108 protein-coding genes and 1 pseudogene (1 of these 109 running past the window's edge) are annotated in these 113029 nt (G+C 61.8%); 61 read left to right on the forward strand and 48 right to left on the reverse strand.

The annotated features are described in order from the left end of the window. Positions 1 to 1055, forward strand: the 3' portion of a protein-coding gene (locus tag PQR67_RS07825) for a porin (RefSeq protein ID WP_408456673.1). It extends 34 nt beyond the left edge of the window; the window shows 1055 of its 1089 coding nt (coding positions 35-1089); the start codon falls outside the window, past its left edge; the stop codon is at positions 1053 to 1055. 225 nt (positions 1056 to 1280) lie between these two features. Beyond that, positions 1281 to 2219: a LysR family transcriptional regulator gene (locus tag PQR67_RS07830; RefSeq protein ID WP_408456675.1), complete on the forward strand. Its 939-nt coding sequence runs from the start codon at positions 1281 to 1283 to the stop codon at positions 2217 to 2219. A gap of 94 nt (positions 2220 to 2313) precedes the next feature. On the opposite strand, the gene PQR67_RS07835 is transcribed toward PQR67_RS07830, so the two are convergent. After that, on the reverse strand, positions 2314 to 3273 hold the full coding sequence (locus PQR67_RS07835; RefSeq protein ID WP_408456677.1) for an NAD(P)H-dependent flavin oxidoreductase: 960 nt from the start codon (positions 3271 to 3273) through the stop codon (positions 2314 to 2316). A gap of 321 nt (positions 3274 to 3594) precedes the next feature. On the opposite strand from PQR67_RS07835, the gene PQR67_RS07840 reads away from it, so the two are divergent. Next, entirely contained in the window at positions 3595 to 4485 is an 891-nt protein-coding gene (locus PQR67_RS07840; RefSeq protein WP_408456680.1) for an alpha/beta fold hydrolase, read from the forward strand. Between the two features lie 127 nt (positions 4486 to 4612). Here PQR67_RS07840 and PQR67_RS07845 read toward each other — a convergent pair whose 3' ends face one another. Beyond that, positions 4613 to 5083, reverse strand: a complete 471-nt coding sequence (locus PQR67_RS07845; RefSeq protein WP_408456683.1) for an Lrp/AsnC family transcriptional regulator — start codon at positions 5081 to 5083, stop codon at positions 4613 to 4615. Positions 5084 to 5197: 114 nt separating this feature from the next. On the opposite strand from PQR67_RS07845, the gene PQR67_RS07850 reads away from it, so the two are divergent. Continuing rightward, positions 5198 to 6097: a DMT family transporter gene (locus PQR67_RS07850; RefSeq protein WP_408456685.1), complete on the forward strand. Its 900-nt coding sequence runs from the start codon at positions 5198 to 5200 to the stop codon at positions 6095 to 6097. 354 nt (positions 6098 to 6451) lie between these two features. Here the strand turns inward: PQR67_RS07850 and PQR67_RS07855 are convergent, their stop codons facing one another. The 6 genes from PQR67_RS07855 to PQR67_RS07880 form a co-directional block, all read right to left on the reverse strand. Continuing rightward, positions 6452 to 7372: an MBL fold metallo-hydrolase gene (locus tag PQR67_RS07855; protein WP_408456688.1), complete on the reverse strand. Its 921-nt coding sequence runs from the start codon at positions 7370 to 7372 to the stop codon at positions 6452 to 6454. Beyond that, positions 7369 to 7872: a MaoC family dehydratase gene (locus tag PQR67_RS07860; RefSeq protein ID WP_408456691.1), complete on the reverse strand. Its 504-nt coding sequence runs from the start codon at positions 7870 to 7872 to the stop codon at positions 7369 to 7371. The genes PQR67_RS07855 and PQR67_RS07860 overlap by 4 nt, the downstream gene beginning before the upstream one ends. Then, complete coding sequence (locus PQR67_RS07865; protein WP_408456693.1) at positions 7869 to 8096, reverse strand: DUF1289 domain-containing protein; 228 nt, start codon at positions 8094 to 8096, stop codon at positions 7869 to 7871. The genes PQR67_RS07860 and PQR67_RS07865 overlap by 4 nt, the downstream gene beginning before the upstream one ends. A 4-nt stretch (positions 8097 to 8100) precedes the next feature. Then, the gene (locus PQR67_RS07870; protein WP_408456696.1) at positions 8101 to 8622 is read right to left on the reverse strand and encodes a YbaK/EbsC family protein; all 522 of its coding nucleotides are present in this window, start codon (positions 8620 to 8622) and stop codon (positions 8101 to 8103) included. A gap of 39 nt (positions 8623 to 8661) precedes the next feature. Beyond that, the gene (locus tag PQR67_RS07875) at positions 8662 to 9588 is read right to left on the reverse strand and encodes a hydroxymethylglutaryl-CoA lyase (protein ID WP_408456698.1); all 927 of its coding nucleotides are present in this window, start codon (positions 9586 to 9588) and stop codon (positions 8662 to 8664) included. A gap of 84 nt (positions 9589 to 9672) precedes the next feature. Next, entirely contained in the window at positions 9673 to 10614 is a 942-nt protein-coding gene (locus PQR67_RS07880) for a 2-hydroxyacid dehydrogenase (protein WP_408456701.1), read from the reverse strand. Between the two features lie 281 nt (positions 10615 to 10895). Here PQR67_RS07880 and PQR67_RS07885 point away from each other — a divergent pair, with 281 nt between their 5' ends. Both PQR67_RS07885 and PQR67_RS07890 read left to right on the forward strand, forming a co-directional pair. Continuing rightward, complete coding sequence (locus PQR67_RS07885) at positions 10896 to 11498, forward strand: RBBP9/YdeN family alpha/beta hydrolase (RefSeq protein ID WP_408456704.1); 603 nt, start codon at positions 10896 to 10898, stop codon at positions 11496 to 11498. A gap of 109 nt (positions 11499 to 11607) precedes the next feature. Beyond that, positions 11608 to 12633, forward strand: coding sequence for a sulfate ABC transporter substrate-binding protein (locus tag PQR67_RS07890; RefSeq protein WP_408456707.1), 1026 nt, complete (start codon positions 11608 to 11610; stop codon positions 12631 to 12633). A gap of 96 nt (positions 12634 to 12729) precedes the next feature. Here the strand turns inward: PQR67_RS07890 and bioB are convergent, their stop codons facing one another. From bioB to PQR67_RS07950, 12 genes are all read right to left on the reverse strand, one after another. After that, a complete protein-coding gene (bioB, locus tag PQR67_RS07895) occupies positions 12730 to 13830 on the reverse strand; it encodes a biotin synthase BioB (protein WP_408456710.1) in 1101 nt (366 codons plus the stop codon). Between the two features lie 34 nt (positions 13831 to 13864). Then, on the reverse strand, positions 13865 to 14596 hold the full coding sequence (gene bioD / locus PQR67_RS07900) for a dethiobiotin synthase (RefSeq protein WP_408456713.1): 732 nt from the start codon (positions 14594 to 14596) through the stop codon (positions 13865 to 13867). Then, entirely contained in the window at positions 14593 to 15777 is a 1185-nt protein-coding gene (gene bioF, locus PQR67_RS07905) for an 8-amino-7-oxononanoate synthase (RefSeq protein ID WP_408456716.1), read from the reverse strand. Before bioF ends, bioD begins: the two co-directional genes overlap by 4 nt. After that, on the reverse strand, positions 15777 to 17126 hold the full coding sequence (bioA, locus tag PQR67_RS07910; RefSeq protein ID WP_494471407.1) for an adenosylmethionine--8-amino-7-oxononanoate transaminase: 1350 nt from the start codon (positions 17124 to 17126) through the stop codon (positions 15777 to 15779). Before bioA ends, bioF begins: the two co-directional genes overlap by 1 nt. A 1484-nt stretch (positions 17127 to 18610) precedes the next feature. Continuing rightward, positions 18611 to 19885, reverse strand: coding sequence for a dienelactone hydrolase family protein (locus PQR67_RS07915; protein ID WP_408456722.1), 1275 nt, complete (start codon positions 19883 to 19885; stop codon positions 18611 to 18613). A gap of 595 nt (positions 19886 to 20480) precedes the next feature. Further along, positions 20481 to 20930: a YchJ family protein gene (locus PQR67_RS07920; protein WP_408456725.1), complete on the reverse strand. Its 450-nt coding sequence runs from the start codon at positions 20928 to 20930 to the stop codon at positions 20481 to 20483. A 7-nt stretch (positions 20931 to 20937) separates the two neighbouring features. Next, complete coding sequence (locus PQR67_RS07925; protein ID WP_408456727.1) at positions 20938 to 22068, reverse strand: acyl-CoA dehydrogenase family protein; 1131 nt, start codon at positions 22066 to 22068, stop codon at positions 20938 to 20940. Between the two features lie 36 nt (positions 22069 to 22104). Further along, the gene (locus PQR67_RS07930; RefSeq protein WP_408456730.1) at positions 22105 to 22782 is read right to left on the reverse strand and encodes an SDR family oxidoreductase; all 678 of its coding nucleotides are present in this window, start codon (positions 22780 to 22782) and stop codon (positions 22105 to 22107) included. 39 nt (positions 22783 to 22821) lie between these two features. After that, complete coding sequence (locus PQR67_RS07935) at positions 22822 to 24030, reverse strand: acetyl-CoA C-acetyltransferase (protein ID WP_408456733.1); 1209 nt, start codon at positions 24028 to 24030, stop codon at positions 22822 to 22824. Then, a complete protein-coding gene (can, locus tag PQR67_RS07940) occupies positions 24008 to 24799 on the reverse strand; it encodes a carbonate dehydratase (RefSeq protein ID WP_408456736.1) in 792 nt (263 codons plus the stop codon). The genes PQR67_RS07935 and can overlap by 23 nt, the downstream gene beginning before the upstream one ends. Before the next feature lie 131 nt (positions 24800 to 24930). Beyond that, positions 24931 to 26760, reverse strand: a complete 1830-nt coding sequence (aceK, locus tag PQR67_RS07945) for a bifunctional isocitrate dehydrogenase kinase/phosphatase (protein WP_408456739.1) — start codon at positions 26758 to 26760, stop codon at positions 24931 to 24933. A gap of 22 nt (positions 26761 to 26782) precedes the next feature. Further along, positions 26783 to 27187: a MerR family transcriptional regulator gene (locus PQR67_RS07950; protein WP_408456742.1), complete on the reverse strand. Its 405-nt coding sequence runs from the start codon at positions 27185 to 27187 to the stop codon at positions 26783 to 26785. Between the two features lie 188 nt (positions 27188 to 27375). Here PQR67_RS07950 and PQR67_RS07955 point away from each other — a divergent pair, with 188 nt between their 5' ends. Next, entirely contained in the window at positions 27376 to 28449 is a 1074-nt protein-coding gene (locus tag PQR67_RS07955; RefSeq protein WP_408457191.1) for an MBL fold metallo-hydrolase, read from the forward strand. Positions 28450 to 28483: 34 nt separating this feature from the next. On the opposite strand, the gene PQR67_RS07960 is transcribed toward PQR67_RS07955, so the two are convergent. The 6 genes from PQR67_RS07960 to argS form a co-directional block, all read right to left on the reverse strand. After that, positions 28484 to 30127 (reverse strand): ABC-F family ATP-binding cassette domain-containing protein, encoded by a 1644-nt coding sequence (locus PQR67_RS07960; protein WP_408456745.1) that lies wholly within the window; start codon positions 30125 to 30127, stop codon positions 28484 to 28486. 294 nt (positions 30128 to 30421) lie between these two features. Beyond that, on the reverse strand, positions 30422 to 32008 hold the full coding sequence (locus tag PQR67_RS07965) for an ABC transporter substrate-binding protein (protein WP_408456747.1): 1587 nt from the start codon (positions 32006 to 32008) through the stop codon (positions 30422 to 30424). Between the two features lie 289 nt (positions 32009 to 32297). After that, positions 32298 to 33071, reverse strand: a complete 774-nt coding sequence (locus PQR67_RS07970) for an SDR family oxidoreductase (RefSeq protein WP_408456750.1) — start codon at positions 33069 to 33071, stop codon at positions 32298 to 32300. A 15-nt stretch (positions 33072 to 33086) separates the two neighbouring features. Next, complete coding sequence (locus PQR67_RS07975; RefSeq protein WP_408456752.1) at positions 33087 to 33725, reverse strand: thiol:disulfide interchange protein DsbA/DsbL; 639 nt, start codon at positions 33723 to 33725, stop codon at positions 33087 to 33089. A 180-nt stretch (positions 33726 to 33905) separates the two neighbouring features. Next, on the reverse strand, positions 33906 to 34724 hold the full coding sequence (locus PQR67_RS07980) for an SPOR domain-containing protein (RefSeq protein ID WP_408456755.1): 819 nt from the start codon (positions 34722 to 34724) through the stop codon (positions 33906 to 33908). Positions 34725 to 34785: 61 nt separating this feature from the next. Next, entirely contained in the window at positions 34786 to 36576 is a 1791-nt protein-coding gene (gene argS / locus PQR67_RS07985; RefSeq protein ID WP_408456757.1) for an arginine--tRNA ligase, read from the reverse strand. 331 nt (positions 36577 to 36907) lie between these two features. Here argS and PQR67_RS07990 point away from each other — a divergent pair, with 331 nt between their 5' ends. After that, positions 36908 to 37234 carry a DUF1840 domain-containing protein gene (locus PQR67_RS07990; RefSeq protein WP_408456760.1) on the forward strand — a complete coding sequence of 109 codons (327 nt, stop codon included), beginning with the start codon at positions 36908 to 36910 and terminating at the stop codon, positions 37232 to 37234. Positions 37235 to 37396: 162 nt separating this feature from the next. On the opposite strand, the gene PQR67_RS07995 is transcribed toward PQR67_RS07990, so the two are convergent. From PQR67_RS07995 to PQR67_RS08025, 7 genes and pseudogenes are all read right to left on the reverse strand, one after another. Beyond that, the gene (locus tag PQR67_RS07995) at positions 37397 to 37591 is read right to left on the reverse strand and encodes an acid-shock protein (RefSeq protein WP_120344438.1); all 195 of its coding nucleotides are present in this window, start codon (positions 37589 to 37591) and stop codon (positions 37397 to 37399) included. Between the two features lie 157 nt (positions 37592 to 37748). Next, positions 37749 to 40514 (reverse strand): methionine synthase, encoded by a 2766-nt coding sequence (gene metH, locus PQR67_RS08000; protein WP_408457193.1) that lies wholly within the window; start codon positions 40512 to 40514, stop codon positions 37749 to 37751. 37 nt (positions 40515 to 40551) lie between these two features. Beyond that, entirely contained in the window at positions 40552 to 41622 is a 1071-nt protein-coding gene (locus PQR67_RS08005) for a homocysteine S-methyltransferase family protein (protein WP_408456762.1), read from the reverse strand. A 266-nt stretch (positions 41623 to 41888) separates the two neighbouring features. Further along, complete coding sequence (locus tag PQR67_RS08010; RefSeq protein ID WP_120344435.1) at positions 41889 to 42146, reverse strand: BTH_I0359 family protein; 258 nt, start codon at positions 42144 to 42146, stop codon at positions 41889 to 41891. Between the two features lie 117 nt (positions 42147 to 42263). After that, positions 42264 to 42538, reverse strand: a pseudogene (locus tag PQR67_RS08015) (3-oxoadipate enol-lactonase); the annotation flags it as partial. A 39-nt stretch (positions 42539 to 42577) separates the two neighbouring features. Then, the gene (locus tag PQR67_RS08020) at positions 42578 to 43891 is read right to left on the reverse strand and encodes a DUF3108 domain-containing protein (RefSeq protein WP_408456764.1); all 1314 of its coding nucleotides are present in this window, start codon (positions 43889 to 43891) and stop codon (positions 42578 to 42580) included. A gap of 25 nt (positions 43892 to 43916) precedes the next feature. Further along, positions 43917 to 44813 (reverse strand): IclR family transcriptional regulator, encoded by an 897-nt coding sequence (locus tag PQR67_RS08025; RefSeq protein WP_408456767.1) that lies wholly within the window; start codon positions 44811 to 44813, stop codon positions 43917 to 43919. Positions 44814 to 44984: 171 nt separating this feature from the next. Here PQR67_RS08025 and PQR67_RS08030 point away from each other — a divergent pair, with 171 nt between their 5' ends. The 6 genes from PQR67_RS08030 to rfaE2 all read left to right on the forward strand — a co-directional run bounded on the left by PQR67_RS08030 (position 44985) and on the right by rfaE2 (position 51664). Further along, positions 44985 to 45968, forward strand: a complete 984-nt coding sequence (locus tag PQR67_RS08030) for a fumarylacetoacetate hydrolase family protein (RefSeq protein WP_408456770.1) — start codon at positions 44985 to 44987, stop codon at positions 45966 to 45968. 281 nt (positions 45969 to 46249) lie between these two features. Beyond that, positions 46250 to 47470: an ABC transporter substrate-binding protein gene (locus PQR67_RS08035; RefSeq protein WP_408456773.1), complete on the forward strand. Its 1221-nt coding sequence runs from the start codon at positions 46250 to 46252 to the stop codon at positions 47468 to 47470. A 115-nt stretch (positions 47471 to 47585) separates the two neighbouring features. Beyond that, a complete protein-coding gene (locus tag PQR67_RS08040; RefSeq protein WP_408456776.1) occupies positions 47586 to 48482 on the forward strand; it encodes an enoyl-CoA hydratase/isomerase family protein in 897 nt (298 codons plus the stop codon). 297 nt (positions 48483 to 48779) lie between these two features. Further along, on the forward strand, positions 48780 to 49598 hold the full coding sequence (locus PQR67_RS08045) for a PhaM family polyhydroxyalkanoate granule multifunctional regulatory protein (RefSeq protein ID WP_408456778.1): 819 nt from the start codon (positions 48780 to 48782) through the stop codon (positions 49596 to 49598). 584 nt (positions 49599 to 50182) lie between these two features. After that, positions 50183 to 51055 carry a ferritin family protein gene (locus PQR67_RS08050; protein ID WP_054035670.1) on the forward strand — a complete coding sequence of 291 codons (873 nt, stop codon included), beginning with the start codon at positions 50183 to 50185 and terminating at the stop codon, positions 51053 to 51055. A 126-nt stretch (positions 51056 to 51181) separates the two neighbouring features. After that, positions 51182 to 51664, forward strand: a complete 483-nt coding sequence (gene rfaE2, locus PQR67_RS08055; RefSeq protein WP_408456781.1) for a D-glycero-beta-D-manno-heptose 1-phosphate adenylyltransferase — start codon at positions 51182 to 51184, stop codon at positions 51662 to 51664. An 87-nt stretch (positions 51665 to 51751) separates the two neighbouring features. On the opposite strand, the gene PQR67_RS08060 is transcribed toward rfaE2, so the two are convergent. Genes PQR67_RS08060 through PQR67_RS08070 form a run of 3 tightly spaced genes read right to left on the reverse strand, consistent with a single transcriptional unit; the run spans position 51752 to position 53762 of the window. Beyond that, positions 51752 to 51991: a hypothetical protein gene (locus PQR67_RS08060; RefSeq protein ID WP_408456783.1), complete on the reverse strand. Its 240-nt coding sequence runs from the start codon at positions 51989 to 51991 to the stop codon at positions 51752 to 51754. A gap of 53 nt (positions 51992 to 52044) precedes the next feature. Next, entirely contained in the window at positions 52045 to 52860 is an 816-nt protein-coding gene (locus PQR67_RS08065; RefSeq protein WP_408456786.1) for a type III pantothenate kinase, read from the reverse strand. Beyond that, entirely contained in the window at positions 52857 to 53762 is a 906-nt protein-coding gene (locus PQR67_RS08070) for a biotin--[acetyl-CoA-carboxylase] ligase (RefSeq protein WP_408456789.1), read from the reverse strand. Before PQR67_RS08070 ends, PQR67_RS08065 begins: the two co-directional genes overlap by 4 nt. 106 nt (positions 53763 to 53868) lie before the next feature. Between PQR67_RS08070 and PQR67_RS08075 the strand changes: the two genes are divergently transcribed. From PQR67_RS08075 to PQR67_RS08120, 10 genes are all read left to right on the forward strand, one after another. Further along, entirely contained in the window at positions 53869 to 55002 is a 1134-nt protein-coding gene (locus tag PQR67_RS08075) for an MlaE family ABC transporter permease (RefSeq protein WP_408456792.1), read from the forward strand. Continuing rightward, complete coding sequence (locus PQR67_RS08080) at positions 54999 to 55877, forward strand: ABC transporter ATP-binding protein (RefSeq protein WP_408456795.1); 879 nt, start codon at positions 54999 to 55001, stop codon at positions 55875 to 55877. Before PQR67_RS08075 ends, PQR67_RS08080 begins: the two co-directional genes overlap by 4 nt. A 16-nt stretch (positions 55878 to 55893) precedes the next feature. Further along, entirely contained in the window at positions 55894 to 56868 is a 975-nt protein-coding gene (locus tag PQR67_RS08085; RefSeq protein ID WP_408456798.1) for an MlaD family protein, read from the forward strand. Between the two features lie 34 nt (positions 56869 to 56902). Further along, positions 56903 to 57529 (forward strand): ABC-type transport auxiliary lipoprotein family protein, encoded by a 627-nt coding sequence (locus PQR67_RS08090; protein ID WP_408456800.1) that lies wholly within the window; start codon positions 56903 to 56905, stop codon positions 57527 to 57529. Positions 57530 to 57560: 31 nt separating this feature from the next. Continuing rightward, positions 57561 to 58718, forward strand: a complete 1158-nt coding sequence (locus PQR67_RS08095; protein WP_408456803.1) for a VanZ family protein — start codon at positions 57561 to 57563, stop codon at positions 58716 to 58718. 131 nt (positions 58719 to 58849) lie between these two features. Then, a complete protein-coding gene (locus PQR67_RS08100; protein WP_408456806.1) occupies positions 58850 to 59173 on the forward strand; it encodes a (2Fe-2S) ferredoxin domain-containing protein in 324 nt (107 codons plus the stop codon). 8 nt (positions 59174 to 59181) lie between these two features. Next, positions 59182 to 59826, forward strand: a complete 645-nt coding sequence (locus PQR67_RS08105) for an alpha/beta hydrolase (protein WP_408456808.1) — start codon at positions 59182 to 59184, stop codon at positions 59824 to 59826. Positions 59827 to 60170: 344 nt separating this feature from the next. Further along, the gene (locus PQR67_RS08110) at positions 60171 to 61400 is read left to right on the forward strand and encodes a D-alanyl-D-alanine carboxypeptidase family protein (protein WP_408456811.1); all 1230 of its coding nucleotides are present in this window, start codon (positions 60171 to 60173) and stop codon (positions 61398 to 61400) included. A 13-nt stretch (positions 61401 to 61413) separates the two neighbouring features. Next, a complete protein-coding gene (locus PQR67_RS08115; RefSeq protein ID WP_408456814.1) occupies positions 61414 to 62370 on the forward strand; it encodes a D-amino acid aminotransferase in 957 nt (318 codons plus the stop codon). Continuing rightward, entirely contained in the window at positions 62342 to 62611 is a 270-nt protein-coding gene (locus tag PQR67_RS08120) for a DUF493 family protein (RefSeq protein ID WP_408456817.1), read from the forward strand. The genes PQR67_RS08115 and PQR67_RS08120 overlap by 29 nt, the downstream gene beginning before the upstream one ends. Before the next feature lie 76 nt (positions 62612 to 62687). Here the strand turns inward: PQR67_RS08120 and PQR67_RS08125 are convergent, their stop codons facing one another. Further along, entirely contained in the window at positions 62688 to 63656 is a 969-nt protein-coding gene (locus tag PQR67_RS08125; RefSeq protein WP_408456820.1) for a transcriptional regulator GcvA, read from the reverse strand. Positions 63657 to 63754: 98 nt separating this feature from the next. On the opposite strand from PQR67_RS08125, the gene PQR67_RS08130 reads away from it, so the two are divergent. From PQR67_RS08130 to lipA, 3 genes are all read left to right on the forward strand, one after another. Beyond that, the gene (locus PQR67_RS08130; RefSeq protein ID WP_408456822.1) at positions 63755 to 64081 is read left to right on the forward strand and encodes a DUF2917 domain-containing protein; all 327 of its coding nucleotides are present in this window, start codon (positions 63755 to 63757) and stop codon (positions 64079 to 64081) included. A 141-nt stretch (positions 64082 to 64222) separates the two neighbouring features. Next, positions 64223 to 64948, forward strand: coding sequence for a lipoyl(octanoyl) transferase LipB (gene lipB, locus PQR67_RS08135; protein ID WP_408456824.1), 726 nt, complete (start codon positions 64223 to 64225; stop codon positions 64946 to 64948). 13 nt (positions 64949 to 64961) lie between these two features. Next, positions 64962 to 65966, forward strand: a complete 1005-nt coding sequence (gene lipA, locus PQR67_RS08140; RefSeq protein WP_279225059.1) for a lipoyl synthase — start codon at positions 64962 to 64964, stop codon at positions 65964 to 65966. 117 nt (positions 65967 to 66083) lie between these two features. On the opposite strand, the gene PQR67_RS08145 is transcribed toward lipA, so the two are convergent. Together PQR67_RS08145 and PQR67_RS08150 are read right to left on the reverse strand one after the other, a co-directional pair. Next, on the reverse strand, positions 66084 to 66218 hold the full coding sequence (locus tag PQR67_RS08145) for a hypothetical protein (RefSeq protein ID WP_408456828.1): 135 nt from the start codon (positions 66216 to 66218) through the stop codon (positions 66084 to 66086). 56 nt (positions 66219 to 66274) lie between these two features. After that, on the reverse strand, positions 66275 to 66754 hold the full coding sequence (locus tag PQR67_RS08150; protein ID WP_408456831.1) for a hypothetical protein: 480 nt from the start codon (positions 66752 to 66754) through the stop codon (positions 66275 to 66277). Between the two features lie 241 nt (positions 66755 to 66995). Between PQR67_RS08150 and tauA the strand changes: the two genes are divergently transcribed. Genes tauA through PQR67_RS08165 form a run of 3 tightly spaced genes read left to right on the forward strand, consistent with a single transcriptional unit; the run spans position 66996 to position 69741 of the window. After that, positions 66996 to 68018: a taurine ABC transporter substrate-binding protein gene (gene tauA / locus PQR67_RS08155; protein ID WP_408456834.1), complete on the forward strand. Its 1023-nt coding sequence runs from the start codon at positions 66996 to 66998 to the stop codon at positions 68016 to 68018. A 50-nt stretch (positions 68019 to 68068) separates the two neighbouring features. Next, the gene (locus PQR67_RS08160; RefSeq protein WP_408456837.1) at positions 68069 to 68875 is read left to right on the forward strand and encodes a taurine ABC transporter ATP-binding protein; all 807 of its coding nucleotides are present in this window, start codon (positions 68069 to 68071) and stop codon (positions 68873 to 68875) included. Between the two features lie 32 nt (positions 68876 to 68907). Further along, a complete protein-coding gene (locus tag PQR67_RS08165; protein ID WP_408457196.1) occupies positions 68908 to 69741 on the forward strand; it encodes an ABC transporter permease subunit in 834 nt (277 codons plus the stop codon). Between the two features lie 27 nt (positions 69742 to 69768). On the opposite strand, the gene PQR67_RS08170 is transcribed toward PQR67_RS08165, so the two are convergent. After that, positions 69769 to 70452, reverse strand: coding sequence for an HAD family hydrolase (locus PQR67_RS08170; protein WP_408456839.1), 684 nt, complete (start codon positions 70450 to 70452; stop codon positions 69769 to 69771). A 222-nt stretch (positions 70453 to 70674) separates the two neighbouring features. On the opposite strand from PQR67_RS08170, the gene PQR67_RS08175 reads away from it, so the two are divergent. After that, on the forward strand, positions 70675 to 72342 hold the full coding sequence (locus tag PQR67_RS08175; RefSeq protein ID WP_408456842.1) for a Na/Pi cotransporter family protein: 1668 nt from the start codon (positions 70675 to 70677) through the stop codon (positions 72340 to 72342). Between the two features lie 69 nt (positions 72343 to 72411). Here the strand turns inward: PQR67_RS08175 and PQR67_RS08180 are convergent, their stop codons facing one another. Continuing rightward, positions 72412 to 73182, reverse strand: coding sequence for a DeoR/GlpR family DNA-binding transcription regulator (locus PQR67_RS08180; RefSeq protein WP_408456845.1), 771 nt, complete (start codon positions 73180 to 73182; stop codon positions 72412 to 72414). A gap of 216 nt (positions 73183 to 73398) precedes the next feature. Here PQR67_RS08180 and PQR67_RS08185 point away from each other — a divergent pair, with 216 nt between their 5' ends. From PQR67_RS08185 to PQR67_RS08225, 9 genes are all read left to right on the forward strand, one after another. After that, positions 73399 to 73542, forward strand: coding sequence for a hypothetical protein (locus PQR67_RS08185; protein WP_408456848.1), 144 nt, complete (start codon positions 73399 to 73401; stop codon positions 73540 to 73542). 190 nt (positions 73543 to 73732) lie between these two features. After that, positions 73733 to 74518 (forward strand): glycerophosphodiester phosphodiesterase, encoded by a 786-nt coding sequence (gene ugpQ / locus PQR67_RS08190; protein WP_408456851.1) that lies wholly within the window; start codon positions 73733 to 73735, stop codon positions 74516 to 74518. 106 nt (positions 74519 to 74624) lie between these two features. Continuing rightward, positions 74625 to 75737 carry an ABC transporter substrate-binding protein gene (locus PQR67_RS08195; RefSeq protein ID WP_408456854.1) on the forward strand — a complete coding sequence of 371 codons (1113 nt, stop codon included), beginning with the start codon at positions 74625 to 74627 and terminating at the stop codon, positions 75735 to 75737. A gap of 159 nt (positions 75738 to 75896) precedes the next feature. Then, complete coding sequence (locus PQR67_RS08200) at positions 75897 to 76835, forward strand: ABC transporter permease (protein ID WP_408456856.1); 939 nt, start codon at positions 75897 to 75899, stop codon at positions 76833 to 76835. Next, positions 76832 to 77623, forward strand: coding sequence for an ABC transporter permease (locus PQR67_RS08205; protein WP_408456859.1), 792 nt, complete (start codon positions 76832 to 76834; stop codon positions 77621 to 77623). Before PQR67_RS08200 ends, PQR67_RS08205 begins: the two co-directional genes overlap by 4 nt. 32 nt (positions 77624 to 77655) lie before the next feature. After that, positions 77656 to 78726, forward strand: coding sequence for an ABC transporter ATP-binding protein (locus tag PQR67_RS08210; RefSeq protein WP_408456862.1), 1071 nt, complete (start codon positions 77656 to 77658; stop codon positions 78724 to 78726). Positions 78727 to 79167: 441 nt separating this feature from the next. Then, positions 79168 to 80448 carry a dicarboxylate/amino acid:cation symporter gene (locus PQR67_RS08215; protein ID WP_408456865.1) on the forward strand — a complete coding sequence of 427 codons (1281 nt, stop codon included), beginning with the start codon at positions 79168 to 79170 and terminating at the stop codon, positions 80446 to 80448. A 58-nt stretch (positions 80449 to 80506) separates the two neighbouring features. After that, positions 80507 to 82507, forward strand: a complete 2001-nt coding sequence (locus tag PQR67_RS08220; protein ID WP_408456868.1) for a sensor histidine kinase — start codon at positions 80507 to 80509, stop codon at positions 82505 to 82507. A gap of 16 nt (positions 82508 to 82523) precedes the next feature. After that, positions 82524 to 83876 carry a sigma-54-dependent transcriptional regulator gene (locus PQR67_RS08225; RefSeq protein ID WP_408456870.1) on the forward strand — a complete coding sequence of 451 codons (1353 nt, stop codon included), beginning with the start codon at positions 82524 to 82526 and terminating at the stop codon, positions 83874 to 83876. A gap of 89 nt (positions 83877 to 83965) precedes the next feature. Here the strand turns inward: PQR67_RS08225 and PQR67_RS08230 are convergent, their stop codons facing one another. Beyond that, complete coding sequence (locus PQR67_RS08230; RefSeq protein WP_408456872.1) at positions 83966 to 84496, reverse strand: TlpA disulfide reductase family protein; 531 nt, start codon at positions 84494 to 84496, stop codon at positions 83966 to 83968. Between the two features lie 322 nt (positions 84497 to 84818). Here PQR67_RS08230 and PQR67_RS08235 point away from each other — a divergent pair, with 322 nt between their 5' ends. Continuing rightward, positions 84819 to 85403, forward strand: coding sequence for a hypothetical protein (locus PQR67_RS08235; RefSeq protein WP_408456875.1), 585 nt, complete (start codon positions 84819 to 84821; stop codon positions 85401 to 85403). Between the two features lie 331 nt (positions 85404 to 85734). Here PQR67_RS08235 and PQR67_RS08240 read toward each other — a convergent pair whose 3' ends face one another. Then, positions 85735 to 87261 carry a YifB family Mg chelatase-like AAA ATPase gene (locus PQR67_RS08240; protein ID WP_408456878.1) on the reverse strand — a complete coding sequence of 509 codons (1527 nt, stop codon included), beginning with the start codon at positions 87259 to 87261 and terminating at the stop codon, positions 85735 to 85737. A 58-nt stretch (positions 87262 to 87319) separates the two neighbouring features. Here PQR67_RS08240 and PQR67_RS08245 point away from each other — a divergent pair, with 58 nt between their 5' ends. Next, positions 87320 to 89038 (forward strand): recombinase family protein, encoded by a 1719-nt coding sequence (locus PQR67_RS08245; protein WP_408456882.1) that lies wholly within the window; start codon positions 87320 to 87322, stop codon positions 89036 to 89038. 123 nt (positions 89039 to 89161) lie between these two features. Here PQR67_RS08245 and PQR67_RS08250 read toward each other — a convergent pair whose 3' ends face one another. Continuing rightward, positions 89162 to 90178, reverse strand: coding sequence for a DUF2806 domain-containing protein (locus PQR67_RS08250; RefSeq protein ID WP_408456885.1), 1017 nt, complete (start codon positions 90176 to 90178; stop codon positions 89162 to 89164). A gap of 309 nt (positions 90179 to 90487) precedes the next feature. Here PQR67_RS08250 and PQR67_RS08255 point away from each other — a divergent pair, with 309 nt between their 5' ends. Together PQR67_RS08255 and PQR67_RS08260 are read left to right on the forward strand one after the other, a co-directional pair. Further along, positions 90488 to 91804, forward strand: a complete 1317-nt coding sequence (locus PQR67_RS08255; RefSeq protein WP_408456888.1) for an SIR2 family protein — start codon at positions 90488 to 90490, stop codon at positions 91802 to 91804. Between the two features lie 15 nt (positions 91805 to 91819). Beyond that, entirely contained in the window at positions 91820 to 92518 is a 699-nt protein-coding gene (locus PQR67_RS08260) for a hypothetical protein (protein ID WP_408456891.1), read from the forward strand. A 219-nt stretch (positions 92519 to 92737) separates the two neighbouring features. Here PQR67_RS08260 and PQR67_RS08265 read toward each other — a convergent pair whose 3' ends face one another. Beyond that, entirely contained in the window at positions 92738 to 93079 is a 342-nt protein-coding gene (locus PQR67_RS08265) for a helix-turn-helix domain-containing protein (RefSeq protein WP_408456894.1), read from the reverse strand. A gap of 712 nt (positions 93080 to 93791) precedes the next feature. Here PQR67_RS08265 and PQR67_RS08270 point away from each other — a divergent pair. Then, on the forward strand, positions 93792 to 94448 hold the full coding sequence (locus PQR67_RS08270) for a hypothetical protein (protein WP_408456897.1): 657 nt from the start codon (positions 93792 to 93794) through the stop codon (positions 94446 to 94448). Positions 94449 to 94649: 201 nt separating this feature from the next. Here the strand turns inward: PQR67_RS08270 and PQR67_RS08275 are convergent, their stop codons facing one another. Then, positions 94650 to 95549: a replication initiation protein gene (locus PQR67_RS08275; protein WP_408456900.1), complete on the reverse strand. Its 900-nt coding sequence runs from the start codon at positions 95547 to 95549 to the stop codon at positions 94650 to 94652. Positions 95550 to 96038: 489 nt separating this feature from the next. Next, complete coding sequence (locus PQR67_RS08280) at positions 96039 to 96386, reverse strand: hypothetical protein (protein WP_408456902.1); 348 nt, start codon at positions 96384 to 96386, stop codon at positions 96039 to 96041. 321 nt (positions 96387 to 96707) lie between these two features. Here PQR67_RS08280 and PQR67_RS08285 point away from each other — a divergent pair, with 321 nt between their 5' ends. The 9 genes from PQR67_RS08285 to PQR67_RS08325 all read left to right on the forward strand — a co-directional run bounded on the left by PQR67_RS08285 (position 96708) and on the right by PQR67_RS08325 (position 104151). Further along, positions 96708 to 96932, forward strand: a complete 225-nt coding sequence (locus PQR67_RS08285) for a hypothetical protein (protein ID WP_408456905.1) — start codon at positions 96708 to 96710, stop codon at positions 96930 to 96932. A 134-nt stretch (positions 96933 to 97066) separates the two neighbouring features. Next, a complete protein-coding gene (locus tag PQR67_RS08290) occupies positions 97067 to 98113 on the forward strand; it encodes a tyrosine-type recombinase/integrase (RefSeq protein ID WP_408456908.1) in 1047 nt (348 codons plus the stop codon). A gap of 16 nt (positions 98114 to 98129) precedes the next feature. Further along, the gene (locus tag PQR67_RS08295) at positions 98130 to 98978 is read left to right on the forward strand and encodes a hypothetical protein (protein ID WP_408456911.1); all 849 of its coding nucleotides are present in this window, start codon (positions 98130 to 98132) and stop codon (positions 98976 to 98978) included. A 357-nt stretch (positions 98979 to 99335) separates the two neighbouring features. Continuing rightward, the gene (locus PQR67_RS08300; RefSeq protein ID WP_408456914.1) at positions 99336 to 100118 is read left to right on the forward strand and encodes a hypothetical protein; all 783 of its coding nucleotides are present in this window, start codon (positions 99336 to 99338) and stop codon (positions 100116 to 100118) included. A 226-nt stretch (positions 100119 to 100344) separates the two neighbouring features. Continuing rightward, positions 100345 to 102108, forward strand: coding sequence for a type IV secretory system conjugative DNA transfer family protein (locus tag PQR67_RS08305; RefSeq protein ID WP_408456917.1), 1764 nt, complete (start codon positions 100345 to 100347; stop codon positions 102106 to 102108). Further along, entirely contained in the window at positions 102105 to 102278 is a 174-nt protein-coding gene (locus PQR67_RS08310) for a hypothetical protein (protein ID WP_408456920.1), read from the forward strand. Before PQR67_RS08305 ends, PQR67_RS08310 begins: the two co-directional genes overlap by 4 nt. 191 nt (positions 102279 to 102469) lie before the next feature. Next, positions 102470 to 102796 carry a hypothetical protein gene (locus tag PQR67_RS08315; protein WP_408456923.1) on the forward strand — a complete coding sequence of 109 codons (327 nt, stop codon included), beginning with the start codon at positions 102470 to 102472 and terminating at the stop codon, positions 102794 to 102796. Between the two features lie 251 nt (positions 102797 to 103047). Then, a complete protein-coding gene (locus tag PQR67_RS08320; protein ID WP_408456926.1) occupies positions 103048 to 103932 on the forward strand; it encodes an SDH family Clp fold serine proteinase in 885 nt (294 codons plus the stop codon). Positions 103933 to 103941: 9 nt separating this feature from the next. Further along, positions 103942 to 104151, forward strand: a complete 210-nt coding sequence (locus PQR67_RS08325; RefSeq protein WP_408456928.1) for a hypothetical protein — start codon at positions 103942 to 103944, stop codon at positions 104149 to 104151. A 425-nt stretch (positions 104152 to 104576) separates the two neighbouring features. On the opposite strand, the gene PQR67_RS08330 is transcribed toward PQR67_RS08325, so the two are convergent. Continuing rightward, entirely contained in the window at positions 104577 to 104834 is a 258-nt protein-coding gene (locus PQR67_RS08330; protein ID WP_074285568.1) for an accessory factor UbiK family protein, read from the reverse strand. A gap of 399 nt (positions 104835 to 105233) precedes the next feature. Here PQR67_RS08330 and PQR67_RS08335 point away from each other — a divergent pair, with 399 nt between their 5' ends. The 7 genes from PQR67_RS08335 to ptsP all read left to right on the forward strand — a co-directional run bounded on the left by PQR67_RS08335 (position 105234) and on the right by ptsP (position 112989). Continuing rightward, positions 105234 to 105572, forward strand: a complete 339-nt coding sequence (locus PQR67_RS08335; protein WP_006048089.1) for a P-II family nitrogen regulator — start codon at positions 105234 to 105236, stop codon at positions 105570 to 105572. A 43-nt stretch (positions 105573 to 105615) separates the two neighbouring features. Beyond that, positions 105616 to 107124: an ammonium transporter gene (locus tag PQR67_RS08340; RefSeq protein WP_408456930.1), complete on the forward strand. Its 1509-nt coding sequence runs from the start codon at positions 105616 to 105618 to the stop codon at positions 107122 to 107124. Between the two features lie 230 nt (positions 107125 to 107354). Then, positions 107355 to 108644, forward strand: a complete 1290-nt coding sequence (gene gshA, locus PQR67_RS08345; protein ID WP_408456933.1) for a glutamate--cysteine ligase — start codon at positions 107355 to 107357, stop codon at positions 108642 to 108644. Positions 108645 to 108745: 101 nt separating this feature from the next. Then, the gene (gene gshB / locus PQR67_RS08350; RefSeq protein WP_408456936.1) at positions 108746 to 109702 is read left to right on the forward strand and encodes a glutathione synthase; all 957 of its coding nucleotides are present in this window, start codon (positions 108746 to 108748) and stop codon (positions 109700 to 109702) included. Between the two features lie 331 nt (positions 109703 to 110033). Further along, complete coding sequence (locus PQR67_RS08355; RefSeq protein WP_408456939.1) at positions 110034 to 110561, forward strand: PTS sugar transporter subunit IIA; 528 nt, start codon at positions 110034 to 110036, stop codon at positions 110559 to 110561. A 105-nt stretch (positions 110562 to 110666) separates the two neighbouring features. Further along, positions 110667 to 110936 (forward strand): HPr family phosphocarrier protein, encoded by a 270-nt coding sequence (locus PQR67_RS08360; RefSeq protein ID WP_408456942.1) that lies wholly within the window; start codon positions 110667 to 110669, stop codon positions 110934 to 110936. 304 nt (positions 110937 to 111240) lie between these two features. Continuing rightward, positions 111241 to 112989 (forward strand): phosphoenolpyruvate--protein phosphotransferase, encoded by a 1749-nt coding sequence (ptsP, locus tag PQR67_RS08365; protein ID WP_408456944.1) that lies wholly within the window; start codon positions 111241 to 111243, stop codon positions 112987 to 112989. Positions 112990 to 113029: the final 40 nt, after the last annotated feature.

Below are 113029 nucleotides of genomic sequence, written 5' to 3' on the forward strand. Positions count from 1 at the left end.
CCCTCAAGGCAACCGCGTGTGCCGCTCTGCTGGCCAGTGCATCGTCTGCTTTTGCGCAATCGAGCGTGCAACTTTACGGTCAGGTCGACGAATGGGTTGGCGCGCAGAAATTCCCGGGCAACAAGACGTCCGTGCAGGTGTCCGGCGGCGGCATGTCGACGTCGTACTGGGGCTTGAAGGGGGCTGAGGATCTGGGCAACGGCTACAAGGCGATCTTTGCGCTGGAGGGCTTCTTCCTCGCGCAAAACGGTCAGTACGGCCGCTTCACGGGCGACACGATGTTTTCGCGTAACGCGTACGTCGGTATCGAATCGCCGTACGGCACGGTGACGGCAGGCCGCCTGACCACGCCGCTGTTCGTGTCGACGATTCTGTTCAACCCGTTCATCGACTCGTACGTGTTCTCGCCGATGGTGGCCCACGTGTACCTCGGCCTCGGCACGTTCCCGACTTACACGACCGATCAGGGAGTGACCGGTGACTCGGGCTGGAGCAACGCCGTGTCGTACGCATCGCCGAACTTCAACGGCTTGTCCGCGACGGCGATGTACGCGCTCGGCAATACGGCGGGTGAGAACGGCTCGAAGAAGTGGAGCGGCCAGGTGCTGTACTTCCACGGCCCGTTCGCGGCGACCGCGGTGTATCAGTACGTGAACTTCAACAACGTGCCGGGCGACCTCGGCAGCTTCAGCACGTCGGGCGTGCCGGGCCTGAAGAGCCAGAGCGTGGCCCAACTCGGCGCGACGTACGACCTGAAGTTCGTGAAGTTCTATGGTCAGTACATGTACACGTATAACCAGCAGACCATTTCGAGCTGGCACGTGAACACGGGGCAGGGCGGTGTGACGGTACCGGCCGGCCCTGGCTCGGTGATGGCGTCGTACGCCTATTCGCGCGACAGTGGCGGCCTCAACCAGACCCGTCAGACCGCTGCGATCGGCTACGACTATCCGCTGTCCAAGCGCACGGATGTCTACGCGGCTTATATGTACGACAAGATCACCAGCCAGTCGAGTGGCAACACGTACGGCGTCGGTCTGCGCGCCAAGTTCTAAGCGTCTGGATCACGGCGGGCGGCGCTTGCGAGCAGGTGCCGCGAAACGCCAAGCCTGCCGAAACCGGCAAGCACACGCAACATCGGCAAAGCCCGCCTTCCCCGGAAGGTGGGCTTTGCCGCTTCTGGCGTCCATTCTTCGTATCCGCACCGGCTCGATTTGCCGCCCGGCCTTTGATAAACCCGGCAGAATGGCGTCGATTAATTCCTGAAGCGAGCGATTGAGATGGATACCCTCGTCAGCATGAAAGTGTTCCGCCATGTGGTCGAAGTGGGCAGCTTTGTCGGCGCGGCCGAACGCATGGAGATGTCGGCGGCGATGGCGAGCAAGCACGTCATGCATCTCGAACAGCAACTCGGCGCGCGTTTGCTGAACCGCACCACACGCCGTGTTGCACCGACCGAGGCGGGTCGCGAATACTACGAACGCCTGAGCCAGGTGCTCACTGAACTCGAGGAAGCCGAGCAGGTGGTCGGCGCGGCGAGCGTCGTGCCGCAGGGGCGTTTGCGGGTGTCGTCGTTGTCGGCGTTCGGCTTGAGCCACGTGATGGCCGCGGTGGCCGACTATGCCGCGCAGTATCCGCAGGTCACCGTCGACATGACTTTGTCCGACCGCGTAGTCGAACTGATCGAGGAGGGCTTCGATGTCGCGATCCGGGCATCGCCCACCGGGCTGAAATCGTCTTCGCTGATCGCCCGGCAGATTGCGACTGCTCATCTGGTGCTGTGCGCGTCGCCGGCCTATCTGCGCCGGCACGGCACGCCGAAGACCGTCGCCGATCTGGCGCGTCACAACTATCTGCAGTATGCGGGCGTGTCCGCGCTCGACATCATGCCCGCGACCGGCGATGCCTCGTCGCGCGTGCGGCTGTCCGGCAATCTGATCGTCAACCAGCTGGAGGCGCAGCGCGTGATCCTGCTGCAAGGCGCGGGCGTTGCGATGCTCGGCACCGAGGTGATCGGTGACGACCTGGCGGCGGGGCGGCTTGTGCCGCTGCTGGTGGACGACGTGCCGCCGCGCGAGTTGCCGATCCATGTGGTGTATGCGAGCCGCCGGCATCTGTCGGCCAAGGTGCGCTCTTTTGTCGACTTCCTGGCCGACCGGTTCGCGAACGAATCGCTTTGGCCCTCGCTCGAGCAGATCAAGGCGCTGGCTGTGCGGTAGGCGCGTTGCCCGGCCATGCCGGGCGGCGCCTCCTGCGTTGTGTTACCGCCGCGATGCCGTTACCGCACCTCATCGCACCGCACCGCACCGAGCCTTATCGCGCGATACCAAGCCGCGCTTTCGCGTCGTTATATTCCTGCGACAAACGCCGAACCAGTTCATCGACACTCGGCACGTCGTCCATCAGGCCGACGCCCTGGCCTGCGCCCCAGATGTCCTTCCACGCCTTCGCCTTGTCGCTGCCGAAGTTCATCGCGGTCTTGTCCGATTCCGGCAGCGCCTCCGGGTCCAACCCGGCGTTCACGATGCTTTCGCGGATGTAGTTGCCGTGCACACCGGTGAACAGGTTCGTGTAGATGATGTCCGACGCCGTGGAGTTGACGATCGCCTGCTTGTAGCTGTCGACCGCGTGCGCTTCTTTAGTCGCGATGAAACGCGTGCCCATGTAGGCGAGGTCCGCGCCCATGGCCTGCGCGGCGAGAATCGAGCCGCCGTTGGCGATCGAGCCGGACAGCACGATCGGGCCGTCGAACATGCGCCGCACTTCGCCGACCAGCGCGAACGGCGAGGTCGTGCCCGCGTGGCCGCCGGCACCCGACGCCACCAGGATCAGCCCGTCGACGCCCGCTTCCAGCGCCTTCTGCGCATGCCGAAGGTTGATCACGTCGTGCAGCACGATGCCGCCGTAACTGTGCACCGCGTCGACGATCTCGCGCGCCGGTGCGCGCAGGCTGGTGATGAAGATCGGCACCTTGTGTTCGACGCACACGCGCACGTCGTGCTCGAGCCGCGTATTCGACTGATGAACGATCTGGTTGACGGCGATCGGTCCGATGATCGCATCGGGATGAGCCGCCTTGTGCTCGGCGAGCTGTGCCTGAATCTGCGTGAGCCATTCGTCGAGCAGTTCGGCCGGGCGAGCATTCAACGCGGGGAACGAACCGACGATGCCGGCCTTACATTGAGCCAACACGAGTTCGGGATAGCTGACGATGAACATCGGCGAAGCGACGACGGGCAGCGCGAGTTTTTGCAGGACGGCGGGCAATGCCATGGTGCGAGTCTCCTGATGAACGGACCGGTGCGATGTAGAGCGCCCGGCGATAATGAGTTTAGCGGCACATGGCCTGGGGTGCGTCGAGACTGGCCGGCGTCATGCTGCCGCCGCGATCTCACCACGGGTTTGCCATGGGTCTGCCACACTCGCTCAAAAATTTAAGAACGATCGTTCGATTATAGGCGAAGCTGCCGTACCCTGCAGTTTTGAACAGTTGGAAGGAGTGTTCAGGTTCTATGCTTGCGTGGGCTATCCCACTGCGCGCCGACACATTGCGCTCCTACAATGCTTTGACTCCCAAACGACAAGAGACCTGCTATGGCCTTCGAGGATTTCGCGCCCTTTCGCGTCGCCGTGGGCGACGTCGATATTTTCGGAGTGAAGGGCGGCGCGGGGCCGCCCCTGCTGTTGTTGCACGGCCATCCTGAGTCGCATCTGATCTGGCAACGGTGCGCCGCGCAACTGGCGCAGCACTTCACCATCATCGCCACCGACTTGCGCGGCTACGGCGCTTCGGGCAAACCGCCCAGCGACGCCGACCACACGCCCTATTCGAAACGCGCGATGGCGGCCGATCAGGTTGCCGTGATGCGCCACTTCGGCTTCGAGCGTTTCCTGGTGTGTGCCCACGATCGTGGCGCCCGGGTTGCGCACCGGATGGCGCTCGATCATGCCGACGCGGTCGAGCGTTTGATGCTGCTCGACATTGCGCCGACGCTCGCGATGTACGAGGCCACCGACCGCACCTTCGCGACGCTTTACTTCCACTGGTTCTTCCTGATCCAGCCGGAACCGCTGCCGGAGACGCTGATCGGCGCGAACCCGGCTGCCTATGTCGATAGCGTGATGGGCAGCCGTCACGCGGGCCTCGCGGCCTTCGCGCCCGAAGCGCTCGACGCGTATCGCCACGCCCTGGCGCAACCCGGCGCCGTGCATGCGATGTGCGAGGATTACCGGGCTTCGGCGAGCATCGATCTCGAACATGATCGGGCCGATATCGAGCGCGGCCACAAAATCGGCTGTCCGCTGCGCGTGCTGTGGGGCGACAAGGGCGTGATCGAGAAATGCTTCGACGCGCTGGCGGAGTGGCGTCACGTCGCGCGCGACGTGAGTGGGCGTTCGTTACCGAGCGGGCATTACATTCCTGAAGAGGCGCCGGACGAACTGGTGACGGAAATGCTGTCTTTCTTCGAAGCGGTCGAACAGTAAGTCGAACAGTAAGTCGATCAGCAAGTCGATCAGCAAGTCAATCAATCGGCGTTTCATACGCAGGCGGGTGGCTTTTCAAGCGGGGGTGAGTGACGCGGCAGCGCGGTCGCGCTGCCGTACGTCTGGCTCAGCCTAGCGGCGGCAAGCGGCGCGCGATCGGCGTCGACTTGATGATTGCGGTGCTGGTCTCCGCACGCTCGGTGACCTTCGACAGAATCTCATCGAGCTGCTCGATCGAATGCAGATAGAGGCGGCAGACGAAGCAATCGTCGCCCGTCACCTTGTCGCATTCGACAAACTCCGGAATCCGCCGGATCACGTCTTCCACCAGATGCAATTGTCCGGGCAACGGTTTCACGCGCACGATGGCCTGCAACGTGAAGCCGAGCGCGCGTGGATCGATCTGCACGGTAAAGCGCTCGATCACGCCTTGCGCTTCGAGTCTTCGGACGCGCTCAGCCGTACTCGGTGCGGAAAGGCCCACTAGCCGCGCCAGTTCACTGACCGGCTGGCGGGCGTCCGCGGCCAGCGCGGCGAGCAGCGCGCGGTCGGTTTCATCGAGTGTCGCGGGTAGGGCGGGAGCAAGGCGTTTGGTCATGGTGGCCTTCGATTATTAGGTTCCTTCGCAGGAGCACTTAAGTTTAGCCATGTATTCGGGTGGTCGGATTAATTACACTGCTTCTCATGCAGAAATCCATTCGAGGATCAAATCATGGCGTCAAATGAGATTCGCCGCGGCGCGGCGGAAATGACCATGGCCATGCTGATGTCCGGCACCATCGGCTGGCTGGTGGTGTCGTCGCAGCAGAGCCCGTTCAACGTGGTGTTCTTTCGCTGCATCTTCGGCGGCGCGACGCTCGCGCTCGTGTGCGCCGTGCTCGGCCTGTTCAGGCGCAAGCTCTTTTCGTGGAAGATGCTCGGCCTCGCGCTGCTGGGCGGCGCGGCGATCGTCATCAACTGGGTGTTGCTGTTCGCGGCCTATTCACGCGCTTCGATCTCGATGGCAACCGCCGTCTACAACACGCAGCCGTTCATGCTGGTCGCGCTTGGCGCACTGGTGTTTCGCGAGCGCATCAGCGCGTCGACGGTGGCCTGGCTCGTGATCGCGTTTGTCGGTCTCGTGTTCGTGGTGAAGGTTGAGCCCGCGGTGCTGGCGGTGCCGGGCCACTATCTGGTCGGGGTCGCCTATGCGGTGGGTGCGGCGGCAATGTATGCGGTGTCGTCGATCATCACGAAGCGCTTGAAGGGCACGCCGCCGCATCTGATCGCGTTGATCCAGGTGTCGCTCGGCGTCGTGATGCTCGCGCCGTTCGTGCGCTTCGATGCGTTGCCGGCTAGCGGCGTGCAATGGCTTGAACTGATCGTGCTGGGTATTGTCAATACCGGGCTCATGTATGTGCTGCTCTACGGCGCGATCCAGAAGCTGCCGACCTCGATGACCGGTGCGTTGTCGTTCATCTATCCGGTGGTGGCGATCATCGTCGACCGGGTCGCATTCGGACAGACGCTCGCGTGGATTCAGGTGCTCGGTGCCGTGCTGATCCTGCTCGCGGCGGCCGGCGTGAATCTCGGCTGGCGGATCGTGCCGCAAAAACGTCTGTCCTCGACCTGATGTCATGACTGCGGTACCGATGCATCGGTAGACGATGGTACGGATTCCGTAGCGAAGGCGCGCTGCATTGTTCGTATCGACGGATCAATGACGTCCGGCTCGCACGACTACGGTGTTTCGTAGCAGGGTCTGTATGCGGCTTTAAAAGCCGGCGTCAAGCTTCTGTAGGGAAATCACCGATGCGGTCAAAAAACCCGCACGCGTATCATTCGTACCGACGCTGATCACGTCCGACAGAATTTCCGCCGCTCGCCATTCATGATGGTCGAGCGGCTTTCTTTTTGTGGCGACGGTTTTGGTGTTCCGCGTGTCTTCTGCCGCCCGGCTGTCTGCTTCGCGCGCGTCGCTGGCACGTCAACCCTGGCGTGCGACGATGCGCTCGCCATCGATTTCCAATGGTCCGTTTTTGGCCGCCAATTCCTCGACGATCGTATGCACCAACGTGGACCATTCGCCACGCGGCTTGAGCATCGACGCGGCGGCGTGCATCACGGTGGCATCGTTGAGCATTTGCAGCAAGGTGACGAAGCTCATCGCGCGAACTTCGAGCAGCTTGAACACGATCAACACCTTCAACGCATTCTTCGCATTGCGCGCCGGATCGGCCCGTAGCCACGCGACGCGCGAGAACGCCCGCTCGAGCGCCTGCCCGACGTTCGTGAAGGGGCCGCCATGGCCGGGAATCACGAGCCGCACGTCGAGCTTTGCAATGGCCTCGAGTACCGCCTGTTCTTCGGCGAAACCGCTTTCACCTTCCAGTTCGGGAAAAATTACGCCAAAGCCGTTTTCCCACAGCGCGTCCGCGCTGATCAGAATGCGTTCGTCCGCGCAATACAGCATCAACGAATGCGGATCGTGGCCCGGCGCGCCGAGCACTTGCCAGTCGAGCGCGCCGAGCCGCAGGTGCGTGCCAGGAGCGATTGTCTCGGTATAGGTGAAGCGCTCGCAGCGCTGGCCGGTGGCGCGAAACGTCAGACGGGTTTCGTCCCAGTTGCGCACCGCGCCGGCTTCGGATGCGGGAATCGCGGTACGGCACGGCCATGTCGACTGCAATAGAGCGTTGCCGCCGCAGTGATCCGAATGGAGATGCGTGTTGACGATCAGATCGAGTGACCGTGCGCCGAGCGCTTGCTTCACCAGCGCGACCGTTTGTGGCGCGTGCGTCGCGTAACCGGTATCGACGAGGGCAGCACAGGTGTCGTCGACCAGCAGCACGTTGTTCGACGAAAGCCAGCCGCGTTCGAAGACTCGGATCGATTCCGGTAACGTGATCATGGGGCGTTTTTATCCACGGTTGTGTCCGCGTTTTTGTCCGTGTCCATGCCCGAATTCGCCGCTGCTTCGGGTTTCGGCATCACAAGGATGGTCGACGTGCCGATCAACATGGTCTCACCACGCTGATTCACCACGTTTCCTTCGAGATGCGTCAGATCGCCGTTCAGACTCGGTTTCCAGTAAGCGTCGCGCACGCGCCAGGTGATCGTCAGCGTATCGCTCGCGCGGACCGCTTTCTTCAGCTTGATATCGAACTCGAGTCCGAGCGGCTGCGCGTAGGTCGAGAAATGCGTGGCCAGCAGCGCCATGAAATGCGCGGTGGGCTGCGTGCCCGACGCGATCAAACCGCCGAAGCGGCTTTGCGCGGCATATGCGTCGTCGTGATGCAGCGGATTGAGGTCGTTGACGAGCGTGGCGAACGATTTCACCGATTCGGCCGATAGTTCGAGCGTCGAGCTGAACGTCTCGCCGAGCGTCACGATGCGAGGCGCGGCGTTCATCGCCGGGCCTTTGCCTGCCTGGCCATGAACTCCGCGTGGCGTTCCTCGATCGCGTTCCAGACCGCGCGCTTCGCGTCGTCGTCGAACAGCGACCAGCCGGCGATTTCGTCGATGGTGCGCAAGCAGCCTTCGCACCAGCCGGTCGAGGCGTCCATCCTGCACACGCTAATGCAGGGTGACGGCACGGCGGCCTCGTCCTCTTCGCTATCGATGCCTGCTGTCATCGCGTTACGCCGTCTCGCGCAGCGCCACGTCGATCACCGGCGCGCCCGTCAACGCAATCAGTTCCTGCGCCGTCAGGTTGAACACTGCATGCGGATGGCCTGCAGCCGCCCACAGACTGTCCAGCGCCAGCAGATCGGCATCGATCAGCGTGACGGGTTCCGTGGCGTGACCGATCGGGCACACGCCGCCGATTGCATAACCGGTTTTCTCACGCACGAACTTCGCATCCGCACGGCCGATCTCGCCGACTTGCGCCGCCACCTTCTTTTCGTCGACGCGATTCGCGCCGCTCGCGACCACCAGCACCGGTGCGTCATCTTCGCGGCGCCGAAACAGGATCGACTTGGCGATCTGCGCAACCGAACAGCCGAGCCCGGCGGCCGCTTCGGCGGACGTCTTGCCGGTTTCCGGCAGCATCACGATCCGGCCCGCGTGGCCGCGCTCGCGCAACAACTGCGCGACGCGCCGTGCGGAATCGGGCAACGCGGTGAGATCGTCGGATTCGAGAGAAGCGTGGTCCGTCATTGTTCTATGTCCTGAATGGATGGCGGTCGATTGCAAGCGTCAAACGCAGTTGGCCTGTTCGCTGCGCGCTTTGGCAAGCAGCGCTTTGCCGGCGCGCGATACGTTAGGCCGGCCAATCGACGTCGAAATGAAATCGCCGATCGCGACGACTTGCGCGAGGTCGATGCCGGTCTCGATGCCGAGGCCGTTCATCAGATACAGCACGTCTTCGGTCGCGACGTTGCCGGTTGCGCCCTTTGCATACGGACAGCCGCCGAGCCCTGCCACCGACGCGTGATAGATCTCGATGCCTTCCTGCAACGCGGCGTAGATGTTCGCGAGCGCCTGCCCGTAGGTGTCGTGGAAGTGGCCCGACAAACGTTCACGCGGGAACACCGTGGTGAGCGCCTCGAACACTTCGCGCGTGCGCTTCGGTGTGCCGACGCCGATCGTATCCGCGATATCGATCTCGTCGCAGCCGAGCGCCGCGAAACGCTCGACCACATCGACCACCGACGCGACCGGCACTTCGCCTTGATACGGACAGCCGAGCGCGCACGACACGCTGCCGCGAATTCGCAGACCGTGTTCCTTCGCCGCCTGCGCGACCGGCGCGAATCGATCGATGCTTTCCGCGATGCTGCAATTGATGTTCTTCTGCGAGAACGCTTCGCTGGCCGCACCGAAGATCACGATCTCGTCGGCGCGCGCCGCGAGTGCGCCTTCGAAGCCGCGCAGGTTCGGCGTCAACACGGAGTAGATCGTGCCTGCCCGGCGCTCGATGCCGGCCATGACATCGGCACCGTCGGCCATCTGCGGCACCCATTTCGGCGACACGAACGACGCGGCTTCGACGTTGCGAAAGCCCGCCGCCGACAAGCGGTTGATCAGCTCGATCTTGATCGCGGTGGGGACGAAATCTTTCTCGTTCTGCAGTCCGTCACGCGGACCGACTTCGACGATTTTGACGTGTTGCGGCAAGGCCATGATGTGTCTCCTATGTTTCGGTGATGCTGTTCAAACCCATGCTCGATCCCAGCGTTCAGTATCCGCGCTTCGTATCCACCGCGCTCAGTATCCACGTTCGATATCGACTACGCCGCTCACCGTTTCGCCACGCATCAGCGCCACCATTTTTCCTGCGACCTGCGCGACGCTCTCTTCGCGCAGCGTGAGCGCGGACACGTGCGGCGTAATCGTGATGCGCGGCTCCCGCCAGAACAGATGATCGGGCGGCAATGGTTCTTCGCGGAACACGTCCAGTGTCGCGGCGGCGAGCTGGCCGCTTGCGAGCGCCTCAAGCAGATCCGGTTCGACCAGATGTCCGCCGCGTGCGACGTTGATCAGATACGCACCCTTCGCGAGCTTCGAGAAGGTGCGCCGGTTCAGCACGTCTTCTGTATCCGGCGTATGCGGCAGCAGATTCACCAGTACTTTCACGCCGTCGAGAAACGCGTCGAATTGCGTCTCGCCGGCGAAGGTCGCGATGCCGTCGATTTGCCGCGCACTGCGGCTATATCCGCGCACCGGCATGCCGAACGCCGCGACCGCTTGCGCGACATGCGAGCCGAGGACGCCGAGGCCGAGTACACCAACCGTGAAGGTCTCGCGTGGGTGCGGATCGAGCACCTCCCAGCGGCGTTCGCCTTGCAGCGTCTGATATTCGTCGAAACGACGCAGGTAGCGCAGCACGGCATGCGTCACATATTCGGCCATCTGCAGGGCCATGCCGCTGTCTTCGAGCCGGATCAACTGGGCGTTGCGCGGCAGCGTGCCGGGTTGCTCGCGTTCAAGCCCGAGGATCGCATCGACGCCCGCGCCGAGATTGAAAATCGCGCGCAGATCGTCGCGGCCGGCCAGCATCTCACGCGGCGGCCGCCACACGACCGCGAAGTCCGCGGGTTCGGTGTCGCCCGGCTGCCATTCGCGCAGTTCGGCTTCCGGCAGGGCGCGGGCGAAGTCGTGAAGCCACGCGGCGGCGTTGGCATGCTGCATGTAGAAGAGGATTTTCATACGATCCGGAGTGCGCGTGCCTGTTCGAGTCAGATGGCGGGAAAGGCCCGGTACGACGGCTGCAACGCCCGCGGCGCTTCAGACGACGCTTGCGGCATGGGGCCTCCTCCTTTTATGGATAGGCTTCATTCTACGTTTTCGACGCGGATCGCGCGCGTTTGTGCACGGGCGTGCGTTTTTTCCTCTGTGTTCGCCCCATAAACAAAGCACAAAAACTTGGTTCGCCCTTGTGGCGCCCGGCGGGACAATCAATCTCCGGATTCCGGCAGCGAGGGGCTCACATGCTTTCATGCATCAAATCGACATGGCCGCCGCGGCTCGTCACCGTTCCCGGCCTGCACGGCAGCGAGGGCGCGCACTGGCAAACATGGCTTGAACGGCAATTCGCGCGCTCGCTGCGCGTCGAGCAAACCGATTGGGAGGCGCCGGACGTCGCCGGCTGGGCGAGGTCGCTGCGCGATCTGCTCGCGCGCGAACGTGGTCCGTTCGTGCTGGCCGCCCACAGCTTCGGATGCCTCGCGACCGCGTACGCCTTGCAGCAGGCCTCGTATGCGAACGATGTGGTCGGCGTGCTGTTCGTCGCGCCCGCGAGCCCGGAGAAATTTGCCTTCGCCGGGCCGTTCGACGCGCGGCGTCTGGGCGTACCGTCGATTCTGATCGGCAGTGAAACCGACCCATGGATGTCGCTCGCCGGCTCGCGCGATCTCGCGCAGCGTTTCGGCAGCGCGTTCGTCAATCTGGGCGACGCGGGTCACATCAACACCGCGGCGGGATTCGGCCCGTGGCCGCGTGCCAAGTATTTCGTCGATACGCTGGTGCACTGCGCGGCGCCGCTGCGCTTTCGCGAGGAGACGCCTGAAATCGCGCAGCATGCGTTCATTTGAGTGCCCAGACGCGCGCAAGTGAACACGTAAGCAATCCGTTAGAATCCCGCTTCACGCTGCACGTTCGTGTGGCCGCAGTTTTTATCATCGATAGGCGGGGACAAGAAAGATGGCAGGCAACACGGGGACATCGCGCTGGCTTGCAGCCGGCATGACGGTAATCACGCTCGCGCTTGGCGGCGTATCGACGGCGCATGCGGAGACGTCGCTACTGAACGTGTCGTACGACGTGACGCGCGAGTTGTACAAGGACATCAACGCGGGTTTTATCGCGGCATATAAACAGAAGAGCGGCGAAACGGTGTCGATTCGCCAGTCGCATGGCGCGTCGAGCGCGCAGGCGCTGTCGGTGCTGCAAGGACTGCAGGCCGACGTGGTGACGATGAATCAGCCGAACGACATCGACCTGCTTGCAGAAAAGGGGCAACTGGTGCCCGCCAACTGGCGCGCGCGCCTGCCGGACGACAGCGCCCCGTACACCACGACGATGGTGTTCCTCGTGCGCAAAGGCAATCCGAAGCACATCAAGGACTGGGATGACCTCGCCAAACCCGGCGTGCAAGTCGTGATCGCCAATCCGAAGACGTCGGGTAACGGCCGCTACGCGTATCTGGCTGCATGGGGTTATCGCAAGCAGCACGGCGGCACCGATGCGCAGGCGCTCGATTTCGAAAAGGCGATCTTCAAGAACGTGCCGGTACTCGATACGGGCGGCCGCGGCGCGACCACGACCTTTACGCAACGCGGTATCGGCGACGTGCTGGTGACGTTCGAAAACGAAGTGTCGTTGATCGACACGGGCGTGGGTGCGGGTAATTTCGAAGCGGTGTATCCGTCGGTTAGCCTGCTGGCTGCGCCGCCGGTGTCGATTGTCGACAAGGTGGTCGACAAGCGCGGCACGCGCAAGGAAGCGCAGGCGTACCTCGACTATCTGTGGTCGCCGGGCGCGCAGGAAATCATTGCGGAACATCATCTGCGTCCGCGTGACAAGAATGTGCTCGCGAAGCACGCTGCCGAGTTCAAACCGATCAAGACCTTCACGGTGGAAGAGATGTTCGGCAGCTGGCAGAAAGCGCAGCAAACGCATTTCTCCGACGGCGGGACGTTCGATCAGATCATCGTCGACAAGAAGTAAGTTCTGGCCACAACGTAGAAAGGCCACCTCGGAAACGAGGTGGCCTTTTTTTATTGCGCGCGATTTATTGCACGCGTTTCGTCCGCAGCGTGGTGCTTAGTTGGGTGCTGCGTGTGCGTTGTGATCATGCGCGCAGCTATGCTCGCAACTGCTCTGATCCAGCGGCATCTGCTGCGCGGATTCCGCGCGAATCCCAAGCCGTTCGAGCAGCTTGCGGTCTGCTTCGGCCTGCGGGTTGCTGGTGGTCAGCAACTGGTCGCCGTAGAAAATCGAGTTCGCGCCGGCCAGGAAACATAGCGCCTGCAACGCCTCGTCCATCTGTTCGCGGCCTGCCGACAGACGCACCATCGCGCGCGGCATCGTGATGCGCGCAATCGCGATCGTACGGACGAATTCGAACGGATCGATGGCTTCGGTGCCGGTCAGCGGCGTGCCTTCCACCTGCACCAGGTTGTTGATCGGTACCGATTCCGGATACGGCTCCATGTTCGCCAGTTGCGCGATCAGGCCGGCGCGCTCACGGCGCGATTCGCCCAAACCGACAATCCCGCCGCAGCATACGTTGATGCCCGCATCGCGTACGCGTTCCAGCGTGTCGAGACGGTCCTGATAGGTGCGTGTCGAAATGATCTGGCCGTAGAACTCCGGCGACGTATCGAGGTTGTGGTTGTAGTAATCGAGGCCCGCTTCGCGCAGACCTTGCGCCTGATGGGTCTCCAGCATGCCGAGCGTCACGCAGGTTTCGAGACCCATCGCCTTCACGCCACGGATCATGTCCTTGATCGGCTCGAGGTGGCGGTCCTTCGGATTGCGCCACGCCGCGCCCATGCAGAAGCGTGTGGCACCGTTTTCCTTGGCGAGTTTGGCGGCGGCCAATACGTCATCGACCGGCATCAGCTTGTCGGCCTGCAGGCCGGTGTCGTGATGCACCGACTGCGGACAGTATGCACAATCTTCTTCGCAACCGCCGGTCTTGATCGACAGCAGCGTCGACAGTTGCACCGTGTTTGCGTCGAAGTGTTCGCGATGGGTTTGCTGCGCACGGAACATCAGATCGCTGAACGGCAGTTCGTACAGCGCGACGATGTCGGCGACGCGCCATTTGGCGACCGGCTTGGCGTCGGTTGCAGCGTGGTTGGCGTTCTGGATGGAGGCGGCCGTGTCGGCAGCCGCCGGAGCGATGTTCAGTTGCGTCATGTCGTCAATCCTCATGGATGGATGTGATGGGTTTTCAGCGCTGCGCGTGGCGCAGCGTCTGCAGGAGTCGGTTGATGTCGAGCTGATCCGCCGCAAGCTCGGGCGAAGCCGGGCTCAAGTGCGGCACGATACCGAGCAGAGGCGCGTCGTGTTCGTGCGCAAGCTGCTTGCGAATCGATGCGATGTTTTCGTCGGGAAACGTCATGGCCGGATCGACGCGATTGGCCACCCAGCCAGCCAGCGTCAAGCCACGCGCGGCGATTGCTTCAGCGGTGAGCAACGCATGGCTGATGCAGCCGAGGCGCATGCCGACCACCAGCACGACCGGCAGCTTGAGCGCGACAGCGAGATCGGCGGTATCTTGCGTGTCAGTCAGCGGCACGCGAAAACCGCCAACGCCTTCGACCACGACGATCTCCGCTTGCCGCACAGCCTGCGCATGGCAAGCGACGATATGGTCGAGATCGAATGTGACGTTTTCCAGCGCGGCGGCGATATGTGGCGCGGCGGGTTCTTTCAGCAGATACGGCGTGCGAATCGCCGGCGGCAGCAGGACGTTCGACGCGGCGTCGAGTTGATCCGCGTCTTCGTTATGCAACACGCCGTTCACTTCGAACGCGCCCGCTGCGATCGGTTTCATCGCGGCAGCTTGCAGGCCTGCGCGAACGAAACCGCGCAGGAGCGCGGCGGACACGAAGGTCTTGCCGATTTCCGTATCGGTGCCGGTGACGAATAGCGACAGCGCGTTTTGACTCGCGCTACTCATGCTGCCTTCGCTTCGAGTTGCTGCAAGCCCGCTTCGAGCCGGTCCAGATCCGCTTGCGAATGTGCGGCCGAAAGCGAAATACGCAGTCGCGATGTTCCTACGGGCACGGTCGGCGGACGGATCGCCGGCACCCAGAGACCCGCGCGATCGAGTGTGGCCGCGATATCGAGCGTCGCGTCGTTCGCGCCGATGATCAGAGGTTGCACGGCGGTGTGCGAATCGACCGGCAGCCACGGCGTGGCCTTAAGCATCGCGCGCGTGCGTTCGATGAGTTGCTGGAGATGAGCACGCCGCGCGTCACCTTCTTCGCCGCCGATGATCCGCAGACTCGCCGACACCGCATGCGCTGCAGCGGGCACGGAAGCGGTCGTGAAGATGTACGGGCGCGCGCGCTGCACGAGCCATTCGATCACGGTCTCATGCGCGACGACGAAGGCGCCCGATACGCCGGCCGCCTTGCCGAGCGTGCCGATCGAAATCAGATTCGGCGAGCGCAACGCGGCCTGCGCGATGGCGCCGCGTCCTTGCGGGCCAAGCACGCCGAAACCGTGCGCATCGTCGACGATCAGCCATGCGCCATAGTGTTCCGCGAGTTCGAGCAAACGCGCGAGAGGGGCGATATCGCCGTCCATGCTGAACACGGTATCGGAAACGATGACTTTGACCTCCGCGTCCGACGCATCGAGCATCGCGCTCAGGGCTTCCGTGTCGCAGTGCGGATAGATCTGCACGTCGGCGCGTGACAGGCGCGCGCCGTCGATCAGCGACGCGTGATTCAGTGCGTCGGAGAAGAGCGTCGTACCACGGCCCGCGAGCGCGGTGAGCGTCGCGAGATTGGCCATGTAGCCGGTGCTGAAGTAGAGCGCGCGCGCATTGTCGACGAAACCACCGGCGAATTCGGCCAGATCGTCTTCCAGTTGCGCATGCGCGCGCGAATGGCCGCCGAGCAGATGCGAACCGCCGCTGCCCGCGCCGTAGCGCTGCGCGCCTTCGGCGATCGCCGCGATAAGTAGTGGATGCGCGGCGAGGCCGAGATAGTCGTTACTGGCGAAGCCGATGATTGCGCGGCCGTCGACTGTCATGTGCGCGGCGCACGGCGTGTCGGCCGTGCGGCGACGACGGCGCAGCCCGCGCGCGTCGATGTCCTTCAGGCCTTCGGTCAATGTGTCGAGCAGATGCATTAGCGGGTCTCCACGAGCGTTGCTTCGAAGGTTTCGCGCGTGCGCGAGGCGAGCAGCGCGATTTCTTCGTCGTCCAGAATGTAGGGGGGCATCAGGTACACCGTCGTCGAAATCGGACGCAGCAGCAGTTCGCGCTGCAATGCGTTTTCGAAGAAGCGGCGCGAGAATGTTTTGGCTTGCTGAGCATCGTCGATCACGGCGTCGAACGCGAAGATCGTGCCGCACTGACGCAGATTGCGCACCTGCGGGTGCGCGGCGAGCGGGGCGAGCGCGGCCTTCATCTGTGCGGATTTCCGTGCGTTGACGGCGAGCACGTTGTCGCTTGCGAAGAGATCGAGCGTGGCGAGCGCCGCGCGGCACGCGAGCGGATTGCCGGTGTACGAGTGCGAGTGCAGGAAACCGCGCGCGGTATCGTCGTGATAGAAGGCTTCGAAAATTTCATCGCGCGATAGCACGATCGAGAGCGGCAGATAGCCACCGCTGATACCTTTCGACAGACACAGGAAGTCCGGCCAGACGCCGGCTTGTTCGCACGCGAAGAAGGTGCCCGTGCGTCCGCAGCCGACGGCGATTTCATCGGCGATCAGATGTACGCCGTACTGATCGCACAGTGCTCGCAATCCGGCGATATACGACGGGTCGTGCATGGCCATACCGGCCGCGCATTGCACCAGCGGCTCGACGATCAGCGCGGAGATTTTCGTGGCGCGCGCTTCGAACAGCGAGCGAACGTGATCGAGTGCGCGGCGCGCGACGTCAGCTGCGTTTTCACCTGCTTGCGCGAGGCGCGCGTCGGGAGACGCAACGACGTGCGCGTTGCGGATCAGCGGAGCGTAGGCGTCCTTGAAGAGCGCGACGTCGGTGACGCCGAGCGCGCCAACGGTTTCGCCGTGATAGCTGTTGGCGACGCAAACGAATTCCTGCTTGTCGGCGAAGCCGCGATTGCGCCAGGAGTGGAAGCTCATCTTCAGCGCGATTTCAACGGCCGATGCGCCATCGGACGCGAAGAACGCGTGGCCGAGGGTGTTGCCGGTAAGCGCGCCGAGGCGCTCAGCGAGTTCGATGGCGGGCTCGTGCGTGCAGCCCGCGAGCATGGCGTGTTCGAGCGTGTCGAGCTGATCTTTCAGGGCTGCGTTGATACGCGGGTTGGCGTGACCGAACAGGTTGACCCACCAGGAGCTGATCGCGTCCAGATAGCGGTTGTTCGCGCGGTCGTAGAGCCACGCGCCCTGGCCTCGTGCGACCGGGATGAGCGGCAGGCGTTCGTGGTGCTTCATCTGGGTGCAGGGGTGCCAGACGGCACGCAGGCTGCGGGTGATCCAGTCTTCAGGAGATGCTGACTTTTCCAAAGGGTGCTCCGGGGTGCTTTTTTGCCGTTGCATGGCGGGCTTTTTTAGGGCCTTTTCATTCGCGCCGCGGGTTTTGCTTTGCGCTGCGCGCGGCCTTGGGGTGGCTTGCGGGGTCGAGATTAGCGGTTTATTTCGTGCTGTGCACTAGGGGCTGAGGGTGGGTTTTTGCCTGCGGCGCTGGGGTTCGTGGCTGTTCGGTGCAGGTCGTTTCTGTTTTCGTGTAAAGGTCGATTTTCGACGGAGTTGACGACGGCAAAGTAGTTGAACCTTGTGGGCGGGAATTGGGGGTGTGGTTTGGTTTTTTGCTTTCGCGGTGCTTTTTTGGGTCTGTGTTTTTGTGGTTGTTGTGTCTTTGTCTGGTTTGTTTGTCTGATCGGGGGTTGTGGTCTGATTGCCTGCGCGGCGCTTGGTTTTATGCCTGCGGCGTTGGCCTTTTCTAGTTCTGATTGCCTGCGTGGCGCCTGGTTGTATGCCTGCGGTGTTGGCCTTTCCTTGCTTTGTTATTGGTTTATTAGCGTTGCCCCTGTGCGGGGCGGCACCTACTTTTCTTTGCCTGCCGCAAAGCAAAGTAGGCAAAAGAAAGCGGCTCAAACCGCTAATTCTTAAGCGGGTCCCCCGCGCAGCCACGGTAGTGGTGCATCTGGAATCCGTGTCCTCGCACACTCCGCACTAGTGACAAGGCGCTCATTCGCTCCCACTCCGCACTGCGTGCGTCGCGGACGGGTCTGCCAGGGAAACCGGAGGTTTTGCTTCGCGCAGCGGGGGCCGTCGGCTTCGCCTCGGCGAGGCGCTCGCGCACTCATTGGCGAACCCCCCGCTTCAAATGAAATGGCGATGCGCCGCATTCGTTGCGCGGGCGCAGTTATGCCGTCCCGGCGGCGATGCAACGACGAGTCACGGAGCTGGGTAAACTGCGGGGGCGAACGCTTGAAGTGTGGAAACGCCGCATTCGCTGCGTGGCCGCAGTTGTGCCTCCGGCGGCGATGCAACGAAGAGTCAGGGAACCAGGCAAACCGCGGGAGCGAAAGCTTAGCGGGTGGTTACACGAAGGATGGACGGTGCGAGCGCGAAAACGCAGCGGGGTGGTTTTATGAAAGACAGTTCGGCGCGCGCAGCGCCGCGGGAAGAATGACTGCTGTGTCACTGACGCGAAGTGTGCGGGAACACGGATTCCAGATGCACCACTACCGTGGCTGCGCGGGGGACCCGCTTAAGAGCTGGCGGTGTGAGCCGCTTTCTTTTGCCTACTTTGCTTTGCGGCAGGCAAAGAAAAGTAGGTGCCGCCCCGCACAGGGGCAACGCTAATAGACCACTAAGAAAACAAGGAAAGGCCAACACCGTAGGCATACAGCCAGGCGCCACGCAGGCAAACAAATGAACGAAAGGCCAACACCGTAGGCATACAGCCAGGCGCCGAGCAGGCAACCAGATCAAGGAAAGGAAACAGACAAACAGACAAACAACCCGCCGAGCAGGCTCAAACCTTAATTCCGACTAGCAATAGCCCGCTGACCCCCAGCAGAACCCGCCGAAGAAGACTCCGCCGTCTGCGAAACCCCATCCCCCCAAACAACAGAGTTATTCACCGCATACAACCGGCAGGGCGCCGAACTCTGCTTCTGGCAATTAGCAATAGCAACCGTCATCGGATCATCGCCACCTTCGGCCCACGACCACGCACCCGTGTCCGAGACAGCAAAAGCCCGGCTAGGATATTGATGCAGGAAATTCCGATATCCATTACGGCCGGCTTCATCGACATACGGCACCGAGTCGACCGCATCGACCGCAGCAAACCCACTCGGCTTCGGCATCGACGGATCTGCCACACGATACTGCACGCCAGTCGGCATCCCCGCCCGAGCGAGGAAAGCCTCGACCGCAGGCCACCACACATGCACGCCATCGCGATCGCCAACAAGCCGGTGCGCGTCATTCTTGTAGTTGCCGAAATCCACCATCTTCGCGCTCGCGCCGTGCGCGGCATACGCGGCGTACATGCCGGCCACCAGCGGCGCGGTCCACACCGAATCGTTATCGCCGTACAACCACAACGACGGCACCTTCGTTTTCTCACCATACGCGCCGAATGCGCGCGTCAGATTGCCCTGCCAGTCGGGGCACGCATCCTGCCGCAACCCACCCGAAAAATTGATCAAGGCCCGCACGCCCGGTGCCGCGTCAGGACCGTAAGCGATCGTTGCCAGTCCGCCGTGCGAAGTACCGGCCACCACAATGTGCGTGGCGTCCACGTACGGCTGCTTCGACATGTAATCGATCGTCGCGGCTACGTCGCCGGCCTGGTCAACGCCGTTGCGCTGGACGTCGCAACCATCCTGCTGATAAGTGCCGCCCGAATGGCCAAAGCCCTGGCGGTTCGGCGCCACCACCACGTAACCGCGACGCACGAATTCACGCGCGAACGGCAGCGGGTCGCTGCGCTCCTGCGTGCGCGGGTCACCAGGAATCTTGCCGTGGTTGAAAACGATCATCGGAAACGGGCCCGGGCCGTCCGGCTTGTAGACCGTCGTTTCGAGCGTGATGCCGCCGGCAGCGTCGACCGGCACGCGGATGATCTGTTCGTTGAGGCCGGCGGTGGGCAGATAAACGTCGTCGTCGAGCGCGATGCGCGGCACGTGCGCGCGGGTGAGAGGCCCCGCCTGGGTGTCGGCAAGCGGATCGGCGTGCGCGAGCGCGACAGCGCACATCGCCGCTGCACACGTCACCGCACACTTCCTAAGAACCTTGCTGAACACCATTGACGCACCTGCCTCAAAAACCTGCCCTGAACACCGTGATGTCTTGTCTGTCGAATGTCACCAACGTCACCGCTGACAATTGCCTTTCATCGGCGTTTTCGACAAACAAAAACACACTCGCGTACGTAGTGCGCCAAGCGCACGCACGCTAATCGAGATCGCACGGGATGAACCCAAACGGCCGACGCGACCCCACGCGCCGATGATGAGCGCCACACATGTCACCCGGAACCGCCGTGGAGCCCTTGCTGGTGGGCTATCGGCAGGTGCCTGCGCATTTTGCGGAATCCGTATGGACCGGTTCTCGCAATGTGACGTCACAAACCTACGGCCTCATCCTGGCATGACAATTTTGTTTTGTGCAATCAAGGAGAACCCGTGGCGCAAAAATTGCCGGGTGCGAATCAGGGCGTACTTGCCTCTGAGACGCTGCAAAGCGCCTGTCGCAGGCTGTTTGGCTGCACGAAGTAATTTGCGGCAACACACAGCCTGTGGTGTTGAGCCAACACGAAAAAAAAAGCCCTCGTTTGAGGGCCATATATGATCACGGTGTGATCTGCGTTGGTGCGTCGTGTAAGGCTGCGGAAGGTGTGGCCTATTCGTTGACGTCACCGTCGACATAGCGCCAGCGTCCGTCGTCGCCACGGACAAAACGGCTCAGTTCCTGCAGCCGATGAGCGCGCCCGCCGACTTTGTATCGTGCGACGAATTCGACAGTCGCATGATCGGCGTTGATTTCGGTGAAAGCCTTGATCTGCAGTCCGAGCCAACGTGGCGCGTCAGGGGCCGCAGGGTTGGCGTCGAGATCCGCGGGGCAGGTATGCGGCGCCCAGGTTGCACGCAAATAATCCGTTGCGCCCACAACAAACGCGCTGTAACGCGAGCGCATCAGTTCGAGCGCGCGCGGCGCGGTTTCGCCGCCATCGATATAGCGGCCGCAACATTGCGCGAAGCGGGGCGGTTTGGCGCCACTGTGCTGATCGGGCGCGGCGCCGCCGCATGGGCAGTCGGACGGTCGTTGCATTGACAACAATGGCTTATTCATCAGACGTTCAGGCAAGACCGCGCGCGATCAGGATCTTCTGGATGTCGCTGGTGCCTTCGTAAATCTGGCACACGCGGACATCCCGGTAGATGCGTTCAACGGGGAAGTCGCTTAGATAACCGTAGCCGCCGTGAATCTGCAAGGCGGCCGAGCAGATGCGCTCGGCGGCTTCCGAGGCGAACAGCTTGGCCATCGCGGCTTCGGTCAGGCAGGGCTGGCCGGCGTCTTTCAGCGAAGCCGCGTGCCAGATCAACTGGCGTGCGGCTTCGAGTTGAGTCGCCATGTCGGCGAGACGGAATTGCACGGCCTGGTGTGAAAACAGCGGTTGGCCGAAGCTCTCGCGCTCCTTCGCGTAGCCCAACGCCGCCTCGAACGCGGCGCGCGCCATTCCGACGCTCTGTGCCGCAATGCCGATGCGTCCGCCTTCGAGCCCCGAGAGCGCGATCCGATAGCCTTCGCCTTCCGCGCCGATCAGATTCGCGGCCGGCACGCGGCAATCTTCGAAAATGATCTGCGCCGTGTCCGACGAATGCTGGCCGAGCTTTTCTTCGACCCGCGCGACGATGTAGCCCTTCGTATCGGTCGGCACGATAAACGCGCTGATGCCGCGCTTGCCGGCTGCCTTGTCAGTCACGGCCATGACGATCGCGACGTTACCGTTCTTGCCGCTCGTGATGAACTGTTTGACGCCATTCAACACGTAGCCGTCGCCATCGCGCGCCGCCGTGGTACGCAGCGCGGATGCGTCCGAGCCCGCTTGCGGTTCGGTCAGACAAAACGCGCCGAGCATTTCGCCGCGCGCGAGCGGCGTGAGCCAGTCGCGTTTTTGCGCGTCGTTGCCATAGGTCAGCAGAATGCTGCACACCGGGCAATTGTTGACGGAGATCGCGGTGGAGGTGCCGCCGTCGCCCGCTGCGATTTCTTCGAGGATCAACGCGAGCGCCAGCGCGTCCATGCCGGCGCCGCCGTACGCTTCGGGTACCAGCACGCCATACGCGCCGAGTTCGGCAAGCTGGCGATGCACGTCTTTCGGAAAGATGCGCTCGCGGTCCCATTGCGCCGCGTGCGGGGTGACCGCTTCACGGACGAACGTGCGCACCGCGTCGCGGACCATCTGGTGATCCTGATCAAGCACCATGGCTCGGTCTCCTCATTAGTCTTCTCACGTGTCTTCTCACCAGTCGAGCGCCGTGCCGTCGTATTGATAGAAGCGGCCGTTGAACGCGTCGTGCGCAGCGGCTGCCTGGGCGAGCACTTCGCGCATGCCGGTCACGCTGCGCGCAGGATCGATCGCCGCCTGTGCGCCGCCCATGTCGGTGCGCACCCAGCCAGGGTGCAGCGAAATGCACGTTGCGCGCCGGGTATCCAGCGACGCGACTTTCAGCGCGTCATTAAGCGCCGCCTTGCTCGCCCGATACAGCCAGCCGGTCGTGCCGCTCGCGTCGCTGATGCTGCCCATCTTGCTCGAAAGCACCGCGAACACACCGCCGGCTTCTTCGACGAGCGGCAGCAGGACCGGCATCAATTGCATCGGACCGCGCACGTTGGTGTGCATGACCTCGTCGAAATCTTCGGCCGTGAAGGTTTCGATGTCCTCGGTGTGTGGGCCGTACACACCCGATACCAGCACCGCTGCATCGAGCCGTTCGCCGTCGAGCTTCCAGGCGAGCGCGGCGATTTCGTCGGGCTCAGTGACGTCGAGCGAGAAGGTCTCGGCGCCGAGCGCTTTCAGCACGTCGAGCGCGGCGCCGTCGCGCGCGGTGGCGAGCACGCGCCAGCCGCTTTTCTTGTACTGACGCACAAACTCCTGGCCAATTCCGCGCGATGCACCGACGATCAACACTGTCTTCATCGAATCACCTCAAGCTCTCAGGCGCCCGTAAGCAGCGCGTCAAACCAGTTCAATGCCCATCGCGGTGGCTTCGCCGCCGCCGATGCACAACGTCGCGACACCGCGTTTGCCGCCGCGCTTTCTCAACGCGCCGATCAGCGTGACGAGAATCCGCGCGCCCGAGGCGCCGATCGGGTGGCCGAGCGCACAGGCGCCGCCGTTCACGTTGACCTTGTCATGCGGCAGATGATGTTCCTTCATTGCGGCCATCGTGACCACCGCGAACGCCTCGTTGATCTCGTACAGATCTACTTCGTCGGCGCGCCAGCCATTCTTGTCGAACAGCTTGCGAATCGCACCGACCGGCGCGGTGGTGAACTTCGCCGGCTCCTGCGCGAAGGTGGCGTGGCCGACCACGCGAGCAAGCGGCTCGACGCCGAGACGCTTCGCGGTCGATTCACGCATCATCACGAGCGCTGCCGCGCCGTCGGAAATCGACGACGAGTTCGCCGCCGTCACGGTGCCGGTTTTGCTGAACGCGGGTTTGAGCGTCGGAATCTTGTCGAGGTTCGCCTTGAATGGCTGCTCGTCGTGATCGATGGTCACGTCGCCCTTGCGGCTTGCCACCTTTACCGGCGCGATTTCCCATGCAAACGAGCCGTCCTCGTTCGCGCGCTTCGCACGATTCAGGGACTCGACGGCGAACGCATCCTGCGCTTCGCGCGTGAAGTCGAACGACGCCGCGCATTCCTCGGCGAAGGTGCCCATCAAACGGCCTTTTTCATAGGCGTCTTCGAGACCGTCGTAGAACATATGGTCGATGACCTGGCCGTGGCCCATGCGCATGCCGTTTCGCGCCTTGGGCAGCAAATACGGCGCGTTGGTCATGCTTTCCATGCCGCCCGCGACGATCACGTCGACCGAGCCCGCGGCCAGCATGTCGTGCGCGAACATCGCCGCGCGCATGCCCGAGCCGCACATCTTGTTGACGGTGGTGCTGCCGGTGGCGAGCGGCAAGCCGGCGCCCAGTGCGGCCTGACGCGCGGGTGCCTGGCCCTGGCCTGCGGGCAGCACGCAACCCATTACCACTTCGTCGATCTGCTCGGGCTTCAACCCGGCGCGTTGCACGGCGGCTTCGATGGCGGCCGAGCCCAACTGCGGCGCGGTGAGCGAAGCGAAATCGCCCTGAAATGCCGCCATCGGCGTGCGGGCCACACCAACGATCACGATCGGATCAGCTTTTGCGTCACTCATGTTTGTCTCCTTCATGTTTGAGTTCCTTGATCACACCTTCGACGATAGCCGGCACATCGCCGAGCTGGGCCGCGTCGGCAGCGGCCATGTCGTTGTCTTCCTTGTACGCACCGCCGGCCGATACCGCGGCCAGGCAATTCCTGTAGGTTGCGTCGAGCGCCGCCGGATCGTTGACGGTCATGCCGAGGTTGCGCACCTTGCCGTCGTGCACGCCATACACCCAGCCGTGCACCGCGAGTTCCTGCCCACGCGCCCATGCGTCGTTGACGATGGTGGTCCGGCATACGTTCATCACCTGCTCGATCGCATTGAGTTCGACCAGACGCCGATGCCGCGCCTCACCGATCGGCCATTCTTCGATCAGCGCGGCGTGCTTGGTGCGCACGTCCTGCACGTGATGCAGCCAGTTGTCCGCGAGACCCACACGACGGCCGTGCAGCGCCGCGGCGACGCCCGAGCAGCCATAGTGACCCACCACCATGATGTGCTTGACCTTCAACAGATCGACGGCGAACTGGATCACCGACAGGCAGTTCAGATCCGTATGCACCACCACGTTGGCGATATTTCTGTGCACGAACACTTCGCCAGGCGGCAGGCCGATGATCTGATTGGCCGGCACGCGCGAATCGGAACAGCCGATCCACAGGTATTCGGGTGTCTGCTGGTGCGCGAGGCGCGAGAAGTACTCAGGATCTTCGGACAGCTTGCGGGCCACCCACGCGTCGTTGTTGTCGAACAGGTGAGCGAGCGGATTGGCAGCGGGAGAATCGTTCGTATTCATGGATGAGTCTGGGCGGTTGCTCGACCGGTTGAACGGTCGATGTCAGGGCATAAGATTCGGACGACGCAGTCAACGATGCGGGCGGCGCATGAAGCGCATGAAGCGCATGAAGCGCATGAAGCGCTTCAGATTCAGGCCGCGCGCTCGGTGCGTTCATCTGCCTGGTTCTCCGCTTGTCCGGACGCCGTTTCGGCGAATCGTTCCGGATAGCGGATGCAGAAGCGCACGCTGCTGTCGTACGGGAAAAAGTCGGGCAGTTCGCCTTTCAGGAGATGATCCTTGTGCCGTTGCCATAGCGCCGGATCGAAAAAGTCCGCGTGATGCTGCATGAAAGACCGGCGCACGCGTGGGTCGCCGAGCAAAAACGTGCCGTATGTCTCCGGGAAAATGTCGTGCGGGCCGACCGAGTACCACGGCTCGCCCGACATTTCGTCTTCCTCGTTACGTGGCGCCGGCACCGCGCGCACGTTGCATTCCGTCAGGTACTCGATTTCATCGTAGTCGTAGAACACGACGCGGCCGTGACGCGTCACGCCGAAGTTCTTGTACAGCATGTCGCCAGGGAAGATGTTCGCCTGCATCAATTCCTTGATCGCGTTGCCGTATTCCTTGATGCCGTGCTCGACGTCGTCATCGCTGCCGTTTTGCAGGAAGAGATTGAGCGGCACCATCCGGCGTTCGATATACATGTGCCGAATCACCAGGTTGTCGCCGTCGTATTCGATCAGGGACGGCACTTCCTTGTCGAGTTCGCGCACCAGCGCTTCGTCGAGCCGCGAAACGGGTAGCGCCACGCTCGAATATTCGAGCGTGTCGGCCATGCGGCCCAGACGGTCATGCCGTTTGACGAGCTGATACTTTCCCTTGATCTTCTCGCGCGTGGTTTCCTTGGGCGGCGGGAAGTGGTCCTTGATCAGCTTGAACACGTACGGGAACGACGGCAGCGTGAACACCAGCATCACGAGCCCTTTGATGCCGGGCGCGATGATGAACTGATCGCTCGAATGCTTCAGGTGGTGCAGCAGATCGCGATAGAACAGATTCTTGCCCTGCTTCTGCAAACCCACCGAGGTGTAGATTTCCGCCTTTGGTTTGCCCGGCATGATCGTGCCGAGAAACTCGACGTAAGCGGAGGGCACTTCCATGTCCACCAGGAAATACGAATGCGAGAAGCTGAAGATGATGAGTAACTGTTCACGCTTGAGCAGCACCGTATCGAGCGCGAGCACCCCGGGCTTCACGTGGCGCAGTGGCACGGCGAACGGAAACATCGAATCGCCGTTGATGATCCGTCCAACGATATAGGCCGACTTGTTCCGATAGAACAGCGACGAAAGCACATGAATCTGGAAGTTGGCCGCTTCGTCGAACACGCCGAACGCGTCGTGGATCGCCTGCATCACGCACGCGACGTCGCGCGTCAGATCCTCGAACGGCGGCACCATCTGGAAATTGGTGACGATGCGCTCGAGCGTGGCGGCAAGGCCGTCCTTGCCGGGGTAATACGCACGGTAAGTCGGCTTTGCCGCCGGTTCGTCATTCTCGATGTACTCGGTCGAGATCGCCGGGCGCACGAAAATGAAGTCGTTGTTGAAATACGAACGGTGCAGGATCTTGCAGCACACCGAATTGAAGAACGTCTCCGCGCACTCGGGCTGGCGGTGCGTGGTCAGGAGGCCGATGTAGTGGAGCTTGATCTGCTGCCACACTTCGGCGTCGATATTCTCGGCGTCGTATTCGTCTTCGAGCAGTACGACGCATTCCTCGACGCGATCGTCATACGAGGTAATGCGCTCGCGCGCCAGCGTTTGCAGCCCATGCCAGTCGGCCGCTTCGAAGAGCGTTTTGGCATGGATCGCGGCGTCGCGGAAAATCCGGTAGTGCCGCTCGAATCCTTCGAGCATCGTCTGCGCGACATCAAAGCCGATCTGGGACGACAGCAGTTTGGGGAAGTGATTCATGTCGGATTCGCCTGATCGGGCCTTACGCAGACTGCGTTCCGCGTGCGCCGCTTTCCAGCAGCGTGCGTGCCTGGGCTTCGTATTGCGCGAGGTCTTCGAGCGTCGCGTTCAGATCTTCGAGCTGACGCTCGAGCACGTCGCGATGGCGCGCCACCGTGGAAAGGAAGGCGTGCAATTGCGGCACGGTGTCGGTGGGCGACTCATAGACATCGAGCAGATCGCGGATTTCCGACAGCGTGAAGCCGAGCCGTTTGCCGCGCAGCGTGAGCTTCAGGCGGGTTCGGTCGCGGCCTGAATAGACGCGCCGCAAGCCGCTCGACCCTTCGCGGCTAGGCGAGAGTAAACCCTGGTCTTCATAGAAACGAATTGCGCGCGGCGTGACGTCGAATTCCCGCGCGAGCTCGGTGATCGTGTATTGCGTGTTCATCGGGACGTCCCGTGGCCGGGCAGAAAATCGGATTGAACGATAGAATCGACGTTTACGTTATCGTCAACTTGATCGAAACGCAACTACGGCGCAATACGGCACTGGTAAGTCCCGACCGGGCCGCAACCACGCTGTCCGGCATCGCAAACCTCGCCATGCCGGGCGGCCGACGGAGGAAGACAATCACAATGAATGCACTCGAACATCAACTCGACTACCCGTTCAACGACACCTTGCCCGAAGCCGGTCATGCGATGGAAGTCGCGCCCGGCGTGTTCTGGCTGCGCATGCCGCTGCCGTTCGCACTCGACCACATCAATCTGTGGCTGCTACGTGATGAAATCGACGGTCAGCAAGGCTGGACGGTAGTCGACTGCGGCATTGCGTCGGACACGATCAAGGAAAACTGGGAGAAAGTATTCGACTCCGTGCTCGAGGGCTTGCCGGTGCTGCGCGTGATCGTCACGCATTGCCATCCGGACCACATCGGCCTCGCGCACTGGATCTGCGGTGGCGGCGACAGGAAACGCTGGGAGGTGCGCTTGTGGACGACCCTCGGTGAATACATGCAGGCACGCGTGATGGCGGCCGGCGACGGCTCGAATGCGGGCGGGGAGGCCGCGGCGCAGCACTTCGCTCGTCATGGTTTGAACGACGAGGCATCGCTCGACAAACTGCGTAATCGTACGAGCTACTACTCGAGCCTCGTGCCGGCGATTCCTGGTCAATACCGCCGTCTGCGCGAAGCCGATGGCGTGAAGATCGGTGGCAAGACGTGGCGCGTGGTGACCGGCTACGGCCATTCGCCGGAACATTGCGCGCTGCATTGCGAAGAGACGGGCACGCTGATCTCCGGCGACATGGTGCTGCCGCGCATTTCGACCAACGTCTCGGTGTTCGGCATGGAACCGGAAGGCACGCCGCTCGCACTGTATCTGGAATCGCTCGGCCGCTACGAGACGATGCCGGAAGATACGCTCGTGCTGCCGTCGCATGGCAAGCCGTTTCGCGGCGTGCACACGCGGATCAAACAGTTGCGTGAGCATCATGACGCGCGTCTGGCGGAAGTGCGCGAGGCGTGTGCTGGGAAGCCGCAGAGTGCCGCGGATATCGTGCCGCTGATGTTCAAGCGCCAGCTCGACATCCATCAGATGACGTTCGCGCTCGGCGAGGCGTTGGCTCACTTGCATCTGCTCTGGCTCGCCGGTGAGTTGAAGCGCACGCAGGATGCGGATGGGGTGATCCGGTTCTCGGCGGCTTAACGCTTGGGACAGGTGGCCACGCATCGTCGCGTGGTCAATCCACCTTGACTGGCTCGAAGCGCCAACCTTCGAGGGTCCATTGCATCGTATGGGTTGGTCGCAACGCTTCAAGAAATCCCGTGTCATGCGATACCGCAACGATGGCGCCGGGAAAGTCCGCCAGCGCGTCTTCGAACGCCAGCACCGATTCGAGATCGAGATGATTGGTCGGCTCGTCGAGCAGCAGCAATTGCGCCGGTGTGCCGCGCCACAACGCACAAGCGAGCGCCGCTTTCAGCCGCTCGCCGCCACTCAGATTCCGCGAGGGTTGCGTCGCGCATTGGGCGTCGAGTTGCAGCAAGGCGAGGCGGCTGCGTAATTCGCCTTCGGCCAGCGGTGTATCGAGCAGGCCCAACTGTTCGACGATCGAACGCTGCGGATCAAGCAGGTCGAGGCGTTGATCGAGGTACGCGCATGGCACGTGTGTCAGATGCGTGCCGCCTTGGGGCGAGACTTCACCTGCGAGTACCCGAAGTAACGTTGACTTACCGCAGCCGTTCGGACCCGTTACTGCGATGCGCACGGGGCCCTCGACGGACCACGTCACCGTCGCCGCCGGATCATTCGCTTCCAGCCAGGGCAAACGCGCCTCGTCGAGCGTGAAAACGTTCCGGCGGGGAGGAAGCTCAGCGCCGGGCAACGAGAGCAAGACCGCGCTTGCCGGCATGACGCGCGCCGCGGCTTCGCCGACCTTGTCGTTGAGATCGGTTTTTACCGTTTGCTGGGATTTGCGGACATGTCCCATCGCTTCCATCGCTCGACCTTTTATCTTCGCGCGTTCCATACGTGAGACGTTGGCGATATCGGCATAGTGCCGTGTGCCCGCTGAGCGGCGCTGGATCGTGTCGTGTTCCCGTGCGAGGCGGCGGCGTTCACGTGCGCGTTCGGTTCTCGCATGTTCAAGCGCGGATTGCGCGGCCAGCTGCTCTGCTTCGCGCTGCGCTTGAAAGACCGCGTAGTTGCCGCCGTAGACGCGCGGCCCGTGGGGCGTCAGTTCGACGATCCGCTCGACCTCGCCCAGCACCTGACGGTCATGGCTGACGACGATCAACCCGCCACACCACTCATGCAGTTGATCGCGCAACCAGGCGCGGCCGTCGCGATCGAGGTGATTGGTGGGTTCGTCGAGCACAAGCAGGTCGGCGCCGGACAGTAACGCGCCGACGAGCGCGACACGTGCCCGCTGGCCGCCGCTCAATATGTCCGCGCTTTCGTGCGCTTGCAGTTCCGGCAAATGTGCCTGCTGCAGCGCGATCTGAAAGCGCGTGGCGAGGTCCCAGCGGTCTCCGACGACGTCGAGATCGTCGGGCTGAGCGGTGCCCGCCGCAAGGCGTGCGAGCGCATCAAGCGTGCCGGCAAGACCGGCGGTTTGCGCGATCGTTTCGCCCTGCGGCGCGACTGTAGTCTGCTTGACGTAGGCAACTGAGCCAAAGCGTTCAACCTTGCCCGCCGACGGCGTCAGTTCACCCGCAACCAGCCGTGCAAGCATGCTTTTGCCCGCGCCATTGCGACCGACGATAGCCGTAGGCGTGGTGTCGAACGTGAGATTCAGGGAGTCGAATAGCATCGAACCATCGTTGAAATGGAACGAGACCTGATGAAGCGAGACGAGCGTGGATGCTGGCGTGACATGAGCCATAAGCACCTCCGAAAATGTGTTGCACCTTTCGCCCGGCAAGCACGGCTTGCGTGAAGCGAAAACATTTAAGGAAGGCTTAGTTGTTCATTTTGGCTGATGTCCGGAGAAAGTGATCTGTAAAAAAGTATAGCAAACGCACCTGATTCGATGCAAGCGGGCCGCCGCGGTGCGTTGTCGCGCCTGTACGCTCCGTGATCCGGAAGAGGTGACGCGTGAGGATAAAAAAACAGACCCGGTGCATGGCAGCGGGTCTGTCTTGTTGCCCAACATCGAGCGTGGTGTGACGTGGTGGTTTTACTGCACCGCCACCGCCGCAAAGTTCTGCCGTCCGAACGGACTCACGTGATAACCGCTCACATTCGTGCGCGTGATGGCGGCGGCAGTCGGGTAACCCAGCGGAATCCACAGCGCCTGATCGTGGATGATCTGCTGCGCCTGTTCATACGCCTTCGTGCGTTTGGCCTGGTCGGGCGTTGTCTTGCCGTCGGCAATCAGCTTGTCCAGATCCTGATCGCAGAAGCGTGCAAAGTTGATGCCCGACTTCACCGCATTGCAACTGAAGAGCGGGGACAGATAGTTGTCCGGATCGCCGTTGTCGCCCGCCCAGCCCATGAACAGCGTGTCATGCTGGCCTTGCTTCGCCTGCTTGATCAGCTCGCCCCATTCGATCACCTTCACGTCCGCCTTCACGCCGATCTTCGCGAAGTCGGCTTGCAGCAGTTCGGCGCCGGCCTTCGGGTTCGGGTTCAGCACGCTGCCGTTCGGACGGACCCAGATCGTCGTTTCGAAGCCGTTCGGATAGCCGGCGTCCGCGAGGAGTTTCTTCGCCTTCACCGGATCGTACGGCCACGCCTTTACAGACTTGTCATAGCTCCACGTATTAGGCGGATACGGATTGACGGCCGGCGTCGCGGTGTTGTCGAAGATGGCCTTCAGATAGGTGGTGCGGTCGAACGCCATGTTCAGGGCCGCGCGCACCTTCTGGTTGTCGAGCGGCTTCTTCTGCGTGTTCAGTGCGACGAAGGCGGTCATGAAGGCCGGTGTCTGCACGATGGCGAGCGACTTGTCGCTCTTTGCTTCGGCGAGATCCTGCGGCTTGGGCGACAGCGCGATCTGGCATTCACCCGCTTTCACCTTTTGCGCGCGCACCGTGGCGTCCGGCGTGATCGCGTAGATCAGGCGGTCGATCTTCGGTTTCGGACCCCAGTAGGTCGGGTTCACGTCGTAGCGGATCACCGCGTCTTTCGTATAGCTCTTCAATTCGAACGGACCCGTGCCGATCGGCTTCGCATTCAGGTCGACCTGTTTGCCGGCCTTGAGCAACTGGTCGGCGTATTCAGCCGAATAGATCGAGGCGAAACCCATGGTCAGAATCGATACGAAGGTTGCGTCCGGTGCGTTCAGTTCGAACTTGACGGTGTTGTCGTCTACCTTGCTGATCGACTTGATGAGCTTCGGCAAGCCCATCGATTGCGCGTGCGGAAAGCCGCTCGCGCCCGCGACCTTGTGCCACGGATTGCTGTCGTTGAGCATGCGATCGAACGTGAAGACGACGTCGTCGGCATTCAGCGCACGGGTGGGCTTGAAGTAGTCGGTGGTCTGGAACTGCACGTTCGGGCGCAGATGGAACGTATAGGTGAGGCCGTCGGCACTCACGTCCCACTTGTCGGCCAGCGAAGGCTCGACTTTTTTCGCGGCCTCGTCGTACGAGACCAGCGAATTGAAGATGACGTCGGCCGACGCATTGGTCGTGACGAGCGAATTGAACTGCACGACATCGAAACCGTCAGGGCTCGACTCCGTACAGACGGTCAGCGGTTTGGCGAGCACGAGCGCGGGCGCCGTGAACAGTACGGCGGCTGCGAGCAGTTTGAAGCGCATAGGATCTCCCATAACAAGCGCAGTCAGGCAGTGCGTCTGGTTGTGTGGTTATATTCCGTTGACGGGCGACGGCAACCCGTGGCCGGTCTGGCCGTCGTCTTTATTGTGATACGTTTCCGGCGCCGGCGCATGGTTTGGCGGATACCGCACACGCGCGTTTTGGCCTTCGCGAAAGCTTATCGAAGGGTGGTTGTGGCGACAACAATTTAATCCGCATATCCATATGGATTGAGGATGTGCGTGTGGGCTCTTTGTCGTGCGGATGCCTGCGGAAACCCGTGCGGTCGATTTATTCGGTGACGGCGCGGGGCTTGCGCGGCGCGCGTTCGAAGGCGCGGTCGTAGAGCCAGCGTGGCAGCACATGCAATAGCATGGCCGCGACGCGCATTTGCCACGGGAACACCGCGAAGGCAGTCTGCCGCTCGATCGCGCCCGCGACCTTCACGGCGAAGCGGTCGGCGTCCATCAGGAACGGCATGCCGTACGGGTTGTGCTCGGTCATCGGCGTGCGGATATAGCCGGGCGCGATGGTGACCACGCCGACGCCCAGTGGCCGCATCTCGACGCGCAACGCTTCCAGATACTTGAGCGCCGCCGACTTGGACGCACTGTACGCGCCCGACCCCGGCAAGCCACGCACGCCGGCAACGCTGGCGATCCCGACCAGCGTGCCTTTCTTCGCGGCCACCATCGCGGCGGCGAACGGCTCGAACGTGGCGACCATGCCGAAGTAGTTGATATCCATCACTTCGCGGAAGGTGCGCAGATCGCCCTGCCCGGTGACCGCGCCGCGGCTGATACCGGCATTGGCGATCACGATGTCCGGCAAGCCATGCTGCGCGATGAACTGCGAGGCCGCTTCGGCGAGCGCCTCGGCGTCGCGGACGTCGACGGAATAGGTGGAGACGGAATTCTGTGGATGGGACTGCTGGAAAGCGGCGAGGGCGTCGCCGCGACGGGCAACCAGGCCGAGAATCGCGCCGCGCCGCGCATATTCGGCGGCGAGCGCGAGGCCAATGCCACTCGAGGCACCGGTAATGAAAACCTTCAGGGGTGAGCTCATTCCGGCGCCTCGGCTTTACATCTTCTTGGCGCGTACCTGCTGCACCAGGTAGTCGAGCACCTGAATCGTGCCCGGCAGGCTGTTGGTCGCAGCCGGGCCGGTTTCATACTTGCCCTGCACGGCCAGCGTCGGCACGCCGTCGATCTTGTAGTCGTCCATCAGCTTCTTGTCTTTCTGCAACGCGCTTTGCGTCGAGAACGAGTTGTACGCGTCCATGTACTTCTTCGGATCGACGCCGTTCTTCGCGAGGAATTTGGCCTGGTCTTCCGGCGTCAGCAGATAGTTCTTGTTGACGTGGATTTCGTTGAAAACCTTCGGCGTGAGTTGCTGGGCGAGACCAAGCGCGTCGAGCGCGTGGAACATTTTCGAGTGCGGAATGAAGTCGTCGCGGAAAGCAACCGGCACGCGCTTGAACACGACGTCCGGACCTTGCTTCTTGATCCAGGCTTCGAGGAACGGGTCGAATTCATTGCAGTGCGGGCAGCCGTACCAGAAGAATTCGGTGACTTCGATCTTGCCGGCCGGAACGTCCGTAGGTTGCGGCGTGGACAGGACGGTGTAGTCCTTGCCGGAAACCGGCGCGGCCGGCGCTGCGTGCGCCGTGGCGGCAACCAGGCCCAGCGAGAGGAACAGAATGCTCAGCAGTTTTTTCATGTTGTGTTGACCCAAGTAGGCGATAAAGCGGTGGCGCCACGCAAATGCCCGTCACCGTTTTCAATGTCGGCGTTAGACGTTCTAGTCGATTGTGTTTGTCGGTTGTGCCTGTGACTCGCGCCGCACGCCGATAGTTCGGCGGCGGCGCGTTCCGGCACATCACCGTTGGTTATTGTTTGCTTATTGCTTCGTAAAGCGGATCACAGCGGTATCCACACCCGCGTCGGACAGACGCTGACGGCTCGAATTCATGTCTTCGAACTTCGAGAACGGGCCGATACGCACACGGTAGTACGTCACGCCGCCAGCATCGCGCTGCGTGACCTTCGATTCGAAGCCCTGGAAGGCGAGACGCGCACGCTGCTGCTCGGCGTCGGCCGAGGTCTTGTAGGCGCCCACTTGCAGGAAATAGCCGGTGTTCGCGTCACCCGCTACCGGCGCCGCGCCCGAACCCGGCTTGGCGTTGGCCGCTGTGGTGGGCGAGGTGCCCTTCGGCGCCGAGCCTGCCGCGGTGGCGGCCGGTGCGCTGGAGCCTTGCGGTTTTTTCGCCGGCGCAGTGGCCGTGCCGTTGCCGTTATCCTGCGCGGGCTTCGGTGCGACTGCCGTACCGTTCGCATTGCCGCCCGACGGCGGCACTTCGACGATCTGCGGCTCTTCCAGCATGCCGGACTGCGTCTGCGAGTTGGTCTGGCCCGGCGCGGTGTTAGGCGGCGCCGGTTGCGCGGCTTGCGGGACCGGCTGGCCCGGCGTCTTGCCTTGCAGCGGGCGGTTCGGGTCGTATTGCTGCGCCTGGCTCGCACCGGTGTCGGGTGTGGCCGGCGGCGCGACCTTCGAGACAAACGGTGTAGGCGCACGGGTGATATACAGCGCCACCACGACCGCGATTGCGAGACCGACGATCAGGCCCAGCACGATACCGAGAAAAGTGCCCCCGGTTTGTTTCGATTGCGATTGCTTTGTTGTGCGGCGTGGTTTTGCCATCGTATGAATCACCTGCAAAAAGAATCCTGGAACGGCCGTCGATTATAACGACGGCCGCGTGCATGTTGCGCCGGAGGACTTACATCTTGACGGGAGCGGAGACGCCGATCGTCGCGAGACCGTTGGCCAGCACCTGACGCGTGGCCGCAAGCAGCGCGACGCGCGCATTGCGCTCGGCCGCGTCGTCGACCAGTACGCGTTCGGCTCTGTCATTGTAGAACGAGTGGAATTCCCCGGCGAGGTCGCGCAGATAGAACGCGACCGCGTGCGGCGCGAGTTCGTCGGCGGCGTGCTCCAGCATGTCCGGGAACTCGGCGAGCTTGTTCAGCAAGGCCATGGCGCGTTCGCTGGTGAGCGGCGACACGTCCAGTTGAGCCAGCGTGCTCTCGTCCGTGTTGTAGCGCGCCTTGCATTCGGCGATGACCGAGCAGATCCGCGCATGCGCATACTGCACGTAGTGGACCGGATTTTCGTCGTTCTGTTTCAACGCCAGGTCGATGTCGAATACGAATTCCGTGTCCGCCTTGCGCGAAATCAGGAAGAAGCGCACAGCGTCGCGGCCGCGGCGAATCGTCTCTTCGTCGATCAGGTCGATCGCGGCTTCCGAGCCCGGCGTAGCGCCGCCCGACCATTCGATCAGATCGCGCACCGTCACATAGCTGCCTGCGCGCTTGGAGATCTTCACCTCTTCGCCGTTGCGCATCACCGTGACCATCTTGTGCAGGATGTAGTCGGGATAGCCCTTCGGAATGCCGACGCCGAGACCCTGCAGGCCGGCGCGCACGCGCGCGATCGTGCCGTGGTGGTCCGAGCCCTGCACGTTGATGACCTTGGTGAAGCCGCGTTCCCACTTGGCGACGTGATACGCGACGTCCGGCACGAAGTAGGTGTAAGTGCCGTCGGTCTTGCGCATGACGCGGTCTTTGTCGTCGCCGTCGTCGGTGGTGCGCAGCCACAGCGCGCCTTCCTGCTCGTAGGTCTTGCCGGCGGCGATCAGCGCATCGACGGTTTTCTCGACCCGGCCTTCCTTATACAGCGACGACTCCAGGTAGTACTGGTCGAACTTCACGCCGAACGCCTGCAGGTCCATGTCCTGCTCGCGGCGCAGATAGGCGACCGCGAAACGGCGGATTGCGTCGAGGTCTTCGACGTCGCCCGCGCCCGTGACGGGCTCGCCGTCGCTCGCGGCCACGGTGACGCCGTTCAGATAGTCTTTCGCGATATCGGCGATGTATTCGCCGTTGTAGGCCGAAGCCGGCCAGCCTTCGTCGCCGGGGGCGATGCCGCGGGCACGCGCCTGGGTCGACACGGCGAGCGTGTGGATCTGCACGCCGGCGTCGTTGTAATAGAACTCGCGGTGCACGTCATAGCCTTGGCTAGCCAGCACGTTCGACAGCGCGTCGCCGAGCGCCGCCTGGCGGCCATGGCCGACGTGCAGCGGGCCGGTGGGGTTGGCCGAGACGAATTCGATCAGCACGTGCTTGCCGGCGTCGCGTTGCGAACGGCCGAAGGCGTCCTTTTCGGCGAACACCGCGGCGATCACCGCCTGCTTGGCGGCTGCCGCGAGGCGCAGGTTGATGAAGCCGGGGCCGGCCACTTCGGCGGCGTCCACGAGGCCCTTTGCTTGCGGCTGCGCCAGCAGTGCGTCGACGATCTGTTGCGCCAGCTGGCGCGGGTTGGCGCGCAGCGGCTTGGCGAGTTGCATCGCCACATTGCAGGCGACGTCGCCGTGCGCGGCCACTTTGGGACGCTCCAGCGTGATCGTGGGCGAGACGAAGGCGGCTTCGCTCGCGCCCTGGGTTGCTTCAGCGACCTGCTTCACCGTGTCGGCGAGCAGTGTTTCGAGGGTATGTTTATGTGCGGGCAGCATGCTTGTTGCGAGTCCAGTGAGGCAATCCGGTAATGCGGAAGAAGCGGCGGCCGCGCGCGAAGCGCAGCCGATTCGTCAGAAGCGTGGAAAGCGGCAATGCGCCGGCCGGGACGCACCGGGCACGTCGGGGCGCCATCCGGCACTTTGCGCGCAGCGCATTGCGGCACGCTTTTCCGTTCAGACGGATTTTAGCAGGTGCTAATATGTTCAATGAGATGCCCACCAAGGGCCGTGGCCGCCGTGCCTGATCGGCGCGTCAACGTAACGCGCGCCGGCGGCGAATGTCGGGTTGCCCGCGCGTCGATCCAACATAACGAAAAAGGGAACAGTCATGCTGATTACTTTCAAATGTCGCGCTGCGCCAGACGTGATGATGCTGGAAAATCTCGCTCAGTACCTGGTCGGCATTGTCGGCAAGCGGCTGGGTGAGCGTGGTGTCATCACCCACGACGAACTTGGCGTCGCGATCACGAAACTCGAATCGGCGATCAGCGTCGACAAACAGGAACGTGCCGAGCACGAAGGCCATTTCCACGAAGGCGAAGAAGGCCACGAGCATCATGAGATTCCGCCCGGTCTCGCGCAGCGCGCGTATCCGTTCCTCGACATGCTGCGCGCCGCGCAGAAGGAAAACGCGGATATCGTCTGGGGTATCTGATCCGGGCGAGGTCTGCCGGCGATCGGGTTCGCAGCGCCAGGCGGCGCGGCGTAGTCCGCGTTGCACAGCGCGCGATGTAATGCATCAAAGACAAAGAGCCCGCATCAGCGGGCTCTTTGTCTTTGATGGGCCTTAACGACCAACGGCCCCCGGTCGAAACTGTTACTGGCTGGCGGCATCCGCCGGTGCGGCCATCGGTGCCGACGCACCCTTCTTCATTTTTTGCTTCTTGGGCTTCTTGACGTGCTTTTGCGTAGGCGGTGAATACGAACTGACCGAGCTGGCGGGCTGGGCCAGCGCCACCGAGGCGCCTGCGGCGAGCGAAACAGCAGTCAATAACAGCGTCAGCTTCTTCATACGATTCTCTCCGTTGACGATTGCAATTAGATAAGCCGACGCGTTTTGGCCGCGTCTGGCGGGTTGATGCCGTTTCAGTCTACAAAGCCGAAAATTGCACTGCCGCAAATATTCAGCCTAGCGTGCCCGATATAGTGGGTCCCCCGCCCCGCAAGGCTTACAGCAAAGGCGCCAAGGCTCGCTCGGCGTCTGTTTTCGACAACGACATGCGTTTTGCGTAGTCTTCCAGCTGGTCCTGGGCGATCTTGCCGACCGAGAAGTAGGTGCTGTCCGGGTGGGCCAGATAGAAGCCGGAGACGCTGGCCGCGGGCAGCATGGCCAGCGATTCGGTCACGCTCATGCCGATTTCGGTGGCTTGCAGTACGTCGAACATGTCGCGTTTCACGAGGTGGTCCGGGCAGGCCGGGTAGCCCGGCGCCGGGCGGATGCCGTGGTACTTTTCAGCGATCAGGTCCTCGTTGGAGAGGGTTTCGGCGTTCGCATAGCCCCACAGATCGCGCCGGACGCGGGCGTGCAGTCCTTCGGCGAAGGCTTCGGCGAAGCGGTCGGCGAGCGCCTTGAGCATGATCGCGCTGTAGTCGTCGTGGTCCTTTTCGAACTGCTTTTCCTTCACGTCCACGCCCAGACCCGCCGTGACCGCGAACATGCCGATATAGTCGGCCACGCCCGACTCCTTCGGTGCGATGAAGTCGGCGAGCGATCGGTTGGGACGCATCACGCCGTCCACCACCGGCCGCACGCTTTGCTGGCGCAGGTTGCGCCACGTGAGCGCGACTTCCGAGCGTGACTCGTCTGTGTAGATTTCGATGTCGTCGTCGTTCACCGTGTTGGCCGGCAGCAGTGCGATCACGCCGTTGGCCTGCAGCCAGCGGCCCTGGATCAGCCGGGCGAGCATCGATTTGCCGTCCGAGAACACGCGCCGGGCCGATTCGCCCACGATCTCGTCGTTCAGGATTGCCGGATACGGGCCGGCCAGGTCCCAGGTCTGGAAGAACGGACCCCAGTCGATATAGTTCGCCAGTTCGTTCAAGTCAAAGTTCTTGAACACGCGGCGGCCGATGAACTTCGGCTTGACCGGCTGGTAGGCCGCCCAATCGACCTTGGTCTTGTTCGCGCGGGCTTCGGCGAGTGTGACCATGGGCAGGGCTTTCTTGTTGGCGTGCTGGGTGCGGATGCGGTCGTAGTCGGCTTTCAGGTCGTCCACGTATTTGGCCGCGCCTTCGTCGGACAGCAGGCTCGAGGCCACGGAGACCGAGCGCGATGCATCCGGCACGTATACCACCGGACCTTCGTAATGCGGTGCGATCTTGACTGCGGTGTGCACGCGCGAGGTGGTTGCGCCGCCGATCAGCAGCGGGATCTTCTTCACGCGGAAGTAATCGTCACGCTGCATTTCCGAGGCGACGTAGGCCATCTCTTCGAGGCTCGGCGTAATCAGACCGGACAAACCGATGATGTCCGCGCCCTCGACCTTTGCTTTGGCGAGAATGTCGTTGCACGACACCATCACGCCCATGTTGACCACTTCGAAGTTATTGCACTGAAGCACCACCGAAACGATGTTCTTGCCGATATCGTGCACGTCGCCCTTCACCGTGGCGATGACGATCTTGCCCTTCGCGCGCACGTCGGCGCCGGATTCGGCGAGCAGCTTCTTTTCTTCTTCGATGAACGGGATCAGATGCGCAACCGCCTGCTTCATCACGCGCGCCGACTTCACGACTTGCGGCAGGAACATCTTGCCCTGACCGAACAGGTCGCCGACGATATTCATACCATCCATCAGCGGGCCTTCGATCACGTTGATCGGACGGCCGCCCGCTGCGGCGATCTTCGCGCGCACTTCTTCGGTATCTTCGACAATGAAGTTGGTGATGCCGAGCACCAGCGCATGCGCCAGACGTTTCTCGACGGGCTGGTTGCGCCATTCGAGATTCTCTTCCTTCTTCGCGGCGCCAGTCTTGAACTTGTCGGCGATTTCCAGCAGACGATCGGTACCGTCTTCGCGGCGGTTCAGCACCACGTCTTCAACGCGTTCGCGCAACTCCGGATCGAGGTCGGCATACACGCCGAGCTGGCCCGCGTTGACGATGCCCATGTCCATCCCCGCCTGAATCGCGTGATAGAGGAACACGGTGTGGATCGCCTCGCGCACTGGATCGTTGCCGCGGAACGAGAACGACACGTTCGACACGCCGCCGCTGATCTTCGCGTACGGCAGGTTTTCCTTGATCCAGCGGGTCGCGTTGATGAAATCGACCGCGTAGTTGTTGTGTTCTTCGATGCCGGTCGCAATCGCGAAGATGTTCGGATCGAAGATGATGTCTTCCGGCGGGAAGCCGACTTCGTTCACGAGGAAATCGTAGGAGCGCTTGCAGATCTGCGTCTTACGCTCGTATGTATCGGCCTGGCCTTGCTCGTCGAACGCCATCACTACTGCGGCTGCGCCATAGCGGCGGATCAGGTTCGCGTGATGACGGAACGCTTCTTCGCCTTCCTTCAGCGAGATCGAATTGACGATCGCCTTGCCTTGCACGCACTTCAAACCGGCTTCGATCACGTCCCACTTGGACGAGTCGATCATGATCGGCACGCGCGCGATGTCAGGCTCCGAGGCGATCAGATTCATGAAGCGGACCATCGCCGCTTTCGAATCGAGCATGGCCTCGTCCATGTTGACGTCGATGATCTGCGCGCCGTTTTCGACCTGCTGCCGCGCGACCGCGATGGCATCGTCGAACTGGTCGTTCAGGATCATTCGCGCGAACGCCTTCGAGCCGGTCACGTTGGTGCGCTCGCCGACGTTGATGAAGAGCGTCCCGGACGTGACGTTGAACGGCTCGAGGCCGGAAAGGCGCATGGTGTGATCGGTCATGGCGTATGTGCGGTTCGGTTGCGTGCAGTTGCGTGCGTCGGGTTTGATAGCGAAAGCGTGGCGGGTCGGCGGCGAGCCGCCGGACTCAGGCTGCGTCGCGGTATTGGGTCGGCCATTGGCGTGGCTTCACTTCAGCCAGCGCTTTGGCAATCGCCGCAATATGCTCCGGCGTCGTGCCGCAGCAGCCGCCGGCGATATTCACGAGGCCAGCCTGCGCGAACTCCTTCAGCAATCCCGACGTATCCGCCGGCAATTCGTCGAAGCCCGTATCGCTCATCGGATTCGGCAAACCGGCGTTCGGATAGCACGACACATAGGTGTCGCACAGCTTCGCCAGTTCGGCGATATACGGGCGCATCAGCGCCGCGCCCAACGCGCAGTTCAAACCGAAGGTGAGTGGTTTGGCGTGGCGCAGCGAGTTCCAGAAGGCCTCGACGGTTTGCCCCGACAGAATCCGGCCCGATGCATCGGTGACGGTGCCCGAGATCATGATCGGCAGACGCTCGCCGGTGTCTTCGAACAACTCGTCCAGCGCGAACAGCGCGGCTTTTGCATTGAGCGTGTCGAAGATCGTTTCCACGAGAAACAGATCGCAGCCGCCGTCGAGCAAGGCCTTTGCCTGCTCGTAGTACGCCGTGCGCAGTTCGTCGAACGTCACGTTGCGTGCGCCCGGATCGTTCACGTCAGGGGAAATGCTCGCGGTCTTCGGCGTCGGTCCGATCGCGCCGGCGACGAAGCGCGGCTTGTCGGGCGTCGAGTACTTGTCGCAGGCGGCGCGCGCCAGCTTCGCCGATTCGAGATTCATCTCGATGGCGAGGTCTTCCATCCCGTAGTCGGCCTGGGCGACCGTGGTGGCGCCGAACGTGTTGGTCTCGATGATGTCCGCGCCGGCCGCGAGATACTGCTCGTGAATCTCGCCGATGATCTGCGGCTGCGTGATCGACAGCAACTCGTTGTTACCCTTGATGTCGCGCCCGTAGTCTTTGAAGCGCTCGCCGCGATAGCGGGCTTCGTCCAGTTTGTAGCGCTGGATCATCGTGCCCATCGCGCCGTCCAGAATCAGGATGCGCGACTTGAGCAGCGCGGGCAGCGTCGCGCCGCGCGTGTAGGCGGCGTCGGGGCGGACTGGCGTGGCGGTTTGAGCAGGCTGGTTCATGGCGGACGAGGGCTTGCGCCGGCTTTTTCGGGAAACCTGCCATTGTAGCCGCTGTGGGGCGGTTCCGCCGGGCGCGGGCCGGGCAGGGGCACGTGCCGCGGCAACGGCGGCCGTAGGGGAAAATAAAATGACAAAAACAAAACGGCCCAGTCAGGTGAAAGCCTGCTGGGCCGCGTTACGCCTGCTGACCGACTTATAAGGGCCGCCGGCAATGCCGGTCGGCGCGGTCGATGGTTGTCGCCAAACCGTTACGTCAAACCCTTCTGTTAGTGAAGAATCACCGGTTGATGCATCAGGCTGTCGAATTGCCCGAGGAATTCGTCTACCTCATCCAGCGACGGTTCCTCTTCGATCAGTTTTTGCACGTGCTCGCGAAAGCTCGCTGCCATTGCACCGTCTATGTAGATTTCGCGCTGCATGTTCTTGTCCACGATCTCGTAGCCTCCTGATTTCATGGCCAGCGGGCCTTCCTGCGGCGGAAACTCGACGACACAATAGTTGGGGCTGTTATAGATCATTTGCATGGCGACACTCCTTATTTCCGTTGGCTCCTGGCCATTCCTGCGCCATAGGTGGAGCTTGTGGTGTGGAATTCAAGGGGTGGGTCCGGATTGACGCTGGTGAAGTTCCGAACCTACCGGTTAGACCGGCTTTCCAAGAAACGTTTCAAGCAGTGCAGCAAAACGGTGAGATTGTTCGATGGGCGCGAGACGAGCGGCATCGAGCAGGTCGAACGGTGCGCCTTTGGTGGCGTCTGCTATTGCCTGCGTCGCAGCAGGAGGCGTGCCCGATCGTGACGGTCCGCTACCGTCAACGTCGGACGACGTACGGTTCCAAGCTTACCCCGTAGATCGAAATCGCGCAGAGCTTCGCACGGCATGACGTAGCCTTCTGACAACGTAAGTGTTAATTCGTCGTGAAAGTTTCCGCGGCCTGTTCGAGACCTTGCTCGAACTCAGGGCTTTTCGGGCAGGTTGCCAGGAGCGGTCGAACCGGACGGTGACGCGGGTGAGGGTTCGGGTGTCATCGCGGGTGCGGTGGTGGCGGGCGACTGATTTGCCGGATTGCCGGGTGAACTGGTGCCGCCACTATCGGTGCCATTGGTTTCATTTGAGCCACTGGTGCTGTCGGCCGGGGCGCCGGTATCGTCTGCATTGAGCTTGCCGCGCCACACGAGTTCGAATTGCGTGCCGTTCGGTTCGGTCTGCATGATTCGCGCGGGCAGCCAGCCGAGCGACGGCGCGAGCCATACGTCGATGCGACGCAGATCGCCATCGTGGCGAGGCAATCGTTTGAAGTGGCGCGTTTCCAGATAGCCCTGCGCGGTACGGATCGTCTCGTCGCCGATCGTCTCGATTGGCCAGTTCTCGCCGCTGTCGTTATCGACAACGAAGAATTGCCGCGTCACACCCGGCTTGTAGGCAGCGGGGTCGCCGCGCACGAGGCTGGCAAGCTGCATCACCATGCTGAAACGGTCTTGTGCGCCGTCGGGCAGCGGCAGTGAGGCCGGGGTGCGCGTGAAGACGATCGTTTTGTCGGTGCGATTGAAGATCGCCACGTCTTCCGGGCGACGGCCGCGTTTTTCGATGTACTGATCCGGTGCGAGGCCGAATGCGTCGATGCGGCCGTGGCTCGAATACGTGAATGCGCCGACGAACGGCAGCGGCACGGAAACGACCATCTCGTAGCTTTGCGCGTTGCTGGTCCAATGGATTGTGCCAGGCTGGTTGCGCACGCCGTTGTAGAACGTGTCGTACTGCAGTTCCCCGGATGGCGGAACCGAGAATTTCACGCCCGCGGCAGCTTTAGGCGCGCTGGCGGCGGTGGGGGCACTGGCCTTGCCTGCGGCGGTTGCACTCGCATTGGCTGTGGCATTGGCGGGGTTCGTTGCGGCTGACTCGCTCGCCACTGCATCTGACGCGGCCGTGACCGCAGCCGCCTGCCGTGCCGGTTGCATTGCCGTCAGCACGTGTTCGCGCGGCTTGCTCGCAGCGGCCTTGTGCGCCGGCGCTGGCGTCGCAGTTTGGGGCGCATCGGCGGCGGGATTGCGCTCGATGCGCTCGGGTGTCAGCAGGGCGACCTGCACGGGGACATGCTCGTTGTCCGATGGATTCAGCGCCGCGCGATTGCGCTCGACCCATTGCGCCGCAATCCAGTGCAGGACGGCCACCACCAGCAGCACCGCGAGCCATCGCCACACCCGCAAACCGGCGCGCGGCCCGGCGGGCGGCGTGCGATCAGCGTGACGTGTGGCAGACGGTGAGGACATGGACGAATTCCTGAAGCCAACGCTATCAGCGCGGCGTCGCACTATACCCGAGCTCGTACGAGAGCTTTTGCGCACATTCGCGCAGCGCCGTATCGATTTCACCGCCCCAGCGGATATCGAATGCGCCTTCATGGCCGAGTGCGACGAGGCCCAGCGCGAGGTCGCCGGTCGAGTCGAACACCGGCATGCAGAACGCGTGGATGGTCGGCAGCAGCATGCCTTCGACACGCGCTGCTTCGTGCTGCCGTACCTCCGCCAGCACGCGCTTGACCTCTTCCGGGGTGCGCGGGCCGCTCATATGCGACGAACGGCGCGAATCGGCCAGTTCGCGCTCCAGCATCAAGGCGGTTTTGCTTGACGGCAGATAGGCGGCAAACAGCAGGCCGGTGGCGGAACTGAGCAGCGGCATTACGTCGCCGAGCTTGAGCGACGCCTTGGCGGGATGACTCGATTCCATCCAATGGACCATGGTAGGGCCCTGATTGCCCCACACCGCGATGCCCACGGTCAGATCGAGCCGGTCGCGCAGTTCGGCAAGCGCGATGCGCGCGAGCTTCACGCCATCGACGCGTGCAAGCCGCGCAAGCCCTAACTGCAACGCGAAGCCGCCCAGTTCGTAGCGGCCCGACAGCGGATCCTGCGCGACCACGCCGAGGCGCAGGAAACTCACCAGATAGCGGTGCGCTTTCGCCGGACTCATGCCCGCACGCTGGGCCAGATCGCGCAGCATCATCGCGCGCGGCTCGTGGGTCAGCACCTCGAGCAATCTGAATCCGACTTCGATCGACTGGATGCCGGAGCGCAGCTTTTCCTCACCGGTGTCGATGCTTTCGTCGTCGGATTCGGGCGCGCCGTGCGTTTCGAGCGGTTCAGCGGCGTCGGAGTCGGTACGGATCGCACCGGAGCGGGCAATTGGAGGCATAAGCGAAGCGCATGGAGCGCGTTTAAAAGACCTTGAGAAACGAATAGGGTTGGACCCGGGAGGCGCGCCGTGCACGTTGCGCAAACTGCCGCCGGGTGCCGGGACTTGGGCCACGCCGATTCACCATCGTAGAATAGATTCCTTCTATCGTCACTAACGGCTCACTCCCCTATGAAACTTGCCACGCTGAAGGACGGCACGCGCGACGGTCAGTTGATCGTCGTGTCCCGCGACCTGCACACCGCAGCCATCGCCGACGCGATCGCGCCCACCATGCAGCGCGTGCTCGACGACTGGGCCTTCTACGCGCCGCAACTGCAGGACCTGTACGACGCGCTCAACCAGGGCCGCGCGCGCAATAGCTTCCCGTTCGACGCGAAGGAATGCATGGCGCCACTGCCGCGCGCGTTCCAGTGGGCCGACGGTTCGTCGTATGTGAACCATGTCGAACTGGTGCGCCGCGCGCGTGGGGCCGAAATGCCGCCGGAATTCTGGACCGATCCTCTGATGTACCAGGGCGGCAGCGACGACTTCATCGGGGCGAAAGATGATGTGCTGTGCGCGTCCGAGGAATTCGGCATCGACTTCGAAGCGGAGGTTGCCGTGATCACCACCGACGTGGCGATGGGCGCCACCCCCGATCAGGCGCTTCGTAGCGTGCGGTTGGTGACGCTCGTCAACGACGTCTCGCTGCGCAATCTGATCCCCGCCGAGCTTGCGAAGGGCTTCGGCTTTTTCCAGAGCAAGCCGGCCACGTCGTTCGCGCCGGTCGCGGTGACGCCGGACGAACTCGGTGAGAGCTGGCGGGAAGGGCGTGTGCACCGCCCGATGATCGTTCACTGGAACAACAGGAAGGTGGGTCAGCCGGACGCCGGCACCGACATGGTGTTCCACTTCGGCCAACTGATTTCGCACGCGGCCAAAACGCGCAATCTGCGCGCCGGCGCGATTGTCGGCTCGGGCACGGTGTCGAACAAGGACGCGAAGCGCGGCTATTGCTGCATCGCTGAGAAGCGTTGCCTCGAGACCATCGAGCACGGCGCGCCGCAAACCGAGTTCATGAAGTTCGGCGATACCGTGAAGATCGAGATGTTCGACGAAGCGGGCAAGTCGATCTTCGGTTCGATCGATCAGGGCATCGCGCCGCTGGACTAAGGCGTGAGATTGATGCGCCGGTTCGGTGCGGTTCGCGGCATCGAGGCCGTGTCGGTATGTGCCTGGGCTTGGGCGTCGACGAAAGGGTTTCGCCCGATGCCGACGCCACAACGCGCCGCTACACTGACTGGCGCAGTGGCGGCCCCGGGGTAGCGGCAGGCCGCCGGCTTGCGAAGCCAACGCGAAGCAGCACGTGAGCGGGGCACAAGCCATACAGAAGCAAAGCACGAGCAGCACATCGGCAGTACATCAAAAACGAAAAACCGACGTGAGGAGACAGCATGCCGCGATTTGAATCCTTTGAACGAGGAACCCGGCGCGCTCGCGCATCGAGTGTGCGCGCAACACCATCGCCGCGCGGGCTTGCCCGCCTTGCCGCAGCGCTAATTGCCGCGCTACCCGCCATCGCTCTTGCGCAGGTGAAGATCGGCCTCGTGCTGTCGCTAACCGGGCCGGCCGCGTCGCTCGGTATTCCCGCGCGCGACACCGTCGCGCTGCTGCCCAAGCAGATCGGCGGGCAGAGCGTCGAATACATCGTGCTCGACGACGCGTCCGACACCACGCAGGCGGTGCAGGACACCAAGAAGCTGATCTCCGAGAATCACGTCGACGCGATCATTGGATCGTCGATCACGCCGAATTCGCTTTCCATGATCGATGTGGTTGCCGACGGTGAAACGCCGATGATCTCGCTGGCCTCGTCGGCGAAAATCATCGAACCCGTGGATGCAAAGCGCCGCTGGGTATTCAAGACCCCCCAGACCGACGCAATGATGGCCTCGGCGATTGCCGCGCACGCCAGCGCGCACGGCGTCAAAACCATGGCGTTCATCGGGCAGGCCGACGCGCTCGGCGAAACGTTCTATACCGAAGTCGCCAAATTCGCGCAGTTGCATCATATCGACATGGTGGCGAGCGAGCGCTTCAACCGCACCGATCCGAGCGTGACCGGTCAGGTCCTGAAAATTCTCGCGACCCACCCGGATGCGGTGGTGGTCGGCGCAGCCGGCACGCCCGCCGCGCTCCCGCCGAAGACGCTCAGGGAACGCGGCTACAAAGGTCTGATCTATCACAATCATGGGGTCGGCAATAACGATTTCCTGCGCGTGTGCGGCGCCGATTGCAACGGCACGTTCCTGCCCGCGAGCCCGGTACTTGTCGCCGCGCAATTGCCGGCGGATCATCCGGCCAAACGTCTCGCGCTCGACTACATCGCGCGCTTCGAGGCCGTGCGCGGACCGGGCAGCGTGTCGGCGTTCGGTTCGTACACGTGGGACGCCGGCATGCTGCTCGGCAATGCGATACCGATCGCGCTTAAGGCCGCCGCACCCGGCACACCGGAATTCCGCCGGGCGCTGCGCGACGCGCTGGAAGCGACGCGTAGTCTCGCGGACACCAACGGCGTGGTCAATATGAGCGCCACGGATCACCTCGGACTCGATCAACGGGCGCGAGTGATGGTCGAAATCAAGAATGCAAAGTGGGTTTATCAGCCGAATTGAGTTTGCCCGAGGTTCGCGCTGATACGGCGCGAACCAGGCTGAATGTGCCGAATGTGCCGAATGTGCCCTTAAGGCGACGGTTTCAACAGATACACCGATAGACGGATTGCTCACCATGTCTCAGGCACCACACAGTAACGACGCGTTTTACGCGCACTACCAGTCGCTGCAATTGCATCGTCATCCGCACGGTGTGCTCGAAGTCGTGATGAGCGGCGAGGGCGCGAACAAGAGCGGGCTTGCCACCGCGAACGCGCGGATGCACTTCGAGCTTGCCGAAATCTGGCGCGATATTGATCGGGACCCCGAAACGCGTGTCGCGATCATTCGCGGCGAGGGCAAGGGCTTTTCGGCCGGTGGCGACCTGCAACTGGTCGAAGACATGGCGACCGATTTCGACGTTCGCGCGCGGGTGTGGCGCGAGGCGCGCGATCTGGTCTACAACGTGATCAATTGCAGCAAGCCGATCGTTTCGGCGATGCACGGTCCGGCAGTCGGTGCGGGGCTCGTGGCAGGCCTGCTCGCCGATATCTCGATTGCGTCGAAGTCGGCGCGCATTATCGACGGGCATACGCGCCTGGGCGTTGCCGCCGGCGATCACGCGGCCATCGTCTGGCCGCTTCTGTGCGGCATGGCGAAGGCCAAGTACTACCTGCTGCTGTGCGAGCCGGTGAGCGGCGAGGAGGCCGAGCGGATCGGTCTCGTGTCGCTCGCCGTCGACGAAAACGATCTGCGGCCCAAAGCATTCGAAGTCGCGCAAAAACTGGCCAACGGCTCGCAAACGGCGATTCGATGGACCAAGTACGCGTTGAACAACTGGCTCCGCTCCGCCGGGCCGGCGTTCGATGCGTCGCTGGCGCTGGAATTCATGGGGTTCGCCGGGCCGGACGTGCGCGAAGGCGTGAGTTCGCTACGCGAGCGGCGCGCGCCGGATTTTGGCGGCGCGGACCCATGGAGCGGGCGGCCGCGACGGACGCCGGGCGGCGGCCCCTCGGGCGATGGGCACGCCTGAAACCGGTGGGCGGCGCGTATTGCGCAAGGCCTCATCGACCCGCATTTGAGGCGCGCGCGAGTGGGGCAACCAGCCGGCCAAACAGCAGCCCAAACAGCAGCCCAAACAGCAGCCCAAACAGCAGGCCAAACAGCAGCCCAAACAGCAGCCCAAACAGCAGCCCAAACAGCAGCCCAAACAGCAGCCCAAACAGCAGCCCAAACTCAGCGCGGTTCGCAGCGCCACGCGCGGTATGATCGAATCAGACGCGCCCGGGATGGCGCTATTTCCTTCCCTTTATGCAGCGAGGCGACAAGCATGACCGATACACCTGGCACCACGCCGCCGTTTCCCGGCTTCCCCGGTTTTCCGCCCGCTGAAATGCTTGAACGCATGTGGGGCATGATGCGTCTCTCGCCGTTCAGTTCGGCGTTCCCCGGCGCGCAGTCGGGTAGCAGCCTTGGGCCGTCGCTGTCGATGATGTCCGACATGATGGCGCCGCTGACCAACGTCGAGGAACTCGACAAGCGCATCACCGATATGCGTGCGGTCGAGCAGTGGCTGAAGCTCAATCTGAACATGCTGCAGTCCGCCATCCAGGCACTCGAGGTACAGCGCGCCACGCTCGCGACGCTGCGTGCGTTCGGCGCGTTCGCGCAGTCGTCGATGACGCAGCCGGCTTCGGCAAGTGCCGCGCCGAGCCCCGCGCCGGCCGGCTGGCCGCATCCGGAGACGGCTTCGGCTTCGAATTCGGCTTCGAACAATGCGAACTCATCGGCCGCCGCCGAGTCGGCCACTGACGAGGGTGAGGCCGCCACCACGCCGCTGTTCGACGCCTCCGCCTGGTGGAATCTGCTGCAATCGCAGTTCAACCAGATCGCCCAGTTTGCGATGACGCAGCCCACTGCGGCAGCCTCCGCATCGGGCGATTCTCCGACGGACTCGCCGGGCGAGGCGAGCGCCGCCGCGTCGGCAAGAGATGCGGCCGAAGCACCGGATGCGGAGGCCGCGGACGCAGGGCACACCACCAGGCGGCCGGCGGCGAAGCGGGCCGCTTCGTCAACCTCAACTTCGACGGCGGCGAAGCCCGCGGGCAGTGCGGGCACCGCTCCGCGCGCGCGGAAGAAACCCGTTTGACGGCAGGCATGAAACCGGGCGGTGCGATCCATGCGACAGCAGTGCAAAGCCCGGTGGACGCTCGATGCAGTGAGGCAATTTCGCCACATGTCATGGTTTTGACCCCGATCGTCGGCCACACTCCGTGAATCGGGCTGTTTATTGAGAGAAGTCAATCGGGCACCAGAATTGCGTCTGCCAGTGCACGGGATCCGTAAAGTCAGCGTGCTATCATTGTGTAAGCTTCATTTGGCTTTTGGGCGTGCGCTGAAAACAACCAATCCAACCGCCCTTGCTTCATTCGCCGCCGGTATCCCCGGCGCAGGGCTGGACGGTGCGGATTCTTCGCAAACTGGCTCGACCTCAGGCATAGGGTATCCCTCACCCACGGTTGGCCGCGTAGCGCGTAACTTCTGGTTAGCGGCGCCGCGCAAACGGCTGGACTTCTTTGCTGCCCAATGCATCTAGGCGGCCGATTACCGCGTAAAATTGAATGCTTGGCCGATAAACGGCGCACAAAGCGGTGCGTTTCGTTCGTCGTCAGTAAAAGTGCTACATGTAGTAGTGACAGACACAGACAGTATGCGCAGAACAGGGGTGGGACTATGAACACCATGCTTTATCCGGAACTTTATAAATCGCTCGAATCCGTTCGATGGGACATGGAGAAAGACATTCCCTGGGACAAGTTCGATGCATCGCTATTGACCGACGAGCAGGCCGCGACGATCAAGATGAATGCGATCACCGAATGGTCGGCATTGCCCGCCACGGAAATGTTCCTCCGTGACAACCATCACGACAGCGATTTCTCCGCGTTCATGAGCGTGTGGTTCTTCGAAGAACAGAAGCATTCGCTGGTGCTGATGGAATATCTGCGCCGCTTCAAGCCGGAAATGTGCCCGACGGAAGAAGAACTGCACGCCGTGCGCTTCGAATTCGACCCGGCACCGCCGCTTGAAACGCTGATGCTGCACTTCTGCGGCGAAATTCGCCTCAATCACTGGTATCGCCGTGCAGCCGAATGGCACACCGAACCGGTCATCAAGGCCATTTACGAAACCATTTCGCGCGACGAAGCGCGTCACGGCGGCGCTTATCTGCGCTACATGAAGAAAGCGATGGTGCAAACCGGCGACATCGCGCGTGCTGCGTTCGCCAAGATCGGCGTGCTGATGGCATCGGCGCGCCGCACGGAAAAGCCGCTGCACCCAACCAACCTGCACGTGAATCAGGCGCTGTTCCCGCGCGACACGATTCAATCGCGTCTGCCGGATCCGGAATGGCTCGAGCGCTGGCTCGACGAACAGATCCGTTTCGACGACGGCTGGGAAAAGAAGGTGGTGGAGCGGATTCTGCACAACCTGTCGATTCTGTTCGAGCGCACGTTCAACACGGCGCAAGAATTGAACCGCTATCGCAAAGAAGTTGTCCTGCGCCTGCAGGCCGATCAGAAATCGGCTGAACAGCCGGCTTGATGGCTTAGACGTAGACGGTTTAAGGTTTCAGGAATGGCCCGGCAGGCGTGAGCTTGCCGGGCCGTTTTGCTTCATGCCGTTCGACGTGTATCGTGGCGGCACTTCTTTTTTCTTCGCGACTCCATCATGGCCGCCACTTTTGAACGCAAGATTTTTACGCTCGACGCGCTGGTGAAGCTTCGCGCTTCGATGCCCGCGCCGGTTGTATTTACCAACGGGGTATTCGACATCCTGCATCGCGGGCATGTGACTTATCTTGCCGACGCCAAAGCGCTCGGTGCTTGTCTGATTGTCGGCGTCAATAGCGACGCGTCCGTGCGCATGCTAGGCAAAGGGGACGACCGGCCGATCAACAGCGAGGCCGATCGGATGGCTTTGCTCGCGGCGCTGGAGAGTGTCGATTACGTGGTTTGCTTTGGCGAGAAGACGCCCGTGGAGCTGATTTCGGCGCTGCGACCGGACGTGCTCGTCAAAGGCGGCGACTACGACATGGACGTTCTGCCCGAATCGGCCATTGTGCGGGGATGGGGCGGCAAGGCTTTGGCGATTCCATTCGCGCATGAGCGCTCGACCACCGCGTTATTGAAGAAGGTTCGCGCGCAAGGGTGACGTGTTTGCCCGAATCCAGGCGTTGCTTTCTTCTTTTCTTCGCCGCCGTTAAGCGCGGCGCCCCTCCGGGCACCCGCCGCCGCTTCTTTACTGCGGCAGTGCCGATGCCGCGACCGGCGCCGCCGGCACCGGGCCGCCCACGACCGCCTGGTCAGCGGCTTCGGCTGCCGTTAAGGGTTGCACCTTCAACCACTCCGCATGGAGCTGACGATTCAGGTGGTTCGGCTCGCGGTTGCCGGCTGTGGGCGTCGGGCCGAATACGCCGCGCATCGCGACGAATGCCAGCATGTTGGCAAGAAACAAGATGGCGATCAGCCAGCGCAGCATTGTTAGTATTCCCGGTCGATAAGTTCAGCCGCCGTTATCCGTATGGCCGCGACTCAGGCGTCGCCTGCCAATGTGCGTTCGGCGGCAATGAGCGCAAGCCCCGACAGCACCAGCGAATCGTGGCGAGTATGCGGCACTTTTAGCGCACTTGTCACTTCGTCCACGGCGCCGCCGCTTACTACCAGGCGCACCGGCACCTGCCATTCGTCCTGCAAATCGCGCCACATGCGTTCGATCAGACCGGCTTGCGCCAACGTGCACCCGGCCGATAGCGAGCGTGGCGTATCGGTCGCAAAGAACGGGCCCTGGCGTTCCCGGCGGGACGTGGCGTCCGCGTCGAGCAAGCCGCGTGCCGCGTTGGCGTCGAGCGTCGGCAGTTGCGCCGTGTGCTCGCCGAGCGAGCGCATCATCAAGGTCCATCCCGGCGCGATCAGGCCGCCGACAAAGCAGCCGTCCGCACGCAACGCTTCGAGCGTGGTCGCCGTGCCGAACGTTGCAATCAGCAGATTCTCGCCGGGAAACGCTGCATGCGCGCCGATCAGGCCGGCCCAGCGATCGCTGCCGAGCGCATGCGGCGTGGTGTAGCTGTTGGTCACGCCGCATTGGTGCGGGCAGGCGCGGATCGTCGTGCGCGGCAGTTGCGGCCAGTGAGCGTCGAGCCGTGCCGCAATCCACGCCGCGACACTTTCGCCCGCCACGTTCGATAACCATGCCCCGCCCGGCGTCGGCAAACCCTGCCATTCAGGTTGTTCAGCACCGCCGTGCGCGAGCGCGCCGGCCGCGATTTGTGTGCCGTCCGGCTGTACCAGCGCCCACTTGATGCGGCTATTGCCTGCGTCGATCAACAGATAAGGCGCGCCGCTCGTCATGCAGCACCGTCGGCCAGACGCAACGAGACGTCACCGGTTGCTACCGTCAGACGGCCCGCCGCCGTGTTGAGCAACAGTTGCCCGCGTTCGTCGACCCCTGCCGCCACGCCGCGGGCCAGTTCCTGACCTTGCTCCAGTAGCACGACTTCGCGGCCTGCGTAGGCGTGCACGGCGTTCCAGCGTGCCTGGAACGGTGCGAAACCTTCAGCGCCGAAGCGCTGCAACGCGGGTTCGAGCGCATTCAGTTCTGCCGCCAGCGTATCGGTGAGGTTCGCGTTCGGCAGCGCGCGTTGCAGCGCGGTCGGCACGGTGCCGCGCGCTTGCGCCGGTACGTCGGCGTTCAGCGCGCCGACCTTGGCGGCGAGTTCGTCCGCGCCCTTCACATTGGTGCCAATGCCGATCACCACGGCGCTTGCGTCATCCGTGCTCCACGCGGTTTCGATCAGGATGCCGGCTAGCTTGTCGCCTTCGAGCAGGACGTCGTTGGGCCACTTCAGCGCGATTTGCCCGGGGCCCGCGACCGGCAACGAGCGCAACCCGTCGACCAGCGCCACGCCTACAGCGAGGCTCAAACCCGCCAGCCCTTCGAGCGGACGCGGCAACACGCAGGCCACCGAAAACAGCAGCGCATTGCCCGGTTCCGCATACCATGGACGGCCACGGCGGCCGCGGCCTGCGGTTTGCAGATACGCGACCCGCACGATCGGCCGCGGCAGCGCGCCGGCCTTACGTGGCAATGCCTTGACGCGCGTCATCAGGTCGGCATTGGTCGAACCGGTTTCCTCGACGATCTCGATTGGCCAGTCATGCGCATGCGGACCGAACAGCGCGACGGCGCGCTCGCGGTCGATGCGCCAGTCTGGAGCCGAAGCAGCTTGGGGTGGGGTCTTGGAGGCGTTCATGACTCGTATTGTAGCGACAGCAAACGCTGTGAGCCCACGAGCACCGTTCATCCGCCGCGCCTTCGTTACAATGACCCCTAATCCGATAACCAGATTGCAGCGATCCTTGAACTACGACACTCCGCCCGGCCTTGAAGTCGCGGCAGGCAGCCAAGGCAAGATCGTCCGGCTTTCGGGCCAGTGGACGGCGCTCGCGCTCGCGCGCGACAAGGCCACCGGCCACGTGATTCCCCTGTTGCGCTCGTTGATCGGCGCTGAGGGTATCGGCCAGTGGGACCTGTCGCGTATCGACCGGATGGACCACGTCGGCGGTCAGGCATTGTGGCGCGTGTGGGGCCACAAGATGCCCCCGGACACCACGCTCACCGATACGCAACGCGACATTTTCGAGCGCATCGCGCTGCTCGACACGGTGCGCGAAAAGGTAGAGCCGGTGATCAAGGTCGACCCGTTCACCCGGCTGGGCCTCGCGATCTTCTCGTTTTTCGAGCACCTGTACGGCGGATTCGGCATGCTCGGGCAGGTCGTGCTCGATCTCCTGGCTATCCTGCGCAAGCCGAAAATCACGCCATGGACCGAAATCTCCGCGAACATCTATAACGCCGGCACCAAGGCCTTGCCGATCACCGCGCTGGTCGCGTTCCTGATCGGCATCGTGCTGAGCTATCTGTCGGCGCAGCAACTGCGGCTTTTTGGTGCGAATCAGTACATCGTCAATATTCTTGGGCTGTCGGTGATTCGCGAACTGGGGCCGGTGCTGTCGGCGATTCTGGTGGCGGGGCGCTCGGGCTCGGCGATTACCGCGCAGATCGGCGTGATGCGCGTCACGGAAGAACTCGACGCCATGCGCGTGATGGGCATCCCTCACGGCCTGCGGCTGATTCTGCCGCGGGTGGTCGCACTCGGCGTGGCGATGCCGCTGCTCGTGATGTGGACCAACATCATCGCGTTGACGGGCGGCGCGCTCGCCGCGAAGATCGTGCTCGGCATCGACATGAGCTATTTCGCGCGCGCATTGCCCGGCGTCGTACCCGTGGCGAATCTATGGATCGGCCTCGGCAAGGGCGTTGCCTTCGGCATGCTGATCGCGATCGTCGGCTGTCACTTCGGTTTCCGTATCAAGGCCAATTCGCAAAGTCTGGGCGAAGGCACGACGACCTCGGTGGTGACCTCGATCACCATCGTGATTCTCGCGGACGCGGTGTTCGCGATCCTCTTCCAGAACGTGGGGCTAGGATGATCGCGCCACTCACCCAGACCGTACGCGGCCAACCGATGCCCGAGATTGCGGAGCCGGTGATCGAGGTGATCGACATCACCAAGCGCTACGGCCGCAACATCGTGCATCAGCATCTGAATTTCGACGTGCGGCGCGGCGAGATCGTCTCGATCGTCGGCGGGTCGGGCTCGGGCAAGACCACGCTGGTGCGGCAGATTCTCGGGCTCGAAAGACCGTCTTCCGGCACGATCAAACTATTCGGCGAGGACCTGGCGACCATTTCGCCTGAAACCGCGCTGCTCATGCGCAGCCGCTCCGGGATGCTGTTTCAGCGCGGTGCGCTGTTCTCGTCGCTCTCGGTGTTCGACAATATCGCGCAACCGTTGCGCGAACTCGGCAAGGTGCCCGACGACCTGCTGCGCGATATCGTGATGCTCAAGCTCGAGATGGTCGGCCTGCCATGCAAGCACGCGTCGAAGATGCCGTCGGCGCTCTCGGGCGGGATGATCAAACGCGTGGGTATCGCGCGTGCCATCGCGCTCGAACCGGAGTTGCTATTTCTCGACGAACCGACCGCCGGCCTCGATCCGCAGGCGTCCGACGAATTTGTCGAACTGATCTCCGCGCTGCATCGCGCGCTCGGTCTGACGGTGGTGATGGTCACGCACGATCTGGACACGATGATCGCGCTGTCCACCCGCGTCGCCGTGCTGGCGGATCGCAAGGTGCTGGTCGCCGCGCCGGTTGAAGAGGCGGCAGGCGTCGACCATCCTTTTATCCGCGAATATTTCCTCGGCCTGCGCGGGCGTCGCGCGCTGCAGGCGCTGCCGCCGGAACGCCGCGCGAAATTGCCGCGCGCCGCGCTCGAATCGGCATCGTCCGAATTGCCGCTGTGAACCAGGGAACCTGACAATGGAAAACAAATCACATGCCTTCTGGGCGGGGCTCTTCACGGTGGTCCTGCTGGCTACGATCGCGGTGGCGGCTTTCTTGTTCAACGTCGACCGTTCCGTGCGGGTGCCGTACGACCTGATCGCGCGCACCAACGTCACAGGGCTCTATACCGACGCGGCGGTGCGTTATCGCGGGCTCGATGTCGGCAAGGTGCAGTCGATCAAATTTGATCGGGATCATCCGGGACAGATTCTGATCCGCATCCTCGTGGACACGCACGCGCCGATTACGCACTCCACGTTCGGCAGCCTCGGGTTTCAGGGCGTGACGGGTATCGCCTTTATCCAGCTGGATGACAATGGGCGCGATCCGACGCCGCTCGCGTCGTCGGTGAAAGAGGTGGCGCAATTGCCGATGCGCCCGGGCTTGCTCGATCAGTTGCAGCAGCGCGGCGATGTCTTGCTGCGCAAACTCGAAAAAGTCACCGACGACGTCGACAATCTGTTGTCGCCGGAAATGGTCAGCCAGTTGCAGGGCACGGCTGCGAGCCTTCAGAAGGCCGCTGACGGCGTCGCCACGCTGACCCAGCAGATGGCGCCGGCGGCGGGCAAGCTGCCCGCCACGCTGAACACGCTGGATCGCACGCTGGCCTCGACCAATGAGCTGATCACCAGTCTGAATCGCCCGGACGGGCCGTTCGAGACCAACCTGAACAAGGTCGGAACGGCGGCGCAGCAAGCGGGGGACGCGCTGGTCTCGATGGACGGTTCGATTCAGGAGCTGTCGGCGCGTGTCGGTTACGACACCCTGCCGCGCGTCAATTCGCTCGCCGAAGATGTGCGCTCCGCGGCCCGTTCCGTGGACCGCGCCGCCGACACGTTCAGCGCCAATCCGCGCAGCGTGCTGTTCGGTGCGCCGAGGCCGGCGCCGGGCCCTGGCGAAGCCGGCTTCACGTGGCCCGCTGCCCGCGCCGCCGCGCACGCTGCCCAATGAAATGAATTGAAGGTTTTGAAGAAGGAATATGGTTATGTCACGCTCGATTCACCGATTGTTGTCCTCGAGCGCCGCGCTTGCGGTATTGCTCGCGTTCGGCGTGCTGGCTGCCGGCTGCGCCGGTACCCCCGCGGCGATTTCGGACATTCGCTACGACCTTGGGCCGCCGAATCCGGCGGCCTCGGCCGGTACGCTGCCGGCGGTCAAGGTGCTCGATGTCACCGCGTCCGAGAATCTCGAATCCGACAAGCTGATTTACCGGCTCAGCTACGCCGACGCGCAGCAGACGGCGTCGTACGCGAATAGCCACTGGACCATGGCGCCGTCACAACTGCTGACCCAGCGTCTGCGTGGCGCGCTCAGTTCGCGCGGCACCGTGCTGACGGGGGCTGACGGCGTGCATGCGCCGGTCCTGAAGGTCGATCTGAGCGAATTCGAACAGGTCTTCGACAGCCAGTCGGAAAGCCACGCGGCGGTTACCGCGCGCGCCACGTTGACGCAAAACGGCAAGGTGATCGGCCAGCGCACCTTCATTGCCCGCGCGCCGTCCAGTTCGGCGGACGCCGCCGGCGGCGCGCAGGCGCTCTCCGCGGCCAGCGACGATCTCGTCGCGCAGATTGGCGCATGGCTCGGCGTGCAGGCGCTGGTCGCCGCGCAATGACCGGCATGCAGCGCACGCAACGGAGCGCTGCATGAGCGTTAAACCCTGGCAGCGCCGCCCGTCGGCGCTTGCCCGGCAGGCGTTGGGGCTGTACGCGGCGCTGATCGTCTACGGTTCGTGGTATCCATTTTCCGGCTGGCGTTCGCTCGGCCTCGCGCCGTTTGCCTATCTGTTCGATCCCATGCCGCAGTACCTGACGGCATTCGACGTCGTCACGAATGTGCTCGGCTATATGCCGTTCGGCGCGCTGGTGGTGCTCGCGGTGTATCCGCGCTGGCGCGGTGCGGTGGCGGTGGCGTTGGCTTTCGTGCTTGGCGGATTGCTGTCGGGCGCGATGGAAGCGGTGCAGACCTATCTGCCGACGCGGGTTGCTTCCAACCTCGATCTGGCCGCCAACGCGCTCGGCGCGCTGCTCGGCGCGGCGATCGTGTCGCCGGCCACCGGTGCGTTGCTCGATCGCGGCTTGCTGCGGCGTTTGCGGCTTCTCTGGTTCGAGCGTGACTCGGCCGCACTCGCGTGTCTCGTCGCTTTGTGGCCGTTCGCGACGATGTATCCGGCGCCCCGCCTGTTCGGATTGGGTAACTGGCCGCGCGAGCTTTGGCTGCGGTTCGATTCGACGACGCAAGATGCGCTGCTCGCGTGGACGCCGCCGGTGTGGCACGTCGGCGCGTGGTCGGCGCTGGTTGCCGCCTGGCTGCCGGACGACGGCTGGGAAACCGTCATCACGACGCTCAATCTGTTCGCCGTCCTCGCGCTGGCTTCGCTGCCGGTGCGCCGCCATGCACCGCTCGTGCGGCTGTTGATCGTGTTGGTCGTCACGACCTTGTGTGTGAAGGCGGGCGCGACGTTTTTGCAATCGCAATCCGGCCTTGCATTCGACTGGGCGACGCCCGGTGCGATGGCTGGGCTCGTGTGCGGTATCGTCGCGGCGCTCCTCGCGCTGCGGCTGCGGCGCAGGTTGCGTGCGGCGCTCGCGGCTTGCGCGCTCACCGTGGCGCTGGTGTTGGTCAATCTGCTGCCGGTGAATCCGTATTTCGATGCCGTGCTGGCCGACTGGCGCCAGGGTCGCTATCTGCACTTCAATGGTCTCGCGCACTGGATTGCGTGGATCTGGCCGTATGCGGCGCTGGTGTGGCTCGCCTATCGCGTCGAAAAAGTGTGGCTCAAGCGGCGCGTGAAGCACGCATGAAGGGGGGCGTCGCGTGCGTGGGGCCGCCGCTCAGCGATCGCCAGCCCCGCTCGTTATAATCGTCCGCACAACAGGCGCGCCGCGGCGCTTCCAGCGCCATCCCCACTCTTACAGTCTCGCCCCCGGACATCATGGATTCCTTCTACAAGTACCACGTCTTCTTCTGTCTCAATCAACGCGATCCCGGCGCGGAGCGCCCGAGTTGCGCGAATTGCAACGCGCAGGCGATGCAGGAACACGCGAAAAAACGCGTAAAGCAACTCGGCCTTGCCGGCCCCGGCCAGGTGCGTATCAACAAGGCCGGCTGTCTCGAACGGTGCGAACTCGGCCCGGCGCTCGTCGTGTATCCGGAAGGCGTCTGGTACACGTACGTCGACGAAAGCGACATCGATGAAATCGTCGATTCGCACCTTGTGAGCGGCAAGATTGTCGAGCGTCTGAAAATCGATCAATAAGCCTCGCCATGAACGTACATACACAGAAATATCTGATCGACGGCCCGGTCGGCAAGATCGAGGTCGCGCTGGATCTGCCCGACGAGATGCGCGAGAACGGCGCCGCGCCGCGCGGCATCGCCCTGGTTGCACATCCCCATCCGCTCTTCGGCGGCACGATGGACAACAAGGTTGCGCAGACGCTCGCGCGCACGCTTGTGCAGTTGAACTACGTGACGTACCGCTCGAATTTCCGGGGTGTCGGTGAAACGCAAGGCGAGCATGACGCCGGCATCGGCGAGCGCGACGATCTGCGCGCCGTGCTCGATCACATGCGCGCGCAAGCCGGGCAGGGCGATCTGCCCCTCGTCCTGGCGGGCTTTTCGTTTGGCACCTTTGTGCTGTCGCACGTGGCGGCAAAGCTGCGTGAAGAGGGGCAGGGGATCGAGCGGATCGTGTTCGTCGGCACGGCGGCGAGCCGTTGGGAAGTCGCACCCGTGCCGGAAAACACCCTCGTGATTCACGGCGAAACCGATGATACGGTTCCCATTCAGTCGGTTTACGACTGGGCCCGGCCGCAGGAATTGCCGGTCGTCGTGATTCCGGGGGCAGAACATTTTCTGCATCGCAAGCTGCATATCCTGAAGCGGATCATCGTCGACGCGTGGCGTTAATGAAGTGCACGGGAGGTACGGGGGGAGGTGCGGCGCGCGTTTTCCGGGGTACAGGTACGTGCAAACGCAAATTAATCGCCTCCCTTTGCTCAGGGATATCAGGATAGCGCGCGTATAATGAGCGCTCTTTTTTGGGCGCAGCATCGCCCACCCGGCAGTTCGCGCGACGCGTAGCGTGTTTCTCGCGCGCAGCGGTGCCGGATGCGATGCGTGCTGCGCGAACCGATCGCGTGGCCGGAAGTCCAACGGGCGCCGCGCCGTTTTTTACGGCCTGACGCTCGCCGACCGGCTCCTCCAAACTATGCGCCCTGCGCGCGATGTATTTTTCCGCACGAATCGACCCTATGCGTTTCTCCCTCTCCGGCCGCACGTCATTCCCGTCAGTGTCCTCTTTCGTTCCCCATACGCTTAGCCGTGCCGTGACCCTCGGCATCGTGCTGCCGGCAACGCTCGTTGCCAGCACGGCGTTCGCGCAAGTGCCGCCGCCGGCGGTCAACGCGCGCTCGTGGGTGCTCGTCGACGCAACCAGCAATCAGGTGCTCGCATCGGGCAATGCCGACGAACGTGCTGAGCCCGCCTCGCTGACCAAGCTGATGACCGCGTACCTCGTCTTCGAAGCACTGCAGACGAAGAAGATCACGATGGACCAGACGATTGAGCCGAGCGAAGCGGTGCGCCGCGTGAAAACCGACGAATCGCGCATGTTCATCGAAGCGAACAAGCCGGTGACCGTGCACGATCTGGTGTACGGCATGATCATCCAGTCCGGTAACGACGCGGCGATCGCGCTGGCCGAACTGGTGGGCGGCAGCGAAGCGCAATTCGTCAACATGATGAACGCCGAAGCGCAGAAACTCGGCATGACGCACACGCATTTTGCTGACGTGAACGGCATGCCCGACCCGCAGCACTACACCACGGCGGGCGACCTCGCGGTGCTGTCGGCGCGTCTGATTCGTGACTTCCCTGACTACTACAACATCTTCTCGGTCAAGGAATTCACGTACAACAAGATCAAGCAGCCGAACCGCAACCGTCTGCTGTGGATCGATCCGACGGTCGACGGCCTGAAAACCGGTCACACGCAAGCCGCCGGCTACTGCCTGATCGCCAGCGCGAAGCGTTCGCTGCCGGGCACGACCGATGGCTCGCGCCGTCTCGTTGCGGTGATGATGGGCGAGACCAAGGAACACGACCGCGTGCAGGACGCCCTGAAGATGCTGAACTATGGTTACACCGCGTATGACACGGTGCGGCTGTACAAGGCGAACCAGGTGGTCGGCACGCCGCGCGTCTACAAGGGTGCGCAGGACACCGTGCAGATCGGCGTGAAGGGCGATCAGTACATCACCTTGCCGAAGGGTATGGGCGACAAGGCGAAGCCGCAGATCGAGCAGATCGATCCGCTGATCGCACCGATCGCGAACGGTCAGCAGGTTGGCACGGCGAAGCTCGTGGCCGACGGCAAGGTGCTGGCGCAATTCCCGATCGTCGCGTTGCAGGCTGTGCCGCAAGCCGGTGTGGTCGGCCGCGTGTGGGATTCGTTGATGCTGATGTTCAACAAGAAGAAATAAGAGCCTGATTGCGATGACCGCTGTTTCCGATGTTTCGCTCGACCCGATCGTTTATCTGAACGGCGAGCTGGTGCCCTTGTCCGAAGCGCGCGTGCCGGTTCTCGACCGCGGTTTTATTTTCGGCGACGGCATTTACGAAGTCGCGCCGTTGTATCCCCACGCGGGTGGCCGGACGGCGTTTCGCTTCAGGCACCATCTGGCGCGCCTCGCGCGTTCGCTGGACAAGATCGGCATCGTCAATCCGTTCGACGACGCCGGCTGGCGCGAACTGATCGAGCGCGTGGTCGCGGCCAATGAGGCGGACGCAGGCCTGTGTGCGGATCAGGACGCGATCGCCTACGTGCAGATCACGCGGGGCGTCGCGAAACGCGGCCATGCGTTCCCGGCGGGCATCCAGCCGACTGTGTTCGTGATGGTCACGCCGCTGAATCTGCCGGACGCCGCACAGCGCGCGCAGGGCGTGCGCTGCGTCACCGCTGAAGACCGTCGCTGGCTCAATTGCGATATCAAATCGGTGTCGCTGCTCGGCAATGTGCTGATGGCGCAATACGCAGCCGAAAACGACGCGTTCGAGACGATCCAGTTTCGCGATGGCATGCTGACCGAAGGTTCGTCTTCGAATATCTGGATGGTGAAGGACGGCGTGTTGGTCGCGCCGCCGCGCAGCCACAAGATTCTCGAAGGGATTCGCTACAGTCTGATCGAAGAGCTGACGAGCGAGTGCGGCATCCGCTTCGAAGCGCGCGAGATCGCCGAAGCCGAGTTGCGCGCGGCCGATGAGATTCTGGTCAGTTCCGCCACCAAGGAGGTGCTGCCGGTCACGCGGCTCGACGGCCAACCGGTTGGCGACGGCAAGCCGGGTGCGGTGTTTGCGGCGTTGTACGCGGCCTATCAGCGTGCCAAGGCCAAGGAAGCGCAAGAAGCGCAGCAAGGAGCAGAAAGTGAATCCCGCGAAAGAATCGTTGCTTGAGTTTCCGTGTGACTTTCCCATCAAGATCATGGGCAAGTCGCATCCCGAGTTCGCCGGGACGATCGTCGCGGTGGTTCGGCAGTTCGATAGCGAAGTCGATCCCGAGCGCATCGAAACGCGACCGTCCAGCGGCGGCAACTACACCGGTTTGACGGTGACGGTGCGCGCCACGAGCCAGGCGCAACTCGACGATATCTATCGCGCGCTCACCGGCCACCCGATGGTGAAGGTGGTGCTTTAAAGGACTGCCCGAGCGGACGCTGGCGCCGATTTGACTTTGGCTTCAGCACCGCAGGCAGTGCCCACGATGCCTCGCATTACGGCGTGACGCGCAACGCGTCCGTCGCCAGATCGGTGCTTGCTGCAGGCCCCGTCGAGCAAGCCCGCTCGAAAAGCTGTTTGAACCGTCCGACTTCTTCGAATACCCAGGCGCGGAACGCCTTGACGCGCGCGGTTTCGAGCATCTGCGGCGGACAGATGAAGTAGTACTGCCACGGGCTCGGCCCATCCACATCGAACAGCCGCACAAGACGGCCTGCCGCGATCTCGTGCATTGCCAGCGAACGGCGCGTGAGCGCGATCCCTTGACCGTCGATGGCTGCCTGCAGCAGATTCGACGAATCCTGATACAGCACGCCGCGCTTCGGCTCCGGCCAGTCGGTGAGGCCGGCGGCGTCGAACCACGGGCGCCAGAGTTCGTCATCCGAACGCAGCAATGGGACTTTCGCCAGCTCGGCCGGCGTTTGCGGTAGCTTGCCGCCGTTGAAATTCGGCGAGCAGGCCGGAAAGAAGATCTCCTCCAGCAGCAACTCCGCATGCAGCCCGGAATATTTGCCATAACCGAAGCGGATCGCCACGTCGACGTCGTCGCGGGCGAAGTCGGTCAGCGCGTTGGTGGACAGCAGTTCGAGGTCCCATTGAGGATGCTCCTCGATAAAGCTGCCGATGCGCGGTGTCACCCAGCGTGCGGCAAACGAAGACAGCATGGAAACGACAAGGCGCCGTTCGCGGTCGCCGGCGCGGATTTCACGGGTGGCCTCGACCAGCCCCGTCAGCGCCGTGCGCACGCGCGTGGCATAGCGGCGGCCGGTGTCCGTGAGCCGGACGCGCTTGCCGTCGCGGGCGAACAGCGTGACGCCCAACTCCGCCTCAAGCGCGCGAATCTGGTGACTGACGGCGCCGTGCGTGACGAACAGCTCGTCCGCGGCGCGCGAGAAACTCTCGTGGCGGGCTGCGGCTTCGAACGCCTTGACGGCGTTCAGTGGGGGTAAATGCCGGAGGTCCATCGCAATATTTCTCACATAGAGGTGAAAATAGATCGTTTTGCGTAAACCCTTGCTACGCATACGATTGTAGCCATGAAACGAATTTTGGCGAGGGCATCATGCGAGAAATTTCCTCTAGTATCGCTTTTGAAATCCGCAACGGCGAAACCATTCCTATGAAGGTAGCGCGCAGCACCAAGCTGGTCGTGCATGGCGGCGCGGTGTGGGTCACACGCAGCGACGACACGGAAGACTACTGGCTGCAACCCGGCCACACTATGCGGTTGCGGCGCGGTGAGCGGTTGTGGTTGAGCGCCGAGGGCGGCACGCATGCGAAGGTCGCTTTTTCGGTGCCGACACGCTGCGATGAACGCGCGCTGCACTGGTTCGTGCGGGTCAGCGAGCGGCTGGCTGCCCGCATGCGCGGGGGTTGGCGCACGGTATGAGGATGTTGCGTGCCGTGCCGTGAGGCCGGACCGGCACCAAAGTTGAAGGCCGTTTTGGTCCGCAGTGAAGCAGCGGCGCTGCGCGAACCCATGCAGGCACGTCCGGCGAGGATGCGCAGATTTCGGTAAACTGTCGGGATCATGTGCGCCACCCCGGTTTCCCCGTCTCCCTTGCCCGCTACGGCGCCGCTTACGCTGCGCTGGCTTGGCAGCGAACCTTACGAAGCCAGTTTCGAAGCGATGCGCGCGTTCACCGACGCGCGCACTGCCGATACACCCGACGAAATCTGGCTGGTCGAACATCCCCCCGTCTTTACGCTCGGCCAGGCCGGCGACCCGGCGCATCTATTGGCCGCCGATAGCGGTATTCCGCTTGTCAAGGTCGACCGGGGTGGGCAGATCACGTATCACGGGCCCGGACAGGTGGTGGCTTACCTGCTGCTGGACCTGCGCCGGCGCAAGCTGATGGTGCGCGAGATGGTCACGCGGATCGAGCAGGCCGTGATCGACACCCTCGCGGCGTATAATCTCGCCGGAGAACGCAAGGCGGGCGCCCCCGGTATCTACGTGGCGCCCGGGCCGAACGCCGGGCTGCATGCCGGCGCCAAGATCGCCGCGCTGGGTCTGAAAATCCGCAACGGCTGCAGCTATCACGGCGTGAGCCTGAATGTGAACATGGACTTGCGGCCGTTTCTGGCCATCAACCCATGCGGCTATGCGGGGCTCGAAACAGTCGATATGGCAGCGCTGGGCGTTGCCGTCGGCTGGGACGACGTGGCCAGTACCTTTGCAGCACGCCTCACCGCAAACCTCGACGGCAGTCCCGCGGCCGTCGCCCAACCGCAGGCCGGTGCACTTACCGCCTGACTGGACCGAACGAATGACTGACGTTACCGCGAACCTCGCAGCTTCCCCCGCTCCTGATGCCGTGCCGGCTGCCGCCGCGTACGACGCCACCGCAAAGCAGAAGGCACAAGCTAAAACCGCCCGTATCCCGATCAAGATCGTCCCGATCGAAAAGCTGAAGAAACCGGACTGGATCCGCGTCAAAGCGGCCACCGGCAATTCGCGCTTCTACGAAATCAAGCAGATTCTGCGCGAGCACAACCTGCACACGGTGTGCGAAGAAGCGAGCTGCCCGAATATCGGCGAATGCTTCGGTAAGGGCACCGCAACGTTCATGATCATGGGTGACAAATGCACGCGCCGCTGCCCGTTCTGCGATGTCGGCCACGGCCGTCCCGATCCGCTCGATGTGGATGAGCCGGGTAACCTGGCACGCACCATCGCCGCGCTGAAACTGAAGTACGTGGTGATCACAAGTGTCGACCGTGACGATTTGCGCGACGGTGGCGCTGCTCACTTCGTGGAATGTATCCGTCAGACGCGCGAACTGTCGCCGGAAACACGCATCGAAATTCTGACGCCGGACTTCCGCGGTCGTCTGGATCGCGCGATCGGCATTCTGAATGCCGCACCGCCTGACGTGATGAATCACAACCTCGAAACGGTGCCGCGTCTGTACAAGGAAGCGCGCCCGGGTTCGGACTACGCGCATTCGCTGAAGCTGCTGAAAGACTTCAAGGCGCTGCATCCGGACGTCGCGACCAAGTCGGGTCTAATGGTTGGTCTCGGCGAAACCGAAGAAGAAATCCTGCAAGTGATGCGCGATCTGCGCGAGCACGACGTGGACATGCTGACGATCGGCCAGTATCTGCAGCCGTCGGAGCACCATCTGCCGGTGCGCTCGTACGTGCATCCGGACACGTTCAAGATGTACGAGGAAGAAGCGTACAAGATGGGCTTCACGCACGCCGCCGTGGGCGCGATGGTTCGCTCGAGCTACCATGCCGATTTGCAGGCGCACGGAGCCGGAGTGGTTTGAATGGTTTAGTGTGTTGTCAGTTTGAAAATGCAAAGCCCGCACGTGTTGCGGGCTTTGTTTTTTGGGGCGTGGGCGCGCGTGATCCAGCGGCTACGCCCAGCGATCTGCCTGCGTTGCCTAGCGGTAATGACGCGCGAGCAGACTGCAAGTGACCGATATTATTCCGCCTATGATCGTGAACGGATAGAGGAAGAGGATGAAGCGATCGCGTAGCGCGCGGTCTTCGATGAGGCGGTCGATCAAATTTGGCATGTTAGATCTCCGTGTGAGATTAGGGTGAAAAGTATAACCCGGTGCGCATTAATTAGTTAGGTAAACGAATAATGAGATGCGGAAAAGGAAGCTGAAACGACAACGGTTATGAGCAACGAAAACCACATCAACCTTCCATCGCGTCTACGCTCTCTCACGTGAGGCGCTGGACGAGCCGCTGCATCGGCCGCACCCAGGCACACCAGCACCGATGCTACGACGATGAAGATCACGTGCCAGAGAAGCGCTGCCAACATGAGGGCCAGCGTGCTGTGTATCGGCGCTTCGCTCAAAGCACAGCCAATCTCGTAGCATGCGCTTGCACACATCGAAATGACGACCCAGAAAAGCTGGCCATCCTGAATGGATCGTCGTGCAATGCCTTGCGCCACGAGCCGGTAGTAGCGCGAAAAATTCAGCAAAGGAAGCAACGCAACCGGCGCAAATACAGGCACAGCGACATTGAAGAACAACCAGCTCAGGCGCGTAAGAAAATCGACCATAGGAATACGAATTGAAAGTAACCCGCTGATCATGCCGCCACTGCGAAAGCACGACAATCCGCCGAATGGCCAAGTCGCACTGATGCATTCCAGTCCGCCATCATCCGTTTGAGTCGATCCGCTGCTCGTCGCAACAGTCGCGGCTATCCAACCGAACGCGAAAAGCAATGCTCGAACAGCGTCATTAGCAATCGTGGATTAATTAGAACCGCCCGCGAACAAACTCCCTATAGTCGAAAGCCACTCGCACAACACCCACTCAAGGGGCCTTCCGATGAACCGTTTCCTCCGCCCGCTGGCCTCGATCGCAGCGCTGCTCGCGCTTTCGGCGCCGCTCGCCTCGGTCGCGCACGCCGACACCAAAGAAGTCGTGATCGCATATCAGGACATGGTCGTGCCGTGGCGCTATGCGCAGGCCACGGGCGAAGTCGAGAAAGCCACCGGCTACAAGGTCACTTATCGCAAGCTCGGCAGCGGCGCCGACGTGATCCGCGCACTGGCTTCCGGCTCCGTGCAACTCGGCGAAGCAGGGTCGAGCCCCATCGCGGCCGGGCTGTCGCAAGGCGTCGATATTTCGCTGTTCTGGATTCTGGACAACATCAACGACGCCGAAGCGCTGGTTGCGCGTGACGGTTCCAATGTCACTAGTGTCGCCGGTTTGAAAGGCAAGAAGATTGGTGTGCCGTTTGTGTCCACGTCGCACTTTCACACGCTGGTCGCGCTGCAGAACGCCGGTGTGAATCCGTCCGATGTGAAGATCGTCAATCTGCGCCCGCCTGAAATCGCGGCAGCGTGGGAGCGCGGCGACATCGACGCGACTTACATCTGGGACCCCGTGCTGGCGAAGGTGAAGAAGAACGGCAAAGTGCTGATCACGTCGGGGCAGGTCGCGCAGCAAACCGGCAAGGCGACCTTCGACGGCTTTGTCGTCGACCGCAAGTTCGCGAGCCAGAATGCCGAGTTCGTCGCGCGCTTCGTGAAGGTGCTGGCCGCGACCGATGCGAGCTACCGCGATCACACGTCGGCATGGACTGCTGCGTCGCCGCAGGTCGAGGCGGTGGCGAAGGAGTCCGGCGCCACTGCACAGGAAGTGCCCGCGAGTCTCGCGTTGTACGCATTCCCGACGCCGGCCCAGCAGGCGTCGAACGCATGGCTTGGCGGTGGTGCGCAATCCGGTGCGGCTAAATCGCTCGCCGCAACGGCTGCGTTTCTGAAGACGCAAGGCACGATCCAGAACGTGCTGGCCGATTACTCCACCGGCGTCGATCCGCAGTTCGTGCAGCGTGCGGCGCATTGAGTGCATTGATTTTTGAGCATGCCTATCCATCAGCATCATGAGGCACGGCGATGAGCGGTCTTGAGATCCGGCGGCTGCACGTCGCTTACGAAGGCGCCCGCGGCGCGGCGCCGAACGTCGCGCTCGCCGACGTCGATTTGCGCATCGAACCGGGCGAATTCGTCGTCGCTCTCGGAGCGTCCGGTTGCGGCAAGACGACCTTGCTGAACTGCATCGCCGGCTTCATTCAACCGACCGGCGGCGAGGTGCGGTTGAACGATGAACCCGTGCTGGGGCCGGGCGCGGATCGCGGCGTCGTGTTCCAGAAGTACGCCCTGATGCCTTGGCTCGACGTGCTCGGCAACGTCGCGCTCGGTTTGCGATTCCAGCGTGTGCCGAAGGCAAAGCGCGAGCGTATCGCGCTGGAGATGCTGGCGTTGGTCGGCCTCGAGAAGCATGCGCACTCGCGGGTCTACGCGCTGTCGGGCGGTATGCAGCAGCGCGTGGGTATTGCGCGCGCGCTGGCAAGCGATCCGCAAGTGCTGCTGATGGACGAGCCGATGGGTGCGCTCGACGCGATGACGCGCGAGTCGATGCAGGAACTCGTGCTGGACATCTGGGGCCGTACACGCAAGACGGTGTTCTTCATTACGCATAGTGTGGAAGAAGCGCTGTTTCTGGCCACCCGTCTCGTCGTGATGACGCCGGGGCCGGGCCGTATCGCCGAGAGCTACGATCTGCCGTTCGCGCGGCGCTTTCTCGAGACTCGCGATGCGCGCGCGGTCAAGTCGTCGCCGGAGTTCATCGAATGGCGCGAACGGCTGGTGCGCCGCCTGCACGAACGGAGTGAACGCAATCAGGAAGAGGTGCTGTCGTGACGGCTTCGCGTGAATCTTTGGGCAACCTTCCGCTGGCTCAGGCGGGCGAGCCGCCGCGACGCAAAGCGCGGCCGGTACGCGGCTGGCGTTTGCCGGGCGAAGGCCCGACCGCGGCGTTGAGCGCGGTCTCGGTCACGACGCTCGCAGCGCTGTGGTGGTTCGCAACACATCTCCACTGGCTGCCCCCGCTATTTCTACCGACGCCCGAGGCGGTTTGGGCCGCGTTTCTGGACGCGTGGCACGGACGCATTCAAGGCGGTTTGCCGCTTTCCGAGCACCTCGCATGGAGCGCGCTGCGGGTGTTCGGCGCGTTCGCACTGGCTGCGGCCACGGCGGTGCCGGTCGGAATTCTGATGGGCGTGAGCCGGGTTGCGCGCGGCTTGCTCGATCCGCCGCTGGAGTTCTACCGGCCGTTGCCACCGCTTGCATATCTGCCGCTAGTGGTGATCTGGTTCGGCATCGACGAAACGGCGAAGATCGTCGTGATCTATCTCGCCTGTTTCGCGCCGATTGCGATGGCGGCGCGTGCCGGTGTGCGCAGCGCGACCATCGAGCAGATTCATGCGGCCTATTCGCTAGGTGGCAGCTTCGGGCAGATCGTGCGCCATGTGGTCCTACCCGCGGCGTTGCCCGAGATTCTGACCGGCTTGCGGATTGCCATCGGTTTCGGCTGGACCACGCTGGTTGCCGCCGAGATGGTCGCGGCCACCGCCGGCCTGGGTCAGATGGTGCTCAACGCATCGAGCTTTCTGCGTACCGATGTGGTGGTGATGGGCATCGTGCTGATCGGACTGATTGCGTGGCTGTTCGATCTCGGCATGCGTGCGCTGGAACGGCGGCTGGTGCCGTGGAAGGGGCGTGTGTAGCCGCAGCCCCCGCCAGCCCGTGCAATCTCAAGCAAACAGTTCAATCACCGGCCAGCCGCGTTCGGCGGCAATGGCGCGCAGACGCGGGTCGGGGTTGGTCGCGACCGGATGCGTGACGCACTCGAGCAAAGGCACGTCGTTGATCGAGTCGCTATAGAACCGGCTCTGCGGAAAATCCTCCAGACGATGGCCGAGCGAAGCCAGCCAGCTATGGGTGCGGCTGATCTTGCCTTCGCGGAAGGTCGGGATACCGACCGCGTGTCCGGTAAAACGCGCCAGCGGGTCGCCGCCTTCGGTGCCGAGATCGATCCCCAGCAGATGGTCGAAGCCGAGCGCCTTGCCGATCGGCTTCGTGATGAACACGTTGGTGGCCGTGACGATACAGCACAGGTCGCCTGCTTCGATGTGGCGTTGCACGAGTGCCCGCGCAGCCGGCAAGATGGCCGGCGCAATCACCTCTTTCATGAACTGCGCATGCCACACGTCGAGTTGCTCGCGTGAGTGGCGGGCCAGCGGCGCCAAGGTGTAGTTCAGGTAGGCGGTCATGTCGAGCGTGCCGGCCACATACTGCCGGTAGTAATCGTCGATCTCTTCCGCGTGCCGCGCAGCGCCTTCTATGCCCAATCCCGCGATGAAGTGGGCCCATGCCTGATCGCTGTCGAGCGGCAGTAGCGTGTGGTCCAGGTCGAACAGGGCGAGGTTGCGGCTCATCCAGAGTCCTTGTGATGAAGTGTGCAAAAAATAATCGAGCGAATCGCGTTCGGACCATGAGCCGATCCATAGCAATTCGCAACCTTGCGCGAGCGTATATTTAAAAGCACAAAATTACAATAAGGCAAAAATGTGCAACACTACTGTCATAAACGCCCCGGGTGCTGATTCGCACGGCATGCGGTTCGGGTCATGGCAGCAGGAATGGATGCACAGCGCTTTATGTTGATTCTCCTTAATCTTCTGGCTGGTGTGGCGCTCCTCGTGTGGGGGTCGCACATCGTGCGTACCGGCATCCTGCGCGTGCTCGGCGCCGATCTGCGCAGCGTCCTCGGGCGCAGCACCAGCAGCCGCTGGCGCGCCTTCCTCTCGGGTGTCGGCGTCACGAGCCTCGTGCAAAGCAGCAATGCAACGGCGGTGATCGTCACGTCGTTCGCCGCGCAGGGCCTTTTACCGCTCACCAGCGGCCTTGCGATCATGCTTGGCGCCGACGTCGGCACCGCACTGATGGCGCGCCTGCTGACACTCGATCTGTCATGGCTGTCGCCGATCCTGATTCTGCTCGGCGTGCCGCTCTTTCTGTCGCGCAAGCAAACCCGCACAGGCCAGGTTGGCCGGACCTTGATCGGGCTCGGCCTGATTCTGCTGGCGCTGCACCTGATCGTGGAAGCCGCCCAACCAATGATGCAAGGCGCCGGCGTGCGCGTGATGTTCGGCGCGCTGACCGGCGACACCATGCTCGACGCGCTGGTCGGCGCGGCATTTGCGATGCTGTCCTATTCGAGTCTCGCGGCGGTCCTGCTGACAGCGACGCTCGCTTCATCCGGCGTGATCTCACTGAAGGTGGCGCTGTGTCTCGTGATCGGCGCGAATCTCGGCAGCGGCTTGCTGGCGTTGATGGGCACACTCACGCAGAACACGGCGGCACGGCGTCTCGCCTTGGGCAGCCTGGCGTTCAAGCTGGCCGGCGCGCTGCTGATCCTGCCGTTCGCGCCGCTGCTCGCACGCGGGTTGCCGGTGCTGATCGCGAATCCACGCGAAGCGGTGGTCGGCTTTCATGTGATCTACAACACGCTGCGTTGCTGCGCCTGCCTTTTGCTGATCGATCCGGTCGCGCGCATCTGCACGCGGGTGTTGCCGGAGCGGCCGCAGCCCAATGGTGAACTGCGGCCGTTGCATCTGGATGCCGCCGCGCTCCCCACGCCCACACTCGCTCTTGCGCACGCCGCACGCGAGGTGCTGCGCATCGGCGACATCATCCGCACCATGCTCGATAACGTGGCCGACCTGATTCATGACAACAGCCTCGACAAGGCGCGCGAAACAGTCCGTATGGACGACGACGTCGACCAACTCTACGCGGCGGTCAAAAGCTACCTGACGCTGATTTCCCGCGAGCAACTCGACGAGGCCGACAGCCGTCGCTGGACCGACATCATCTCGCTGACGATCAACCTGGAGCATGCGGGCGACATCATCGAACGGATCGTCTGTGATATCGAGGAAAAGAAGATCGCGCACCGGCTGTCGTTTTCGGAGGAGGGGCTGGGCGAGCTGGACGACCTGCATGCGCGACTCGTCAGCAATCTGCAGCTTGGCCTGTCGGTGTTTCTGAATAACGATCTGCGTTGCGCCGAGCGGCTGCTGGCGGAAAAGGAGCGCTTTCGCGATCTGGAGCGCGCGTATTCATACAAACATCTCGACCGGCTCGCCGGGCAAACCTTGCGCAGCATCGAGACCAGCGCGTTGCATCTGGATCTGATCAGCGACATGAAGCGGCTCAACTCGCTGTTCTGTTCGACGGCCTATCCGGTGCTCGATGCAGCCGGCGCGTTGCGCGATACGCGCTTGCGCAAGCGCGTGCTCGATACGATGCATGTGAAGGAATGAGCGGCGCGCGCAGCGCGCTGACAACGCTGCCTGAAGCGTTCGCGCGAAGCCCTGAATACAACCGGCGCCCTAAGCCAGAACGATCTCTTCCAGCTTCTTTTTGAGCGGCGCAAAGTCGGCGGCTTCGGCCGCCTTTTTGTTGGTGACCAACACATCGATCCGATCGATCGGGCAATACGAAATCCGGCTGCGCTGGCCGATCTTGCTGTAGTCGGCGAGGATCACCACGCGATCCGCGTTAGCGACCATGGCGCGCGCCACTTCGGTTTCGGCGTGATCGTAGTTGGTCGCGCCATGCCGGTGATCGATACCGACCGGTGAGAGCAAAGCCATGTCCGCCCGGTAGCGCTGGATGTCGAGTACGGTGGTCGCGCCGGTGGTCGCCATGGCGCGATCGCTGATCGAGCCGCCGAGCAGGATCACTTCGTTGGCCGCCTCCGCTTGATCCACCGCACCGCGCATTTTCAGCGCGACGTCGATGGAATTGGTGACGATCGTCAGGTTCGCCAGTTTCGCCAGCTCTTCGGCGAGTGCCGCCGTGGTGGTGCCCGCGTCGATGAAAAGTGTCTGGCCGCTCGCGATCAGACCGGTGGCCGCCTTCGCGATCGCGGTCTTGGATTTGACGCGCATGTGGGCGCGCTCGGCGATCGGCGCTTCGTCGGCGGGTTTGATGGCGCCGCCATGCACGCGCCGCAATTCACCGAGTGCTTCGAGGTCGAGCAGATCGCGCCGTACGGTTTCGCGTGATACCCCGAGGTCCGCCATGATCCGTTCTGTCGACACGCGTTGAAGCGTGGACAGCAACGCGCGAATCCTCTGATGACGGTCTTCCTGCCACATGCATTTTTCCTTGGGTGTGAACGCGCGCTGACACGGCTTGTTTTTAAAGTGTCATCGTGGACACGGATGTGTGTCCGGACTATGTCAAGCCTACTACTTTAGCTGAATTGTGTTGTATTTTTTTGGCAGCTTGCAAGTTTGTGTATTTCATCTTAGCCTTCGCAAATCGAAGCGCTGCCCCTGTTTCGAACATCAAATGTTCGGAAAGGAATTGAGATGTCCGGTTTCGAGCATTTTGTGGCGTTTTTTGGTAATTTGATTGACCCATGTCGTTGTAATAATGGCTCCTGGGATCTGCCGCCTGAACCATTCGTTGCTGCACGCGGCGCGGCCTGGACGCTGCAAGGTTCGGCATCCTGACAATAAGATCGCGGAGCCGCCACGCGACGCAATGAGCCTCGGCGTTGGCCATATGGGCAGCTATCGCAGCGTCGCCCATTGACGTGATACTACGCGGTGGGGCTCACGCGTGGAGGCGGCATGGCGGCAGTGGCGGCTGGGAACGTGTCGAGAGCCTATTCAACTCGCTCTATCTGGAAGGTAACGAGACGTGGCAAACGGAACTGATCGCACTTTATCCGCCAACTGGCCGTATCCGCGGCTGGTTGCGCACCGTTGCGGCGGCACGTTGGCGCCGGAGAACACGCTGGCCGGTTTCGACGCGTGCGTGCGCTACGGCTACCGCATGGTCGAATTCGACGCCAAGCTTTCCGCCGACAACCAGCTCTTTCTATTGCACGACGACACGCTGGAACGGACGAGCAACGGCCATGGCGCCGCGGCCGAACACACGTGGGACCAGTTGGCTACGCTCGATGCCGGCGCCTGGTTCGGGCCGCAGTTCGCCGGCACGCGCCTGCCGACACTCGCCGAGGCCGCCGGGCGTTGCGCGCGGGATGGCATTGCCGCCAACATCGAAATCAAACCCTGCCTGGGTCGTGACGAGATCACGGGGAGCCTGGTCGCCAACGGTGCATTGACTTTGTGGCAAGGGCAAACCCCACCGCTGCTGTCGTCATTTTCGTTCGAGGCGCTCGCTGCGGCGCGCGATGCAGCACCCGTGTTGCAACGCGGCATGCTGTTCGAAGAGGTCCCGGCGGATTGGCTGCGCATTGTGCGGGAACTGGATTGCGTGTCGTTGCACGCGAGTCACCGGTATCTGAGCGAGCCACTGGTCGCCGAAATCAAGGCCGCTGGCTTGCGCGTGCTGGCCTACACGGTGAACGATCCGGAGCGAGCGCGGCTGCTTGCAAAATGGGGCGTCGACATGATTTGTACAGATCGGATCGATAAGCTGGAGCACGACATGTTTTCAGCGCCGGTGAATCCGGACTGAGCATGGCGCGGGTGTGCGAGTGCGAGCTTGTTCGGCTGTGCGCCCGTGAAGCTTGAAACCAGAAATTTTCCAAACGTAGCAATTTCGGCAGAGGATGGGGAAGACCATGAAGCGCACCGCGTTAGCTCGTTTAATTTCGATGTCGGCCGCTGCGGGTGTCGCCGCAGCCGGTGTGAGCAGCGCTTCGGCCGCGCCGCTCGATGCATTGATCGCAGCCGCCAAACAGGAAGGCCAACTCACCGTGATCGCGTTGCCGCACGACTGGTGCAACTACGGTCAACTGGTGGCCGGATTCCAGAAGAAGTACGGCATCAAGATCAACGAGCTGAATCCGGATGCGGGTTCGGGCGACGAAGTGGAAGCCATCAAGGCGAACAAGGGTAACAAGGGGCCGCAAGCGCCCGACGTGATCGACGTGGGTTTGTCGTTCGGTCCGACCGCGAAGGCCCAGGGTTTGCTGCAGCCGTACAAGGTGGCTACGTGGAACTCGATTCCGAAAGAGTCGAAAGACCCCGAAGGCTATTGGTATGGCGATTACTATGGCGTGCTGGCGTTTGAAGTCAACGCCGACATGATCGACAAGGCGCCGGCCGACTGGAGCGATCTGCTCAAGCCGGACTATAAGAATGCCGTCTCGCTGGCAGGCGACCCGCGCACGGCCAACCAGGCGATCCAGGCTGTGTTCGCCGCTGGCCTGTCGCAAAGCAAGGGTGATGTGAGCAAGGCCGACCAGGCCGGCCTCAAGTATTTCGCCGACCTGAACAAGAACGGCAACTTCGTGCCGGTGATCGGCAAGGCCGCGTCGCTCGCGCAGGGCACCACGCCGATCATCGTGCGTTGGGACTACAACGCGCTCGCCGACCGCGACACCCTGAAGGGCAATCCGAAGGTGCAGGTGGTGATTCCGAAAACAGGCGTGGTCGCCGGGGTGTACGTGCAGGCGATCAGCGCCTATGCGCCGCATCCGAATGCCGCCAAGCTGTGGATGGAATATCTGTACTCCGATGAAGGCCAGATCGGCTGGCTGGGCGGCTATTGCCACCCGATGCGCTATAACGAACTGGTGGCGCAGAAGAAGGTTCCGCAAGCCTTGCTCGACAAGCTGCCGCCGCCTTCCTCATACAAGAACGTGGTGTTCCCGACGTTGTCCCAGCAGGACGCCTATAAAGAGACCATCACGAAACACTGGGACGAAACGGTCGGCGCGAACGTCAAGTAATCGGCGCAGCGCGCGCGGTGGCGGCGGCAGTGGAGCGGCGATAAATCGCATGCTGCAGATGCCGCGGCCTCTAACCGCAACGCGCAGTTTTCAAAGATGACGCGTCGCTCGATGAGGGCGGCGCGTCAGGCGTTAGCCAGAATGCCCCAAGGGTAAGCTATGAGCGCATCATCGGATGCTGGGTCGGTGCAGGCAGACCTGCTGGTTCCACCCGTGCCCACGCCAACGCCTCGCGCCGACGGTCCGGGCCGGGCGTCGCAGTTCCTCGCCTGGATTGGCGTGGTGCCGTTTTTTACCTTCGCGCTGTTGTTTCTGATTCTGCCGACCGGTTTCCTGATGGTCGGCGCATTCCAGGATCCACAGGGCCACTTCACGCTCGCCAATTTCCGCGAACTGTTCCAGCCCACGGTGATGGATGCCTACTGGATCAGCTTCAAGGTGAGCGCAGCGTCCGCAATCGGCGGCGCGGTGATCGGCTCACTGCTCGCGTGGGCGGCGGTACAAGGCAAATTGCCGGGCTGGATTCGTCCTACGCTAATGACCTTCTCCGGGGTCGCCTCTAATTTTGCCGGCGTGCCGCTCGCGTTTGCTTTCATCTGCACGCTGGGACGCGTCGGTCTCGTGACCGTATTGCTGAAGAAGTACCTCGGCTTCAATCTGTACTCGACAGGCTTCAGTGTCCTGAGCTTCTCGGGGCTGACGCTGACTTACCTGTACTTCCAGATTCCTTTGATGGTGCTGATCGTCACGCCCGCGCTAGACGGGCTGAAGCGCGAATGGCGCGAAGCCTGCGACTGCCTCGGCGGCACGGCCTTCCAATACTGGCGCCACGTGGCGTTGCCGGTGTTGTGGCCGAGCGTGCTTGGCGCAACGCTGCTGCTGTTCGCCAATTCGTTCGGCGCGGTCGCTACGGCCTACGCGCTGACCGGCAGTTCGCTGAACATCGTCACGATCCTGTTGTATGCGCAGATTCGCGGTGACGTGATGCACAACCAGAACCTCGGCTACGCGCTCGCGCTTGGCATGGTGCTTGTGACGGGGCTGTCGAACGGCGGGTACATCTGGCTGCGTTCGCGCGCTGAAAGGGGTCGTCGATGAAGAGCCAATCGCGTGCCGGCGCGTGGATCGCGATGATCGTCGGCTCACTCTACTTTCTGATTCCGCTGCTCGCTACTTTCGAGTTCAGCCTGCGCATGAAGCGCGGCGTCTACAGCTTCGAGGCGTACCACGTGGTGCTGAGCGACCCGCGGTTTCAGGCCTCGTTCGGCTATTCGATCCTGATGGCGGTGCTGACGATCATTGTCGGCGTGTTGCTGGTGGTGCCGACTGCGTACTACGTGCAGTTGCGTCTGCCAAAACTGCGGCCGGTCGTCGAGTTCATCACGCTGTTGCCGCTGGTGGTGCCGGCAATCGTGATCGTGTTCGGCTACCTGCGCATCTACAACAGCAGTTCGATTTTGCCGCTCACCGGCAATGAACGCGCGACCGACCTGTTGCTGGTGTTCGGCTACGTGACGCTCTCGCTGCCGTACATGTATCGCGCGGTCGACGCCGGTTTGCGCGCGGTCGACGTGCGCTCGCTGACCGAAGCCGCCGAGTGTCTCGGCGCAAGCTGGCCGACGATTCTGTTCAAGGTGATCTTCCCGAATATCCGCTCGGGCATTCTGTCCGGTGCATTCCTCACCTTTGCCGTGGTGATCGGCGAGTTCACGCTGGCGAGTCTGCTCGACCGCCCCGCGTTCGGCCCGTATCTGCAATTGATCGGTGCGAACCGCGCGTATGAACCGTCGGCGCTCGCGATCATCGCGTTCGTGATCACGTGGGCGGCGATGGGGTTGATTCAGGTATTCGGTTCGGCCCGCGCGCTTAGCGGCCAGAAAGTTTGACGGACTCATTTGACCGACTAAGGCAGAGAATCATGGCATTCCTTGAGATCGAAAATCTGCATAAGGCCTTCGGAGCGAACACGGCGCTGCATCACTTCGACATGAAGATCGAGCGCGGCGAATTCATTACGTTCCTTGGACCGTCCGGCTGCGGCAAGACCACGGTGCTGCGCATGATCGCCGGCTTCGAAACGCCCACGCGCGGCACCATCCGGCTGGACAACAAGGACGTGACGCATTTGCGCACGCGCCAGCGCAAGGTCGGCATGGTGTTTCAGTCGTATGCGCTGTTTCCGAACATGACGGTGGCCGACAACATCGGCTTCGGACTGAAGATCACGCACCGTCCGCAGGCGGAGATCAACAAGCGCGTCGAAGAAATGCTGCAACTGATCAAGCTGCCGCACCTCGGTGCACGTTATCCATGGCAATTGTCGGGCGGTCAGCAGCAGCGCGTGGCGTTGGCGCGTGCGCTCGCCGGCAAGCCGCAGGTGCTGTTGCTCGACGAACCGCTGTCGGCGCTCGATGCGAAGATTCGCATTTCATTGCGGCAAGACATCCGGGCGTTGCAACGTGAGTTGGGCATCACGTCGATCTTCGTCACGCACGATCAGGAAGAGGCGCTGTCGATTTCGGATCGCATCGTGGTGATGAACGAAGGGCGCGTCGAGCAGATCGGTTCGCCTTTGGAGATATACAACTATCCGCGCACGCGCTTTGTCGCGTCGTTTGTCGGAACGTTGAACATTCTCGCGGGGCATGTGGTCGACCCGAAAACCGGCAAGATGGCTGTCGACGGTCAGGAGCTGACCACCACGCAAGCACTGCCGGCAGGCGACGCGGGCAAGCAACGCATGCTTGCGCTACGGCCTGAGGCCATCGTGCTGGAGCCGGCCGCGCCGGGCCGCAACACGCTGAGCGCCATTGTCGAAGAAGTGAATTTCCTCGGCGCGGTGGTGCGCATCAGAACACGCGTGAAGGATGCGGTCATTTCACTCGATGTGTTCAACGACCCGAATCGCGGCTTGCCCGAACGAGGTCAACCGGTGTCGCTGGGTTTCTCGCACGAAAACCTGCTGGTGCTGGAAGAGGGCGGCGCATAGAAGTCGAATGGCCGTGCCCGAGGTGGGCGAGAGCCGCACTTCGAAGCAGGCCGGTTTCGCGCTGAACTGAGCGAAAGCCACGTCCAAAAAGGCTCTCCGGGTTTTCCCGGATGCGCCGCTCATACGGATTCCGGGTTTCCCGACACCGCTCGTCCGGATTTCCGGAATCCCGGACGAGCCGCCTCGCGGTAAGCCAAAAAACCCATAAGAATCAAAGCGATCTGCTTAGTCTCAAGCTGGCATCGACCTTGCAATTTAGATCACGCGGCCGCAACGGTCCGACAACTAAAGCAAGGAGACAACGATGTCTGATTTCCCTCCCCGGTATTTCTGAATTCGTCGTCTTGTCGCGGCCTAATGCCGTGCACGAGCTGACGACTTTTCGTTCGCATGGTGCGCAGCGTGGCAGGCCTTGAGCTCACCCATATCGCAGGAAACATCGTGAAGAAACCTATCCACAAAGTGCTGTACGTCCAGGTGATCGTGGCGATCATTCTCGGCATCGCGCTCGGCCATTATTCGGCGGACTTCGCTATCGACATGAAGCCCCTCGGCGACGGCTTCATCAAGCTGATCAAGATGGTGATCGGGCCGATCATCTTCTGTACGGTGGTGACGGGTATCGCCGGCATGGAAGATATGAAGAAGGTTGGGCGCGTCGGCGGCAAGGCGTTGTTGTACTTCGAAATCGTCTCCACGTTCGCGCTGGTGCTCGGTCTGATCGCGACCCACGTGCTGAAGCCCGGTGTCGGTTTCAATATCGATCCGGCCACGCTCGACGGCAAGGCTGTCGCGTCGTATGCCGCGAAGGCACACGGCCAGACCACGGTCGACTTCCTGATGCACATCATTCCGGACACGCTCGTATCCGCGTTCGCACAGGGCGAAATCCTGCAGATCCTGCTGATCGCATTGCTGTTCGGCGCGGTGCTGGCCACGGCGGGTGAGAAGGGCAAGGTCGTCACGAACTTCATCGACGGGCTTTCGCATGTGCTGTTCGGCATCGTGCGCATCATCACGAAGCTGGCGCCGATCGGCGCGTTCGGCGCGATGGCGTTCACGATCGGCAAATACGGTATCGGCTCGCTGTTGCCCATGCTCAAGCTGATCGGCACGTTCTATCTGACTTCGATCGTGTTCGTGGTGGTCGTGCTCGGCATCATCGCGCGTGCGGTGGGCTTCAACATCCTGCGCTTTGTGGGCTACATCAAGGAAGAGATGCTGATCGTGCTCGGCACGAGCTCGTCGGAAGCCGCGCTGCCGCAACTGATGCTGAAGCTCGAAAAGCTCGGCTGTTCGCGCTCGGTGGTGGGCCTCGTGGTGCCGACCGGTTACTCGTTCAACCTCGACGGCACCAACATCTACATGACGATGGCCGTGCTGTTCATCGCCCAGGCAACCAACACGGACCTCACGTGGACGCAGCAGCTCACGCTGCTGGCGGTGACCATGCTGACGTCGAAGGGCGCAAGCGGTGTAACGGGCGCTGGCTTCATCACGCTGGCCGCCACGCTCGCGGTGGTGCCGACCATTCCGCTGTCGGGCATGGTGCTGATTCTCGGTATCGACCGTTTCATGAGCGAATGCCGCGCGCTGACGAACATCGTCGGCAACGGTGTGGCGACGGTGGTGGTGTCGGCATGGGAAAAGGAACTGGACCGCAACAAGCTGAACGCCGCTTTACGGGGTGATGTGGCGGTCAAAGAGCCGGCAGGCGTCTAAGCCGGGCACCGGCTACGACTCCCGCCAGCACCCCGCTCACGGCCGCGGACAACCCGGTATGAAAACGGCGGCCGCGCGCCGTGACCCTGCGCCGCCGGCCGAGGAAGCTCGTGCCGGCGGCGCGCCGCCTTATGCCACAATATCCGATCCTTACCGATCGGGAATTGCCAACGTGACGCGCCGCCTGCTGATCCTCTTCGCGCTCGTCGCCGGGCTCGTGGTGGCGTGCGGGCTCACGTACAGCGTCGCGTGGCAGAGCGGCATCGACACCTTGCGGCGCAACGCTGCTGTGCGGGTCGATCGCACGGCGAATGCGCTGAAAAGCACGCTCGAGCGCTACGAATCGCTGCCTTATCTGCTGGCTGAACACCCTATCGTGCAGGACGTGCTGGTCAATCCCACTCCAGCCAACGTCCAGCGCGCCAATCTCTATCTCGAAGACCTCAACCGCCATGCGCGGGCCACGGTTACCTACATCATTCCGCTTGACGGTTTTTGTGTCGCCGCGAGCAACTGGCACGGGCCGGGCAGCTTTATCGGCGCGGGCTATCAATTCCGGCCGTATTTTCTCGATGCGGTGAAGGGCGGCGTGGGCCGCTTCTTCGGCATCGGCACGATTTCGCAGGCGCCGGGTTACTACATTTCGCAGCCGGTGCGGCGGGACGGCAAGATCGTTGGCGTGGCGGTGGTCAAACTCGATCTCGAATGGTTTCAGGGCGCGGACGCGTCCGAACCCCTGGTTGTCACCGACGATCACGGCGTGATCTTTCTATCGTCGGTGCCGGCGTGGAAATATCACACCATCCGGCCGTTGTCGGGGCAGGTCGCCGATTCGATCTATCAGGCGCGCCAGTACGCGCAGCAACCGATCGCGCCCTTGCCGGTGACGATCGAACGCACGCTCGAAGGCAATGCGCAGATCGTGCGCATCGGGGGCGGCCGTTATGCGCCACGCTATCTCGCGTCGCGGCGCGGCATGGGTGAGCCGGACTGGCATCTGATTACGATGTCGCCTGTCACTCCGGTCGACGCCGACGCGCGTAACACGACGATCATTACCGGTTTCGGATACGTGTCGCTGGTCCTGCTGGCGTTCTACTGGAGAATGCGCCGCGCCCGGGTGCGCGAAGTGATGCGCAGCCGTGCTCTGCTACAAAAGGCCTATGCGGAACTGAACCAGCGAGTGGCCGAGCGCACCGCCGATCTCTCGCAGGCGAACGAGCAGTTGCAGAAGGAAGTTGCCGAACGAACGCGCGCGGAACAGGAATTGCGCGCGGCGCACGATGAACTGATCCAGGCCAGCAAGCTTGCCGCGTTGGGTCAGATGGCGGCCGGCATCACACATGAATTGAATCAGCCGCTCGCGGCGCTGCGCGGTTTCTCCGACAACACACGCGTGCTGCTCGAACGTGGCGACCAGGCCTCGGCGCGTGAAAATCTCGAAGCGATCGCCGCGCTCACCGAGCGCATGGGCAAGATCACCAATCAGTTGAAGCTGTTCGTCGGACGCGCGCGGCCACGCAGCGCGCGCGCACCGATCATGCGAGCGTTGCGCAACGTCGTCGCGCTGCTGCAGAAGCGCCTGCAAGGCGTCGACGTTGAGTTCGCCTTGCTCGATGCCGATACCGGCGTGCGCACACCGCTGAATCTCGCCGACGACCACCCTGAACTGATCGCCCATTGCGACGATCTGCGGCTCGAACAGGTGCTGATCAATCTGCTCGGCAATGCGCTCGACGCAACCGCAGGGATGACGCCACCGCATATTTCGATCGAGATCGAAACCACGGAGTCGAGCGTCTCGTTCGCGGTGCGCGACAACGGCCCCGGTATTCCCGACGACGTACTGCCGCGGCTGTTCGAACCGTTCTTCACGACGAAGGAAATGGGTCAGGGGCTTGGGCTTGGCCTCGCGATTTCATCGTCGATCGCGCGCGACTGCGGCGGCACGCTAGTGGCGGGCAATGCCCCGGACGGCGGTGCATTATTCGTGTTGACGCTGCGCCGTGCGCGCGTGCAGACGAGCCACACCTCGGACCCGCTGACCACCGGTTCCTGAATCAAACGAGAACGATATGTTGAACGACGGCCTGCAAGTGCTGTACATCGAAGACGACGAACTGGTGCGGCGCGCCAGCGTGCAGAGTTTGCAACTGGCGGGCTTCGACGTGATCGGCCATGCGTCGGCGGAATCCGCGGCGAAGATGATTAGCGCGGATTTTTCCGGGGTGATCGTCAGCGATATTCGCTTGCCTGGTGCAAGCGGTCTCGAACTGCTCGCGCAGTGCCATGAGCGCGCGCCTGACGTGCCCGTGATTCTGGTCACCGGTCATGGCGATATTTCGATGGCCGTGCAGGCGATGCGCGACGGCGCGTATGACTTCATCGAAAAGCCATTCGCGTCCGAGCGTCTGATCGAAACCGTCCGACGCGCGCTGGAGCGCCGCAAGCTGGTGCTCGAGAACCTCGCGCTGCGCCGTGAACTGGCCGGGCAGAACTCAGTGGCGCCGCGCATCATCGGCCGTAGTCCGGCGATCGACCAGGTGCGGCGGCTGATCGCGAATATCGCACCGACCGACGCGTCGGTGCTGATCAACGGCGACACCGGTGCGGGCAAGGAGTTGATTGCGCGCAGTCTGCATGAACTGTCGCCGCGGCGGGACAAGCCGTTTATCGCCGTGAACTGCGGCGCGCTGCCGGAGCCGATGTTCGAGTCGGAAATGTTCGGCTACGAACCCGGCGCATTCACCGGCGCGGCAAAACGCCGGATCGGCAAGCTCGAACATGCTTCGGGCGGCACGCTGTTCCTCGACGAAATCGAGAGCATGCCACTCGCGTTGCAGGTCAAATTGCTGCGCGTGTTGCAGGACGGCGTGCTGGAAAGGCTTGGGTCGAATCAGCCGATTCGTGTGAATTGCCGCGTGGTGGCCGCCGCGAAGGGCGACATGGCCGAGCACGTCGCGGACGGCTCGTTCCGTCGCGATTTGCTGTACCGGTTGAACGTGGTGACGATCGCGCTGCCGCCTATGGGCGAGCGGCGCGAAGACATCGTACCGTTGTTCGAGCACTTCCTGCTGGATGCAGCGGTGCGTTATCAGCGTCCTGCGCCGATTCTCACGGACCGGCAGCGTGCGAGTCTGATGCAGCGTGAGTGGCCGGGCAATGTGCGCGAACTGCGCAATGCCGCCGACCGCTTCGTGCTCGGTGTGGCCGACGACCCGGTCATGTCTTTCGCTGACGACGGCGCAGCGACGCAACCGTTGAAGGAGCGTGTCGAGCAGTTCGAGCGGGCGGTGATCGCTGAGGCGTTGGAGCAGGCCGGCGGGGTAGTCGCGCTGGCGGCGGACAAACTGCAGCTTGGAAAGGCGACGCTCTACGAGAAGATCAAACGATATGGCCTTGCGGCCAAAGGGGAAGGAGAGCGGTGAGGATGTGAAGCGCCGGCGGCGAGGTGCGACGCCGGCGTGTGTGAATCAAAGCGCCTTGTTTGGGGCGTTTCCAGGCAATGAAGCGGCAATCAGGCCGCGTTCAGCGCTTTTTCCAGCAACTGGTCGAGTTCCGCGAATTGCGGTTCGCCGACGTAGCGCTTCAGGATCTTGCCGTCTTTATCGACCAGGAAGGTGGTCGGCGTGAGCTGGACGTTGCCGAACTGCTTGGCGGCCGAGCCGTCGTCCATGGCAACCTTGAACGGCAACTGGCGGGTTTGCGTGTAGTTGGCCACGTACATCGGTGCGTCGTAGTTCATTGCGACGGCGACGAATTCGAGGCCTTTGCCCTTGAAGCGGTTATAGGTCTGGACCATCTGCGGCATTTCTTTCATGCAGGTGTCGCAACTGGTCGCCCAGAAGTTGACCAGATAGACCTTGCCTTTCAGATCGGCGGTCGACACTTTCTGGCCCGACAGCAACGTGAAGGTCGCATCAGGCACGCGCTGCTGGCCGGCGAACGCAAAGTAGCCGGCAATCGCAAGCGCGATGGCCACGACGGCGATGATGCTGGCGCGAACCGGATTCGAGCGCCGTGCGGCGGTGGACGGGGTGGAACTCATGAACGGAACCTCGAAAGTCGCGCGGAGCGCGCGGGACAGTGCGTTGGTTTGGGACTGCGCTTGGGACTGCTTTTGGACCTGCGTTTTTTGACCGGGTTTGGGACGATTAAATCCGCTGCGGCCAAGCGTCGCTATTGTAGCCCCATTCCGGTTGCGCGACAGCGGGCGGCCCGGGAGGGGATAATAGGGCTTTACGTTCCTGTCAGCCCGGTCTTCTGTCCCCATGCTCCAAACCGCTTTTCGCTTTCTCGCCCGGATCTCGATCATCCCGTTTGACCGTCCTCGTCCTGCCAGCCCCGTTAGCCGTTCCCCATGCTTCTCCGTGGCCGATGACCGCCCGGCCGGCACAGCTTCCCGCTTGCTGCGGACGCGCGCCGTACTCGGCACGATGGCCTGCGCGCTGGTACTGGGCGGCGCGTTGAGCGCATGTTCGCCGACCTTCGACTGGCGCACCGTCATGAACAACGACAACGGCTATACGGTCGACCTGCCGGCCAAGCCGGGCAACGATCAGCGCGTGATTCAGATCGGCGGCACGCCGATGCAGATGGCGATGCAGACCGCTGAGGCCGGCGACGCCGTGTTCGCGGTTGGCACCGTCATGCTGCCGAGCGACGACGAAGCCACCCAGCGCGCAGCCCTGGAATTCCTGCGCACCGGTCTCGCGCGCAACGTCGGCGCCGCGCCGGACGCGCACGCAGTGCAAATCCCGCTCGCTGCCGGCGGTCAGGTGCTGGGTCTGGAGATGAAGGTAACCGGTGAAGCGGGTTCGCAACACGAAACGCGTACTGTCTATGCGCGGCTGGTCGCGCGTGGCCGACATGTGTATCAGGCAGCGATCATCGCTTCCAAGCCGCTGCAACAGGAGCAGATCGACCAGTTTTTCTCGTCGTTCCAACTGTATTGAAACTTCGGTTCCGGCCGGTTCACGCGCGACAAGATCGGTGTGCACAGTGAAAGTTCCTTCGTAGCATCGCGCGCTAATTCCCGGTTTACGTTGAAGTTTTCCGATTACCCACAGGTGCTGTGGATAACTCTGTTGAAAACTTCGCTTTTTTTGCCGGAGATGCCCATCCCACGGGCATTCTGTCAGCCAAAGCTGGCTCAGGACGGTCGAAAAAATTCAATCGAATCAATGCCTTTGGAATGCATGCTTGCGGGTGCCTTTCAGATGTTTCCAGATTTGTCAGAAGCCCGAACATGTGCATAAGTCAAGTCTTGACAGCCGATTTTTCGCCTTATAGCGACCCGAAGGCCCGACGATATTGAATGGCTTCGCCGATCTGCGCTGCACTCGGCATGGCGGCGCCGGCCAGATCGGCGATGGTTCGCGCCACCTTCAGGACTCTGTAGTGAGCACGCGCTGACCAGCCGAAGCGCTCGCCGGCCTGACGCAGCAAGCCTTCGCCGGCTGCGTCGGGGCGGCAGACTTCGTCTACTTCCCGTCCACCCAGTTCGCGATTGGTTTTGCCTTGCCGGGCCAGTTGGCGCTCACGAGCGGCATTCACCCGCAGCGCGATTGTCGCGCTCGTTTCGCCGGTGACTGTGGAACGTGCCGACAGCTCCGCCGGCGTGAGCGCCGGGATTTCGATCTGGATGTCGATCCGGTCCAGTAGCGGCCCAGACAGTTTGCGCAGATAGCGCGTCGCGATTTCCGGCGTGCAGCGGCAGCGGCCGTTAGGGTCGCCGCGCCATCCGCAGGGACAAGGGTTCATTGCGGCGATCAGCTGGCAGGCTGCCGGAAAATCCGCCTGCAAGGCGGCCCGGGAGATTGTGATGCGACCGGCCTCGAGGGGTTCGCGCAGGGTTTCCAGCACGTGGCGGTCGAATTCCGGAAGTTCGTCCAGAAATAGCACCCCCAGATGCGCCAAGGTGATCTCGCCGGGTTGCGGCGGATTGCGCCCGCCGACCAGCGCCGCTGCGCTCGACGAATGATGTGGCGAGCGAAATGGCCGTTGCCGCCATAGTGAAGGCGTAAAGCCAGCCCGGCTGGCGGAAAGCAATGCGGCCGAACTGAGAGCTTCGTCGTCGGTCATGGGCGGCAGCAGGCCTGGCAGACGGGCGGCGAGCATCGATTTGCCCGCGCCAGGCGGCCCGACCAGCAAGACGTGGTGTCCGCCGGCCGCGGCGACTTCAAGCGCGCGGCGCGCGCCGCGCTGGCCGATCACATCGGTCATGTCGGGAATGGCGGCAGCGGCGGTCTCGCTGAGGTCGGGCGCTGCCACCGGGTAGAGCCGGGCGTCAGCAGCGCCGACCAGATGCGCGCACAGCGACGGCAGGTCGGTGGCGCCGTAGACATCGACACCGGGCACGAGTGCCGCCTCGGCCGCACTTGCCGCGGGCAAGTAGAGCTGCGGGGTGCGCTGAGTGGACGTCTCGAACGTCGCGGGTTCACCCGACGGAATACGAGTCGCTGCAGTAGCAAAGGGAGACGCGCCGCCGGGGCCACCGTGATGCGCCACGCTGCGGGCCGTCCCGCAGGCCATCGCGAACGCTCCGCGCATCGGTCGCAGCGCCCCGGTCAGCGAGAGTTCACCGGCGAATTCGCGATGCAGGAGGGATTCGGCCGGAATCTGCCCGCTCGCCGCCAGAATGCCTAAAGCGATAGGCAGATCGAAGCGGCCGGACTCCTTCGGCAAATCGGCAGGCGCGAGATTGACGGTGATACGCCGCACGGGGAAATCGAAGCTGCAGTTCTGCAGCGCCGCGCGTACGCGTTCGCGGCTTTCGCGCACTTCCAGATCGGGTAGGCCGACGATCGACATCGTCGAGTTATAATTGCACCAAATTTAATCATCTGGTGCCGATATGTCGAACGGGGAAATGCAACGACCACTAGCTTACAGTTACGTGAGATTCAGCACCGCGCAACAAGCTATGGGTGATAGCCTGCGCAGACAGGTGGAGATGACAGAACGGTACTGCGAGAAGAAGGGCCTTAATTTGGCCCGTGCGTCAGCCTATCGAGACCTTGGCGTTTCCGCATTTAGAAAGAAGAACATCGAAACGGGCAAACTGGCTGAATTCATCGATGCCGTGAAGGCAGGCAAGGTGCGACCGGGCAGCTATCTCATCGTCGAGCAGTTTGACCGGCTATCTCGGGCGAACGTCAACGTCGCCTTACGGCTTCTTTTGGATTTGATTGATGCCGGCATCGTCGTTGTTACTCTGATTGACGAAAAGGAGTGGAATAAAGATTCCGTCTCTGATGTCGGGGACCTCATTACTGCAATCATCTATATGGCGCGCGCCAACGACGAAAGTGCGCGCAAATCGGACCGTCTTTCGGCGGTATGGGAACAGAAAAAAAAGCGTGCGGCAGATGGCACGGCTACGCGGATTGTCACCAGCGAGGCTCCCCGCTGGTTACGCGCAAAGGCCGACAAATCCGGCTTTGAACCAGTGCCCGAACTTGTTGAAAGTGTTCGGACGGTTTTCGAAATGCGCATCAACGGCGCGGGTGCCGTGGCGATTTGCAGTCGAGCAAATCGGGAGCGATGGCCGGTGCCGGGGAAAGCACCCGTGAGGAAAGCTGGGGAGTCAGACGAGGATTTTGCCCGACGCAGAGAGGCCAGTGGAAGCTGGCACCTCTCTCTGATAAATCGCATCCTGAAAAATCGAGCTGTGCTTGGAGAATATCAACCGCGGCGCATTGACCGTGACAATAGCAAGAACAGGGTCGCCGTTGGCGAGCCAATTTCCGGCTACTATCCAGCGGTCATTGACGAGACAACGTTTCTGAGAGCGCAGGCCACGTCGTTGCGGCGCAGCCTGCGCCCTGGCCGACGCGACGCGCACGCGCGGAACTGGCTTTACGGGCTCGTGAAATGTGGCGAATGCGGAAACTCGCTAGTTCGCAAGAACAAGGCATCTTCCAAACAACCTGGATATGCACGGTATTACTGCGCGGCCCGCGTTCGCGGCTTAACGAAATGTCCTAGCGTCAGTTCGGCTCAGCTTGAAGGCTGCGTCAACCACGTAGCATCTACGTGGATGCCTCGCCATTGGAGAACTGATACATCGCTCGAGGCGCTGACCGGGCGCGCGGATGCTTTGGAAGTGGAGATTGCCAACGTCAAACGGAACATCGAGGGACTGGCCGACCTTGCTGGTAGCGTTACGGCAACGTCTGCCAGGAAAACGCTGATAGAAAGATTAGATAGCGAAGGGACGGCGCTCGATGCACGCGAACACGAACTCGCTCGGGTCCGCGCCGAACTGGCCGACCATGGGCACCTCGCCGACGACGGCGAATACATTGCTGCACTCAAACAGATTTCGCGCGAGATAGATGAGATTACGGCAGGCCGCGATGGAATGGATGGCGCGTTGCGCTTGCGCGAAGAGCTTGCTCGAATATTCCAAAAAGTCGTCGTGCATCAAGCGCATGGATACATCGAGATTTTTATTAGGGGGCGCGCCGAGCCTGTTTGGCTCCCACTGGAATTCGTTGGCCTAGAGCCACCTTCTGAGCCAAGCACTGAGCAAATAGAGGCTGCAGAGCGGGATATCGACGCACTGCGGCTCGCGATGGGCGGGTGATTCGGCCCCACGTCGCCGCCCTCCCCTCGTGCATAAGTCGTCTGCTGGCGGAACAGTGGTTGAAGGGGGTACCAATGACCACCCATCACGGCACTGAATTGAGCCGCCGTGATAACACCGCTGTTAGACCTTGACTTCGTTCAGAATATGACGGCCCCCCGGCACTGCAACGCTGACCGCCGTATATGCATCAAAGCCTTGCGCCTTCACCGCTTCTGCAATCGCTTGCACGTACGGCTCCGAAGCTGGCATCGGACTGAGCGCCAGCACTTGCATCCCGAGCGGTGTGACGCGGTACATGGTAAGCGTTAGCACTTTTGTCAAGTCAGTCGTTCGTGCAACGACCGCCCGGTTGTGCATTAGCAGATATTGGACGAACAGAGCCCCGCCGCCATTAGGCTTCCATGTGATAGTCAAACCCACCCCACCGACTCCGCTGATGAGCCCAAGCTCTTGCATTTGCATTAAAAAATCAATGCTCGTCGTTGGGGAGTTCGCCATTTCACCGTAGGTGAAGATAAATTGGCCATTGACCACGTAAGGGCAGAGCCGCTGAATTTGCTCTGCCTCGGCACGCGAAAGGTTTTTCAAGAAGTCGAGTGTGCGCAGCGAATGCGCGCCGGGACTCTTCACTTCACCCGCCAAAACTTTCGCCCAAAGTGATTGCAGTTCGTCCGAAGAGACCTGAGCCGCACAGTCCCGCCAACGATAGAGCCAGTCCGCGTCGATAGGGTGTTCGGTCGCCTCGGAAGGGTCAGCGCTCAGAATGTCTTCGGCTTGAAGGATGGTTTTCGCGACGTTTATCTCCTCACGCACCGCATTAGCGCGCTTAGACTCCTCGGCCGCGTGCATCAGCGCGCCCATGTCCAAAACCGGCTCGGCCCTTCCGTCAATCACCTCTGCGTCGCTAGACAAAAGCATCAGCGATTTTCTATCGGTCTCGACTACTTTCTTTTTGCCCGCGCGAATCTCTTCGGCTTCCTTTTCAGCCTGAGCAAGCAATAGCATCTCGTTCCTGCGAGTCTCCAACTGAGCGCGTGACTCTCTCCGCATCTGCCAAGGCTTCAACAGCGACCCGATACCACGGTCGGCCAACGACTCCCACATTTTTATGAGCAGTTTTTCCCCCGGCACATCCATGCGAACCTCGCGTTCTTTTTTGTGAAGCGGTCAATCTAGCAGTTTCCGTCCTTGCGCAAAAGCATACCGCTCCGAGGCGCCTGCAACCAGCTAGTCCGTCCCCGCGCCCATGCAAGTACATATCCCAAACACCGAGAGCAAGCCGTCCACGGGTGGATTCGACGGACTAGCAACAGCGCCAGGCAAGACACCCGACTGAGACAGATAAACCCGAGCGAGCTGGGGCAGGTTCCGCTAACGCAATAACGCTCCGCTTGGCCTCTCATCGAATGCTAAGATTAATGCTGTCGCGTCAATAATGAGTCAAACATGAATCTCGGCGAAAACAAGGTTTTTCTGGAACTCGTAGCTAGTTTCCATGCGAACCCAAACAATTTCTGTTTTTTTGTAGGCGCCGGCCTCTCGCAGCCGCTTTTCCCTTCTTGGGGAAACCTGCTGAAGACATTTATATCGAAAGCTTCCTCTAGCTCCCTTTCATATAGTCAGGCGGAACTTAATGGCTACATCGAGAAGGGCGAGCATTATCTGGAAGTGGCGGACGTGTGTGTACAGGCGCTTGGTTCGTCCGCATATCGGGATATAATGGAAGCGGAGTTTGATAAGGAATTTCTTGATGATGCCATTCCTGATGCGTACCGGGAATTGTTGAAACTATCCCCAAAGACTATTTTCACAACGAACTATGACCGAATTCCCGAAAGATTAAGTGGTGGTCGGCATCGCGTGTACGCGAATAATGCGGCGCCAGAGGCGGCTCGCGCTTTCGCAAAAGGACAATCGCTTGTCTTCAAAATACATGGCGATATTGGTATCAATTCGACCATAGTCTTAACGACCGCCGATTATCAAAGAGTCATCCATAAAGATTCAGCGACCCACTTATTCTTAACAAGTTGCTTTTCAACAAAAACATTTATCTTTGTCGGTTTTTCGCTGAGTGACCCACACATTAATATAATTTTAGATAAACTATATTCAACGAACCATGAAATTCCCATTTCTCATTATGTCTTGTTGAACGAAACCTCGCAATTCAAGATAGATGCGTTTTCAAAAAGATATGGCCTTAAAGTCATACCATACTCCCCGAGTACCCCGGCACATCCGGAGGTCGCGCAGTTTCTCCGAGCGCTGCAGCACACTGTCGAAACAAGCACCGTGGAGTCCCGTACTCCGGAGCACTTGCAGATTGACAGCGAACAGAATCTTTTTTTGCATGTGCAGCAGAAGTTGAGTGAGATTTTCGTGGCTTCCTCGACGTCAGTATTCTTTTCTCGCGAAACGCTTTACGTAAGCTTTAGCGCCACAGGGCAAACCGTCGGAGAGATTCAGCGAGAATTGCTTTCTGCCCTGAAGCTGTTTTCGTTTTTCTATGAGCCGATGAAATTAATTTCGTTCAATGTTTATATTGACAATAAAGGCTCGGTAGAATTTAGGGAAATTCAATCGCTTATATGCACAGCAGCAATCAATAGCAACGCAGCATACGATTACGCAACAAAAAAGACGGCCACCAGTGTCGTTTGGCAGGAAATGAAATTCTATGCCACACCAGAAATAACAGACCCTTTTGGCGTCAAAGCGGAAGTGCGCTTCCCCCTTAGTACCGGCCTATTGAATGATTGACCTTCGAGATAAGCTATGACTGACGTTCGCCAACTTGAGTTTTCGTTCTACCGAGACGGCAATATTTTTGGAAAATCTCGTTTTGCGGCGGCCGCTGGAAAACCCGGCGTGACGATGAATTCCACTAGCTCGGTTTCCTCTTTTCCGTTCACAACGTTGGAGACAACCGAACCCGATATTAACATGCATATGATGAATTTCGGGCGGGGTGATATATTGGAGGTTTCAACGGCAGAGAATGAAGCATCGCCTTTGCAGTCGATATTTAAGGGCGAGTTTCTTGGAAAAAAGATATCTATGGATAATTCAACTCAGACGATGACCATATCTTCTGAGCTTGTACATTCATTCTACATGCTAACTTCTATCGATTTTGCCGGAGAAAATTATTTTGACGATATACCTGTTAAGAGTTTCTTCGAAAAGATTATAGTCGACTCAAATTGCAAGGCGTCCCTTTGCGTTTCCGAAGAAGCCGGAAGTATTGGAATTAGTGGGAGAACGCGGCGCGGAAATTTATTTCGGATAATAAAAGAGATATGCCATATCAATGACCTTGTCTTGTTTTTTGGTGTAGATAATAGCGTCAGGGTGGAGCGGAAGTCAGAGGTACTGATGCGAATCAAAGGGGCGATTCCCGTCCAAATTAACGCTGACGAGGTGCTCTCGTATGAAGCAACAGAAGGCGTGCCCTTCGGGTCGCGGCCACTATAGTTTCAGTTAGTCCACCGAATGGCGTAATGGCCGTAGGGCTGTCTGGAATGCTGGCTCGAGCGACAAACGAAGCCCTCAAGTCCAGCACCATCGACGGCTATCTTTGACGGGCACGAGACGGACTGGAGAAGGGAATTCTGGGCGATGCCCTGGTCCTATGACGGTAGAACAGTTTTGGAATAGCCCGCCTCACGCCCCAGCAGGCTCGTTTCCCCAATGTCAGTATGAACCGGCGTCTTTAGCAGCAAGCTTGGCCATAATCAGAGGCTTGACGCGCTTGCGCTCTGACTTCGACAGCCGTCCCCAGGCTAGTACCACATCGGCAAGCTCGTCATCGTCGCAATAGAAGTATGCGGCAGGCACCCGTAATGCCAGCGCCAGCTTTACGGCGATGCCAAAAGGGGGCTCGTGAACCCCTGTCTCGTAGCGGCTCATCCGAACGCTCGCCGTTCCTTCATCGAGCCCAATCTTCACGCCGAGCTTGTCTTGCGGAATGTCCGCTCGCAGCCTCGCGGCTCGCAGGCGGCGTCCAAAAACAGTGGTTGGTTCCTTTTTGACCATCCTACGAATATCGTAATATTTCGTTGTAATTTCTCTACGAAATTCGTAATATGACTCCGTTTCATACCTCTGCTGAGCATGCGCGTGCGCAGTGCTGTCCTCGGCTCCGACGTGCGATGTGCTTTCTGGGGTAACGGTCTACGGGGTTAGTTTGAGAGCTACACAAAAATGAAAAATACGTTCAAATTGTTGGTTTCGGTTTGCGGATTCCTTGTTTTTTGGGAGCCCGCCTTCGCCTTCACATCCATATCGGCAGTTCCTGGTGACAACTCCGCTTTGTATCGAGCCAGCAACTACGACACACAGGCACAAGCGGACAATGTAGCCTTATCCGGCTGTCGCACAGCGACGCGGCGCAATGGGCACGCCGCGCTTGCTAAAAAGTGCGTTGTAATGGACCGAAGTCCAGGACCTGGATATGGCGCGCTGGTATGTGGCGATGGTGGATGTGCGTGGCGAACCGGTTACGAATCGGGGCAAGCGGCCATTGATGCCACGTATAACGCATGCAGTGCGAATTACAAAAACTGCCAGCAGACGAATATTGAAGCCTGGGAAGATTTTGCTGGCTTCCCGCGCGTGCCCGATGCGCAACCCCAAATGCAGAAGCCATCGTCTATGAGCGATATCTATCGAGCCAGATGGTGCGCGAAACAAGATGCACCGCCGCCCGAGTGCGCTCGATAATTGACGCGGAAACAAAAACTAAATCATGTTCGACATCATTTTCGGAACGGCACACGCCATCTATATTGCCGGCGCACTCGTCGGGAGCGTCATCCTGTGGCCGGACCAGACCTACCCTCTTCACAAGACGCCGGAGGAACGCGAAATCGTTGAGGTCGTAGGCTTCCATCCGCAGTGGTACAAGGCTGATTCGAAGTGCCACTACACGGGCCTCATCGTGCCGTACGTGCGTGACTGGCCTGAAACCGTGCGCCGCGGGCAGGAAGAAGAAGTCCTGCCGCCAGACTTCGAACACACGGCAGGCCATGCGGTCATCCTGGACAAGAAGACCTGCCCGGGTAAGGAAGACGAGAAGGTCTTCCTGGTTGACGCGGTGGAGCGCAACTTCGGCTACTTGGGTGGCGGCACCGACTTCCACTTTGATGACCCGGACACCATCAAGCCCGAGTACAAGCCGAAGTGGCTGCCGCAGGTGATGCAGCGTCTCGCTCGCGTGGCAGAGCATGACGAGAAGGCAAAGGGATTGCTCGTCTCGGTTACCGGGATAGAAGATGCACGCGCTGACAAAGCAAAAGCGGCAGCAACGGCATCGGGAGCGGTCGCGGCAAGCGCAGCAGAGGAAGCTAGTGCGCCGGCAGCATCGCCCAGTCAACCCGTCGCAGCAAGGGCAGCATCCCGTTAAGCGGCAACACCGACGCGGGGAATACCGTGACTATCGGCCCACCCGCGCCCGCCCGTGGACGAGCAGGCTGTACACCGCCTCGCGGCCGTGGACAGCCCTGGCTACCGCCAGGGGTTCCTACTCGCCCACCGGCTCCCCGCGACGCTTCGCCTACGGCCTGACGCGCCCTGCCGGGCTTGCCTCAAGTAGATAGAACGTCCATCACGACTCCGACTCGGCACCGTCAGCTCGGTCATCACCAGTCTTCTTCCGCTTCGGAAACTGGCGTTCTCCTTTTATAACGCTAATTTTAGGGCGTTCGCCAGCCTCGTGTATGACCTCACATTCTGGCCAGCCGGTGACCTCCTTTAGGTGAGCCAGCGCCGCATCGAGTTTCGCACGCCAGATGCGTTCTGGCGTATCTATTCGGTCGGCGAGCGCCTTTATCAGGTCGCAGCTACATTTGAAGGGCTTGGCGTGTGAAGAATAGAAGGCGTGCAACCATTTGGATAAATAGTCTTTAAGTTTTCCCCGCTCTTCATTTTGAAGAATCCGGAAATCCCTTTCCTGAAAAAAATCCCCGACTTTCGCAGAAATGACCACCTCATAATCGTATTTTTTCTTGCTTCCGGGTGTCGGCTCTTCGATTGACGAAATCAACCGTGTTCGTCCGGAGGCATAGCGAGTCTTGTAGCTAATGTCGGCTTTGTACAGCCGCATCAGAGACTCATGAAGCAGGCAGAAATTTTTTGTGCCACGCTGGCGTCCGCGTTCCGAAATGGCTTCTTCCCGAGTGAAGAAAATCCGTGCCTCGCTCTTGCCCGCAAGTCCCCGCTGGTATGCGCGATTCAGCAGCCACACGTATACGTCGCAATCACCTTGGTCCAAGCGCTCGCCAGCTACTTGCTCCAGCTCGTAATTGCTTAGCGCGGCAATGCTGATTGGATTGTCTTCAGCAGCAACCTTCCGATTCGCTTCGCCACTGAATTTTCGTGAGCTGAACAGCGAACTGCGGACGAACGCATGCGGAAATGCCCGGTGAGTGTCGAGCTTCCCGCGCGCTAGCTTGAGTTGAGGCCAGACGCTCGTGGCGGTGTCGGGGAGGGTGTCGGTCGGAAGCACGGTGTCGGCGCTAAAGTGGCGATGCCCGAGTATAGTCGGATGTGTACTGACGTACATCTGATTTGTGTACTGACGACGGAGATTTTGGGATTTTTGTGTACTGACGCTCGCTCGGTCATCGCTTAAAGCGAAAATACATCGGAAAAATAAGGGTGTTTTCTGAGTGACCGCCGCGCATAGTCTTTATATATAGACCTGACACATATATAGACCTTGAAATACGCAGGCGTGCATACGAAGGGGGGCGAAGCCCCCTCTTCGCCGCGCGACGGCGGCGAATTCACCCCTGAGCCGCGTAAGCGTGAGTAGTCAATTCCAAGCGCTATAGCCCTTTCCGCGCTCGGAACAGTGACAGTGAGGATAATAATCGCCTGCGGCGGGCCTGCTGACCAGGAGAGGCGGGCAGCACGACCCCATTGATTCGTGGTGCTCGACCCGTCCTCGTGCGGTGTGGCGTTTGAAGACGGGATGCGAAGGCTCGAATTGGCGTCAGGCTGTCTCGCCGTTAACCTCTTCCCATATCTCCAAGACCTGCTGCGGAGTCACGCCGGCCCCCCATGCTTTCGCGCGATTGGCCCAAAAATGGAATGTCAGTTCCTCCAGCGGGACCGGTACCGCAATAGCGGACCAGTCTTTCGGGTTCGCACCATCCCGCTTGCCTCGCAATTCCATTTTGCGACGCATTTCGCGTGAAGTCCCGTCAAAGGCACATGCTGTTTTCCAGTCCATCAGTCGCGGGTCTGACGCGCTCAGGCCAAAGCGGACGCAGCCGAACACCTTGGCCTGCTCGTGAAATGACAGCGGACGTACGCCGCGTCCGTCTGGGGATGCGACCATCTTTCGCGCTGTCGGCTCCCAAGCCTGGTTAGAAGAGAACCACAGGAGTGGAACCACACCTGGTGCGCCAGCGTTACTACACTGGAGTTCTCCGGCTTCGACGATTTGAGACAGGTGGATACAAGTCGTGTAATGCCAAACCACCTCTGCCATATTTCACCTAGAGTTGTCAGTAGTTTCGAAGGTCGTAACTGTAGCTGACTCCGTAGGCCCGGCTACCGGAAACATCCTCGCGAAATTGCGCTATACACGGTATCGACGCTCTGTTCCGCGTGCGCAATGCGACAGTCCCCCTCCTCAATTTTCTTGCCGTATGCCGTCATGGCCGCGCTCATCGCGGTTGGCGGGGTCGTGCTACAGCTAAAGGCCCCGGCCATCCTGCCTTTTCTGGACAAGCTGCTGACGGCTCACGTCATCTTATTCGGCGCATGGCTCGCCTTGGCGGCGGCGGGCATGGATTACGCGGCCGTCACGCTGCACCGCAAGCTGCGCATGGGCGAAGTCGGAGCGAAATCGGCGGCGCAGCTCCACATTTCGAGGAAGTGACATGCGGGGACACACGGAACGCAAATCCGCGCGTATCCGCCCGCCGGGCGAGCGTGCCACCGAGCGCACGCCAGAGCGTCAGTCCACCGCCAGCCAGGCAGTGACGAGGCTGCTGAAAGCACTAGGAGCCCGCAATGGCGAACGCGCCGACAACCCGAAACGTTGACCGCTTCGACGCGGGGCGCTCCTCGCCGCGTCTGGCCCATGACCGCCTTCGGCTGGGCGAGCGGGTCACGGCACTGCGCGAGCGGTTGGAAGCGCGGGCCGACACACGGGCGGCGGCTCAATTACGGGCCGACGTGCGAGAGGCGCGTGGCTTCGTGAGGGGTTTCGACGCACGGGCCGTTTCCGATAAGACAGCTACCCGCTACGACCGTGTAGTAGCGCAGATGCAGGAAGCGGGCCAGCGCCCGGAAGACGCAGCCTGCAAGAACACATTCGAGTACCGCCGTGCCGCCCTTGTGCACGTCACTCGCAATGAGGTGAAGGGCGCACTGCGGGACATGGACCGCTATCGACGAGCGGGTGACGTGGCACGTGCAGCAGCGGCATACGGCCGGGTCCGCGATGGGCTGGAAACACTTCGGCGCTATCCGCCCACGACAGGGAGCCGCGAAAAGGACCTAGCGCGGCGCAGCGCGTTCGCAGGCCCTTCGCGAGCCGAGCCTGACGAGAGTAACGGTAAACGTGCCTCGCTGTCCGGGCTGCCTGCTGATTGGCGTGAAGTAGTGCAGCGCGAAGCACCGTCGCAGGACCGTGCGGCCTTTGCCGTGCTTGCGCTCACCGGAAGCCGTCCGGCCGAGGTTCGGGGCGTGCGCGTCCGGCAGAATGGTGACACCGTGACGCTGACCATTCGCGGCGCGAAGGTAGACGATGCGCGCGGTGTGGACGTGCGTATCCTCGGCTACGCGCGAGACGAATTGACGGGCACGCAGGCGGGACGCGACCTGCTGGACTGGCTCGGGCATCGGGAGCAGCGCACGGTGGCGCATGAGGGAACCGTCGCGGCGTTTCGAGAGCGCGTAAGCCGAGCGGCGGACCGTGCGGGCTTGTCTCAAGTGTCTGCATACACCTATCGGCATGCGGCCGCCCGCGAGATGAAGAATGAGGGGGCCTCACGTGAAGAAATCGCGGAGCGGCTGGGGCATCGGAGCGAATGCTCCCAATCAGTCTACGGGTGATAGCGCCATGGAACCCATGTACTCAACAACTTTTATTGCCCATTTGCGCGAGACCGGCCAGTACGCCGCTGCCGAAGGCGCGGAGGTGGCGAACGAAGTGGAGTCGGCAGCAGCTCCCGTGCCGTTTCAGAGGCCGGGAGCGAGTCCTGATGCCGATAGCGCGTTGCATGCCGCGCACGCAGCATCCGCAGAAGCCGGTGCCGCCCCGGCTTCTGCTGGAACTACGGCCTCCGCTCCGCACGCCGCACACCCTGGTGAGCAGGTGGCGCAAGCCGCCGAAGTCGGAGATGGGGAACCAGTAGGCAACAGTGCAGTGACCACCGGGCATGATGGCCCGGTCCACGATGAACCTCCCGCACACTCGCCGGACCACGCTCGCGATGTCGCTACGACACGTGCAGAGATAGGCGCTTACCCTCACGCCCATCATATCGACGCTGCCGACCCGCTGGCGGGCTTGCACTCGTTCCGGTTGCGCGATTCGTTGGAGCGTGAAGCGTTCCGGACGTCTGACTCCGTTGCGCAGGATTCGGAGATTGCCGAGCGCGTGCTGTCGCCGACCGCACGCGCATTGTTTGAGCGCGCACAAAGCGTCAGCCATGAGTCCGCCCCGCTCGACATTTCGCGCGCGGCTCAGGACGCGCGCATTAACGCATTGAAGGGCGAGATTCCGCCCTCCGCACGCGGAGACCCGGCGCTCGACCCGGCGATTATTCGGGCGATGGACCGCTCGACTAGCCAATCGTCGGGGCCAGCGCAGGAGCCGGTGCGAACACAGGCCTCCGCCGAATCGACTGCTGCGCTCTCATCGCAGTCACCTATTGCTGCATCGTCGCGTGTCCGCGATAGCGGCATGGAACGCTGACCGCCGCGCGTGCCCCAAGGCTTCTATTCAGTCGCCCGCTAAGCGCTCGCGTGTCGCCCGAGCGGGCGACTGTCAGTCTCCCTCCGGTCGCCTGACCGGCTGCCGCTGACGCGGCCCGGCGCGCGCACTCCGTGCGCTTTTGCGCCGTCGCCAAGGAGCCCGCAAGCGGGCTCCGCCTTGTCCCATGCCGGCTATGGCCGCCACGCGACAAGGCTTGTCAGAGCGCAGAGTTTTTCCTCTTCGGCTCGCGTTGGTGGCACAGTGGCCCGCCGTTGAAAACCAGCGTGGGCGATACGGCATGCGGGTCACGCGCAGCTATACGAGGTGAAGCGCCGTTGTGCGCGCCCTGGAGTCATCATGCTTCCCACCATCCGTGAACACGCATCCGCATGCGCCGCGCTGCATTGCGCATCGACGCCTGACTACGCAGCCGCCGCACTGAACATCTCGCGCGATGACGCGGCGTCCGCTCTTCGCGACGCTGCATCCGCTGGCCTGTTTCGGCGTCTGTTGCTGCCGGGTCTCGGCAATGCGCCGGTTTATCAGCCGACAGCTTTCGCGGGTGGACTCGATGCCCGCCGCGCGCCGAAATTCCTCCGTGCAGGCCTTTCTGAGTCAGGACGATGGCGCGGTCTACTTCGCGGCAGCATGGTCTTCTTTGCTACCTCGAATCTCGAATGGCTAACCTCGGCCGCACAGTCAATCTTGCGCGAGCGGTTTGCCGTTCCGGGTAAAGGACATGCAGAGCCGCTCATCGCTCGCGATGACGCCGGCCGCTATCAACTGTATGTGCCAGTACCGCCAGCGGACGCCATCAAGTCGTCGTCTGCGGTTATCGCCAGCGCCGCTGCGCGCTGGCTACCCTTGCTTGAGCACGGGGCGACTAATCTGCATTTCGTGACACTTGTAGGTCGCGCCGCCGACGCGTTGCAATCCGCACTGTCGGACCTTGCTCCGCCGTCTCAGAACGACGCTACCCGCGAATTGGCCGCGCTCGACGCCCGCATTGCTGCCGATGGCACTGGCGTTGCACGCGTTCAATTTGCACATCGTCGAGCCGAGCTTGCCGCTGTGGCTGTCGCTGCGGCAAAACCGGCTTTCCCTTGGCTTGTCAGCGAGGTCGTGGAGGTGCGCGTATGACCTGGCACTCGAAGCACATCTTCTTCCATCGCTCATATCGCAGCCGGACTGGCGAAATAGAAATCGGCCGCGGCGCGCGACCTTGGTTTCACCCGTTTTTCGCGCTGTACTGTTGCAGTCGAGCGCGGCTTTATCGGGACGCGTGATGTTTCTGCACGAGCACTCTCCGCGCCCCCGAACGAGCGCATACACGTTGCATCGCTTGCGCGCGATTGTAGAGCACCACTTGAGTTCGCTGCTTTCTCAGGCGGCGTTTCTGGGGTTCGCTTTAAGTGCTGCTTACGTCGTCTTGCCGTTCCTGCCAGACGACGTCACTGGAAGGCTGGCATGGCTGTCGGCCTGTCCGATTGCCGGGACACTTGCCGCGCTTGGCATCCGCGCATACTGGGGGCCGTTTGGCGTAAGGCTTGGTCTGTTTCTGGAAAAGCACCCTCAGTCTCAGGCGTCTATGGCAGCCGGCTACCGTCTGCCCGATGTCCCCACTTTTACTGAACCGGGCATCGTCATCGGCGAGGTCCACTCCGTCAGGGAGTACGACGCAAACGGCGAGTACACCCTGCGTCATCGAACCGATGAGGCTTATAGCGCCACGCCCGAATGGTCGGTGCTGCCCGCAAAGGGGCTGGTGACCGGCCTGCTCGTCTTGGGTAGCATCGGCAGCGGGAAAACGGCATACGTGCTGCGGCCAGCCGTCTTCCAGCTATTCCATCATCCAAGCCGCCCTGGGGGCTTGGTCATGGACTCGAAAGCGGCTTTGGTGGAGCCGCTGCGCACCGAAATGAACGCCGCAGGACGAAGCGCAGACCTACTGCCAATCGGCCCTAGTCAACTTACGAAGTGGAATCCGCTGCACATGCCGTTGTCGTCCCCGGCGACCGTGGCAAATGCTCTCCTGACAGCACTTGAGAACGTCAACGGAGCGCCGTTCGGCGCCGACACACGGTGGATTCGGGCGGGTGCGGCACACCTTGCCGAAGGCGCAATTGGTCTGCTGCGCCTTCTGAGCGGCTACGTGACCGCGGCTGCCGTACGGGTGCTGCTCAGCGATTTGCTTCTAAAGACTTCTGGCAGTGACACGCCGGGTGCAATGGCCGCGGAGTATATCGACGTGCTGTTCAGTGGCTCGACAGCGAGGAGCGACCACCCAGAGCATTTTGCCTACTACTCCAAGCTCGTAATCGACCGCATGGGCGAGGACGAAAAATTCCGCGCAATCTATGTGTCGGAGCTGTTCAACCTCCTGGTACCACTGACGGCCCCGGACGTTGCGCACCTGTACAACGCGCCCGAGTCGGACTTGGACATGCCCGATTGGTCGGAGTGCATCAATCGTGGCCTAGTCATCGTGCTCGACTGCAACAGCCGGAGCGTTCCGGGGCTCGCAGTCATTCTCGGCATGCTTCTGAAGTTGTCGTATGAAGACGCGATGCTTGCCAGGCTTGACTGGGCGCGGGAGGGGCGGTGCAATGCCGAAAGGTACATGGCGCTTGTCATCGATGAATATCAAGACTACGCGAGCCCTGGCGATGCAGAATATCAAGCACTCTGCCGCGAATCAAAATCGATGACGGTCTTGCTGACTCAAGGGTTCGCGTCAATCGTGCAGCGCGTAGGCGACGAGCGCGCGGAAGTGCTGCTGCAATCGCTTCGCAACCTCCTGATTCTCAACCAGACAGTGCCGGAATTCGCTGCGGATTTGCTCGGGCAGCATGACGCGTTAACCATTGATTCGAACATTTCAGAGAATGTGACCGACGCCTCGCTAGCCGCTAACGGCAGATTCGGGGGGGACTCGACGGTGTCTCAATCGTACTCCGTGCGTAAGAATCGCGAGTACGTGGTATCGCCGGAGGTTCTGTCAAATCTCCCCGTGGGGCAGGGTATTTTGCAGTCGCACGATGGAAATCGTAGTGTGCCGATTCATCGAGTTTTTCTTCGCCCGTACTATGCGGCGCAGGGAATTCGTTACGCCGACCTGGAGAAACAATGACAACCATTAAAGTGTGGGGCTATGCCATATCGGCAATCGTGCTCGGTCTGCTTGGGGCACACATTTACACCTCTTACATCGCCCAGATGCCGCACACGGTCTGGCGCCTCGCCGGAACCGTGTGGGCCTCATGGGCCTCATGGCATACGTTTCGGTTGTTCATGCGTTAATTAACTGTTATACGGCTCCTGTTGATAGTTATATTTACGCTTCACCAATTGGCTATCTCGCTAAATAGATTTGTTAACTCGACGTTATCGCCATTTCTCAGTATTATATTAATAAGGTGTGGGGTTATTGTTGTGTGCGTCGCGTTTTTCGATAATTATGCAAACTCAAACGGTTATTTGAGGAATAAATCATGAAAGGCAAATCGGCGGCGAACGTAATCCCAGCTTTCGCGGACGGAAAAGTCAAGACGGTCGCGTTTGAAGCGCCCGCGTTCGAAACCATCGAGGACTTCGAGGTGGAGTCGGAGGTGTATGGGGACGGCACGACGGTTCGTGTGCTGCTTCGCCGCCAGTTAAATTTTAGGCCCTCGCGATTTGCGCGCGGACCATTCTGGCTCGACCTCACCGTTGGCTCGAAGCACGAGTCGTACTGGAACGTCCCTGAGGAAACTGCACGGGAGGCTGCATGCCGGTTTCTCTTGCGGCATGCAGATGGCGTTGCGCCAGCAATCAACTGATTGGAAGACCTGCTCGCCGCGCGGCGTTCACCGGGTGACATTTTCAACGTCGCCCGACAGAGCTAAGAGGGGATGAACTCGTCCGTTGGGCGTCAAGGGTCGCTGCGCTGCCGTAGGGGCACGGCCTCGTTGACGCCGCCGGCGTAGGCGGTTCAGAGAGGACCGGGGCTCTAAGGTATTTTCCGCTTGCGCCGTTAACCGCAGTAGCGGATACTTCCGCGACCTCGCGAAAACCTCATAAATTCAGACAGATGGCTAACGGGAACGTACGAATCTTCGATGAGACGATTCGCAACCAGTTGCAGGACTACGCTGCCAAGCTGGAGACTGAGCTGGGCGCCGACGTGATGTACTACAGTGGCGAGATTCATCCGGCTCTTCTCGTCCCGTTCCGGCACTTTATTGAGTCGCTGGCGAAAGAGGCCGATAAAAAGGATGCGCTGGCAATCTTTCTGCGAACCGGCGGCGGTAGCGCGCAGATGGTCGAAAAAATGGTGGAAATTACCCGTTTCCACTACAGGAGCGTCTATTTCGTCGTTCCCGATTTCGCGTTCTCAGCCGGTACGATTTGGTGTATGTCAGGCGACAAGATTTTCATGGATTATTCGTCGTCGCTGGGCCCGATTGACCCCCAGGTGCCCGTGAACGGACAGTATGTGCCAGCTTTGGGATACTTGGACCGCTACGAGAAGCTCATTCAGAAGTCTCTCGCCAATACGTTGAGCTCGGCAGAATACGGCATCATCCAGAGCCAGGACCAGGCGATGCTTGCAAGCTACGAGCAGGCGCGCGACCTCTCGGTCAGCCTGCTGAAACAATGGTTGGTCGAATACAAGTTTAAAGATTGGGTGGCCCATCGCACCGACCCTACGAAGAAAGGGCAGCAGGTTACACCTGAGGAAAAGGCCGAAAGAGCGGAGCAGATAGCGAAGCAACTGGGCGACCACAAGCATTGGAATTCCCATGGCCGTATGATTGGCCTAAACACCGTCAAAAACTTGCTTCGCCTCGAAGTCGAAGACTATTCTGGGAACGAGCAGTTGCGAGAATTGGTCAGAGCTTACAACGACCTTTTCACCGATTACTGTCAGCGGCAAAATCTTCAAGTCGCGCTGCATAGCAAAAACATCTTCTGAGGAGCAATCATGAGCATCGCAACCGCAATCGCTGAGGCATTGGAGCGTCCTGAACTGGCCGCCGTGCGTGACGAGGCGCAGCCCATGCAGCGCGTATATGAAGAAATGCAGCGCAATGGCTATGCGCCGAAGCAGGGCTATGCCATCGCCTCGATGGACGAGCTGACTGGCATGCCAGCGGCGAGCGCCGAGAATAAAACCCTATACTCATGGTTGTAGGCTGCTATTTTTCCCGCAAAAACGCCCCGTAAGGGGCGTTTTTGTTTTCGGCGCCCGCGGCTGTTCTGCCGGCTTCTTTCGTGAAGGTTAAGCGCTAGTAAGGTCCTCCCGGTCTATTCCTCACGGTTTCGCACACGGGTGACTTGTGGTCGTTGCTTATATTTCATATGCGGATAGCAAAGGGGGTGCAATTAAGCTCCCACGATGGAAAAAGAGGGTAATCCATTCGCGAGGTGAACCTCGACGGTTACTTCGGGCGCGCGGCCAGAGGCCGGCGCGCGACTGCGCACCACGGCAAGCGACATGTTTTCTCCCGTCGGACGGCGCGCCGAGGCGCGCGCGAGTCCCCTAAAACGCTGATGACGTCACGGCTCGCTTGCCAGTGATGTGCAGCACTGCGCAGCTAAAGCGCTGCGAGCAAAGACTTAGGACGTTTGCGTCGTGACCGGCAGCTTCTGCTCGAGCTCGGCGACGCGGCGCTCCAGCTCTTCCAGGCGCGCACGGGTGCGCACCAGCACCTGGGTCTGCGTATCGAATTCCTCACGCGTGACCAGATCGAGCTTGGAAAAGCCCTGCGACAGCATGGCTTTCACATTGCGTTCGACATCTTTGGCCGGCGAGTTCTTGAACAGCTCGCTCATGCGGGCCTGAAAATCGTTAAAGACATCGTTCGGTTGTTTCATGGTGTTCCCTTTGGTGCACAAAAAATGTGCATGTTTCGTTGCGTCTGTGCTTTGTTACGCCGAATGGGCCGTCTTGGTGCATGACGGATTGGCCGTCGCCGCCGCATGAGCCCGTTTGGTGCGCGCTCCAGCGTTAAAAGCCTTCGAACACTCTAGCAACGATCCATGCGCCACGCCAGCTTGCCCCGCCAATGCTGGCCATCCAGCCAGGGCCGCTTGCGCCCCTATTACGACGGGGCCGGAGGCGAAGTCTGACACAACATGGCACGCGAGTTGCTGTTACTGCCCGGCGCGCACTGTCGGGTGCTTTTTACCGGCAGCGGAACGAGACCACGCGAACGGGTTACAGGTACGCAAACAGGGTTACGCAACGGGTTACGCAACTTAGCGAGGCATTTCATGAAACTCATTACCGCAATCATCAAGCCGTTCAAGCTCGATGAGGCGCGCGAAGCCTTGTCGGCCATCGGCGTCTCGGGCATCACGGTGACGGAAGTCAAAGGCTTCGGTCGTCAGAAGGGCCACACGGAACTCTATCGGGGCGCTGAATACGTCGTCGATTTCCTGCCGAAGGTGAAGATCGAGGCGGCTGTCTCGGACGACATCGTCGACCAGGCGATCGAGGCGCTCGAGCGCGCGGCACGCACCGGCAAGATCGGCGACGGCAAGATTTTCGTCACCCCGATCGAGCAGGTGATTCGGATTCGCACCGGGGAGACCGGCGCGGACGCTCTGTAATACCAAAAGATAGCGACACAGATAGCGACAAGAGGAAACGAAGATGCGCAAATTATTGATGTCCATGCTGATGGCCGGTTCGCTGCTCGCGGGCGGTATCGGCGCCGCCCTCGCGGACGACGCTTCCGCCCCCGCAGCCGCCTCGGCACCGGCTTCCGATACGACGGCGAGCGCGCCGGCGCCGGACGCTTCGGCAGCCCCTGCTGCCGCCGCGGCTTCGGCACCGGCCGCTGATGCGTCCGCCGCACCGGCTGCCAGCGCCGCAGCAGCCGCGCCGGCAGCATCGGACGCAGCGCCTGCCGCACCGACCGCGCCGTTCTCGGTCGATTCGTCGAAGATCAATTCGGGCGACACCGCCTGGATGCTGACCTCCACCGCGCTCGTGCTGTTCATGACGATCCCGGGTCTGGCACTGTTCTACGGCGGCATGGTGCGCAAGAAGAGCGTGCTCGCAATCCTGATGCAGAGCTTTGCGATCACCTGCCTCGTGTCGATCATCTGGGTCGTGGTGGGCTACAGCCTCGCCTTCACGCCGGGTAACTCGTTCATCGGCGGTTTCTCGCGCTTCTTCATGGCGGGTATGAACTACATCAAGGGCGACAAGGCCACGACGCTGACCGTCAGCCACCTCGCGCCGACGATCCCGGAAACGGTCTACGTCGTCTATCAGATGACCTTCGCCATCATTACCCCGGCGCTGATCACGGGCGCGTTTGCCGACCGTATGAAGTTTTCGGCGATGCTGGTGTTCATGACGCTGTGGTCGATCATCGTCTACTCGCCGATCGCGCACATGGTCTGGGAACCGACCGGCTGGCTGGCTAGCGCGGGCATCCTCGACTTCGCGGGCGGCACGGTGGTGCACATCAACGCCGGTATCGCGGCGCTGGTCTGTGCTCTGGTGCTCGGCAAGCGTGTTGGCTACGGCAAGGAAGCGATGGCGCCGCACAACCTGACGCTCACGCTGATCGGTGGCGCCATGCTGTGGGTAGGCTGGTTCGGCTTCAACGCGGGTTCGGCAGTGGCGGCAGACGGCCGTGCCGGTTTCGCGATGTTCGCCACGCAAGTAGCAACCGCAGCAGCAGCACTCGCATGGATGTTCGCCGAATGGGCAACCAAGGGTAAGCCGTCGGTACTCGGTATCGTGTCGGGCGCCGTGGCAGGTCTGGTGGCGATTACGCCGGCTTCGGGCTTCGTCGGTATGACGGGTTCGCTGGTGATCGGCATCGCGGCAGGCGTGATCTGCTTCTGGTCGGCAACGTGGCTCAAGCACAAGCTCGGTTACGACGATTCGCTCGACGCGTTCGGCGTGCACTGCATCGGCGGTATCGTGGGTGCGCTTCTGACCGGCGTGTTCGCGGTCAAGGACATCGGCGGCGCGGACGGCAGCGTGATTCTGCAAGCCAAGGGCGTGCTGACAACGCTGGTCTACAGCGGCGTGGTGAGCTATATCCTGCTGAAGGTCATCGACATGGTGATGGGCATCCGCGTGACGGAAGAGCAGGAACGCGAAGGTCTGGACGTGAGCCTGCACGGCGAACACGTCGAATAAGAATTCCCCTGCAGGCCCCAGGGGCTTGCGGGTCAGCTACAAGCGCAGCGATTTTGGCCCGCCTTTATGGCGGGCTTTTTTATTGCGGCCTATCTTGTAAACAGCAGATTCCCCTGCCTATCATCGCGATAGCGAGAATGCATTCGCATCCGCTTGCGAATGGAGAAACCGTCCCCAAATGGACAAAGCATTTGCTCTACAATCTTTTTTCTCCAGTCTGCGAGTGATCAATGGTTCCGCACCTAGTTACGGCGTTAAACGGCCCGCTGCTCGATCTCGAGCGGAAGATCCTCGACGCTACGCCTGCCATCGAACGCTGGTTCCGGCTCGAATGGCAGGAGCACACGCCGCCGTTCTACTGTTCAGTCGATCTGCGTAACGCAGGGTTCAAGCTCGCGCCGGTCGACACCAATCTGTTTCCCGGCGCATTCAACAATCTGCCGCAGGAAGTGTTGCCGCTCGCCGTGCAGGCCGCGATGGCGTCGATCGAAAAGATCTGCCCGGACGCGAAGAACCTGCTGGTGATTCCGGAGCGCCATACGCGCAACGCGTTTTATCTCGAGAATGTCGCCCGTCTGGCTGCGATCATGCGCCAGGCCGGCTTGAACGTGCGTTTCGGTACGCTCGACGAAAGCATCGTCGGCCCGGTCACGATTGCGCTGTCCGACGGGCAGAAGCTGGTGCTCGAACCGCTCGAACGGTCGCAGCGGCGCCTCGGCCTGAAGAATTTCGACCCGTGCTCGATTCTGCTGAACAATGACCTGTCGGGCGGAATTCCGCCGGTGCTGGAGAATCTGCACGAGCAGTACCTGCTGCCGCCGCTGCACGCCGGCTGGGCCGTGCGCCGCAAATCGACGCACTTCTCCTGTTATGACGATGTCGCGAAGAAGTTCGCGAAGATGGTCGAGATCGATCCGTGGATGATCAACCCGTACTTCGCGCATGTCGAAGGCGTCGATTTCCAGGAGCGCACCGGTGAAGAAGCGCTGGCGGATGCGATCGACGGTGTGCTCAAGAAGATCGCCAAGAAGTATCGCGAGTACGGTATTTCCGAGAAACCGTATGTTGTCATCAAGTCGGATGCGGGCACCTATGGCATGGGCGTGATGACCGTGCACGACGCCTCGGAAGTGGCTGCGCTGACCAAGCGCGAACGCGCCAAGATGGCCGCCACCAAAGACGGCCTCAAAGTGCATGACGTGATCGTGCAGGAAGGCGTGTACACCTTCGAGCGCATCGGCGAGGAAGTCGCCGAACCGGTGGTGTATATGATCGACCGTTACGTGGTGGGCGGCTTCTACCGCGTGCACGGCAGCCGTGAGCGCGATCAGAATCTGAACGCGCCCGGCATGCACTTCGTGCCGCTTGGTTTCGAGCATACTGCGCTGCCGGATGCGCATGCCAAGCCCGGCGCAGCCGTGCCGAACCGCTTCTATATGTACGGCGTGGTGGCGCGGCTCGGCTTGCTGGCCGCATCGGTCGAACTGGAAAAGACCGATCCGGAAGCGATTCAGGTTTAAATCTCGCGAAGCAGACGATGGCGGCGTGCGTGCCGCCATCGTCATTTTCAGCGACTATATTGACGATCAATGCCAAGCCCTAAGGGCGCACCGGAATCCTCATGGACATTCTTTTCATCGCCGATCCGCTAACGCAGTTCAAGATCTACAAAGACTCGACTTACGCGATGATGGCCGAGGCCGCGCGCCGGGGCCATACGCTCTACACCTGCGAGCCGAAGCATCTGGCGTGGGCGGGCGGCGACGTCGAGGCGAACGTGCAGCGCTTTGCGATCGTCGGCGACGTGACGGACCTGCATCGCGACACCTGGTACGCCGCAGAAACAGCCGCACCGCGTTCGCTGAAGGGTTTTAGCGCAGTCGTGATGCGCAAAGACCCGCCGTTCGACATGGAATACGTGACGTCGACCTGGCTGCTGGAAATGGCCGAGCGCGGCGGCGCGCGCGTCTTCAACAAGCCGCAGGCGATTCGAGATCATTCGGAAAAGCTGGCGATTGGCGAGTTCGCGCAGTTCGTGGCGCCCACCTTGGTGACGCGCGACGCCGCCCGTTTGCGCGCTTTCCATGAAGAACATGGCGACGTGATCCTGAAGCCGCTCGACGGCATGGGCGGCATGGGCGTGTTTCGTGTGAAGGCCGACGGGATGAATCTCGGCTCGATCATCGAGATGCTGAGCCACGACGGCGCGCGCTCGGTGATGGCGCAAAAGTTCATCCCCGAGATCAAGGAAGGCGACAAGCGCATTCTGCTGATCGGCGGCGAAGCGGTGCCGTTCTCGCTCGCGCGGATTCCTCAGGGTAATGAAGTACGCGGCAATCTGGCGGCCGGCGGACTGGGTGTGGCGCGACCGCTCACCGAGCACGACCGCAAGATCGCCGATACGCTCGCGCCGGTGTTGGCCGCGCGCGGTCTGTTGCTGGTTGGGCTGGATGCGATCGGGGACTGGCTCACCGAGGTGAACGTCACGAGCCCGACGTGTTTCCGCGAGATCATGGATCAGACCGGCTTCGACGTCGCCGCGATGTTCATCGACGCCCTGGAGCGCGCGGCAGCTTGAGGCGAAGCCCTTGAATGGCCGCCATGGCCCCCAAACTATGTAGTAAATCCGCATCAAGCGAAACGTCGGCTTTGGCGCGAAAATGAGCCTGCTACAATGCCCGCTCTCCCGCGCCAAGCTGAATCGAGGGCGTCTGCGAGGCGCTGCCGGCATGGATTGCGGACTGTAGGCGAGTTGTTTTCCGCCAACGCCGTCGCAGCATCAGGCGAGGCGGGCCGCTCGTCAGACAATGCGTTCCGGCTCTCACGACCCACGGCCGGTCGAGGGCGCTTACGAACCGGGCTTTGTCCCGGTCCACGGTTCGGGGCCGATCTTTTGCAGTAAGGCTGACATGGCAGGCATTCTGATCATTGCGCACGCTCCGTTCGCCACCGCGTTGCGCGATTGTATTTCGCACATTTACGGTGGCTTGCCGGCACGTATCGGCGTGATCGACGTATCGCCGGATTGCGATCCCGTACAGCAGGTTGCGTTCGCGCATTCGGAGATCGAGCGGCTCAAGGAAGAAAACGGCGCGCTCGTGCTCACCGATATGTTTGGCGCCACACCGGCGAATATCGCCGGGCGGCTCGCTTCAATGCCGAACGTGCGTGTGTTGTGCGGCGTCAATCTGCCGATGCTGGTGCGCGCGGTCTGTTATCGCGCGACGCCGCTCGACACGCTCGTCGACAAGGCGCTCGCCGGGGCCACAAAGGGTGTGCACGCGATCGGGCCCGCTACGCCGGCGCCGGTTGCGCCTCCCGCGGGATCTGGCGACTGCTTGCCGGCTTTGCCGCCCGCAGCCGCTGCCGCAGACTGTTTGCCCGCCTTGCCGCCCGAGGCTGACCTGACTCAGAAAGCCGGCTCGACCGGTTTGTAAGCGGATCGCACGGTTTTCAACAATTGCGATCGGGCGCGGCCCGTTCGCAGCTGGTTTGCAGTTTCACCTTTCACTTCAACATTCACCCGCGCTTCGGACCATCACATGCTGCAACAGGAAACGACTATTGTGAACAAACTGGGGCTGCACGCGCGCGCGTCGGCCAAGTTGACGCAACTCGCGGGCAACTACCAGGCGGAAATCTGGATGAGCCGTAATGGCCGCCGTATCAACGCCAAGAGCATCATGGGTGTGATGATGCTGGCCGCGGGTATAGGCAGCACGGTGCTGATCGAAACGGAAGGCACCGACGAGACAGAAGCAATGAGCGCATTGTTAAAACTGATTGCCGATAAATTTGGCGAAGGTCAGTGAATTCACGCGTTCTCCTTGCCTGAAGCAAAATGCCGCGACTGTCCGCGGCATTTTTTTTAACGCGAGACAATTGGCACCTGAGCAGCGCGAAGGCGCATGAGCCGATTACGCTGGCGGCACGTGGCCAGCGTTGCCGGAATGCAAGACCAATGAAGGCGCATTGTCGTGGCCGGTTACGGCATTTCGTGCTGCGCTGCACACAGCCTGAACGTACTTGAAAAGGGCGCGGAATTTATAATGACAATGCGAGTCTGAGAGCATTGCAGCGGTTTGCCGCGGCATCACACAACTAGAGGAGGTGCGCGTGTCATTCACGCTGCATGGAATTCCCGTGTCACGCGGTATCGCCATCGGGCGGGCTTACCTGATCGCCCCGGCTGCACTTGACGTAGACCACTATTTGATCGAACCCGCTCAGATCGAGGGCGAGATCGAGCGTTTTCGCGCGGGCCAACAACAGGTGCATGAAGAGCTCGACGCGTTGCGTGCCGATCTTGCCGCAGATGCGCCAAGTGAAATGGGCGCGTTCATCAACGTTCATTCAATGATCCTGAACGATGCGATGCTCGTGCAGGAAACCATCGACCTGATCCGTACGCGCCGCTACAACGTCGAGTGGGCGCTGACTGAACAACTCGAGCGCCTGTCGCGCCATTTCGACGATATCGAAGACGAATACCTGCGTGAGCGCAAAGCCGACATCGAACAGGTGGTGGAGCGTGTGCTGAAGGCGCTCGCCGGTGCGTCGGGAGCGCTGGTGGGCGGCGTGCACGGTACGTGCGACGAGATGATCGTGGTCGCGCACGACATCGCGCCGGCCGACATGATGCAATTCAAAACGCAAACGTTTCAGGGTTTTGTCACCGATCTCGGCGGACGGACGTCGCATACGGCGATCGTCGCGCGCAGCCTCGGCATTCCGGCTGCGGTCGGCGTACAGCATGCAAGCGCGCTGATCCGGCAGGACGACCTGATCATTGTCGACGGCGATCATGGCATCGTGATCGTGGATCCCGCGCCGATCGTGCTGGAAGAGTACTCATATCGTCAGAGCGAGAAGGCGCTCGAGCAGCGCAAGCTGCAACGGCTGAAGTTTTCGCCTACGCAGACGCTGTGCGGCACCCGCATCGAACTGTGCGCGAACATCGAACTGCCGGAAGACGCGCGCGCCGCGGTCGATTCGGGCGCGACCGGTGTGGGCCTGTTCCGCACTGAGTTCCTGTTCATGAATCACAAGCACCATTTACCGGAAGAAGAGGAGCAGTTTGCTGCCTACCGTCGCGCGGTCGAGTTGATGAATGGCTTGCCGGTGACGATCCGTACGATCGACGTCGGCGCTGACAAGCCGCTCGATTCGATGGCCGGTGGCGACAGTTACGAAACCGCACCGAACCCCGCCTTGGGGCTCAGGGCGATTCGCTGGAGCCTCTCCGAGCCGCAAATGTTCCTGACGCAACTGCGCGCCATTCTCCGCGCATCGGCGTTCGGCAAGGTGAAGATCCTGATTCCGATGCTCGCGCACGCGCAGGAGATCGATCAGACGCTCGATCTGATTCGCGAAGCCAAGCGGCAGCTTGACGATGCCGGTATCGCCTACGATCCGAACGTGCAGGTTGGCGCGATGATCGAGATTCCGGCTGCCGCGATTGCGTTGCCGTTGTTTCTCAAGCGGCTCGATTTTCTGTCGATTGGCACGAACGATCTGATCCAGTACACGCTGGCGATCGATCGCGCGGATAACTCGGTCGCGCATCTGTACGACCCGCTGCACCCGGCGGTGCTGCATCTGATCGCCTTCACGCTGCGCGAGGCGAAGCGGGCGGGCGTGCCGGTGTCGGTGTGCGGCGAGATGGCGGGCGATCCGGCGTTGACGCGTCTGTTGCTCGGCATGGGGCTCACCGAGTTTTCGATGCATCCGAGCCAGTTGCTGGTGGTCAAGCAGGAGGTTCTGCGCTCGCATCTGAAGACGCTGGAGAAGCCGGTGGCCGACGTGCTGGCTTCGTTCGAACCGGAAGAAGTGCAGGCGGCGCTCAAGCGTGTGGTGCTGGCTTGAAGCTGAGAAATGCTTAGGTTCAAACGGAAAACGCCGCACA

Source organism: Paraburkholderia fungorum (genome assembly GCF_046026025.1).
Taxonomy (GTDB): domain Bacteria; phylum Pseudomonadota; class Gammaproteobacteria; order Burkholderiales; family Burkholderiaceae; genus Paraburkholderia; species Paraburkholderia fungorum_E.

What these genes read in the sequence shown, in the direction of transcription:
- PQR67_RS07830 (WP_408456675.1), top strand. Translation starts at nt 1,281, where the DNA reads ATGGATACCCTCGTCAGCATGAAAGTGTTCCGCCATGTGGTCGAAGTG.
- PQR67_RS07835 (WP_408456677.1), bottom strand. Translation starts at nt 3,273, where the DNA reads ATGGCATTGCCCGCCGTCCTGCAAAAACTCGCGCTGCCCGTCGTCGCT.
- PQR67_RS07840 (WP_408456680.1), top strand. Translation starts at nt 3,595, where the DNA reads ATGGCCTTCGAGGATTTCGCGCCCTTTCGCGTCGCCGTGGGCGACGTC.
- PQR67_RS07845 (WP_408456683.1), bottom strand. Translation starts at nt 5,083, where the DNA reads ATGACCAAACGCCTTGCTCCCGCCCTACCCGCGACACTCGATGAAACC.
- PQR67_RS07850 (WP_408456685.1), top strand. Translation starts at nt 5,198, where the DNA reads ATGGCGTCAAATGAGATTCGCCGCGGCGCGGCGGAAATGACCATGGCC.
- PQR67_RS07855 (WP_408456688.1), bottom strand. Translation starts at nt 7,372, where the DNA reads ATGATCACGTTACCGGAATCGATCCGAGTCTTCGAACGCGGCTGGCTT.
- PQR67_RS07860 (WP_408456691.1), bottom strand. Translation starts at nt 7,872, where the DNA reads ATGAACGCCGCGCCTCGCATCGTGACGCTCGGCGAGACGTTCAGCTCG.
- PQR67_RS07865 (WP_408456693.1), bottom strand. Translation starts at nt 8,096, where the DNA reads ATGACAGCAGGCATCGATAGCGAAGAGGACGAGGCCGCCGTGCCGTCA.
- PQR67_RS07870 (WP_408456696.1), bottom strand. Translation starts at nt 8,622, where the DNA reads ATGACGGACCACGCTTCTCTCGAATCCGACGATCTCACCGCGTTGCCC.
- PQR67_RS07875 (WP_408456698.1), bottom strand. Translation starts at nt 9,588, where the DNA reads ATGGCCTTGCCGCAACACGTCAAAATCGTCGAAGTCGGTCCGCGTGAC.
- PQR67_RS07880 (WP_408456701.1), bottom strand. Translation starts at nt 10,614, where the DNA reads ATGAAAATCCTCTTCTACATGCAGCATGCCAACGCCGCCGCGTGGCTT.
- PQR67_RS07885 (WP_408456704.1), top strand. Translation starts at nt 10,896, where the DNA reads ATGCTTTCATGCATCAAATCGACATGGCCGCCGCGGCTCGTCACCGTT.
- PQR67_RS07890 (WP_408456707.1), top strand. Translation starts at nt 11,608, where the DNA reads ATGGCAGGCAACACGGGGACATCGCGCTGGCTTGCAGCCGGCATGACG.
- bioB (WP_408456710.1), bottom strand. Translation starts at nt 13,830, where the DNA reads ATGACGCAACTGAACATCGCTCCGGCGGCTGCCGACACGGCCGCCTCC.
- bioD (WP_408456713.1), bottom strand. Translation starts at nt 14,596, where the DNA reads ATGAGTAGCGCGAGTCAAAACGCGCTGTCGCTATTCGTCACCGGCACC.
- bioF (WP_408456716.1), bottom strand. Translation starts at nt 15,777, where the DNA reads ATGCATCTGCTCGACACATTGACCGAAGGCCTGAAGGACATCGACGCG.
- PQR67_RS07915 (WP_408456722.1), bottom strand. Translation starts at nt 19,885, where the DNA reads ATGGTGTTCAGCAAGGTTCTTAGGAAGTGTGCGGTGACGTGTGCAGCG.
- PQR67_RS07920 (WP_408456725.1), bottom strand. Translation starts at nt 20,930, where the DNA reads ATGAATAAGCCATTGTTGTCAATGCAACGACCGTCCGACTGCCCATGC.
- PQR67_RS07925 (WP_408456727.1), bottom strand. Translation starts at nt 22,068, where the DNA reads ATGGTGCTTGATCAGGATCACCAGATGGTCCGCGACGCGGTGCGCACG.
- PQR67_RS07930 (WP_408456730.1), bottom strand. Translation starts at nt 22,782, where the DNA reads ATGAAGACAGTGTTGATCGTCGGTGCATCGCGCGGAATTGGCCAGGAG.
- PQR67_RS07935 (WP_408456733.1), bottom strand. Translation starts at nt 24,030, where the DNA reads ATGAAGGAGACAAACATGAGTGACGCAAAAGCTGATCCGATCGTGATC.
- can (WP_408456736.1), bottom strand. Translation starts at nt 24,799, where the DNA reads ATGAATACGAACGATTCTCCCGCTGCCAATCCGCTCGCTCACCTGTTC.
- aceK (WP_408456739.1), bottom strand. Translation starts at nt 26,760, where the DNA reads ATGAATCACTTCCCCAAACTGCTGTCGTCCCAGATCGGCTTTGATGTC.
- PQR67_RS07950 (WP_408456742.1), bottom strand. Translation starts at nt 27,187, where the DNA reads ATGAACACGCAATACACGATCACCGAGCTCGCGCGGGAATTCGACGTC.
- PQR67_RS07955 (WP_408457191.1), top strand. Translation starts at nt 27,376, where the DNA reads ATGAATGCACTCGAACATCAACTCGACTACCCGTTCAACGACACCTTG.
- PQR67_RS07960 (WP_408456745.1), bottom strand. Translation starts at nt 30,127, where the DNA reads ATGGCTCATGTCACGCCAGCATCCACGCTCGTCTCGCTTCATCAGGTC.
- PQR67_RS07965 (WP_408456747.1), bottom strand. Translation starts at nt 32,008, where the DNA reads ATGCGCTTCAAACTGCTCGCAGCCGCCGTACTGTTCACGGCGCCCGCG.
- PQR67_RS07970 (WP_408456750.1), bottom strand. Translation starts at nt 33,071, where the DNA reads ATGAGCTCACCCCTGAAGGTTTTCATTACCGGTGCCTCGAGTGGCATT.
- PQR67_RS07975 (WP_408456752.1), bottom strand. Translation starts at nt 33,725, where the DNA reads ATGAAAAAACTGCTGAGCATTCTGTTCCTCTCGCTGGGCCTGGTTGCC.
- argS (WP_408456757.1), bottom strand. Translation starts at nt 36,576, where the DNA reads ATGCTGCCCGCACATAAACATACCCTCGAAACACTGCTCGCCGACACG.
- PQR67_RS07990 (WP_408456760.1), top strand. Translation starts at nt 36,908, where the DNA reads ATGCTGATTACTTTCAAATGTCGCGCTGCGCCAGACGTGATGATGCTG.
- PQR67_RS07995 (WP_120344438.1), bottom strand. Translation starts at nt 37,591, where the DNA reads ATGAAGAAGCTGACGCTGTTATTGACTGCTGTTTCGCTCGCCGCAGGC.
- PQR67_RS08005 (WP_408456762.1), bottom strand. Translation starts at nt 41,622, where the DNA reads ATGAACCAGCCTGCTCAAACCGCCACGCCAGTCCGCCCCGACGCCGCC.
- PQR67_RS08010 (WP_120344435.1), bottom strand. Translation starts at nt 42,146, where the DNA reads ATGCAAATGATCTATAACAGCCCCAACTATTGTGTCGTCGAGTTTCCG.
- PQR67_RS08020 (WP_408456764.1), bottom strand. Translation starts at nt 43,891, where the DNA reads ATGTCCTCACCGTCTGCCACACGTCACGCTGATCGCACGCCGCCCGCC.
- PQR67_RS08025 (WP_408456767.1), bottom strand. Translation starts at nt 44,813, where the DNA reads ATGCCTCCAATTGCCCGCTCCGGTGCGATCCGTACCGACTCCGACGCC.
- PQR67_RS08030 (WP_408456770.1), top strand. Translation starts at nt 44,985, where the DNA reads ATGAAACTTGCCACGCTGAAGGACGGCACGCGCGACGGTCAGTTGATC.
- PQR67_RS08035 (WP_408456773.1), top strand. Translation starts at nt 46,250, where the DNA reads ATGCCGCGATTTGAATCCTTTGAACGAGGAACCCGGCGCGCTCGCGCA.
- PQR67_RS08040 (WP_408456776.1), top strand. Translation starts at nt 47,586, where the DNA reads ATGTCTCAGGCACCACACAGTAACGACGCGTTTTACGCGCACTACCAG.
- PQR67_RS08045 (WP_408456778.1), top strand. Translation starts at nt 48,780, where the DNA reads ATGACCGATACACCTGGCACCACGCCGCCGTTTCCCGGCTTCCCCGGT.
- PQR67_RS08050 (WP_054035670.1), top strand. Translation starts at nt 50,183, where the DNA reads ATGAACACCATGCTTTATCCGGAACTTTATAAATCGCTCGAATCCGTT.
- rfaE2 (WP_408456781.1), top strand. Translation starts at nt 51,182, where the DNA reads ATGGCCGCCACTTTTGAACGCAAGATTTTTACGCTCGACGCGCTGGTG.
- PQR67_RS08060 (WP_408456783.1), bottom strand. Translation starts at nt 51,991, where the DNA reads ATGCTGCGCTGGCTGATCGCCATCTTGTTTCTTGCCAACATGCTGGCA.
- PQR67_RS08065 (WP_408456786.1), bottom strand. Translation starts at nt 52,860, where the DNA reads ATGACGAGCGGCGCGCCTTATCTGTTGATCGACGCAGGCAATAGCCGC.
- PQR67_RS08070 (WP_408456789.1), bottom strand. Translation starts at nt 53,762, where the DNA reads ATGAACGCCTCCAAGACCCCACCCCAAGCTGCTTCGGCTCCAGACTGG.
- PQR67_RS08080 (WP_408456795.1), top strand. Translation starts at nt 54,999, where the DNA reads ATGATCGCGCCACTCACCCAGACCGTACGCGGCCAACCGATGCCCGAG.
- PQR67_RS08085 (WP_408456798.1), top strand. Translation starts at nt 55,894, where the DNA reads ATGGAAAACAAATCACATGCCTTCTGGGCGGGGCTCTTCACGGTGGTC.
- PQR67_RS08090 (WP_408456800.1), top strand. Translation starts at nt 56,903, where the DNA reads ATGTCACGCTCGATTCACCGATTGTTGTCCTCGAGCGCCGCGCTTGCG.
- PQR67_RS08095 (WP_408456803.1), top strand. Translation starts at nt 57,561, where the DNA reads ATGAGCGTTAAACCCTGGCAGCGCCGCCCGTCGGCGCTTGCCCGGCAG.
- PQR67_RS08100 (WP_408456806.1), top strand. Translation starts at nt 58,850, where the DNA reads ATGGATTCCTTCTACAAGTACCACGTCTTCTTCTGTCTCAATCAACGC.
- PQR67_RS08105 (WP_408456808.1), top strand. Translation starts at nt 59,182, where the DNA reads ATGAACGTACATACACAGAAATATCTGATCGACGGCCCGGTCGGCAAG.
- PQR67_RS08110 (WP_408456811.1), top strand. Translation starts at nt 60,171, where the DNA reads ATGCGTTTCTCCCTCTCCGGCCGCACGTCATTCCCGTCAGTGTCCTCT.
- PQR67_RS08115 (WP_408456814.1), top strand. Translation starts at nt 61,414, where the DNA reads ATGACCGCTGTTTCCGATGTTTCGCTCGACCCGATCGTTTATCTGAAC.
- PQR67_RS08125 (WP_408456820.1), bottom strand. Translation starts at nt 63,656, where the DNA reads ATGGACCTCCGGCATTTACCCCCACTGAACGCCGTCAAGGCGTTCGAA.
- PQR67_RS08130 (WP_408456822.1), top strand. Translation starts at nt 63,755, where the DNA reads ATGCGAGAAATTTCCTCTAGTATCGCTTTTGAAATCCGCAACGGCGAA.
- lipB (WP_408456824.1), top strand. Translation starts at nt 64,223, where the DNA reads ATGTGCGCCACCCCGGTTTCCCCGTCTCCCTTGCCCGCTACGGCGCCG.
- lipA (WP_279225059.1), top strand. Translation starts at nt 64,962, where the DNA reads ATGACTGACGTTACCGCGAACCTCGCAGCTTCCCCCGCTCCTGATGCC.
- PQR67_RS08145 (WP_408456828.1), bottom strand. Translation starts at nt 66,218, where the DNA reads ATGCCAAATTTGATCGACCGCCTCATCGAAGACCGCGCGCTACGCGAT.
- PQR67_RS08150 (WP_408456831.1), bottom strand. Translation starts at nt 66,754, where the DNA reads ATGATCAGCGGGTTACTTTCAATTCGTATTCCTATGGTCGATTTTCTT.
- tauA (WP_408456834.1), top strand. Translation starts at nt 66,996, where the DNA reads ATGAACCGTTTCCTCCGCCCGCTGGCCTCGATCGCAGCGCTGCTCGCG.
- PQR67_RS08160 (WP_408456837.1), top strand. Translation starts at nt 68,069, where the DNA reads ATGAGCGGTCTTGAGATCCGGCGGCTGCACGTCGCTTACGAAGGCGCC.
- PQR67_RS08170 (WP_408456839.1), bottom strand. Translation starts at nt 70,452, where the DNA reads ATGAGCCGCAACCTCGCCCTGTTCGACCTGGACCACACGCTACTGCCG.
- PQR67_RS08175 (WP_408456842.1), top strand. Translation starts at nt 70,675, where the DNA reads ATGTTGATTCTCCTTAATCTTCTGGCTGGTGTGGCGCTCCTCGTGTGG.
- PQR67_RS08180 (WP_408456845.1), bottom strand. Translation starts at nt 73,182, where the DNA reads ATGTGGCAGGAAGACCGTCATCAGAGGATTCGCGCGTTGCTGTCCACG.
- PQR67_RS08185 (WP_408456848.1), top strand. Translation starts at nt 73,399, where the DNA reads ATGTCCGGTTTCGAGCATTTTGTGGCGTTTTTTGGTAATTTGATTGAC.
- PQR67_RS08195 (WP_408456854.1), top strand. Translation starts at nt 74,625, where the DNA reads ATGAAGCGCACCGCGTTAGCTCGTTTAATTTCGATGTCGGCCGCTGCG.
- PQR67_RS08200 (WP_408456856.1), top strand. Translation starts at nt 75,897, where the DNA reads ATGAGCGCATCATCGGATGCTGGGTCGGTGCAGGCAGACCTGCTGGTT.
- PQR67_RS08205 (WP_408456859.1), top strand. Translation starts at nt 76,832, where the DNA reads ATGAAGAGCCAATCGCGTGCCGGCGCGTGGATCGCGATGATCGTCGGC.
- PQR67_RS08210 (WP_408456862.1), top strand. Translation starts at nt 77,656, where the DNA reads ATGGCATTCCTTGAGATCGAAAATCTGCATAAGGCCTTCGGAGCGAAC.
- PQR67_RS08220 (WP_408456868.1), top strand. Translation starts at nt 80,507, where the DNA reads ATGAAAACGGCGGCCGCGCGCCGTGACCCTGCGCCGCCGGCCGAGGAA.
- PQR67_RS08225 (WP_408456870.1), top strand. Translation starts at nt 82,524, where the DNA reads ATGTTGAACGACGGCCTGCAAGTGCTGTACATCGAAGACGACGAACTG.
- PQR67_RS08230 (WP_408456872.1), bottom strand. Translation starts at nt 84,496, where the DNA reads ATGAGTTCCACCCCGTCCACCGCCGCACGGCGCTCGAATCCGGTTCGC.
- PQR67_RS08240 (WP_408456878.1), bottom strand. Translation starts at nt 87,261, where the DNA reads ATGTCGATCGTCGGCCTACCCGATCTGGAAGTGCGCGAAAGCCGCGAA.
- PQR67_RS08245 (WP_408456882.1), top strand. Translation starts at nt 87,320, where the DNA reads ATGCAACGACCACTAGCTTACAGTTACGTGAGATTCAGCACCGCGCAA.
- PQR67_RS08250 (WP_408456885.1), bottom strand. Translation starts at nt 90,178, where the DNA reads ATGGATGTGCCGGGGGAAAAACTGCTCATAAAAATGTGGGAGTCGTTG.
- PQR67_RS08255 (WP_408456888.1), top strand. Translation starts at nt 90,488, where the DNA reads ATGAATCTCGGCGAAAACAAGGTTTTTCTGGAACTCGTAGCTAGTTTC.
- PQR67_RS08260 (WP_408456891.1), top strand. Translation starts at nt 91,820, where the DNA reads ATGACTGACGTTCGCCAACTTGAGTTTTCGTTCTACCGAGACGGCAAT.
- PQR67_RS08265 (WP_408456894.1), bottom strand. Translation starts at nt 93,079, where the DNA reads ATGGTCAAAAAGGAACCAACCACTGTTTTTGGACGCCGCCTGCGAGCC.
- PQR67_RS08270 (WP_408456897.1), top strand. Translation starts at nt 93,792, where the DNA reads ATGTTCGACATCATTTTCGGAACGGCACACGCCATCTATATTGCCGGC.
- PQR67_RS08280 (WP_408456902.1), bottom strand. Translation starts at nt 96,386, where the DNA reads ATGGTCGCATCCCCAGACGGACGCGGCGTACGTCCGCTGTCATTTCAC.
- PQR67_RS08285 (WP_408456905.1), top strand. Translation starts at nt 96,708, where the DNA reads ATGGCCGCGCTCATCGCGGTTGGCGGGGTCGTGCTACAGCTAAAGGCC.
- PQR67_RS08290 (WP_408456908.1), top strand. Translation starts at nt 97,067, where the DNA reads ATGGCGAACGCGCCGACAACCCGAAACGTTGACCGCTTCGACGCGGGG.
- PQR67_RS08295 (WP_408456911.1), top strand. Translation starts at nt 98,130, where the DNA reads ATGTACTCAACAACTTTTATTGCCCATTTGCGCGAGACCGGCCAGTAC.
- PQR67_RS08300 (WP_408456914.1), top strand. Translation starts at nt 99,336, where the DNA reads ATGCTTCCCACCATCCGTGAACACGCATCCGCATGCGCCGCGCTGCAT.
- PQR67_RS08310 (WP_408456920.1), top strand. Translation starts at nt 102,105, where the DNA reads ATGACAACCATTAAAGTGTGGGGCTATGCCATATCGGCAATCGTGCTC.
- PQR67_RS08315 (WP_408456923.1), top strand. Translation starts at nt 102,470, where the DNA reads ATGAAAGGCAAATCGGCGGCGAACGTAATCCCAGCTTTCGCGGACGGA.
- PQR67_RS08320 (WP_408456926.1), top strand. Translation starts at nt 103,048, where the DNA reads ATGGCTAACGGGAACGTACGAATCTTCGATGAGACGATTCGCAACCAG.
- PQR67_RS08325 (WP_408456928.1), top strand. Translation starts at nt 103,942, where the DNA reads ATGAGCATCGCAACCGCAATCGCTGAGGCATTGGAGCGTCCTGAACTG.
- PQR67_RS08330 (WP_074285568.1), bottom strand. Translation starts at nt 104,834, where the DNA reads ATGAAACAACCGAACGATGTCTTTAACGATTTTCAGGCCCGCATGAGC.
- PQR67_RS08335 (WP_006048089.1), top strand. Translation starts at nt 105,234, where the DNA reads ATGAAACTCATTACCGCAATCATCAAGCCGTTCAAGCTCGATGAGGCG.
- PQR67_RS08340 (WP_408456930.1), top strand. Translation starts at nt 105,616, where the DNA reads ATGCGCAAATTATTGATGTCCATGCTGATGGCCGGTTCGCTGCTCGCG.
- gshA (WP_408456933.1), top strand. Translation starts at nt 107,355, where the DNA reads ATGGTTCCGCACCTAGTTACGGCGTTAAACGGCCCGCTGCTCGATCTC.
- gshB (WP_408456936.1), top strand. Translation starts at nt 108,746, where the DNA reads ATGGACATTCTTTTCATCGCCGATCCGCTAACGCAGTTCAAGATCTAC.
- PQR67_RS08355 (WP_408456939.1), top strand. Translation starts at nt 110,034, where the DNA reads ATGGCAGGCATTCTGATCATTGCGCACGCTCCGTTCGCCACCGCGTTG.
- PQR67_RS08360 (WP_408456942.1), top strand. Translation starts at nt 110,667, where the DNA reads ATGCTGCAACAGGAAACGACTATTGTGAACAAACTGGGGCTGCACGCG.